Here is a 115,343-nt window from a genome sequence, read left to right on the forward strand (position 1 = left end):
TGTTCGCATTAATAATGTCTTACCTGGTTGGATTGACAGCTTGCCTGAAGTCGATGAGCGCCGTGAGAATGTGCCGATGGGACGTTACGGTAAAGCTGAGGAAGTTGCTGCAACGATTGCCTTTTTATTATCAGAGGCGGCTGGATATATTACGGGCCAGAGCATACGTGTTGATGGCGGTGTGACTCACTCTATTTTATAAAGGTCAATGCTATGTTTAGAGCATACACAGCACTAATATTGCTTGGTGTGATTTGGGGGTCAAACTTCATTTTTATGAAGTGGGCCACCGCTTTAATTACCCCTTCTCAAACTGTCTTTCTCCGAGTGTTGTTTGGGTTTATACCTTTAGCGTTAATCGCATGGCGTCATAAAGTTATTACTCGGGAGCAACTTGCGTATTTGCCGCATTTTATCGTTATGTCTGTACTCGCAACCTCCTTCTACTATTAGGGGTTTATTGCTGGTACTGCGTTGTTGCCCAGTAGTATCGCGGGGTTATTAAGTGGCTCAATCCCTATCTTTACTTTTGTAGGGGCAGCGCTTTTTTTGCCAGAGGAGAAACCCACTAAACAGATGGCGCTAGGGGTTGCATTAGGGTTCGCTGGTATTGCATTAAGCGCACGTCCATGGCAAGGCGGTATAAATATATCTCTTATAGGTGTTTTATGGATGCTCGCTGGTTCTTTGAGTGTTGGCGCATCATTCGTATACGTACGTCGTTTCTTATCGCATCTAAAGCTCCCACCATTGGCATTAGCCACATGGCAGATTGGTATTGCGGTGATGACGCTTGCCGTGCTCATTGATTTCGACGGAATTACTCATATAGCGACAGATGCCCAAGCACTGTGGGGCACTGTACTAGGACTTGGTATATTAGGAACGGGCGCCGCTTTCTTAATTTACTACTTTATTATTGAGACATTAGGCTCTGTGCGTGCCGCTGGTGCTACGTATATTGCGCCTATCGTTGCTATGATCATCGGCGCGATTATAGGAGAGGCTATTACTTATGTAGAAATTGTCGCCTTGCTACTGATACTTAGCGGCGTATTGCTCATTCAGACAGGTAGAGAGAAGGTAAAGTGAATCAATAAAACATAGGTCAACGATTAAAATATCAGGGAGCTTAAGAGTTACTGTTTATTTTTATAACGGGCTTTATGGTAAATGGGTTTAGAGGTAAAAATCCACCGGCTCGGTTGCGCTAAGGTATGGGCATTTTATCGATAAAATGTCTCAAAAACACAGCCTAATTATGAGCTGTGGTATAATTTGTCATTATAATACCAGCACATTGCTGCCATAGCCCATTTCTCTTTTATACATGAAGCCCTTTTTATGTCCAAAACTTCGTTTGATGCTCAAACCATTTCTAATAGCCTACGTGCTGCTAAACACCAACCGCGTAAACGCTTCGGCCAAAATTTCTTACATGACCGTAGTGTTATCCGTGAGATTGTTGAAAGCATTCGCTTAGAGCGCGATGACAATTTAATCGAGATCGGGCCAGGGATGGGCGCGTTGACTGAGCCATTATTGGCGGAGGTGGATGCGATGACGGTCGTAGAGCTAGATCGTGATTTGGCAGACAGCTTACGTATTCGTATCGGTGCCAATAGCCATCCAAATTTTGAGATTGTCAAAAACAATGCCATGCATGTAGATTATCGTGAGTTCTACAGTGAAGAACGCGGTAAGCTGCGCGTGGTGGGTAATCTACCGTATAACATCTCAACGCCTATCTTGTTTCATCTGCTTAGTTATGCGGATGTGATTCAAGACATGCATTTTATGTTGCAAAAAGAAGTGGTCGAGCGCATCACGGCCGATGTCGGTAGCAAAACCTATGGCCGTTTGTCTGTCATCATGCAGTACCACTGTGATACAGATTATCTGCTGACAGTGCCTCGAGGCGCATTTAATCCGCCCCCAAAAGTGACCAGTGCTGTCTTTCGCCTGACACCGCATATCAACAAGCCCATCGTTGCGAACGACGAAGAACATTTTGCCATTGTCGTACGTGAGACCTTCAATCATCGCCGCAAGACATTACGCGCAATCTTTAAAAAATCAACGCTGTTACCAACGCTGAGCGAAGATGATTTCGCAGCGTGCAGTATTGATCCGCAAGCACGTCCTGAGACCTTGAGCGTCACAGATTTTGTCAATCTAAGCAACCATTCAAGGCATTTAGAAGTATAAGTGCTGATTTTTCTGCCATTATCATCTCTAAAAGATTGAGGTATTATGAGTTTTCGCCATCAGTACGTCATTGGTGACCTACAAGGTTGCCATGCAGCTTATCTGCAATTACTAAAAACACTAGATTTTGATCCTGCTCAAGACAAGCTATGGTTTGCCGGTGATTTGGTGGCGCGTGGTGAAGATTCATTGAATACGCTGCGTGATGTAAAGGCATTGTGCGAGCAGGGTGCTGCAGCCACTGTGTTGGGCAATCATGATCTCAACTTGATTGCGGTATGGCGCGGTGCTGCAAAAATTAAGCGTAAAGACAAAACAGCACCTATTTTTGCCGCTGATGACTGTGATGAGCTGCTCGAATGGTTGCGTCGGCAGCCGATACTGGCTTATCCAGATGATCATACGGTACTGGTACATGCTGGCATTCCACCGCACTGGACTATTGACGCGGCAGAAACACACGCTCAGGAGCTAGAATCACAACTACAAGGCAGCTTAAAACAGCTTGATCGATTATTACCGAATTTGTATAGCAAAGAAGCTGATGAATGGCATGCAAGCATCAATGGCTTTACCAAGATGCGCGCGATTGCCAATTACTTCACTCGGATGCGTCTGTGCAAGCAAGATGGATCGCTTGAGTTTAGCTTTTCAGGGGAATTAGATGAGCCGATGCCAGAGGGCTTTTCTCCTTGGTTTGAGTGGCCAGTACCGCGTACGCGTAAGATATTATTTGGCCACTGGGCTGCTCTAAAAGCCGAGATTGATTTGCCAACTGTGCGTGCACTTGATGGTGGCTGTGTTTGGGGCAACCATTTATTGGCTTATCGATTGGGGGATGGTCAAGTCATCACGTCTAGCGCCCATTGCCACGTTGATAATTGAGGCATAAAAGCCGTTTTTACAGTTCATTTTAGTGGTTGATACATCAGCTTAACGGACAATGTACCGAAACCACCAAAGTCACCCATCTAGTTGGGTAGCTTTGGTGGTTTTTTAGGTTTTGGCAAAGGGTTTTTGGCATCACCAGTAGATTTGTCATCATGGTCGGCATCACTATGCTCATCAGCGATAATATCATTGTGCTCGCTATCAATCGTACTGATGGTCTTAGTGGCTTTGTCATACTGGATATCATCAGTATACGGCATGCTGTTCAGTTCATCATCTACCAAGCCATCGTCTAAATCCATGACCTTTTTGGGAGAGGTATGAGGCTGAGTATAATCGCCGTTTGGCTGATTGTCATAGTATATGTCTGTACTTGTTTGAGTGGTTTGCTTAGACTCAGGCAATATTCTGACATCAGACAGTCGGCGCACCACATAATTACTGGGTATGGCTTTACCATTTTTTTGTGCCGAGGTATCATCAAATATCATATGACCTTGGCTATCAATCCGTGCATACTTCATGGGCTTATCGCGCGGCCAAAAGAAGTCAGAGGGGTGGCTGATAATATGACCAAACACGAGCTTTGTGAGGCGACTCCATTCAAAGAAACGCACTTCTTTAGAACGCAGAGCGACAAATAATGCCAGCGAAAAGCTGACGACCAAGTTAACCATACCAATAAGCGCCACGCCAAGTATGGACAGCAGAATGATATTCCAGTTTATGTCATCAATCGAGGAGTTAAACAGTCCGTGTGCTAAGTTGGCCGAGGCAAAGGCAATATGACGAATATCAATTGGTAGGCCAAATAAATAGCCAATCGTCGCGGTACTCCCTAAGAAAACCCCGAACAAGAAATTACCCATGATAGCGCCCAAGTTGGCTTCTATAAAGCCTCCTAAGCGTTGCAGCCATGCTTTTGGCAGTAGGAACTGTAATAGTCTATGGCGCTGTATACGAGCGCCAACATTGTTATACACGGCTAGATTGTCATAATAACCGGCAATCAAACCAGATAAAAACAAGTACACACCAGCAATGGCTGCATGAGGAAGTGCCAACGAATGAAAGGGGTCTAAGTCATGGAGTAGGTGACCTGCTTTTTCAGTGCCAATCATTGGCGCACCTGTGTACTGCAACCAAGCAAAAGAGATGATAAGCGCAACAGGTATAGCCAACATGACGTTACCCATAATGGCAATAAACTGCGTGCGCAAAATATCAACGACCAACTCTGAAAGTTTGGTCAGCTGGTGAGACTTTTTACCAGAGCCTTCAGAGATGGTAGAGGCAATGGCTGCTGCTGTCATGGCGGGCTGCTTGGTTGCTACGGTGCCCCGAATAACATGAATGAAAACAAAGCCCAAGCCATAAATCATACTATTGATAAATGCTCGGCCCATAGGGGCAAGTGCCAAATGATAAGCCAATATCTTTATGGTTGCCATAAAGGCAATCACAAAACCACCAATAGAGGCTTTTTTGAGCATCTTTTGATAGCCAGCTTTATCGGTGCTGATATAGTGCTCACCCACACGGCTCGCATTTTCGGTGACTTTACGTGAGAGCAGTTTGGTGTTGTTATCAATCAGGTAGCCGATACTATAACGGCGATTGGCAGTGGTAATCAGGGCTTGTATCAGCTCAATAACGGCCCGATCTCGCTTTTGGTTGTCATCGGTCACAAGCTCCGTCAAAATCCGTATCCGCTGCAAGCTTTGATCCAAACGCAGCATCATATTGGTCAAACGAATAGAGATACCTGTTTTATAAATACGTTTACGTACCGTGGCCACAATGTCTTCGCATTGCTCTAACATGACCAGTAAAGGTGCTGGATCAACAGCATGCTCAGGAGTAATGTCAGTGAGGGTATCCAATTCATGCGCTTGACGGTATTGATTGACAAACAGTACCGCTTCTTGATTTTGTGCCACAAAAGAGGCTGAATAATTCAGCATTTGCGGATAGGAGTCCATCAAATCAGGATGCAAACCAAGACCACTAATGCGATACGATAGAATAATGATGGCATTCAAAATGCTGTTTTTTGCCGTCGCTACTAAATTTAAGTGCTTGTCTTCTACTTTGATCTGCTTGACCAGATCATCCCATTTGTCTTTTTCGATATTGTTGAGCCAACGTTCGTCAGAGCGTTTGTCGAATAAATAACCAACCAGTTCAACCACTGAATCGTCTTGAGGTAATATCGGCAAAAAACGATGACCGATCAGCCGCCGTAGACTATTAAAGAATCCTTGATCTGACATGATGCCAGTATCGGTATACAGCGCGATTTGACGGTATTGGATAATCAGTTTTAGCACAAAGCTAGACAGACCATCTCCATATTCTGGATGCTGATGTAAAATATCAATGAGATTTTGGATTTTTTCATTGGCTAAAGCAGGTTCTTTATCGCTGACACGTAGCTCATCAATCAAACGTTTGAGCACCGACGGATCGGGCACATCACTGAGTGCTGTAATCTGTTGTAAAATGCGTTTTAATTCTGACACGTCGCACCCTTTATCATAGTTGTTTCGATCGTTTTTATTATCTAATACCGTGCATCATACATGCGATTAGGAAGATGGTTCTTGCTAAGAGTTTATTAGCATCATACTGTTATCAGAGCGACATTCTGTCTTGCGTTATTTTAATCATAACAGTGGCCGGATAGTAAATTATTTTGTTAGCAGTTATTTTGGTGGTTCTTGGTTAGGGTTTCTTGGTCAATGACTGCGACAAAAAAAGGACAGTAATATTACTGTCCTTCTTATCGATACTTTATAAGACTGTTCGAGATTTCTAGCTAGCAGGGACGTCAAAATAATTCAGATCAAAGTTCATCATTGGATCACTACCAGCTTGTACCATCTGTGCATGCGACTCAATACGTGGCAATATACGACCAACGAAATAATCGGCTAGCTTGGCTTTATTGGTATAAAAATCACCTTCTTTGCCATCAGCAGCTTCGACCATCATCGCAAACATGTAAGAATAAGACAAGTAACCAAAGGCATGCATGTAATCTACGGCACAGCCATTGACTTCATTTTTGCGTTCGCCGATGTTACTCAGTACGGTGTTGGTAAGCGCTTCAATGGTATCTGCCGCATCTAGCGTGGCTTGTTTGATACCGTGATCTGCTTGCATATTATTGACAAAGTCACGAATCTCACCCAAGAAATGAGTGACGTATTTGCCGTTATTTTTTGCCACTTTACGACCCAATAAATCAAGCGCCTGAATACCGTTGGTGCCTTCATAAATCTGAGCGATACGCGTATCACGTACGATTTGCTCCATACCCCATTCGCGGATATAGCCATGACCACCAAAGACTTGCTGGCAATCAACGGTCGCTTCTAAGGCTTTGTCAGTTAAGAAAGCTTTAGCAACTGGGGTCAGTAGGGCAACGCGAGCAGAAGCCGCTTTTGCTGATTCAGGATCGGTACTAAATTTCTCTTCATCGAGGTTCTTAGCAACGTACATGGCAAAACAACGTGAGGCTTCGGTGTTGGCTTTGGCATTCAGTAGCATGCGGCGCACGTCAGCATGATGAATGATGGCATCAGCAGGTTTTTCTGGGCTTTGAAGCTGCGTATCGCTACGACCTTGACCACGGTCATTGGCATATAGCGCAGCATTTTGATAAGCCAGCTCAGAACCGCCAAGGCCTTGTAGGCCCATGGTGACACGCTCGTAGTTCATCATAATGAACATTGATGACAGACCTGTGTTTTCTGCACCAACCATCCAACCTTTGGCATTATCAAAGTTCATCACACAAGTGGCAGAGGCTTTGATGCCCATTTTGTGCTCAATAGAACCAACTGCTAATGTATTGCGCTCGCCCAAGCTACCATCTGCATTGACCAAGAATTTTGGTACCACAAACAGCGAGATACCTTTTGAGCCTTCTGGTGCATTAGGTGTTTTTGCCAGTACCAAATGAATGATGTTGTCAGTGAGGTCATGCTCACCGCCCGTGATAAAGATTTTGGTACCAGAGATGTCATAGCTGCCATCATCATTAGGCACTGCTTTAGTTTTGATAATGCCCAAATCCGTACCTGCATGCGGTTCAGTCAAACACATGGTGCCTGCCCATTCACCATTGTACATTTTTTCTAGATAAGTTTGTTTTTGCTCTTCAGAGGCTGCTGCGTTTAGGCATAGCGTCGCACCAACGGTTAGATTTGGATACAGTGCAAACGATTGGTTTGCAGTAAATACCATCTCTTCTGTCAGCATGGTCACCATTTTAGGGAACCCTTGACCGCCGTATTCTGCATTACCACTTAAGCCAACCCAACCTGATTCAGCAAATTGCTTGTACGCTTCTTTAAAACCTGTTGGGGTAGTGACGACGCCATCACCATGAAAGGTTGCGCCTTCTTCATCACCACTGCGATTGATAGGCAATAGAACGTTTTTAGACAGTTTTGCCATTTCTTCTAAAATCATATCGACTGTTTCTATATCGACATGAGCGAGGTTTTCGTTATTTTGCCAAAATTTAGGCGCATTAAATACATCATTTAAGATAAAGCGCATGTCATTAAGAGGGGCATTATAAACAGCCATAAACATTCCTTTGATTCAAATGAATAAAATTAGATTCTTTGAGATTATTAATGGTTCTCTTGATATAGCATTAGAGGTGAATAACCAAAGTTTAACAAATAAGCGTGTGAGCGAGTGTATTTGTTCGTGAATTGTGCGTGCACCAAAAGTTAGTAGCGACTATTGTGATGCTGAAAATACCTCTCAAGTGTTAGAGCCACCATTGACGTATGGTACTAGCAAGATGAACAGCGCTACAAAATAAATCGGCAACATACTATGGTATGTTGCCGATCATGTATCTTAGCTAACTTATAAAGTCTTTAATTAAAAGGCAAACTGCTCAACATCCATGCTCATGTACGGCTCAACACCAGTGCTGATTCGCTCTACGTGTGTGGTAGTACGTGGAAGCAATTTGGCAAAATAGAACTGTGCCGTCTTGATTTTAGCATCATAGAATGCAGGCTCGCTGCTGCCATCAGCAATAGCGGTTTGTGCCACAAGTGCCATACGTGCCCATAAATAAGCCAAAGTCACATAACCACTGAAGTACATGTAATCAACCGCTGCACCGCCTACTGCTTCAGGGCTTTCAGTGGCTTGCATGCCAATGCGTGCTGTTAAGTCGCCCCATTCTTTTAGATGCTTGACTAGTGGACGGATAAATTGACCCATCTCATCATTTTCTTTGTTTTCATCACAGAAGTCTTGGATAACTTTGACAAAGTTTGCAAGCAGCTTACCTTGTGAGCCCAATACTTTACGTCCCAATAGATCAAGTGCTTGGATTTCAGTCGTACCTTCGTATAGACAAGCGATACGGGTATCACGTACGTTTTGCTCCATACCCCATTCACTTACAAAGCCATGACCGCCATAGACTTGAATGCCATGGTTGGCCGCTTCTAGACCCGTCTCGGTCAAAAATGCTTTAGCGATTGGTGTCAATAGTGACAACATTTGGTCAGCAAATTTCAACTCTTCGCCTTCACCTTTTGCGACGGTATCTGCAAAATGTGAGAGATAATAGACCAATGCACGACCACCTTCAGCAAAGGCTTTTTCGGTCAATAGCATGTTGCGGACCGCTGGATGTACAATGATTGGGTCAGCTACTTTTTCTGGTGCTTTGGTACCTGACAAAGAGCGCATGGCCAGACGATCTTTGGCATAAGTCAATGAGCCTTGGAATGCGTACTCTGCAGCAGTCAAGCCCTGAACAGCAGTACCGATACGGGCAACGTTCATGAAAGTGAACATGCACTGTAGGCCACGGTTTTCAGGTCCGATTAAGTAGCCAGTGGCACCATCGAAGTTGATCACACAAGTGGCAGAGGCTTTAATGCCCATTTTATGCTCGATAGAGCCACAAACGACATTGTTGCTTTCGCCAACGCTACCATCTTCTTGAACCGTCATTTTAGGAACGATAAACAAAGAGATGCCTTTTGTGCCAGCAGGTGCGCCTGGTAGGCGCGCCAATACAATGTGAATAATATTGTCGGTTAAATCATGCTCGCCAGCTGAGATAAAAATCTTTTGACCAGTAATGCTATAGCTACCATCTTCTTTAGGCTCAGCTTTGGTACGGATGATACCCAAGTCAGAACCGGCATGTGCTTCAGTCAGACACATCGTACCTGACCATTCACCGCTGATCATTTTTTCTAAATAGATGTTTTTTTGCTCATCAGTACCATGATGCTCGATGGTTTGGATCGCACCATGTGATAGGCCTGGGTACATAGAGAATGACCAGTTAGCCGTACCAACCATCTCATTGATGACCGTTGATAGTGAAAACGGCATGTTTTGACCACCAAACGCTTCTTCAGCAGATAAAGCAGGGAAGCCAAGCTCACAATAAGCTTTATAGGCTTCTTTAAAGCCTTTTGGCGTAGTGACAACACCATTTTCAAACTTACAGCCTTCAGCATCACCGCTCTGGTTGAGTGGCGACAGCTCATTCTCAGCAAAGCTTGCAGCCATTTCAAACAGGCTATCCATCAGCTCGCGGTCCGCTTCTTGAAATGCAGGTAGCGTTTTGTAGTGGCTTTCGCTATCGAGTAGTTCATGCATAACGAATTGAATATCACGTAAGGGCGCTTTGTATTGCATAACTTCCTGTCCTTTTTGGAATGTAACCAATCACAGTCAGTATTAGGCATAAAATTGCACTGGTATGTGGTGCATGGATTCGGCCTGACTTATGCTAAAAATTAAACCAGCAGTAAGTATAAAAACAGATTGACTGTGTTATTGATGACATAAAATAGTATTGAAAAAATCATGATTGTTAGAGTCGATAGACGACTAAATGAGTTCTAACAAATTCACTATAAAAGATAGGCGTTCATAGGAAATTATACAAGTTTGGTGACAGGACTGATAAGTCATGAACCTATCTTGCATCAATTATACAATCAACGTTAGGCGCAAAAAAATCATCGTAATAACCCTATGAAAACTTTCATGATGCTAGGGATTATCATCATTAGTATGCTACATTTTTTAGCCGATTTAGACCGCTGTTAACGGCACTGAACCACACTAAAGCCATGCTCTAAAAAAGCCGCTACAACTATATTTGCAGCGGCGCATCTGTTAACTGTGTCTGATAGGGTGTCCTGCTTACCATCAATAGGACGTATTAACAGCAGTTCTATTTGGCAGTGTGCTGTTCCATTAGCATTTTGGTTGCAGCATCAGCAGTTACTGGTTTGCTAAACCAATAACCTTGACCGTTCTCACAGCCCATGTCCAATAAAACATCACGCTGTTCCACCGTTTCAATGCCTTCGGCGACGACCTGCATGTCTAGCGCAACTGCTAAATCCAAAATGGCTTTGACGATAGCATACTGGGTGCGATCGGTATCAATATTTGAGATAAAGCTTTTATCGATTTTGATAAAGTCAAAAGGATACTCTTGTAAGTAGCTCAAAGACGCATAGCCAGTACCAAAATCGTCTAGAGCAAGACAAATCCCCAACTCTTTTAGCAAATTCAGTTGTTTTCTCACATTATCGTGGCGTTGAATCAAAGAAGATTCAGTCACCTCAATATGCAATTGATGGGCGGCAATATCATGCTCCACCAGCAAGCCACTTACCATCGCAAAAAACTCAGGATGACTAAATTCAGCGGCATCCGCATTGATACAAACATGCTGAGAGAATCCTTGCTGCTGCCAAATCGACAGCTGCTTTGCAATCTGAATGGCCATTTGTGAAAACAGCTCAAACGACAGCTTATGAGTGAGAATAGCATCGATGAAGTGTATGGGCTTTAATAGTCCACGAGTTGGATGCTGCCAACGCACGAGTGCCTCAAATCCTGTAATCTCGCCAGTATCTAATGAGAATTTTGGCTGATAGTGGGGGACAAACTGACCTGCTGTGGTAGCCAGCCTAAGCTCAGCCTCGAGTTGTAAGCTGCCTGCAGTATCCTCTTCAATGGCATCATCATACCAGCGGATGTCATCCCCGCCATGTTGTTTGACATATTGTAAGGCTTTCTCAGCTTTGGTCAGTAGTTCTATGACATCACAATCGTCTTTTGGAAAATAACTGACGCCAATAGATACGTGATAATAAATATTGTTGTCAGCAGCTTGATTTTTTCCTAAAGAAAAAGGACGTTCACACATTTGCATGAGTGTGTCTAGCTGATGGCGTACTAGGTTGGCGTCATTATATTCAAACAGCAAGGCAAAGTCGTCACCACCAAAGTGGGAGAAACATCGTAAATTTTTTAATTTGAGTGCTTCGACACCTGAGACAAAGTTCTTTATTAATTTATTGGTACCTTCAGGTCCTAACAAGCTCGAAAGATTGCGATAGCGATCGATATTCAGACGTACCACCACCACTTCTTGGTAACTGTCTAATAATATATCGCTGGTCTGGTTCAAAAAAACTTTTCGGTTGGGCAGTCCTGTCAATTGATCGTAGTTGAGTAAATGTGCGAGCTGTTTTTGGTCTTTCACCGCCGAAGACAAATCTTGTATCATACAAACATGGTAGGTGCCTTGCTCGATATGGATTCTACGGTAGCTGATATGGCAATCTAATGTCTGTCCATAGCGATTGGCCATGGAAAAATCAAGCTCATAAAACCCATGCTCATCTAAGTTGTGATGGATGTCTCTTAAAATAGACTGTTCTTCAACTGATAAAAACTCAGCAGCATAAATACCTAGCGGTCGACCAACCAAAAAGGCCTCTTTATAGCCTATCATGAGCTCATAGCTGGCATTAACGGATAGATAGCGTAAATTGCTATCTAATATAAATATGGCATCTTCGAGGCGTTCGCACAGTTCGGTCATTAATTGTTGTTTGGTCAATACTGACAAGGGTTCAAAATTGCTCATAATAAGATCTCACAAAAGAGAATGGCTTATAGGAAATAAGAATTGAACTATCAAGGCATGCTTAATCAGTGACAAATAAAAAACAGCAGGCTCTTAGATAGTAGGTGTAAATGATCTAAAATGCTATTGTTATTCAATTATTTATCAGTTTTATCAAACACTTAATGCATGCAAGGTAGACAGTGCGACCACAGGTGCTGTTTCGGTACGTAGTACTCTGGTACCAATTTGCCAAGGACTAAAACCAACGGATGATGCCTGCTGACGCTCATCAGGACTTAAACCGCCTTCAGGGCCAATCAGTAATTTAATATAAGGGGTTTCTTGTTTGAGGATTTGGAGTAAGTTATCAGGCATTGCAGGCTGACCCGCTGCTGGCACACTCATTTGCATACACAGATCTGCAGGTTGTAGTAAGGCTTGATAATAAATATCTTGACTAAGTAGAGCAACAAGAGGGCTGACGGTCAGCTGTCTATTAGAAGTATCAGAATCTAAAGATTTTAGCCAGTCATTAATAGACAAAGGGGAGAGAATCAACGGTGGGCGGTTGAGGCCGCACTGCTCACAGGCAGCGATAGCCACTTGTTGCCAGTGTGCGAGTTTTTTGTCTACTTGAGCGGGTTTTAGAGAGATTTCCCCATGGTGGCTACTCAGCAATTGGATGGCCGTGACGCCAAGCTCAGTGGCTTTTTGGATAGCATAATCCATACGCTCTCCGCGGCTCATGACCAGACCTATTTCACAAAGAATCGGTGCGGTTTTATCATCTGTGACTTGCGATAGCAATGTGGCTGTCGCCGATTTTTTGCTAATGCTCTTAAGCTGAACTTGATATTCACCGCCAAACCCGTCAAACAAGATACCTTGATCACCAACACTTGCTCGCAATACGCGGCACCAGTGATGAACAATATTATCTGGTAGTTCAAGCTCACTACCTATTGAGAGCGCTTTTAGCTTGATTGAGAACGAAGTATCACTGCTGGCACTTCCATGGCTATAAAAAAAACGTCGCACGTTATCTTATTCCTATTATTTGATTAAGCTTAATTATTATCGGGTTGGTAGAATATCACTTGAGACAATTAAAGACATTTATTTTATGAGAATTTTTCTTAATAAAAGTTATTTTTATAAAAACAATATTATTACACAGTGAAGATATTTTTAATAATAAAATAAGACGAAGTGTACAAATATAATTACGAATGGTTCTCAATAAGAGTTTTACCAATAAAAATGGCGCTCCTAGGAGCGCCATTTTTATTGGTAAGTTCAGTAGAGGTGAGGGACTAAGAAGTTAATCCCAAGGCTTCCACCAAGCGTTTATTGGGCTCAACTTTGTTCATGCTATAAAAGTGCATGGCGGGTACACCCTCCGCGATTAAGCGCTCACAGAGACGATATACCACATCAAAACCAAACTCGCGGATGGCTTTACGATCATCACCAAAGTCAGCCAGTTGCTTACGCACAAAACGCGGAATATCAGCGCCGCAGCTGTCAGCAAAGCGTATCAAATTGCTAGAGTTGGTGATTGGCATGATGCCAGCAACCAATGGCTTAGCAACAGTATCAATACCACGCTGCTCTAATGCATCACGCAAATATAAGTAGCTGTCAGCATTATAAAAAAACTGAGTGATGGCCGCATTTGCACCCGCTTGGTATTTATTCACTAAGTTATCAATATCGAACCCAAAGCTGCGTGCTTGTGGGTGCATTTCAGGATAAGCGGCCACTTCGATATGGAAGTGATCACCTGAATGCTCGCGAATAAATTTAACCAAATCCAGTGCAAATGGTAGCTCGCCCATGCCAACTTGCCCTGATGGCAAGTCACCACGTAGGGCGACCAAACGCTTGATACCTAAGCTCTGGTAGTGCGTCAGTAGCTCAGCGATTTGCACTTTGTCATCACCAATACAGGATATGTGCGGTGCAATTTCGGTGTCACCGCGCGCGCACAAGGCTTGTACGATGTCTAAGGTGCGACTACGGGTTGAGCCGCCTGCACCATAAGTCACCGAAAAGTACGCAGGTGCCAGCTCGTTAAGATCATCATAAGTACTCAGCAGTTTTTCGTGCCCTTGCTCAGATTTGGCAGGAAAAAACTCAAAAGAGAAAGCAGGCTTACTCATCGTCGTGCTCCTCAGTACTTTGATTAGTATTTATAAGCGTCAGGCTTAAATGGACCTTCAACAGGGACACCTAAGTACTCGGCTTGCTTGCTAGTTAGCTTGGTCAAAGTGCCGTTAAAGCCTGCAACCATAGCAGCAGCCACTTCTTCGTCTAACTTCTTAGGCAATACTTTGACGTATAAGTTATCAGTACGTTGGTCAGCAGGCAAGTCTGCGAATTTTTCATCAAACAAGTACATTTGCGCCAATACTTGGTTAGCAAATGAGCCGTCCATCACACGTGATGGGTGACCAGTGGCATTGCCTAGGTTCACTAGGCGGCCTTCAGCAAGCAAGATCAAATAATCGTTCTCATCATCTGAGCGGAAGATTTGATGCACTTGTGGCTTGATCTCAACCCAGCGCCAGTTGTCACGCATGAATTGGGTGTCAATTTCGGTATCAAAGTGACCGATGTTACAAACGACTGCACCAGGTTTCAGTGCTGCTAGCATATGACGATCACAAACATGGTAGTTACCAGTGGTGGTAACGATCATGTCAGTGTCTTCAAGCAGACGCGTGTTGATGTTTTCTGCGCCGCCAGTGTTATCACCATTGATGTATGGTGATAATACTTCAAAGCCATCCATACATGCCTGCATCGCACAGATAGGATCGACTTCTGATACACGTACGATCATGCCTTCTTGACGTAAGCTTTGCGTAGAGCCTTTGCCCACATCGCCATAACCGATAACCAAAGCGCGGCGACCAGCAAGGAACATGTCGGTAGCGCGTTTGATCGCATCATTCAAGCTATGACGGCAGCCATATTTGTTGTCGTTTTTAGACTTGGTAACGGCGTCGTTGACGTTGATTGCTGGTACTTTAAGTGTACCTTTGGCAAGCATCTCAACCAGACGATGGACACCAGTAGTCGTCTCTTCTGAGATACCATGGATACTATCAAGCAGTTCAGCATAATCATTATGAATCAAAGCAGTTAAGTCACCGCCGTCATCCAAAATTAGGTTGGCATCCCAAAGTTGGCCAGACGCTTCGCCGCCAACGTGAATTTGTTGACGTAAGCACCATTCGTACTCTTCTTCTGTTTCGCCTTTCCAAGCATAAACAGAGATACCAGCAGCAGCAATCGCAGCAGCAGCATGGTCTTGAGTTGAGAAGATATTACATGAGGTCCAACGTACTTCAGCACCTAGCGCGACGAGTGTCTCGATAAGTACGGCAGTTTGGATGGTCATGTGGATACAGCCAGCGATTTTCGCGCCTTTAAGCGGTTGATCGGCTTCGTAGCGACGACGCAAACCCATAAGGGCAGGCATTTCGGCTTCAGCAAGGGTGATTTCACGGCGGCCGTAATCAGCAAGGCTGATATCAGCGACTTTATAGTCAGTGAAAGAGGGATCGATCGTATGGGCAGATGGGGTGTTAGACACTGCGTCCATAATATGCTCCTATCAGTGGTTAATTTATGATAAAAAGAATAAAAACGCAGGTGCCGTTGTTTGCGCTGTGAGCGACCAAAATAGGACGCTCGACAGTTAACCGAGCCTAACATAATGATTGATTAGCATGGCTTTGAAGCCTAGATGCAATAATCAATTATTATGGCGCAACACCTCTCGGAGGGTGTCATTGTAATAGATGACAGATAAAATGTCACCTACTGGCTAATAGAAATAATAGACAGCAGTGTTATGTTTGATTTCAGATTTTTATGGCAATAAAAAAAGGCCATCGATTGATGACCTTGCTATTGTTTGCAATAAATACTATCTCAATTTTCGATGAGTTTAGTACCAATCATAGGTTAGCGAGCCAAAATAGCTAGTGCCTTCAGTGGCATATTCTGTACCGAATTGATTAGATAGTGTGTAATCTTCATCAGTGATATTGTCAACGCGCAAGTTAGCACGAAGATTGGTCGTCAGATAGATAACGCCACTTAAGTTTAGTAGAGTGTAGTCATCCAACTTAGTAGTATTTGCAGCATCAGAGAATCTTTCATCAGTATATTTAGCTTCTAAACGCACATCAAAAGCAGGTTGCTGATAACCAACATAAATCAAACTGCTATTTTGAGGGCGGTATACAAGGTCGTTATTATAGTTAGTACTATTGGTGGTTTTGTCTTTGGCTTCTAGATAGTCATAACCCAAACCGAATACAAACGAACTAACGCTCCAGTCTGAAGTCAAGCTTAATCCTTTGATTTGTGCCTCACTCGTGTTGGTATTACCACCAATCAAGTCATCAACGTCAGTATGATAGCCAGTCAGACGGGAGATTTGATTTCCTTTATTGTACTCTACAAACACTTCCGTATTTTTACTGGTCTCAGGCTTTAAGTCTGGGTTACTGTAACCAGGGTAGTATAAATCGTTGAAGGTTGGTGCGCGAAATCCTGTCGCATAGCTTGCACCGATACGCAAGCCATCTAATGGACGTATAGCGGCACCTATGTTGTATGTGTCCTCATTGCCATATTGTGAATTGTCATCGACGCGATAATTGGCTTGTAGGTCATAACTATCTTCTGATAATTGATAGCCGACAAAACCACTTTTAACGGTTCTATCTTCAGGATCGTAAGCAGTTTGAGCGGCAGGTGCAGGAAAACCTGAAAAATCTAAAACATCGGATGCTTCTAATTTCTGTGATAACCATTCTGCGCCAATGATAACGGTACCAGGTTGTGCATTGATACTTGTTTCTGAACGTGCCTGCTGTTGAATGGTATCAAATTGACTGCCATCTTGATAATCAATAGAGTTAGCATCATGAGTAGTGGATTTATCAATACTTTGGCCATAGCTAAATTTAGTGACCGCTAATGGTGTTTGATGCTGAATAAAAACGTTGGCGCTGCCATTTTTTTGATCTGAATAAGCATTTGGAAAAGCGTTGCCTGCAGAGTCAATATCCGTTGTAGAGTCAGAATATAATGCACTAAGTCCAGCACTTAAAGAGTCGGAAATCTTATGTTGTAAAGCTAGACTGGCATTGGTAGATTTAAAACCATCATCATCAGCATTGTAATCATAAGAGCTGGGGTTAGCAATTGCGTTAAAACCGTCTGTTTCGTTGCGGCTGACACCTAAGCTCAATGAAGAAGTCTCATTTTTAAGCTGACCTGTTATGCCTACTTGGTAATGGTTGTTGCTACCATAACCAACGGTCGTTGAAACGTTAGATTGTTCTACGTTATTGCCTTTAGTAAATATTTGAATGACACCGCCCATCGCGTCAGAACCATAAATACTAGAACCTGATGCGCCATATAGTATTTCTATACGGTCGATTTGATCGGCAGATAATAGATTTAGTGCTGGCGCGCCTGTAGAAATAGAGCTGTAGCGAATACCATCAATGATTACAAGCACTTGCTTACTATCGTAGCCACGCATATAAAAGTTACTGACTGTGCCTGTACCGCCACTTTGAGCAATATTCATACCGGATTGATTTTTAAGTACATCAATCACGGTTTGACCTTGATAACGTTGCAATTCTTCTTTATCGATTACTCGTGTTTGAGCAATAATATTACTGGTCTTAGTCGGCGTACGGGTGGCTGTTACGACAATTTTATCAAGCTCAACTTGTGGTAGGTCGCTATCGTTGATGGAAGTATTTTCAAAAGTCGCTGCCATTGCGGTATTAACAGCGAGCAGGCCTAGCGCGCTTAAGATACTCAAACGAAGATAAGCACGTGAAGATGAACGTGATAAAGACATAATTGATTCCAAAGTAATCATATAGAAAGGCAGAAATAAAAGGTAACGAGTCTGACGTTAAGCATGTCAAAGGTTACAAAAAGATGTATATAAGCAAAACTATATACATTATCTACAATATGGCAGGCTTTATAAACCACTTTAACCTAATTTTTACTCAGGGTAGGCTGAATGTTATTCATTATAGAGTTGTTAATTATCCATCTGATTATGGTTTGTTCATTGATGAATGTTTTTTTAGCAGACATTATCAGACCGGTATGCTGTGTCAAAAGATAGAAAGCCAACACCGTTGACCAAAAATCATGTAATCAAAAGCACTGCTGTTATAAATAATTGTTACTATAGTGCAAATCTTGAATGTTCTCCATTGTACCGTTTATAAAAATAAGAGGTTTGTTTTGTCTACCAAGCATGATCTGACTCCCAGTGTGGCGCTTTATCCCTTCAGCTCTATCATCAAAAAGCCATTAACTATCATAGTATTGTTGATGGCGATGGTGATGGGGTTTTTTCTTCCAAACAGCGCATTTGCCCTTGAAGCAGGGGCTTTGGGTGTCGGTGGCGATAGCAGCGGAGAGTCTGTTATCTCAAACCTGCCTGACTCGTTTGGGCGCGATTCACCGCGGCATACTGTACAAGGGTTCATCAGTGCGCTGGGCGAAAACGATTACTTGCTCGCCAGCAACTACCTCAATTTATCTAAATCTGACAACCCGACTACAGTGGTGCGCCAGTTCAAGCAGGCACTGGATGCAGGCGGGCGTTTTCAGCCTGATTTACAGATCAGCAATGCCCCTGAAGGCAATCTAACGGATCAATTGCCACCAAGCCAAGAAAATGTCGGCGTGATTAATGTCGGTGAGAGAAGTGTGCCACTGCTGCTAGAAAGAGTGGTGTCTAAAGACGATGAGCAATATTGGCAGTTTTCGAGCGATACGCTCAGCTCAGTGCCAGAAGTGATAGAAAACACGGAACCTACCTTAGTATCTCGCTATACCGTTGACTCTTTAGATGGTAAAAAACTCTTCGGCTATCAATTGGCTGATTTGGTCGCTGCGCTAACCATGATTATCAGTAGCTTTGTACTGACCTATATCGCAGTGTGGCTGTTGTACCATTTACTGAGAATGGCTTATCCTTATGTACGCGGTGCACCATTGCCATTGCCGAACAAAGTGATACTGCCACTCGCTGTCGTTATTATGGCGCTGATATTATCCGAGGTCATGGTATATGCAGGTGTATCAGTGACCCTGCGTGAACCGGTCAATCGATTTACCGATATTGCTTCATGGGTAGCAACCACTTGGCTGCTGCTACGCGTGATTGATGCGATATTTACTCGGGCAGTCAATCTAAGTTATAAGAGAAACCATACCGAGCGTGTGTCTATCTTGGGGCTGCTTCGCAAAGTCGTCAAAGCACTGCTACTGATATTTGCCGTCATCGTTATCTTTGGCAATTTGGGATTTGATTTAACCACTGGTATCGCCGCTCTAGGTGTCGGTGGTTTGGCATTAGCGCTTGGTGCTCAAAAAACCATCGAAAACCTTGTTGGTAGTGTCGTTGTGGTTGCAGACTCACCAGTACGCATCGGTGATTATTGTAAATTTGGGGCTTATGAAGGTACGGTTATCGATATTGGTATTCGCTCATCACGGGTACGTACCTTGACCCGTACCGTTGTGACGGTACCAAACGGTGATTTTTCATCCATGCAAATTGAAAACTTTACCTCAAGGGACATGTTCCGATTTTTTCATCAGCTATATCTTAAACGTACTGCCGATCTTGATGTCATCTTCAAAATGGTCAATGACTTGGATGGGTTTATAAAAGAGCATGATTTGACCAATCAGGAGTGGAATCAGGTCAATATTTTAGAGCTGCGTCAAGACTGCTATGTCATTCAGTTGCAGGCTTATGTCAATGCCGTTGGTATTATTGAATTTTATGACAAACAGAATATTTTATTTGTCGATATATTAACCCAAGTGGCCAAATACAAGGTCGAACATGCCCTGCCAACGCAGCAGCTCATCGTCAAACAAACTGAGCTTGACCACCATATAGAAAACAATACTGCTGAAACCGTGGACGGCGTCTCGGATAACGGTAGCGATATGGATAGTCATGACACCAATGGCAGCTTGGAGGAGACTATTGATTATAATCATGACCGTATAGATCTTGATAAAAAAACGGATAGTGATAAAAATAGTGAAGAGGCCAAACAGAGTGCCGGTATCAACAGCCATCACTTATCTCTGGCAACCGTCAGTAAAAGTGGCGCAATGAAAGCGCTGAAGCACAAAAGCCGCATGCTCAGAAAAAGCAAGTTTAAACATACTAAGAGAAAACCTGGCTTATCTATATGGAATCAGAACTAAGTGGACTGCTAAGCATGCGTTGCTGACTTATCCCTTTTAAAGGGGCAATGATGATGATTGAAAATGCCAGTTGCTATCAGGGTTTTTTGCTATAAAGGTAGGGCAGTTTTATTGCGTAATACCCCGTAATACGACCATAGTAAGAGGCCAGCGCAACTGCGATAAGGCGACCAGTGCTGAGTTAGGTCTTTGAGTTGCTTGGGTGTTGGGCGCTCTGCTAAGCCCAATAACTCCATAGCCGCAACTTTGATGGCCAAATCATCAACCGCGAGTACATCTGCACGTTGCAGTGAAAACAATAAGTACATCTCAGCCGTCCAACGCCCGACGCCTATCACAGCCGTTAGCGTTGCGATAACGGCGTCATCTGACATAGAGGGTAGCGCGGCAAAGTTGATATCATGCTCAACCAATGATCGAACGTAGCGAGTCTTTTGTTTAGACAGTCCTTTTTCTCGCAAAGTCTCGTCCGTTGCCTCAATGATTGCGTTCGGTGTCGTCAAGCTTGCATCAACCAACCGTTGCCAAATACTGGCTGCCGCTGCGACAGACAGCTGTTGACCGACCATGGCTCTCATCAATTGCTCAAAGCCGCCTGAATTGTGTCTGAGACTTGGTATGCCAACCTGTGCATAGATAGGCGCAAATTTGGGCTCAATAGCGATCAGCGCTGTGATATGCTCGCGCAGCTGATCTGCGTTTTCGATAGTTCGTATCGTCATGATGGTATCGCTCTGATGGCAGGAGAGTAGGGTGATGATGCTAATGCTAATGCTAATGTTAATGTTAATGTTAATGTTAAAAAATATATAGATAAGGCCACATCGTAAGCCACTATCATATAAGGCACTATCATAGCAGTATCAAATTGATAGATAAAAAAAGGACTGCATCGTTGCAGTCCTTTTTTATGGCTCATACTGATGCTTACTCGCCATCAGCTTTAGGCTTTTTAAGCAGGACCAATACCGCGCCATTGCCACCATCTTTTGGCGGTGCAGAGCAAAATGCCAATACTTCTGGCAATTGACGTAGCCAACCGTTGACGCACGTTTTTAGAATGGCCTCAGAGCCTTTGCCATGGACGATTTTTACCATGGTTTCGTTCTTTTGCTTGGCTTGACTCAATAGTTGAGTCATGGCGACGCGTGCTTCTTCTATCGTACAGCCATGGATATCGACGGCATCATACCAGCGTAGCTTGCCTTTTTTGAGTTGATCAAAGATTTTATTCTGCAAGGTTGGCTGCTTGTACGATAAAAAGGCTTCAGCAGCGACAGGGTTTAGCAGTGCTTGCATATCTGATAAGCCGGCACCCAAATCACTTGCTTCACTACCTTGGGCGGCTGCACGTTTAGACAATGTGGTCGCATCAGGTTTGCCCGCTTTGCTCGCATTGGCAGGTGAGCGGACGTTTTTGTCTTCTAGTTGGTTGACACCGTGCATCGCTTGCATGAATAGCACTTTATCATCATCAACATGTTCGCTGTTCATTTGCTTGACAGTCTTGTTCACTTGCTTTTGCGTGGGCAATGACACAGGCTCAGTGGGTTTTTGATTGTCACCATCTGCTGATGAGGTATCACGGCCTTTGCTTAGTTGGCCTTTTAGCTCTTTGAGTTGGTCTTGCATTTCTTTTGAAAATAGAGAGTTTGACATAAAAGTTAACGTATCGTTGATTGATGAAAGGTTGGTTGAGCAATTCGTATAGCACACGTATTACTCAATGCGATCTGGTTATATTGAATCACTTTACCCGTCTAGTGCAGCGCCTGCAAGTAAGGATTGTAACGCTTGACCTGGGTGGTCGGTTTTCATAAATTGCTCACCGATCAAAAAGTGCTGAATATCATTATCTAGCATCAGACGAATATCATCACTACTATGAATGCCACTCTCGGTGACGATGAGTGGTTTGAGTGCATCGTCATCACTTTCCGTGGTATCGATAGGGTCGGCAGCTAGTGCGTCGATCAATATATGCTTTAGATCAAGCGTGGCTTGCAGGTCGACATCAAACGTATTTAAATCACGATTGTTAATGCCGTAAATGTTGTGGTTTGAACGTGGTAATTGTAGTGCGCGCTCAAGCTCAGACTTGGTGTGTACTTCTATGAGTACATCCATACCCAATTCAATGCTCAGCGCATGCAGCGTTTGAACTTGAGTATCATCTAAGCAGGCCATGATAAGTAAGATGCAATCAGCACCCATCAAGTAAGACTGATAGATCTGATACACATCGATCATAAAGTCTTTGCGTAATATCGGTAGGCTTGAGGCATTGGCCGCTTGAATTAAATACGTATCATCACCCTGAAAATAATCACGGTCGGTCAATACTGATAGACAGCTGGCACCCGCTTGCTCATATTGTAGCGCGAATAGGGCAGGCGTGAAGTTGTGATTGATAACGCCTTTAGAGGGCGAGGCTTTTTTTATTTCGGCAATGATGCCGACACCGTTCTCTTTTGTGCTAGCCGCGCGTAAAGCTGCCGCAAATCCTCGGCGTGATTTTTTATCCGCTGCGACTTTTGCCTGCAAGTCTTCAAGAGAAAGACGCGCGCGTGCCGCTGTTACTTCTTCGACTTTGGTGGCGACGATGCGCTGTAGTACTGAGGGAATGTCTGAGTGAGTCGTAGTCATGCTGGTATCCAAATAGTGTTAAATGTAAATAGACAACGTTAGAGAGTGTTGCACCGAATTGGTGCTTATCTACTATTGGCTAAACCTGAGCAGCCAGTTGCTGTGTGTATTTGGCCAAAGACTCAAGCTTGAGTAGCGCATCGCCATTTTGAATGACTTGCTGTGCTCGGCTGACGCCATTGGCATAGTTGCTGGCAAGCCCTGCTGTATATATCGCTGCCCCTGCATTCAGTGCAATCATATCACGGGCTTTTAGCACAGCACGGTCATGAGTATCAGCACCTGATAGAGCCGCGCGAATAAGCTCAAGGCTCTGTGCTGGAGAGTCGACATCTAGCCCGATGAGGGTTTGTGATTCGATACCAGCATCTTCTGGCATCATCTCATACACCGATATCTCACCGTCTTTTAATTCAGCAACAGTGGTCGATGTCGCCAGACTGATTTCATCCAGACCGTCTTTGGCACCCACAACCATGACATGGCGTGCGCCTAAGTTTTTCATGACCTTGGCGATGGGTTCACATAGCTGCGCCGTAAACACACCGATGACTAAGTTAGGCGTGCCAGCAGGATTGGTCAAGGGCCCTAATATATTAAAGATGGTACGGGCTTTTAACTCACGGCGGATGGGATTGGCATGACGCATGGCGCTGTGATGATTAGGCGCAAACAAGAATCCAATACCTTGGTTTTCGATGCAGTCTTTTGCTTGCTCTGGGGTAAGCGTCAGGCTGATGCCAGCTTGCTCAAGTAAATCTGAGCTGCCAGATTTGGTTGAGACACCGCGGTTGCCATGCTTAGCCACTTGCGCACCAGCTGCTGCCGCTACTAATGCCGAGGCCGTTGAGACGTTAAACAGGTTGGCGCCATCGCCACCAGTACCCACGATATCGACCAAATGCGCACAGTTTTTTGGTTCAATATTGGCGGCCAATGCACGCATGGCGCTGGCCGATGCGGTGATCTCATCAATGGATTCACCCTTCATGCGTAGACCGGTCAAAATAGCGCCCATCATCGCTTCGCTACATCTGCCTTGCATGATAATCAGCATCACTTGATACATCTCATCAAAGGTCAAATCAATGTGCTGAAAGATTCTACCCAAGGCGGTCGTTAGCAGCTTGTGCGTTTCTGTATCAGAAAGTGCTTCAATGCTCTCTGGCGTGTGCGTGTCTTTTATTTCTTCTGCGCTCATTATGGTCTCGCTTAATATTGTTTTTTATGATGATTTGTGTGAAATATTGAGAAGTTTTTTGAAATACGGGTGACTGGTTTGAAAAAAGCAAATCATACTACATGGGAAAATCAACCCACTTGCGGTAGCGCATCTGATGCTAATATTGCCAAACCATGCGTCTGTAAAAAATTATTGAGCAACTGATAACCCACTTCACTTAAGATAGACTCAGGATGAAACTGCACACCTTCTACGGCAAGTGTTTTATGACGTATGCCCATGATTTCTTCGATACTACCATCAATATTCTGTGTCCATGCGGTCATCTCAAGGCAGTCAGGTAAGCTGGCTTTGTCAATGACGAGCGAATGATAGCGTGTGGCTTGTGAAGGGTTGGGTAATCCAGCAAATATACCTTGATTGTCATGGTAAATTGCCGACAATCGGCCATGCATCACTTCACCAGCTTTGACAACTGAACCACCAAACGCCTGTCCAATGGCTTGATGCCCCAAGCAAATCCCCAGTATCGGTATAATGCCCTTAAAGGCCTCGATGGCCTTAAGCGAAATGCCCGCACGGTCAGGATCGCATGGGCCTGGGCCAATAACGATGATGTCTGGCGCAAGCGTCTGAATCTGCTCAATAGTGACCTCATCATTACGCCAAACGGTGATGTCTTGCTGTAGCTCACCAAAGTACTGCACGATATTGTACGTAAAACTGTCGTAATTATCGATCATCAGAATCATGAGTGTATCAACTTATCGATTTTCTATGTTTTCAAAATGAGGACACGCCCAAGCGATGTCTCAATCGTTATCCGTAGATAGCCATATTGGGGTAAGCAAGTCTTAGCGCTATGCGCTACAGCCTTATCATGCTTTTTGATAGGCGGTTATCTTACCACTATTTTACCCACCATCAAATGTGCAGGCTGACTGCATGATTAAGTCATAAATAGAGCAGATTGCACCAAATTAAAACACACATTGTTTATTTATGTTTTTACGCACTACTTTAGTGCTATTTAACGGCTACGAATGATGCTTTATGACTGATAGATTATCGAGTCATGAGGATGTTAAATTTTTTATAAATAAGCATGTATTATAAGTAATTGTAATTATTAATAATAAATAAGGTGTCGTGTTTTTATAGCGTTTCATCTATAAATATTGGCATAACCTTTGCAGTTGTTTATATAACCGCTGTTGTCATTGTTTAGAGCCACAAAAGCGTGGTATAAAATATTCATCCGTAAATAGCTGTTAACGAATGCCTGCAGCATTCAGCCAGCATTATGAGTTACATATTATTAAAATTGATTTGACTTATGGTGGTACGGAAACGATGATAGGTTGGGTTAAGTGAGCGCTTTAGATGCGCATCTTGACTAATATACTAAATAGTGTTGATAATAAGCATAATATCGAATGCGCTATTTGGTAGTATCAGCACAGCTGATATTCTTGAAAAAAGTTGTACTAATAATTTTAAATCGCAATAACGTGATCAACACAACGGAGATTATTCATGTCGAACAAACTATTAGATCTTATCAAATCCTCTAACGCTAAATGGGTTGACTTTCGCTTCACCGATACACGCGGTAAAGAACAACATATCAGCTTCCCAGCGCATAGCGTCGATGAAGATGTGATGGAAGATGGCAAAATGTTTGACGGCTCATCTATCGCAGGTTGGAAAGGTATTGAAGCGTCAGATATGATCTTGCGTCCTGATCCAGAGACGGCGTTTCTTGATCCGTTCTTCGATGCCGTTACCGTGGTAGTGACTTGTGACATCATCGAGCCATCAACGCTACAGGGCTATGATCGCGATCCACGTTCTATCGCTCGCCGTGCTGAAGAGTACTTAAAATCTACTGGCATTGGTGATACCGCTTATTTCGGTCCTGAGCCTGAGTTCTTTGTATTTGATGATGTAAAATGGTCAGTGGATATGTCAGGGGTGAGCCATAAAATCACGGCTGAAGAAGCAGCATGGTCGACAGGTGAGACTTACGAGTGGGGCAACATGGCCCATCGTCCACGTGTCAAAGGCGGCTACTTCCCAGTACCACCAATCGACAGCTCACACGATATGCGTGCCGTTATGTGTGAACGCATTGAAGAGATCGTTGGTGAAGGCTCAGTTGAAGTGCATCACCATGAAGTGGCGTCTTGCCAGTCTGAAATTGGCGTAGCGTTCAACACGATGGTACGTAAGGCTGATGAAGTTCAGCAATTGAAATACGTTGTACATAACGTGGCTCATCAGTTTGGCAAAACCGCGACATTCATGCCAAAACCAATCGTTGGTGACAATGGTTCAGGTATGCACGTGCATATCTCTATCTCAAAAGACGGCGTAAATACGTTCTCAGGTGATGAGTATGCTGGTCTGTCTGAAACAGCCTTGTACTTTATTGGTGGTATCATCAAGCACGCTCGTGCATTGAACGCGATTACCAACCCATCAACCAACAGCTATAAGCGTCTAGTACCACATTACGAAGCGCCTATTAAACTTGCTTATTCAGCATCTAACCGTTCAGCGTCTATCCGTATTCCACACGTGAGCAGCCCTAAAGCGGTACGTGTTGAAGCACGTTTCCCTGATCCAACGGCTAACCCATACCTAGCGTTTGCTGCATTGTTAATGGCTGGCCTTGACGGTATCCAAAACAAGATGCATCCAGGCGAAGCTGCTGACAAAAACTTGTATGACTTGCCACCAGAAGAAGAAGCACAAATCCCAACGGTTGCAGAGAGCTTAGACGTCGCATTGCAAGCACTGCGTGATGATCATGACTTTTTGTTAAAAGGCGATGTCTTCACTGAAGACATGCTAGAAGCATTTATCGCTTTGAAAGAAGAAGAAGTACAACGTCTAAACGTAACTGTACATCCAGTTGAGTTTGATATGTACTACAGCTGCTAATTAGTCGCTAAAGCACTCAGTTATTTTGAGTCATAAAAACCAGCTAAGGTTAACTTAGCTGGTTTTTTTATGTCTTTTTATAAAGATCAAAATCGTTATGGTGAGATTTTCTTTGATATTACTGCCGATTTCATATCGAGTACTACTGATTTCACTGCAAAAGTATCGCATAATGGTTGTATTCAAACATATTAATAGTAGACACTAATTAGGCTGACTGACTATGGCATTATTATCAAAACCTTCTTTTTTGAAAAGCAGTGTAAAGGTAGGACTTCTGACCATTGCTACCAGTCTCTGTATGCCGCTTACACAGGCTGCACCTATCTATAAAGTTATTGACGAGCAAACCGGTCAAGTGACCTTTACTGACCGTCCGCAGAGTTATGAGCAGCAAACAGGCAAACAAATCAGTCAAATAGCCATCACAACAGGTAATGAGACGAATAGTTCAGGAGTTGCTAATACAGCGAGCAGCAGTGCAACAAGTGGCTCTGATGTCATCAATCAACCAGTTGCGGCGACACAAACACTGAGTGCACCTGCCACTGCTACGACGACTGCGACAGTGAAAGTACCAGTCAGCTATCAATTAACGATTGCTGAACCCAGTAAGGAGAGGGCTTATCGTCGCCCAGTGCAAAGCATCGATGTGGCGGTGCAAATCAAGCCTGCGCTACAAGTAGGTGACAGCGTGCGTATTTATTTGGACGATAAAGAAGTGGCACAGGGACTGAGCACATCGATTTCTACGGTTGATGTGTTGCCAGGTGCTCATACGGTGAAAGCTGTGATACAAAGCGAGACAGGCCAAACACTTGAGCAGGTAGCCATTACTGTCTATGTGATTCAAAACAATACCACATTACAAAACAATAAAAAGATCGCACAGCAGCTTTTGGCCTATCAAAATCTATCGTGGTATCAAAAAATGAAGTTGAAACTGAGTCAAAAAGAAGTGGCTCAGTCTCAATCCCAATAACGACAACGATTAAATATGATGGATATCGTTAATCAAATAAAAAGGCAAGCATCATCAAGGGTGCTTGCCTTTTTAATGTCAATTGATTGTCTTAGCAGTGCGTTGACTTACTTGGTTAGCTCAATGGTACCGTTAGCAGTGACCGAAACCGTACTGTTGCCAGATTCAAAGCTTTGGCTTGGTACTGACTCGTCTGCCATTCCCGATTTCATGCTCATGGCGCTATACATGGGACGTGGATAGTTGCTACCTGTGTTTAGATTGACCGTCACGACACGATAGTTACGAGCATCCCAAGCTCGAGTGAGATTCTTAGCTTGCTGCTGAAAGGCGCGTGATGCTTCAGTCATGAGTTTTTGCTCAAGGGCGTCTTTTTTGGTATCTGAAACCCCAAAGTTTAGATTATCCATGACCAAGGTTTCTTGCAAGTCAGCAATGAGCTGGCTGGTTGCTGCAAAGTCAGTACTTTTCAGATCTATATTTGCCTGTCCTGTCCAGCCGATAATTTTATCGTTTTTGTCATAGCGTGGATAGGTGCGCTGCTGTCCTGTGCTCACGGTCACGCTAGGGTAGCGCTTGGCGATTTTCATCGCGTTATTGATAGAGGTGCTGAGCATCGTGGCCAATGTCTTCGAGTCTGTTGCCTGTGCTTTTTTGTATAAGCTGGCGCGCACTTCATCGTTTTGGATTTCTTCTTTTACTTCTGTTTGAAATGTCAGTTGATCATAGCCTGTTGGCTCTGCATGGGCGCTGCCCATCATGGCGGTCATGAGACAAACTGTACCAGAAGCTAGTGCTGCTTTATTTAATAAAGTGTTTTTCATTATTATCTCCTAAGTGAATTTTCATGTTTAGCAACCATATGAATGGTGTCTACCTTTATTTTTATATAAAAGCCAAGCCTGTTATTTTTTAGATTAAAACAGCTGCTTAGCTTCATTCTATAAAGTAACAAAATATGTATAAGTTACTGTGACAATTTTGTGAGCCAATCTATAGGCTATTTATCGCGCAAAACAAACAGTTTTATCACAGGGGTTGCAAAATAAAAAAATCCTTGTATAATCTGCATCTGGTGGCTCCATTGGTAGCCTCGCAACATTGTTCTATGAATCCCGCCAGGACCGGAAGGTAGCAACGGTAATAGTTATGATGTGTGCCGAGGATGTGCTTTTGGAGTCGCTTTTTTTTGCCTGAAATTTGATATTTACATCAAAAAGTATTAAAGACGCTCTTATGATGTATCAAGTCCTTCATTGTAAAGGGCTTTTTTTTGTCCAAAATTTCGTTCGATACCCATTTAATTCTCTATTCAATTTAAAAGCGTCATTGATTAATATGAGTTAAAATACAATGTAATAACTTTTGTTAACATTCTAGACACTTTGGGGTTTGATTATGAAGATATTTGTTTGGCTATTCATTGCATTTATAGTGCTAGTAGTCGTGTTTGGCGTATCAGTATTTAACAAATTGGTACGCGCACGTAACCAAGCAAAGAATGGCTTTGCTCAAATAGATGTGCAATTGAAGCGTCGTCATGATTTGATTCCAAATTTGGTCGAAACCGCCAAGCGTTATTTAAGCCATGAAGAAGAGACGTTAACCCGAGTCATTAGTGCGCGTAATCATGCTCAAGATCTACAAGACTCTAATAAGCATCAGCCAGACTCACTAGAGCACATGGCACTATTTGCAAAAGCAGAAGGTATGCTTTCTAAAGCATTGAGTCAGTTTTCTGCTGTCGTTGAGGCATACCCTGAGCTAAAAGCCGATAGCATGATCAAGGAGCTTATGGATGAGTTAACCAATACGGAAAATCGCATTGGTTTTGCGCGTCAGCATTACAATGACAGCGTGATGTTCTATAACAACGACCGTGAAGTATTTCCTAATAACCTCGTTAGTACGACTTTTGGCTTTCGTCCGCTCAGTCAGTTAGTATTCGAAGATAGAGAAGCGATTGCTCAGGCACCGATTGTCAATATGGGCTAAGGTTTAGATAATTTTGGCGAACTCTAGGTAGCCTGATCTGATGGATTTTTTTGGTGAACAGCGGATACGTACGCGGCGCAGTCTATTACTTTATGGACTGTTTTTCCTGATTGTACTTGCTCATATGGCTGTAGGACTGGCTGTCATGTCTATACTGCTGACAGTATTTACAGGCGGTATATATCACTGGGTACTGGTTCTGGTCATTGTCTTGACGTTAGGTAGTTTCGTTGGTGGTAGTTTTTTAGAGTATCGACGCCTGCGAGCAGGTGGCCGCGCTATTGCTCAGCGAGTAGGAGCGGTTAGGCTGTTTATCGATAACAGTCAAGAAGCATGGGAGCACAGTCAAGGAGTCGCTCATCAACACGAGACAGAAGAAAAGGTTCGCTATAGTGCGCGTCATATAGCAGTACGTGATGAGCGTGATTTTCCGCCAGTCTATCGCCGCTATCATGAAATTGCTCAGCAGTTAGCGATTGCGTCGGGGTTAAGCACACCCATTCTATATGTGCTGCCCAATGAGCAGGGGATTAATGGCTTCGTCGCTGGTCGTCATAGCTCAGATATGGTATTAGTCGTCACCCAAGGAGCACTAGACAAGCTGTCTGATGAGGCGCTATACGGGCTTATCGGTCATGAGTACGGCCATATACTGCACGGTGATGCTACGTTCAATTTACAGCTGATGGTGGTGTTGGCAGGCTTGCAGATACTATATGACTGGAGTGATCCAATCTCCAATCACCTCTCTAATCGTCTCTCTAATTATAGTCACTTTGATAGCGATAATATCTCCCAAAAGTCTCTATCACAGAGGCAGGTTGATACGCTTGCACGCAATACGGAAGCGCAAACCGCCAATTTTACCACGCATAGTGAATGGGTCGCTTACTGGCAGCAGCAATCACAACAACAGCAGTCCTCAGCCAAGCGTCAGTCTAAGTGGGTACAAACGCCACCTATCGTAGATCGTCAAGCCCCGCGTAGTGTCTGGACATTGTTACTACATGGCTTGAGCTTCTCTAGCATGGCAAGTGCGCAGCTGATTAAGCATAGCTTCAACCGTGAGCGTGAGCTACTCGCTGATGCCACCAGTGTCCAATTGACACGTACGCCTGCCATTATAGAGACCTTAAAAGCCATTCATCAAGACTCGCTCGGCTCGCGTTTGTCCGGTATCGCCGATATCAATGGACTCAGTCACTTTTTCTTTGCCAGTAGTGGGGCAGACTTGGGCGATGTATCATGGTTTGCCACACATCCAAGCTTGACTGAACGTATGAGTGCTATTAATGCTGATGCTTATCATAAGTTCGCGGTACAAATTGCTAAAGAAAAACGAATAAATCAGCAAAAAGTAAAAGAGATATATAGGCAGCGCCGCTTAGGAGATTGGGGAGCGACACAAGGGAATAGCCTAAGTAATAATTCACCAGACAAAAATATGCATCCTTCGTCAATATTTGAAGCTCAAACAGCCGCAACGATTAATATAAGAGGCAATAAACAAATAAGTGACGGAAAAATTCCTGTTGAGTCTGGGAACGACGGTCGTAACAGAGAGAGCGATGAATCAGAGGTTAATGACGGTTTAGAGTTTGCCGTAGAAGCTGATATGGTGGTTGACGGGCGGTTTCAAGTACAGGCTGAAGACACAGATACTTGTGGGATGTTAAAACCGTGGCAGGCCAAACCTGACGCTGACCTACCAAAAAACATACTTATTGAAGCTAGCGATATCCAAAAGGTGTCACTGCCTCAGTATATACTCAATCATAGTCATCATCCTTTAGGCGCATTAGCATTGATCGAAGCGGTTATGCTTTGTCATCAGAGCCGACCATTATCAACGACTGCCACTTATAGTTTGAATGATATTTGGAATGGTGGTTTCTCTGTAGCGACTGACTCGACCTCCCATGAGCAAGTGTTACCGCATAGGATAGATTCTAAGTTACTGACAATAATAGCCAGCCTAGATAGGCGTTTGGACAGTGCTTTGATTGAGCTTGCATTAAATCAATTGCGTCAACATAATTTATCTGAATTACTTATCGAAGACCTAAAGCTCAAAAGCAATGACGATCATCGTCACGACAGTCATCAGTACTATGTAAAACAAGAGAAATGCCGTACGATGTTGCTGCGCTATCAGCAAGGTGTATTTGAGTTGTTTAACCAGCAGCTGACATCCGACTTAACCAAAAGCTTAGCTTATGATTCGTCAGATAAAAATATATCTAGTGATAGCTCTCATTCAATCGCGGTTGCACTGAATAGCTCATCAGCACGAGCACCACAAAAATCGCCAATATTGTCACTATGGCAAGCGCTACATTTACAGCAGTTGCTACCGGTATTGTCCGAGGTTTTACGTGATACAGACGCACAGGCTGTATGGTCACAGATATTAAAAGCTGGCATGGAAGACATATGTACGCAGCTTGACCCTTCAATACAGGTGTTTAATAGTCTTGATACTGCACAAATATCAATGGTCGTCTTATTAGCGTATCGACTGTCAAAAGATGCTAAAGGCCAGATGATCTCAATGCATGATCGATCGTTATTGAGTGAAAATGATGAGAGCGTGGCACATTATATTGTAGACTTGAGGCGTCATGCGCGCTTGATTGATATTGATCTTGTGACAGTAAGTGATGTTAATCTACAGTGGTTACTGTTGACCACCCAGCATCTAAATAGTATTCAGTTATTGGCGATTATTTCTGCGGTTCCGGTGTCCAATCAATATACAAGTACTCACATGGTCGATATTCCGAACACTAATAATTATCGTGATAATAATAAAGACAGGCAACAGGATGGCGGTCAAATAGATTACAATGACCATGACCATGACCATGACCATGACCCTGCCAAGCCTGCACACCATCAGTATCGACAATGGCTCAGTACTTTGCATACCGTTATGCTACACGATACGATAATCAGCCAAGATGAATATGATTGCCTGACTACTATGTCAGAGCGCTGGCTGGGTGTTCGGCAGCTTTTTTGATAAATGATCGATTAGGCAGTGGTTGTTTAACTATTACTTATCTGATAAATAACTATTTAATAAATGTCTGATAGCATGATGCATACTGGATAAAATAGAGGGTCAGTCTTATATAGAATAGATATGTGATGACACGCAACTGGGTTGCATTTTCCCCATGTCATATTTTTTATAGCAAACGGATGACAGTTAATTCGCCAATCTACCAATGATACAAATAAAATAAGTGGGATAGTAAAGTCGTATGAGTGATATCCAAGATCCGCTAACTGTATTGCAGCACCGTGCGCAGCAACGCCAAATTCTAGCGATGATGGGCATCAATCAGTGGATACAGCCTGAATCAAAAACCATCAATATTGCTGATATTGCCATGGACATGAAGAGTCAATCAAACGCTGAATATTTGAGCATTGACCAGCCCAGCACTACGTTACCTAATACAGAATATCTAGGAGATGAGTATCCAAACGTTGGAGCGCCAAGCGCTAAATCAGTCGCTACTGAGATGCCGATCAACGTATCTATTGATACAGTTAGGAATATGGATGAGCAGTTCACAGAGACTCAGACTATCAATGAGCAAAACCCAGTCACTTATAGTTTTGATCGTTTAAGTTCAGATACGCCTGATAATGCAAATGCCACTGTATCGCCAGCCAATCGCACTGCCAGTAGCTTTATCGATGAGGCGGTGCAGTCAGCAACTGCACCTGTTCTCAAGCATCATGTTGATCAAAATACGCATAATGAAAGCCAAAAAAAGGTCGCGCCTTTTACTTTACAAGGTGGACGCTATGGCGACTGGGTCATACTGGTAGATATCCAAGCACTCACTAGCGACAGTCAAAAACTGTGGCAAAATATCACAAGCGCGCTATCAATATCCTGTGAGACGACATCATTTCCAATCTGTGAAGGGATGGATACTGCTGAGCTTGCCAACGCTAGTCTTGCAGGTTATGTGTTTAGAATGGGTCGAAGCGAAGAAATAAAAGTCGCAGCGCTGACCGTATTACCGGATGGTATCGAACATCCTACGCTGACAGTGGTGCCGACATTAGATGATATGCTAGAAGACAGCAGTTTAAAGCGCAAACTGTGGAATCAGATATCTCTCTGAGTTATAGTACAGCCAACCTGTCTTATCAAAAATTTACTGTATCAACACACGTTTTTCTCAACAAACTGAAGTAAAGTATTCCCCTTTATTTCATTATATCTAGGACTGTGATTATGCCTGCCAACCCAACGTCTACTACCCCTACAAACACAATTGCTCCGCACCGCGTGCCCAATTTCTGTGCTGGGCCAGCTACCATGCCAACATCAGTGCTCGAGCATGCCCAGAGCGAATTGCTTGACTGGCAAGGTCGCGGCGTATCGGTCATGGAAGTGAGCCATCGCAGCAAAGAGTATATGGCGATTACTGACAAAGCGGAAGCTAAGCTACGCTCGCTTATGGACATCCCAGATAACTATAAAGTACTGTTTTTGCAAGGTGGTGCTAGCTTACAGTTTTCTGCGATTCCGCTGAATCTATTAAATGGTGGTCGCGGCGATTATTTGACGACAGGGGCATGGTCAGGCAAGGCAATCAAAGAAGCAAAACGCTATGAAGCACTTGGTCTGGGCGAGATTAATTTGGTCGCGACAGGTCAAGACAGTAATTTTGCAGATGTGCCAGCCATAAGTGAGTGGAATATCAGTGAAGGCGCGGCTTATTTTCATTACTGTGCCAATGAAACCATTCATGGCCTACAGATATTCGAGCCGCCACAAGTCGATGCACCCATCATCGCTGATATGTCTTCTTGTATCTTGTCACAGCCGATAGATGTGTCTAAGTTTGGCATGATCTACGCGGGTGCACAAAAGAACATCGGCCCTGCAGGTCTGGTCATTATTATTGTCCGTGAAGATTTGTTGGGTAAGGCCAGTGAATGGTGCCCTATGCTACTGAACTATGAGCATCAAGCTGATAAAGAGTCTATGTCGAACACGCCAGCAACGTACTCTTGGTATTTAGCCGGACTGGTGTTTGATTGGTTAGAAGAGCAGGGCGGCGTGGCTGCTATCGGTAAAATCAACCAGCAAAAAGCAGACTTGCTCTACAAGACCATCGATGATAGCAGTTTCTATAACAACCCAGTTGCCACTGAGTACCGCTCTATCATGAATGTACCGTTTACTTTAGTAGACAGCAGTCTGGATAAAGTATTCTTGGCAGAATCAGAAGAAGCTGGGTTACTCAACCTAAAAGGCCATCGCGATGTGGGCGGTATGCGTGCTAGCATTTATAATGCCGTACCACTTGAGTGGGTACAGCTATTGGTCGACTTTATGATCGCATTCGAAAAAAAGCATGGTTAAGCGAATTGTTAACCCCTCGGCTATAAGCTTTCAATAAAGCTTTAGGATGCAGTCATGTACAAAAAAAGCGCAACTGATAACGGTTGCGCTTTTTTTATGAGATCAATAATGCAGGAAGCATAAGACATAACCTAGCAAACCATTAGGTGAGACAGCCTAACTTTGTTATGATAAAGTTTTGCACTCAGGCTGTTTTTCCGTCAGTATTCTTGTTTTGATCCCCAAATTGGTTGGCATAAAGGTTTGCGATAACACCATGATAAAAAACGCCCTGTCAAAATCTGTGTTGCTAATCCTCACTGTTAGCTGGCTGCCAAGCAGTATCGCTGCACCTATCACCACATCAGCGCTTGGTCACAACAGTCCAACAGCATACATCGATGCGCCTTATCTGCCATACGCCAATCCACAGGCACCATCAGGCGGCACACTGTCATTAGATACTCGCGGTACATTCAATAGTGCTAACAAGTGGATGACCACTGGTGTGGCCATGATTGGCACTGACTATCTCTATGATACTTTGATGACGGGCTCATTGAATGAAGCCTTTACCATGTATCCGCAGCTGGCAAGCAAGGTGACGTATGATCCAGAGGATACCAGCTGGATTGTCTATCATTTGAATCCTGCCGCTCGATTTTGGGATGGAACGCCAGTGACCAGCCGCGATGTCAAAGCGACTTATGAGGTCATATTAAACAAAGGTCCCATGTACATTCGCAGTTATTTGGGCGATATCAAAGACATCCAAATCATTGATGAGCAGCAAGTAAAGTTTGTTTTTAAATCAACTGAGAATAAAGAGATTTTACTGACTGTTGGACAGTTTCCTATTTTTGCCAAATCTTCAATCGACGCTAACTTTGAAAAAATCACCTTAACACCATTGATGGGTAGTGGCCCTTATAAGCTAGGGCGTGTTGATGCTGGTCGTTCGGTAAGCTACATACGTGACCCTAACTATTGGGGCCGTGATTTGATGGTCAACCGTGGTCGTTATAACTTTGATATGATTAAATTTGTGTATTATCAAAGTGATGAGATTGCCTTTGAGGGCTTTAAATCTGGCCAGTATCGTTTTCGGCCTGAAAACAAAGCATCGAACTGGGTAAAAGGTTATAATTTTCCTGCCGTCACGGCAGGGCTGATCAAAAAAGAAGCGATCGCCAGTCAAAACCCCGTGCCGATGCAAGGCTTGGTCATGAATATGCGTCGCCCAATTTTTCAAGATATTAGGGTGCGTCAAGCGCTGACAGCAGCGTACGATTTTGAGTGGATGAATAAAACCTTGTTCCATGGGCAATATGAGCGATTACAAAGCTTCTTTCATGGCTCAGAGCTAGCAGCAACGGGCACACCCTCTGACAAAGAGATGCAGGTGTTAACGCCTCTGCTACCAAAGCTTGAACCAATTCAACGCAGCGCGGTATTGGCAGAATGGCAGTTGTCAGTGAGCGATGGCAGTGGCTTTAATCGTCAAGGGCTATTAAAGGCACGTCAGCTATTGCTAGAGGCTGGGTTTTATTATGAAGATATGAAGCTGTATCAGCCTGACGGAGCGCTGGCTCAGATTGAAGTGCTCATGACAGGTGAGACCATGGGACGTGTATTACTGCCTTATATTCGCAACCTAAAACGCTTGGGGTTTGATGTGTCTTTGCGCCAAGTGGATGGCCCACAATACTATGAGCGTATGCGCCGCTTCGATTATGATATGGTCGTTGATGTATTTGCCCAAAGCCTGTCTCCTGGTGCTGAGCAAGCGGCATTTTGGGGCAGCGCTGCGGCTGATGAACCGGGTAACCACAATAGCGTTGGCATCAAAAACGTTGCCATTGATCAAGTGGTTAAATCACTTGGTAATGCCAAAAATCGCGACGATATCGTGTTGTACACACAGGTGCTTGATCGCCTGCTTCGAGCCGGTCATTATGTCGTACCCTTGTATGGCAAATCTGGCACCAACGTCGCTTATTGGGATCAATACCGTCATACTGAAAACCTACCATCCAATGCCGTCGGCATCGACTATTGGTGGGTGGATAAAGAAGCAGAAGAACGTGTTAATCAGTATCTGAAACAGTGAGTAATACTCAACATACTGACCAGTGCTCAAAACAGTATTCTACGCTTAAGACAGCAAACAGAAGCGTCTGTAAATTATTAATATTCCCTAGTAAAGATATCAGTAATAAAAATAACAACCAGTAAGGATGTAACATGACTATCCGTATTCACCCCATAAAAGCCTTTAATGACAATTATATTTGGACATTAATCAATGATAATAATAAACAAGCCATTGTCATTGATCCTGGTCAAGCCCAGCCAGTAGTGGATTACTTAGAGAGCAACGAGTTAGAGCTGACCTCCATTTGGACCACACATCATCATCATGACCATATCGGCGGCGTCGCAGAATTACAGGAGTCGTATCCGATGACTCATTTGGTCGCACATAGTGAGCATGGTGTTGATGAAGATCAAACTATCAAAGATGGTAGCACAGTGAGTGCTTGGGGCTGCTCAGCACAAGTTTGGGATGTGTCAGGCCATACTGCTAGCCATATGGCCTACATCTTAGATATCGATGGTCAGAAGCACTGCTTTTGCGGAGATACGTTGTTTAGTGCAGGCTGCGGTCGCGTCTTCACTGGTACGATTGAGCAATTGCACGACAGCTTTAAGCGCTTAAATGGGCTGCCTCATGAGACATTACTATATCCTGCGCATGAGTATACAGCGAGTAACCTGCGTTTTGGCCTGTCTATTGAACCTGTCAACGTAACGATGCAGCAAGCCTTAGCACAAGCAGAGGCACAAACTGAACAAGGTCTGCCAACACTGCCAGTGACATTAGAGCATGAGCGCGCGATAAATGTGTTTTTACGTACGCAGGAGCCGAGTGTGATTGCAGGGGTGAAATCCAAAATGCCTATCGACGATGAGAAGTCGTTAACGGTGTTTGCGGCATTACGTGAGCTGAAAAATAACTTTTAAAATTTTTTTTGTATGCCTCTTCAACACAAAGCAATCCGCTGCTAAACGTCATTACTATCTCTCTTTATTCAGGAAGTCGCCATTATGGGTCGTTATATCTTAAAAAGACTGCTACTGATATTGCCGACACTATTTTTGATATTGCTTGCTAACTTTGTGATTGTACAAGCGGCACCTGGCGGGCCTGTTGAGCAGCAGCTTGCACTCATTGAACAAGGGGCAAAAGACAAAGCGCTCGGTGGCAATATTGGCGCGGGCAGTGCAGGGAGTAACGACAGCACTTACCAAGGCACGCGTGGTCTTTCTGATGAAATGGTCGCTGCTATTAACGCCCAATATGGCTTTGATAAGTCTGCTCCAGAGCGATTTTGGCTGATGCTAAAAAACTATGTACGGCTGGATTTTGGTGAGTCGTTTTTTAAAGGTCAATCAGTGACCGAGCTGATTGTAGAGAAACTGCCTGTTTCAATCTCGCTTGGACTATGGAGTACGCTGCTCATTTATATGATTGCCATTCCGCTGGGCGTTTACAAAGCCATGCATCATGGCTCAGGCATTGATAAAGCCACGGCAATGCTGCTTGCGATTGGGCATGCGATACCGGTGTTTGTCTTTGCAGTGATATTGCTGGTGTTTTTCGCGGGTGGCAGCTACTGGAATATTTTCCCACTGCAAGGGCTCACGTCCGAAAACTTCGATCAGCTAAGCACGCTTGGTAAAGTAAAAGATTATTTTTGGCATTTGGCATTGCCACTGCTGGCAAGTACGGTGGGCGGTTTTGCGGGTCTGACGTATTTGACCAAATTCAGCTTTTTAGAGGAGCTTGGCAAGCAGTACGTGCTGACTGCTCGTGCCAAAGGTTTGGGTGAGCGCCAAGTGCTATATGGCCATGTATTTCGTAATGCGATGCTGATTATCATTGCCGGTATTCCAGCGGCTATCGTTGGTATTTTCTTTGCGGGCAACTTTTTGATTGAGATTATCTTTAAGCTTGATGGCTTGGGCTTATTAGGCTTTGAGGCCATTCAGCAACGCGATTATCCCGTGATATTTGGTACGCTATTTATCTTTACCTTGGTCGGGCTATTGCTGCAATTAATCAGTGATTTAAGCTATCACCTCATTGATCCTCGTATCGATTTTGAGGGGCGTTAATCAATGTCAAATAAAATAGCTGATCAATCGCCATCCTCGACTTTATCTTCTGTGTCGACTAATAAAAAACGTCGTTTAAATCCTATTTGGCAAGCGCGTCTGAAGCGATTTCGTCAAAACCGTCTTGGAATGGTGTCGCTGTTTGTCTTTGTAGTGATATTTGTCATTTGTATGGCGGCCAATGTGATTGCCAATGACAAACCTCTACTGGTGCAATATCAAGGCGACTATTATTTTCCGGTCGTAAAAGCTTATCCTGAAACGACTTTTGGCGGTGTGTTCGAGACCGAAACCAACTATAAAGACCCTGCCGTGCAGACGCTGATTGATGAGCAAGGGTTTTATGTGATGCCGCCCATTCCCTTTGCCGATCAAACGCCAAATGTTGAGCTGGGTTTACCCTATCCTGCTGCACCCAATAGCCAAAACTGGCTTGGCACAGATGACCTAGGGCGCGATGTGCTCGCGCGCATACTGTATGGATTACGCGTATCGCTGCTGTTCGGTCTGGCCCTGACGCTCGCTGGTGCCTTGATTGGTATTATTGTCGGCGCGGTACAAGGCTACTATGGTGGTTGGGTCGATCTGGCAGGTCAACGTTTTATGGAAGTGTGGGGCGGTATGCCTCAGCTGTTTATGATTATTATTTTGGTCAGCTTATTTAGTCCCAGTATCACTATGTTATTTGCGTTGATGTTGCTATTTGGCTGGATGGGACTGGTTGGTTTGGTACGAGCAGAATTCTTGCGGGCTCGTAACTTTGACTATGTGCGTGCTGCACGTAATCTGGGCGTTTCGGACAGTCAAATCATGCTCCGGCACATCTTGCCCAATGCCTTAGCCTCAAGCTTGTCACAATTGCCCTTTATCTTGACAGCCAATATCATCGCGCTAACCGCATTGGACTTTTTGGGCTATGGATTGCCGCCTGGTTCGCCCTCACTGGGTGAGCTGATGGTACAAGGCAAAAACAACCTTGATGCGCCTTGGCTTGCTTTATCAGGATTCTTTAGCTTGACCTTTATTTTGTCATTGCTCATCTTCGTCGGTGAAGCACTGCGTGATGCATTTGATCCAAGGCGCTCTTGATATGAACGAAAATACTATTGCCCCTGAGCAAAAAAACGCGCCAAATGACAGTGTCAATCGTCTACAAGATAAGCTCATGCTAACCGTAGATAAGCTCACTATTACGACCGCTACAGGCGTTCAGTTAGTCGATGAGCTGTCTTATCAGCTAAGACAGGGTCAGACTCTGGCCATCGTAGGTGAGTCAGGCTCTGGCAAATCGATTGCCAGTCTGGCGCTACTCGGTCTACTGCCAGAGAGTTTGACCATCACAGGTGACGTTCAGCTAGCAAGCACATCAGGCATGTCCAAGTTACCGATAGCAAATGATAAGTCACGCAATACTGCGCTACGGTCTATTCGTGGTCAGCGTATCGGCATGGTTTTTCAAGAGCCAATGACCGCATTAAATCCACTACATACGGTCGCCAAACAAATTGCTGAATCACTGCGTCTAAGCGGCGTACCCAAAAAGCAATGGCGAGAGACTACCATCGCTTTGCTAGAGGACGTCAATATCTCGGACCCTGTAGATAAGCTTAGTCGCTATCCACATGAACTCTCCGGTGGTCAGCGTCAGCGCGTGATGATCGCAATGGCATTGGCGCAGCAGCCTGATATATTGATTGCTGATGAGCCGACTACAGCGCTTGATGTTACTCTGCAGCATGAGATTTTGGCACTATTGAATGATCTTAAGCGCCAGCACAATATGGCGATGATACTCATCAGCCATGACCTCAATTTAGTCAGACGTTATAGTGATGAGGTCATCGTTATGCGCCAAGGGCAGACGGTTGAACAAGGTCAAACCGCGACTGTGTTCGCACATCCGGCAGCCGATTATACTCGCACGCTTATTGAGCAAGACTTTGGCAAAGCGCTGACTTTGATCAATGCTGACGTAGACCAATCACCCGATGTATTACAGGTAAAAGGGCTTACCGTACGGTTTCCGATTGAAAAAAGTCTGTTTGGCACGACCAAGCGCTGGTTTGATGCCGTCAAAGATGTCGATATGATACTGTCAAAAGGACAGGCATTGGGTATCGTTGGTGAGTCAGGCTCTGGCAAAACCACGATGGCACTTGCGCTTAGTCAGTTGCTCAGTAATCAAGCTGATGTGACAGGACAGATAGTCGTCAATGGACAAGATATCGCAGCGCTTTCCAAAAAAGATCTACGCGCTTTTCGCTCGCAAATTCAGATGGTATTTCAAGATCCATTTGCCAGTATCAACCCTCGTATGATGGTCATGCAGATTGTAGAAGAGGGGCTATTGGTACAAGGCGTGGGTAAGACGGCGCGCCAGCAGGCCGTGATGGAGAGTCTGACAACTGTACATCTGCCTATCGCGTTCGCAGAGCGTTATCCGCATGAGCTATCAGGGGGACAACGTCAGCGTGTGGCATTGGCACGCGCCTTGATTATGCAGCCAAGCTTGCTTATATTGGATGAGCCTACCTCGGCGCTTGACAGTACTACCCAAGTCACAGTGGTCAACTTGCTACGAGAAATTCAAGAAAAAATGAGCATCAGCTATGTGTTTATCAGTCATGATCTCAAAGTAGTGCGTGCACTGTGTCAGCATATTATGGTACTAAAAGAAGGTGTATGTGTGGAATCGGGGCACACCGAGGATATCTTTACTCAGCCGCAGCATCCGTATGCCAAGCAATTATTAGAGGCGAGCAGTGCACAATAATAGCGACATACCAAAAACGTCAGTGGTACAATCAGTCTAAACGCCGATCTATAATCGGTTCTGTTACACACATATTTATCTAGTCTGATATCGGCAAGCATTAATGAGGCATCACCAGCTGATTAAAGCGGTTGTTATCGCGGTTAAAATCATCATTGAAAAGGATTTTGTGCCCATGAAAAAACAAAGTAGCAAACTCAGTCTCCAGTATGCGGGTTATTTGGCAGTTGCCAAGACTCGTGCCAAAGTACTCAAAGCCGTCTCTTATGTGATACCTATCAGAAGACCAATGCTGTTCGTTGGTGAGTCTGCTTGTGACGAGCTATGTGACATGCTCATCAATGAAGGCAATACCAATGTGTTTATCGTCACTGATGCCGTACTAAACAAGCTGGGAATACCTGCCAAAATCACCGATTATCTCGACGCAAAAAACATCAGTTACCATGTCTATGATGGTATCACGCCAGATCCTACTTTTAGCGTCGTTGAAGAAGGACTTCGCCAATCGATAGCCGCCAATTGCGATTCTATTATCGCCATTGGTGGCGGTTCAGTGATTGATGCGGCCAAAATGATCGCCATGTCTCAAGGCAATAAGTGCAAACCTCAGCAACTGATCGGTATTCTCAAAGCAAGAAAGCCTGCGACTCCTTTATACTGCGTACCAACGACGGCTGGTACAGGCTCAGAGGCCACGCTTGGTGCAGTAGTGTCCGATGACAAGACACACCAAAAAGCATTGTCTATCGATCCAAGAATGGTACCGTTAGCGGCAGCAATTGACCCTGTGATCATGAAAGGTATGCCAGCGCACATCACAGCGGATACTGGTATTGACGTACTGACTCATGCATTAGAGGCATGGATGAGCGCCAATGCAAGTGTGGAAACAGACTACTATGCAGCCTCTGCTGTCAAATCTGTCATGCACTATCTGCCACTGGTGTATAAAGACGGCGGCAATCTAAAAGCAAGAGAGGAGATGGGTGTAGCAGCGCATTACGGTGGTATCGCCTTTAACAAAGCAGGTCTAGGTTATGTGCATGCCATCGCTCACCAATTAGGGGCGTATTATAGTATTCCTCATGGCCGCGCTAATGCTATCGTCTTGCCTTACGTGCTTGATGTCAATCGTAAAGGAAGTAAAAAACGACTAGCGGCACTGGCAAAGAGAACCGGTATGGTGCAGGATGGTCAAGCTGGTAATGGCGACAGCGAAATAGCAGATCATCTTGTTGCACAAGTCAGAGGTTTGATTGCAGATTTAAACATTGATCCGACGGTTGGTGGCATGCAAACCAGCGATTTTGATAGTATTGCAAAAGCCGCTGCAAAAGAAGTTAGCGACACCTATGCCGTCCCAACCTATCTCTCCGCATCTGAAATCAAAGAAATATTAACGAAGATTAAGCAGGCAAGTGACGAGCATTCTAATAAGGATACTCAAAAAGCATCATAATCTTCTGTTTGTATGGACAGACTTACGATAAATAAAAGCCCATCACTATTTTGAGGATGGGCTTTTTCATTACACTAAAGGTAATAGAGTTTTTTAAAACGTCTGCTTTGACTTTATATGTTGTCCATAATCTTCACATGCTAGCTATACTAAAATGAATGATAACCGTCATTTCATCGTTTAATTTATCTTGTGATTACACTCAGTTGATAAAAATTATCTTAATAAATTGTAAATATGTAACAATGCAGGAATGTTGCGGTGACACATATGCATTACGATGATTAAATGATATTAAGTATTAAATGAGATTGCCCTTAGGAGAGCATTATGAGTCGTATATTATCCTCTAGAGTAGCAGCTATCGTTGTCATGGCAAGCAGTGTATTTTATGCAGGCTGTGCCTCCACTGAAAGCAATACTACTGTAAAAAATGCAATGGCACCGAACCCTTATGCACCTACAACCCCTGGATTGGCAGTGGCGACAGTGGCTGGCGGGTGTTTTTGGTGTGTTGAAGCAGGTTATGAGAAAATACCGGGTGTAGTAGAAGTGGTTTCTGGCTACACTGGTGGCAACACTGAAAACCCGACCTATAAAGAGGTGTCAGCAGGTGGTACTGGTCATACAGAAGCTGCACAAGTATATTATGATCCCAAGAAAATTACTTATAACGGTATTGTGCAAGCTTTATGGCGCATCGCAGATCCCACTGATGACAAGGGTCAGTATGTAGACCGAGGCACGCAGTATCGTCCCGCTATTTTTTACAACAATGCTCAAGAAAAACAGATAGCAGAAGCTGCCAAGCAATCACTGCAAGATTCGGGGGTGTACAAAAAGCCAGTTGTGATAGAAATCGTTCCTGCCAGTGCCTTCTATCCGGCAGAAGAGTATCATCAAGATTATTACAAAAAGAATCCGCTACGCTATAAGGCATATACGTTCAATTCGGGTCGCTACCAATTTATCGAGAGCGTCTATGGTAAAAATTATGAGCTTGACTTCAGTCAATTCAAACCTACTGCTGATAGTGCACAGCAAACGGTCGCGAGCAAAATGCCTATCGCAAGTGCCAAGGCAGGTTCTGGCTTTAATCCAGATACGTTTGTCAAGCCATCACAAGATGAGCTAAAAAAATCGCTCAGTGATATTCAGTATAAAGTCACTCAAAAAGAAGGCACCGAGCGCGCTTTTGATAATGAATACTGGGACAATAAAGCACCTGGATTATATGTTGACGTTGTATCAGGTGAGCCGCTGTATTCTTCTCGTGATCAATACAAGTCTGGAACAGGCTGGCCGAGCTTTACCCGTCCATTGAATGCTAACTTGGTTGTAGAAAAGCCAGATAGAGGAATATTTGGGACTCGCACTGAAATCCGCAGTGTTTATGCAGATTCACACGTGGGGCATGTATTTGATGACGGTCCAGCACCAACAGGTAAACGTTACTGCATGAATTCTGCGGCAATGCGCTTTATTCCACTGGCGCAAATGGAAGCTGAAGGTTATGGCAATTGGGTAGATGATGTAAAACCAGCTGCTTAATACTAATCTATTAGTACAAAAAAATGCTCACTATTGTCTGAATCGCATAGTGAGCATTTTTTTGCCTAATACAACATCTTTGCTATTTAGTAATAAAACGTGTTCTTTTGAAGTATTTTTTATAATATACTTACTAAAATGTATAATTTTAGTTAACTTTTAAAAGTTAGATTTCTTGGTTTCCAAACCCTAAAAAAACTTTAGAGGACATAAGCGATGTTGAAAAATTCACAGAATTCTGTTGTAACTACAACCGTAGTTACTTCTGCTTGCAAAGAAGATCATAGAGCCGGTAAAAAGGCATCTTATCTAGCAATCAGTATGCTGGCACTTAGTGGTCTATCTGTGACAACAGAGTCTGCATTAGCAGTAGACCCTAATGATGTAGAACAGTGTTTTTATTTCAATAATAGTTCAGCCTGTGATCTACTTGAGGGCCAGTCACCTTTTGGAGGTAAAGGCGACCAAGGTATTCAGGGCATTCAAGGTGCTACTGGTGCTACTGGTGCCAAAGGTGACAAGGGCGATCAAGGCGAAACTGGTCCGACAGGCGCTCAGGGTTTGACTGGTGCTACTGGCGCCAAAGGTGATAAAGGCGACATCGGTCTGACTGGTGCTACTGGTGCCAAAGGTGACAAGGGTGATCAAGGCGAAACTGGTCTGACAGGCGCTCAGGGTTTGACTGGTGCTACTGGCGCTAAGGGTAACCAAGGCGACATCGGTCTGACTGGCGCTAAAGGTGAGCAAGGTATCCAAGGTTTGACGGGTGCTCAGGGCGTGAAAGGCGATACTGGCGCTAAGGGTGATAAAGGCGACATCGGTCTGACTGGCGCTAAAGGAGATACAGGCGCTCAAGGCTTACAGGGTGAGATTGGTGCCAAAGGTGAAATTGGCGCTAAGGGTGATGCTGGATTAAATGGCGCAAAAGGCGACCAAGGTATTCAAGGCGAAACTGGTCTGACTGGTGCTCAGGGCGTGAAAGGTGATACTGGCGCTAAGGGTGACAAAGGCGACATCGGTCTGACTGGCGCTAAAGGTGAGCAAGGTATCCAAGGTGAAACTGGTCTGACTGGTGCTCAGGGCGTGAAAGGCGATACTGGCGCTAAGGGTGATGCTGGATTAAATGGCGCAAAAGGCGAGCAAGGTATTCAAGGTGACACTGGTCTGACGGGTGCTCAAGGCATGAAAGGCGAAACTGGTGACATCGGTCTGACAGGTGTTAAAGGTGAGCAAGGTATCCAAGGTGAAACTGGTCTGACTGGTGCTCAGGGCGTGAAAGGCGATACTGGCGCTAAGGGTGATACAGGCGAAGCAGGTAAGGATGCTAATATCAATGTCGCTATACAGACCTCTAATAGTACAACTACACCAGCCCAAGCGACAGGCAAAGATGCCATTGCGATAGGTAATGGCGCAGTAGCTGAAGGCAGCCAATCTATTAGTATCGGTGTAGGTAATTTGGTAACAGGTAAAAACTCTGGCGCGATTGGTGATCCAAGCACAGTCAGCGGTTCAGGCAGCTATAGCTTTGGGAATAATAATACTGTAACTGGCAATAACACGGTCGTTTTAGGAAATGGCATTAGTACTGCAGTCAACAACGCAGTCGTTGTTGGAAGTGATTCAACATCAACCCGTGATAACACAGTGTCAGTTGGCGCAGCAGGTAGTGAGCGTCAGGTGATCAATGTGGCTGATGGCACACAGAATACAGATGCAGCCAATATTAGACAGTTGAATACCGCAAAAATCAATGCTGTAACCGAATCTAACACCTATACTGATAACAAATATGATGTTTTGAATAGCAGCTTTCAAAGCTATTCTAACGGTGTAAATCGTCGAGTTGATGATGTGGAAAAAACTGCAAATAGTGGTGTAGCGATCTCTTTAGCGACACAGCAGGCTATTCCCAATCTCAGCCCAGGCAATGTGGCTGTGTTTGGCGGCATGGGTCATTATGAAGGACAAAGCGCTGTTGCTATTGGCGCTGCCACTATGTTAGATAATGGTCGAACATCAGTCAGCGGTGCATTTGGTTTTGCTGATTCAAGATTTGGTGGACGAGTAGGTGTATCTTACATATTTGGCCAATAAGATTTTTTGATTAATTTATATAAATTAAATCTTCGCCCATATATAACACCCAAATAAAAAGGACGCTACGGCGTCCTTTTTATTTTGTTGCTATTTACAATAGCCTAAACAGTTAACTACAACTTAAAATGCCGGCTGGCGCTTTGGAACCGCACCCAAAAACTCATTACGCGCTTGATTGTTGTGTGTGTATTCACCTAGCATCGCTGTACTGCGTGTGGTTGAATGTTGTTTATTCACACCGCGCATCATCATACACATATGTGACGCATCCATGACCACAGCGACGCCGCGGCAACCCGTTACATCCATAATCGTTTGGGCGATCTGCTCACTTAGGTTTTCTTGTATTTGCAGACGACGGGCAAACATATCGACAATACGGGCAAACTTCGACAGACCCAGTACTTGTCCATCTGGCAGATAGCCAATATGAGCGACACCATGGAACGGCAACATGTGATGCTCGCATAATGAATAAAACTCAACATTTTGCACCAGTACTAGTTCACGATTGGCTGATGGAAAAACAGCATCATTGACCACTTCTTCTAGACTTTGATGATAGCCTTGGGTCAAATGAGCAAATGCTTTTGCAGCACGAACTGGTGTGTCTAATAAACCAGGGCGTTCTAAGTCTTCGCCAGTAGAAGCAATCAACTGACGATAAGATTCGGTACTTTCTTTATAATCTGTGGTTATTATAGGGGTCTTACTCATAAGTTTGGCAGCCATCCAAAATGTGGGTGTAGCTTAACGTTGAATCCCATTGAATCCGGATTCTTATAAAAATTGTGCAAGCTGGGAAGGGCTGTGATTATACTTGAAATCTGCTCAACTTCATACTGCTGTGGCAAGCCGCTGCGTGTTTAATCAATACATAGGGGTCAAACATGCAATCAGATGAATCATAGTGACTATATTTTGGTATGAGCTTATTAGAATGACAGCAGCCTTATACAGTTTACGACTGTTTACTTAAATTAATTCGTGTATAATAACTCATCTTTTCATCTGTACTATTCATTATTCTAAATCTTCTAATTACTCTAAATAAATTCTTATTCTAAATAATCTTTATCGATTCAAAAGGAAATATTATGCTATTGCAAGGGCAAAGATTCGTCGTAACTGGCATCGCAAGTAAGCTTTCTATCGCATGGGCAATCGCAGAAGCGCTACACCGTGAAGGAGCCTCGTTGATCCTGACTTATCCGAACGATAAAATCAAAAAACGCGTGGACATGGCTGCCGAAAAATTCGAAGCAGATTTGGTGTTAGAATGTGATGTCGCCTCTGATGACTCGATTGCTGCTTGTTTTGAGCAAGTTGCGGCTCATTGGGGTGATGGTATTGATGGCGTGGTACATGCGATTGGTTTTGCACCAATGGATCAGCTAGACGGTGATTTTGTCAATGCCACTACTCGTGAAGGTAGCCACATTGCGCATGATATCTCAAGCTATAGCTTTGTGGCCTTAGCCAAAGCGGCTCGTGAATTATTAGCGATGCGTCATGGCTCTATGCTAACTTTGACTTATGAAGGCAGTATTTCAGTATTGCCAAACTACAATGTCATGGGTATGGCAAAAGCCAGTCTAGAAGCGAGCGTACGTTATCTAGCGACATCTATGGGCGGCGAAGGTATCCGTGTTAATGCCATCTCAGCCGGTCCTATTCGTACGCTTGCTGCTAGCGGTATCAAATCATTCCGTAAAATGCTCGATATCAGCGAAAAGATCGCACCATTGCAGCGCAATATTACTCAAACAGAAGTTGGTAATGCTGCATTATTCCTGCTATCTCCTTGGGCATCTGGTATCACAGGTGAGATTATGTTTGTTGATGCAGGTTTTAATACCGTTGCCATCAGCGAGCAGTTAATGATGCTTGATGAACCTGCAAAATAATAATGGTTATAAATGATTCGTTTGATGATAGAAAAGGCAGCCAATAGGCTGCCTTTTCTGGTTATACTAGGAGTCTTTTTGGCTACGTGCTTTTTTAGCGATGCGCCTTTTTAGCTACGTGCCTTTGGACGAGGGATATGATCACCAAGTTACCAAAGTGGATACTATGGGGCGGAGCGGTACTGGCGTTCAGTGCTGGTTGTGTGAATACGACTGCGTTGATGGGTTTTGCCAATTTATCAGTGTCGCACGTTACTGGCAATGTCAGTTTGTTTGCAGCGGCTATCGCGCACTCAGACGCGCGTAGTATTTTATATATTGGCACCTTGTTGCTGTCTTTTTTAGCAGGCGCTATACTGAGCGGGTTTGTCATTGGGCAAACATCATTGAAGCTTGGCCGCCGTTATGGACGCGCGCTATATCTAGAAGCCGCATTATTGTTGATTAGCTACTGGTTATACCAGCAACATGATTACTTAGGGCAATTAGCAGCAGCGATGGCCTGTGGATTGCAAAATGCGATGGTCGCAACTTATAGTGGGGCGGTCATTCGTACGACTCATTTAACAGGGCTGACGTCGGATATGGGGGCTGCAATCGGTAATTGGCTTGCTGGTCGATCTATTAGTAAACCAACCTTAGGGTTTCAAGCCATTATCTGGTATTGCTTTTGCGGTGGTAGTGCAGTAGGTGCTTACTTATTTGCCAAAGTCAGCTATGAGGCTTTGTTTGTTCCCATCACAATTGTTTTGACAGCAGCCTTTGTATACAACTATGCCTCAGATCATCTCCCAGAAGTTAGAGAACCAAAAAAGGAAAGGCATTTATCATGATGATAAACGCCGATCGTTTTTATTATTAAGCCTTTGAAAGCTTGTTTAGGTATAAAATAGCAGGATACTAAAGCAGCAAGCTATCTTTGAATTTACTCTTTATGATCTTCGTGCTCGTGCATTCCTTGCATCATATCTAGCATGGAATCATCAGTACGCTGTTGGTCTTCTTTGGCCAGACTATCTTGGTTGATGTCTTTTGGTGCCATCTTAGTCGTTGCATCGATTTTATTTGAGTCTGTCATAAGCTACTCCAGTATATTTTTATTCGATTTCCATTATATTCTTCGATTCTACTATAAGTGTCGTAACCAAACCTTTTGAACACTTGTTTTGGTATATGATTTTCACTTAACTTATTTAGTATGGGATATCGCCGATACTTTGTACAGATGCGTTATGGGTTTGTTTAGTGACTATGTGTAAGCATTACTTTAAGCACAGGAATTTATAGTCACATAAAGCCAAAGGTCGTCGATATCATTGTCATTATCGATACAAAAGTATTATATTTGAGCCATTTTTTATTCCGATAGTCATTTTTAGGCATAACGATACAGGGCATACTCATACGCAACCTGTGTCTTTATATTTGAGTTTCCACACTGTCTTTGGATCAATAAGGACATTTTATGTCAGAGCAAAAATTAGATAGCCATCTTCCTAACGATGGCAATGAGTATTTATTTACCGATACCTTTCCAAAAGGCACAGGTAAAGGACTGATCGTTGTCGCAATTGCAGCGATTATCGCGATGATTATTTACAATGTATTGCCATTCGATATCAATGCCAATAAAGGTTTGGCAGTATTGTTCTTTATTGGGGTACTGTGGCTTACAGAAGCATTGCATGTAACGATCACCGCATTGCTTGTGGTCGTAATTGGCGCATTGGTTGGTATACCGGATTTCGATGCCGAGATTGGTCTGCAAAGCTTTGCCAATCCCACTATTTATTTGTTCTTTGGTGGGTTTGCCCTAGCAGCTGCCTTACATGTGCAGCAGCTAGATAAAAAAATAGCATTGAAGATATTATCGATGTCTGGTGGGAATCTAGGCAGAGCGGTATTTTTGATATTTGGTGTGACTGCATTCTTGTCCATGTGGATATCGAACACCGCGACGGCAGCGATGATGTTACCGTTGGCATTGGGTATTTTGACGCAAGTTGACCGTGAAAAAGATCGCGGTACCTTTGTGTTTGTACTACTGGGTATCGCTTATTCCGCCAGTCTTGGCGGTCTAGGTACTATCGTGGGTTCTCCGCCCAATGCCATTGCCGCAAAGGCACTCGATATTGCCTTTGTAGACTGGATGAAGTTTGGTATCCCAATGATGCTGGTGCTATTGCCCTTGCTGTTGGGCGCGATGTACTTGTTCTTAAAACCCAATCTCAATCGTAAAATTGTACTCGTTGAAGATGAACCAATCGCTTGGAACAAACCGCGTGTAGTGACCATCATCGTCTTTGTCATTACTGCGTTAAGCTGGATTTTTTCTAAACAGATAGGTGCCGCTTTTGATATTACAGACACAGATGCGATCGTTGCCTTGTCTGCTGCAGCGGCAGTTGTCAGCTTAGGATTGGTGTCTTGGAAACAAGTCTCAGACAATACTGATTGGGGCGTGCTTATGCTGTTCGGTGGCGGTATTGCACTGTCCACGATTTTGAAAGTTTCCGGCGCATCCTTGGTACTGGGTGAGACTGTGGCCAATGCATTGTCCTCTGCCCCGATCATCGTTGTGATGCTGGCCGTTTCAGCCTTTATTATCTTCTTGACGGAGTTTGCCTCTAATACGGCCTCGGCTGCACTATTAGTACCAGTATTTGCCGCTATTGCCGAGCAGATGGGTCTACCGCATGAAGTGCTGGTCTTAATCATTGGTATTGGTGCGTCGTGTGCCTTTATGCTGCCTGTTGCGACCCCGCCAAATGCGATTGTATTTGGTACAGGACTCATCAAGCAAACGGAGATGATTCGTACAGGTATCATATTAAATATTATCGCAACCATTGTTGTTGGATTATGGGCGTACTTTTTCTTGATATAATCCAGTAGCCAATATAAATATATGTATTCATAGAAAATCAAACCCGATGTTTAAGAATGACTTAAACATCGGGTTTTTTTGTTTCTTATTACGCATAATATCTGTATAAAATAGCTATGGTTTGAGCTTGTACGGTCGTGAGCAGCAATTGTGCTAGCATTGCTTTTACATAGTGATGGCGGTTGGCTGTAGCAGAAAATTATAAGTTAGCACCCACAACTAACGTCATATTATTAAATGGATTTGATCGCATGACACCATATTTATTAAAAATAGCCATTTTTGTTATTTTGGGCATTATCGGCGTACTGGCTGTGCTGATAGCGCGATACTGGGAACCTGATCGTACGGTGTCTGAGCTAAAAAAATGGCAATTACCCAATAGCGAATTTATAGACATACAAGGTATGCAGGCACATGTGGTGCAGTCAGGTAAATGTCATTCGAATCATAGCAATGTGCCAATCGAAAAGGCGATTGATGCTAATATACCATCAGTTGAAACGATTGTTCTGTTACATGGCACGTCGGCAAGCTTGCATACGTGGAAGGGTTGGACAAAGGCACTGTCTGATCAATACTGTGTCGTGAGCATGGATTTGCCAGGATTTGGTTTGACAGGCCCTTATACAGACCAGAGCACAACATATAGTAGCGAAAATTATGCGGCGTTTGTCATTGAAGTGCTCAATCATTTGAACTTAGATCGTGTCACGCTAGCCGGTAATTCACTAGGGGGTAAGATTGCTTGGCGTACGGCAGCGTTGTACCCTGAACGTGTAGGGCGGCTCATATTGGTGGACGCAGTTGGCTATCCTGCAACGCCAAAACATGTCCCTATTGGCTTTAAACTTGCTAGGTATCCGGCATTGGCACCGATTTTGAACCGTATCCTGCCTAGAAGCGTTGTCAAAAAAAGCGTCTTAAGTGTGTATGCAGAGGATAGTAAAGTTGATGAGGCTTTGGTTGATAGATATTATGAATTGACACTGCGCCAAGGTAACCGGCAAGCTTTGAGTCGCCGTTTGAATGAGACTGATGATGAGAGCGATCAAGCGCAAATAAAGCAGTTAGCTCTACCGACTTTGATCTTATGGGGCGCAAAAGATGATCTTATTCTTGTAGAAAACGCAGCATTATTTCATAAAGACATACCTAACAGCCAACTTAAGGTGTTTGATGATTTGGGACATGTGCCACACGAAGAAGATCCTGTGGCAACGGTTAATATTGTGCAGCAGTTTTTGCTGGATAACCCGATGAGTGGTTAAAAAATAGACTTAAAAGTGCTTTGATAAATTAACAATGGTGGTGACTAAAGTCATTTAGAAGGTAATGTTTTATGCTAACACTATATATGGTTCAGCTTGGGGGTCGTCCCAAGGGTCGTTTGATTGAGCAGCACGATATATTCTTTGGTGTTGCCAATCAGGTCAGCGAACTGGTAGATGATATCAATCAACATTGGCCAGAAGTAAAAAATAAATGGCACATTGATTCGTATCGAGCGATTACCAAAGTGGGTGGTTATGCCATCAAATTGATTGAATCAAGTGAGCAAGTAGAGAGTTCTGCTGATTTGAAGTTATTCTTTATCAATTTAGGCGGCTACCAGCAAGGGAGCTTTGAAGAGTTTCATTATAAGCTACTTATCGTTGCACCCAATCAAGCGGATGCCATCAAACAAGCAAAGAAAAGCGACTTTTATAAGCAGTTTACGTTTAAAGATGAAACATCACCTTTTGATGCTGCCTCACATATCGATGATAAGTTTGAAGTAGATATAGATGACATATATAACGTGAATGATCTTCTCTCAAATGTTCAGCTAGTTATTAAGCCTATCAGCGATACAGATGATTTAGTCATAGAAGACAAAGAGTACGTGGGCTATCTAAGCATTAAGAATCTGAAAAAATTGGCTTTATAATAAGTTTGTATAAATCTGATAAGCGTAGATCCATACACCTGAATTTAATATATCAATTAGGTCTATTTAGTTCAGGTGTGTTTTATAGTGTGTGATAGTCAAAACATTACGAGTGTGGAGTCAATCAGCATTCGACCAACTTGAATCACATTCAAATTACCCCCATAATCTAAACACTTCTACATAATAAATAGCCTAAGTAAATATGTCCAATAATTCTGAGAATGAACTAAAAATGCCTAGTGAAAGCAGCGTTGAAGAAATAAATAAGACAACAAATTCAGATGACAGCCATTCGAATAATAAGTCCAGCGATGATAAAACTCCTGTTCAGCCTAGCATTGCCTCTGATTTACCGGTACTTGCCAAAGACAGCTACTATTTAAGCCGTCTTGAGCGAGAGCTGGCACGTACCGCTGTGTCCAAAAACAAAAAATCTGACCATGATGCTAAACAGAAAATTAATCAAGACGATGTGCTTGCTAAGAAACGCGCTCAATACGATAAAATAAAAACACGCTCTCAAGAGGCGGTGCAAGCACGTATCGATAGTATTCCGAGTGACTTACCTACCAAATTAAATCTTGATCTGCCGGTCAGTCAGCGCGCTGATGACTTAATTCAAGCCATTATCGATAACCAAGTCATTATCGTTGCTGGTGAGACAGGTTCTGGTAAAACGACGCAGCTGCCTAAGCTTGCGATGTTGGCAGGACGCGGTATCACTGGGCAGATAGGGCACACACAGCCAAGACGACTAGCCGCTCGCAGCGTGGCAAACCGTATTGCAGAAGAGCTAGGCGAGCCATTAGGTAATACGGTCAGTTTTAAAATTCGCTTTAATGAGCAAGGGACAGCACAATCTGTTGTAAAGCTCATGACGGATGGTATCTTACTCGCTGAGCTTGGTCATGATCGGTTTTTGAGTAAGTACGATACGATTATTATCGATGAGGCGCATGAGCGTAGTTTAAACATCGATTTTATTATGGGTTATCTTAAAAAGATGTTGCCCAAACGTCCTGATCTCAAAGTCATTATTACTTCAGCGACCCTCGATACCAAGCGCTTTAGTGAGTACTTCAGCCGTTATGACAATAAGCTCAAACGGCAAGTTCCTGCGCCTATTTTTAATGTCGAAGGGCGTAGCTTTCCGGTAGAGGTGCGCTATCGTCCGCTAACAGATGAGCCAGTGAATAGCTCAGACGATGACAGCTATGACGATTTTGAAGAGAATCTACCACGTGCAGTGGTTGCTGCGGTCGAGGAGTGTTTTAGCGATGCGCAGAATAAAGGTCATGCCGATCAAGCTGATATCCTAATATTTGCCGCAACTGAGGCGGAGATTCGTGAAACGCAAGAAGTGCTTGAGCGTCATGGCCCTCGCCATACCGAAGTGTTGCCACTGTTTGCACGGCAGACTTATGAAGAGCAGCAGCGTATATTTCAGCCATCGGGTCGGGGTCGACGCATTGTTATCGCGACCAACGTTGCTGAGACCGCATTGACCGTACCCGGTATTCGCTATGTGATTGACTTGGGTTTTGCGCGGATCTCGCGTTACTCGTATCGCTCACGCGTACAGCGCCTGCCTATCGAAGCGATTTCGCAAGCCGCTGCCAATCAGCGTAAAGGTCGCTGTGGCCGTGTTGCTCCAGGTGTTTGTATTCGACTGTATTCTGAGGAGGACTTTAGTGGTCGTCCTGAATTTACTGAGCCTGAGATTTTACGTACCAACTTAGCGTCAGTCATACTACAAATGGCCAATCTACGTTTAGGTAGCGTGGATGACTTTGAATTCATCGAGCCACCTGATAGCCGATTGGTTACTGATGGTCACAAACTGCTTGATGAGCTGGGGGCGATTACTTCTAAAAAAGACGCCACTGCTCAAGATAAAACCAATAAACCAAAAGCAAGAAAAGGGTTAGACCACTTAAGTCTCACCCGTATTGGTCAACAGATGGCACGAATGCCAATCGATCCAAGGCTGGCACGTATGCTAGTGGCTGGTTCTGATTTTGATTGTATTCGTGAGATGCTGATCGTTGTGGCCGCGCTCGCTGTACAAGACCCCCGTGAGCGTCCTGCCAATAAGCGCACGCAAGCAGATCAAAAGCATGCAATCTTCCGTCAAGATGATTCTGACTTTTTGTTCTATTTGAGTCTATGGAAAGCGCTGTTTGAAAAAGATGAAGACGGTAATAAACTGTCTGGTAATCAGCGTAAGCAATTCGCTAAGAAAAACTATTTAAGCTTTCCGCGTGTGCGAGAGTGGCATCAGACGCATCGTCAATTGGTACAGATGGTTACTGAGCTGAAGTTAACTGACGCCAATGAATCAAAAGTATCTGATCAGCGTGCCCCCAACAATGACCCAACTGCGATCGAAGACGAAGAGCTAAAAGCTGTCAAATATGCCAATTTGCATAGAGCGTTATTGACAGGTTTATTGTCCATCATTGCGCATAAGACTGAAAGCCGCGGTGAGTATTTGGCTGCGCGTCAGCAAAAAGCCAAGATATTTCCCGCCAGTACAGTGTTTAAACAGATACCATCTTGGGTCATGGCATTTGAGATGGTGGAGACTTCACAAGTCTTCATGCGTACGGTTGCCAAAATCGAACCAGAATGGATTATCTCAGCGGCAGGCGATTTACTAAAGTATCATTACTTTGAACCGCATTGGTCCAAGAAAACAGGACGAGTCAAAGCTTACGCACAGATTAGTCTATTTGGATTAATCATTATCAGTAAGCAGCTGACCAATTATGAGCAAGTAAACTTAGTTGAATCACGAGAGATATTTATCCGTGATGGATTAGTGACTGGTAACTTTGGTCGCAATGCGCCATTTCTGCAACATAACATGGATAAGGTTGCTCATGTTGAGCGCATCGAAGACAAGCTGCGTCGCCGCGACTTGTTGGTTGATGAAGAAACACTCTATCAGTTTTATGATAAGAAAATTCCTGAGCATGTTGCCAGTCGTAAAGCGTTTGAGGATTGGCGTGCAGAAGTAGAGAAGCATGATACCAAGCATCTATTCTTTACTGATGATGATGTGCTTAATAGCCAAGCACCCACCACAGGCGATTTCCCAGAAGTGTGGAAGCTGGGTGATCTAAAACTGCCGCTTCGTTATATCTTTGATCCAGCCAGCGATGATGATGGCGTGACCATACGCGTGCCGCTTGCGGCATTACCGCAGCTTGACGCGATTGAGCTGTTGTGGGGTGTGCCAGGCTGGCGCTATGAGCTGGTGCTACAGCTGCTCAAGTCATTGCCAAAAGAGATACGTCGTCAAATCGTACCGATACCGGACACCGCTGACAGCTTGTTTGATGAATTACAACCTGCTGGCGGACAAGGATTACTGAAACAGCTGTGCCAAGCGCTCAATCGTCGCGGTATTATGTCAGTGACGGTAGAGAACTTTAGCCCCTCTACAATTGACCGTTATTTGCAGCCACAAATCTGTGTGGTTGATGATAAAAACCGTATTATCGAAAAGGGTCGTGACCTACAAACCCTACAGATTCGTCATGCATCTGAGACTAGCCAAGCAGTTACTGAGCAGCAAGGTGTACATACCGAGTTCCCTGAGCATTTCGCTTTTAGCAAAAATCATCATAGCGCAGGTGTCGTCATGAAGCAGTTTGCGGCGCTCGTTGCTGATGAGGCAGGCACAGCAGTATCGATTCATCAATATACGGACGTCAATGCAGCGCTTCAAGCACATCGCATTGGGGTGTTGAGCTTAATTAAAAGCAAACTTGGCGCGAAGAAAAAGCAGCTTACTGGTCAAGTTGATAGTATATTTAAGCTGGCATTTGCACCACTTGGCGATATGGATAAACTCAAAACAATCGTCATTGATGCTGCATTAGATGCCGCTCTTGAAGAGCACTATGTCTTATTTGATCATACTGAAGATTTGCCTGAGAGCGCCGACGATATCGTAATTGGATTGAGCGAGGAGTTACCGTTTACGCCTGAAGAGTATGCCCAGACGCTCGAAGTCGTACTAAATAACTTCTTATTAACAGGTCAGAGCGTCATAAAAACACTTAAAAATGTTTATACTCGCTGGCAGCGTATTCGCCAAGGGTTGTTGATGCTAGATCGTGAGATATTCGGTGAGTCTATCGATGATGTAGAAGATCAGTTAGAAGACCTACATTTGGCAGATTTCGTCTATCAAATGGATTATAGCCATTGGCAACAGTATCCGCGTTATCTTGAAGCGCTGCAGATTCGACTAGAGCGTCTCGAGCACAACCTTGATGCCGACTTAGATGGTGTCTATGCGTTGGATGTTCACATGGAGCGACTTGGCAATCGTGCTAGTGATAAGACCATTAGTGAATATCGCTGGATGGTTGAGGAGTATCGCATTCAACTGTTTGCCCAACCGATGAAAACTCGTATGGCAGTATCACCCAAGCGTCTTAGCAAAATGTGGGATAAAATGGGTTAGAGTAGGCGGTGTTCCAAATAAAAAGGCCAGATTAGCAATCGCTCATCTGGCCTTTTTATTTGGATAATATTTTATTTAATGACTGATTTTTTCTGTCAACACACCCATACTATAGAGCACAAACGTAATCACAGTGATTGCCACGATAAATGGGGTTAATGCCCAAATCACGATATTTATTAATAATGAAGGCACGAGTCCATCAAACAGCTCAATATCTGGAGTAAAAAATTCAGTCATCACATCGACAGAGCGCTTGGCAATGGGAAATAGTAACGTACTAAGAGCCAATATATAGACATATTTATTAAAACCTGGGTCACTCATGACAACTATAAAGTAAAACCCTAAGAAAAAAGCAACGCCTAGCGCCCAGCATTTTAGAGTGTAACTTAAACGAATCATGTTATCTCCTCCCCAATCTATGCAAATATCATCTACTGAAAACAGCTCAAATACATTCATTTTTTTAAATATATACTATATGTTATATTACGGATGTATAGTGAAAGTCAACTGTTTTTTGCTTGAACAACCAATTTCTTTTGGCTAAAAAATGGGAAAGTATAGAGACATCTTGAGTGGTATTGGCCTTGAAACCTAGTTATCAATGGGTTTTTCGATACTCAGATGAATTCTTGTAGCCAAAAGATAGTAGTGCTAGAAAGCGCTAAAAGAGTAGTAGTTAATCAATAATCTGTGGTGGTAAATAAATGGTGAATTCATTTAATGGCTCTATGAGTACGCTGTAAGGATGGTTTTGCTCTGAAGGAGTCACAATACCTAAGGTTGATAAGAGTTTGAAGTTGGCAGAGATAAGGGAGGCAGGTCTGACATTGAGTCTTTTATGCCAAACTCGATAAGTCCCAAGCTTACCATCACGACGATGATAAAATCCTGCCAATGGATGGGTCAAGTAAACAAGAGCAGACTCAGTATCAGGAAAACCTGTAAATGCAAAAACATCCTTTGCCTTTTGTTCAAGAGATACTTCAGCAGCAGCCCATTCTGAATCAGCAGCGACCGAATATTTTGTATACCTACCAGTCTCATTATCAAAGTGACAATCGAAAGTCATATCAGCACTATGCCATGGCAGATTCCATAAATATCTAGGTATTGCCAATGTCCAAGAATCTAGGGTCGTACCCAGAAACCATACACAGCGTTCGCCTGTCTCTGTATCTATGATGTAGATACGATAATTGGTCTGCCCCATCGTGAAGGTTGGAAAAGGAAGAACGGCAGAGGTGAAATCAACGTCAATAAATGGGACAACAGAAATCAAGCCTTTTTCTATACCATCTATTATTACTGTATCAAGCTTGAACCGATCGGGAAATATACCCTCAAATCTCTCTGCTGGCACCGCGTAAGTGATAATAGAAAAATGCTTGAGACCACATAAAACGTCTAATCCGGTTGGTTTAGGCCTATCATGTAGATAATCTTCAAAACGTCTCAATTCTTGCACGACATTTCCTTATATAGTTATGATGGTGGATACTCAAAAAACTTATGATTTGTATTCGCTGTAGATATAAATAATGAAATGGCTATCACATCAACTCACTACTTGGGCTCACACCAAATAATCGCTTATATTCGCGGCTAAATTGACTAGGACTTTCGTAACCAACCTGCATGGCTATTTGTGATATTTGCGCGCCGTGTATCTTAATCAAACGTCTCGCCTCCATTAATCGCAAGCTTTTTTGATATTGTAATGGGCTTAATTGGGTAATTTCTTTAAAGTGCTGGTGAAACCCTGAGATGCTCATGCCGCATCTACTAGCTAAGCTCTCAACCATAATAGGTTCATCTAAATGCGCCTTTATCCAGTCAGTCGCTTGGGCGATGCGGTGTGTATGGCTACCATCGACAACCAATTGCCTGAGTTTACCTCCTTGCTCCGCTGAGAGCAGGCGATAGTATATTTCTTGCTGAATCAACGAAGCCAAAAAATCAATGTTATTTGGATAATCAAGCAAGCCTATGAGCCGTTCAAATGCTGCCATTATCGTATCGTCTAGTTGCCACTTTATTCCTAAATGACTACTTGCCATGGATTGATTGGAAGGTATCTTTGCCAAGACGTCTCTAATCATGGCTAAGTTTAGTTTCATCGATAAAACGATGACAGGATTTTTGATTGAGGCGTGTTTGATGTGCATGCTCAGCGGAATATTGACGGGGCAAAACATTAGATTGCTATTATCAAATCTTTGACAGTCAGCTCCTAAGTAAATCTCTCGCTCACCCTGAAGTACAATACAAATGCTTGGCTCTTGGATATAACTGACGGCTTTGCTTGGTCTGTCTGCACAGTAAAAAAACAAACCTGCAACAGCAGACTCGATGGTTTTATTTCTAGGCAATACGGTAAGAAGGTGCTCAATGGTTACTGGGTTCATGATGATGACTTGTTTTATAAGACTGTCTGATACTATGAAATTTTGTAGGATTAGGCAAGAGTTATAGAGGTCTGTTCTAACGCATAAATGCAAAGGGTTCTATAATAATTTCATCGCAACAGCGTAAGTACGACCTCTAATAACATGAAACAAGGAATAATTACTCATGAAAATATTTTATAAAACCCGCGCGACAGCCACTGGTGGACGTTCTGGCCATACTGGATTAGATGATGGTTCATTAGGGTTTGATTTGGTATCTTTTCAAGAGCAAGACAAAGAAGGTGTTAATCCAGAACAGCTTTTTGCTATGGGTTACGCGGCTTGTTTTGATAGCGCTTTGAGCATGACTGCACAGCACATGAAATTGCCTGTCACCTCTTCAAAAACCTCTGCACAAGTAGGTATCGGTATGAAAGCTGACGGCAGCTATAACTTAGAGGTGGAATTGTCTGTAGAAGTATCAGGTATTGATGAAGCACAGGCGCAGCAGTTGATCGAAGCCACACATCAGGTGTGCCCGTATTCTAACGCTACTCGCGGCAATGTAGAGACTCGCTTGGAAGTTACCGTTGTTTAAGGTATTGTTCGATTGAGAAGAATATCCTTCTCCAATTTATCTGTCTAAATACCAAACAAAAAAATCCAGTGTTAGATGTTTGAAGCAAACGTCTGACACTGGATCCATGCACCTCTGATATTTATTAGGTGAACTGCTGATTAACTCTCTAGTTGATCAATAATACTTTGATATTTCTCTTTTTTGCCAACCAGTTTGCTATGCTCTTTTTCTGCATTGGCGTCTGATTTTTTAGAATCTTCTGCTTTTTTATCGAAAGTTTCCAGTTCTGCATTGACACCATCAAGCAGTTTATTCAATAACATAGCAACGGCTTTTTCAGATACCCCGTATGTCATGCCAGAAGCTTCAGACTTAAGGTCGTCTTTTAACTTAGCCGCCCATTGATAGACATTGGCTACGGCCGCGCTGTATTTATCTTCTTTATCCGACTTATCGCTACCTGACTTGTCATCCTCTGACTTTTTGTCATCAGATTTATCGCCTTTATCAGATATAAAATCATCTTTTAGCTTAGCTGCCCACTGATATATATTGGCTATCGTCACACTCTTATCGTCTTTGTCCGACTTATCGTCTTTGTCCGACTTATCGTCTTTATCCGACTTATCGTCTTTATCCGACTTATCGTCTTTATCCGACTTATCGTCTTTATCCGACTTATCGTCTTTGTCCGACTTATCGTCTTTATCTGACTTACTGTCTTTATCTGACTTACTGTCTTTGTCAGATTCATCAGACTTGAAATCTTTATCAAATATATCATCTTTATTAGACTTGTCGTCTTTGGCGTCGTGATCATCGTCAGAAATTAAGTCATCACCTTTTAAGACTTCTACAGAGGTCACAGCACTATTCTTAGGAGCTTCTACTGACTCATTTTCTACATTATTATTAGAAGAGTTGTTTGACATGATTTTTATCCTTTTTAGTATTATTTATTGGAGTAGATTGATACTCGATATTAAGCCAGTAAACTCTTCTATTCAGTAGATTAATGTAAATGTATGATGTAAATTCTTGCGCTTTCCCTCTCTATATTTACTGAATTAGCTGCCATAAGTAACAACGGTAATGTATAAAGTTTTTTCTATAACCATGACGGACTGATTAGAAGCTATTGAAGTAAAAAAACATCGAAAAATGCTGTAGCCAAACGTCTGACTTTCACCAATGATGAGTCGCTATATACTATCTTGATCTGTATTCTTATCGACTACTTTTTATTTAAAATAAATATTAAAACTGCTCCCAAAATAACCGTGCTTGCAATGATAAATGGCATAGTCAGCTGCTCAGATAAAAATACCACGCCTAGTATGGCAGCAATTACAGGCACACACAGCTGAACGATAGCCGCTTGCGTATTCTTTAATAAAGGCATCGCTGTATACCAGATACTGTAGCCCAACCCTGAGGCGATCGCTCCTGATGCACAGGCGAGTAGTACCCCTTCAGTCGTAATACTTTGTAAATTGATATTCTTTAAGCCCATATCGTCCAAATACGTCATACCCACCAGTAGTAGTATCGGAACGGCTACCAAACTTCGCACGAAGTTAAACCCTGTCGCTCGAAGCGGTGAGACGCATGATTTACCGCGTATACTGTATACCCCCCATGCCACGCCGCTCGTGGCCATTAACGCTGCCGCCAATGGTGATGGTATGGCAGCCGATGGCAACATCAAATACACGAATCCTGCCACTGCGACGACAAATGCTAGCCATTGTAGTACGCTTAATTGCTCTTTTTTATAGATGCCCCAGCCAATCATGGTGAGCTGGACTGCTGAAAATAAAATCAATGCACCAGTACCCGTATCAAGCTCTACATACGCAATCGAAAAGCATAGCGCGTAAATCACTAAGCTGACACTACTCAGCCAACTGCCTTTATCACTTAATATAGCGTGAGCAGCAGCGCTGTCATGATTGGAGGTTTGGCGCCGCAGTCTGTATGAGTGAATGGCCATGATAAAGATCAAACAGGCAGTCGCACTGAGCAGACGAATGATCGTAAAACTCCAAGCATCGATATAGCCTTCTGCTAATGCCATTCGGCAAAACAGAGAGTTTGCGGCAAAAGCAATTAACGCAATAATGGTATAAATAGTGGCTTTCAAAAGTAATTCCTACAATGAATAAATGGCACAAAACAGGCAAGCATAGGATGTCAATTTTAGGTTTCTAGATACGCTGTTATAGCGATCGCTTATTTTTTAGCGAAAATAATAGATTGATAACTTATCAATCTAATTCATAGCTGTCTCACAAGACAGGATATTTTGTCGTACTTGTGGCAAAAAGTCTCTTTTAAATCAGAATAACGATAGTTGTATTGACGATAAGGTATAAATATATGGATGATGTGCTTTGCATCAAACGAACTATTTGAACACCATTCATTAAAAACAATAAATTAGATAAATAGGAAACGATAGTATGGATTGGGCAAGTATTTTTATTCATGACACAACTTGGTTATTTGCCTTTGAAATCTTAATACGTGTCACTGTCATGTTTGTATTGATTATTACATTTTTACGATTTACTGGTAAGCGCGGTGTCCGTCAGCTCTCTATTTTTGAGTTAACCATCATTTTATCGCTAGGTTCTATTGCAGGTGATCCCATGTTCACCGAAGACCTGCCCATCATTCAAGCGGTATTAATCATGGGTACCGTCATTTCGCTCTATAGGCTTTGTACTTGGGCGATGATGAAATTTCAGCCTTTTGAAGACCTGTTAGAAGGCAAGTCACTTTATATTGTAGAGGATGGCATGCTAGTACTTGATAAAATCAAGAAAGGGGAGATGTCACACGATGAGTTTTTTGCTGAAATGCGTCAGCAGGGCGTTGAGCATTTAGGGCAAGTTCGTGTTGGTTTGCTCGAGACAGATGGTAACTTTAGTATCCTATTACATACGTCTGAAAAGACAGACTACGGTATGCCGCTTTTCCCTAAGCAATATCGACCTGTCGAGCAAGTAGAGCCAGGTATCTATTATGCTTGCATGTATTGCGGTTATGTTGACGAAATCTCTGACCCCAATCAGTGTTGCCCACGCTGCGAGGATAATTGTAATAACTGGGCCAAAGCTTTAAACAATCATATAGTCAAATAATATAAGCACTTGGCTGGCTTAGCTTATCAATTGAGCTACGGCAGCCAAGTGCTTTTTTTAAATTATCAGATAAAAATCTCTCATTTACTGACAGTTTGTCTGACTGGTTTCATAAATAATATGGGTTAAGGGGCTTGCATAATTTACGTGACTTTATTTAGGTGACTTTATACCAGTCAAGTTTGCGAGTCATCACCATCACGCAGGCAAGTATCACAAAGCAGAATATTGCACCCAGTAATAGATTTAAGTCCTCTGTACTTAAAATACCGAAAAATGCAGCATATAGTCCAGCAAGTGTTGCGGTAAAGATTACTGCCCGTTTTAAACCGCCAAATACATAGTAGCTATACCAGCCAATAAGCCCGACACAGGCGCTAGCCGCCACCATATATGCTTGCCAAAATGCGATTTGTTCTGCAAGCGGTAGTAATAAGACATAAAAAACAAATAGCGCGCAGCCGACTAGCAGATACTGAATAGGATGGATACGACTTGATTTGAGCACTTCAAACAAAAAGAAAGTGCCAAACGATATTAAGATTAGCAGCAGAGCATACTTCATGGCTCGTTCAGTTTGTAGGTAGACATCATTTGGGCTCGCAAAACTAACCCCAAAGCTGTTCAGCAGAACACTTTGATTGCTGCCAGCCACTGTCGCGCTGTCTGCCGTCAGACCTCTCGATGACTCAAAATCGGTATTGAGCGTTGATTCACTCATGACAGTACATTGATGGTTAGGTGCGCTGATGCACTGAGAGAGGTATTGGTTATTGGCGACGGTCAAATACTGATTTTGCCAACTGGCATCAAATCCTTCAGCGGTAATGCTCTTGGTATTTGGTAATGCTTTACCGATGAAGTTTGGTGTCTGCCAATCACTGTGCATTGACAGAGTAAAGTTCTGCCCAGTTGGTACAGTCGTTAAATTGCTAATGCCAGCTAACGGCAAGTCGATCACAATATTGAGTGCTTGATTGTCCTTAGGGTTAGGTAACTGGCTACTTACCCCTGGTTTATCTAGATTTTTATCCTTTGAACCTGTGGTCACAAGAGGTTCTTTATTCTGCTGGCTAGTAGGATTGCTTAATTGCTCCAATACATCTTTAGGAATATCTACTTCAACATAGGTTAAGTTTTCTATCATTGGTATCTGCGGATAGTTTGCTTTAATCGATTTTTGATTGATTGTGACGGTAGGTAGGGTAGCGACACCGCGTAAATCAGATGCAGGAATAATAAGTTTTGCTTTATTCCAGTGGGTAATGGTTTTAGCTAGTTGCGTGTTATCTGCATTAGGAGAGGTACCGACTGAATCTGCATCATTGTCAATTGTATTTCCAATCTGATCTAAATTTTCTAAAGTCTCTGCAAACGTATAACTCTGATCGAATGTCAGCTGACCATCATAGCTAGTCGCGCTATAGATACCGCGTTTATAAGTATCAGTATTTACTTTTAGGTCTTGTGCAGCTTGCGTCTGAGTGGCAAATACCGTCTCAGTTTTCGAGTATGAAGGTTCGCATTTGCGCTTTACATTTAGTGTATCTGTTGCATCTGACTGACAGGCAGGTGTGACTGTTGTAGGAATGGCGATAAATGGGGTGATAACTTCTTGTGGATTGACATGCTGCTGGGTGATTTCTTTTATTACTGACGCTGCGTAGTTTTGCCTCTCGTATATGATAGAGCCAATCATACTGAGTCCAATCGAAAAGATAATACAAAGTCCTACAATGATAGATAATTTCGTCAATAATGTCTTTTGCATGTTGTCGCCTCCTAAGTGTCTTTAATCCATAGCTGCCGAGATAGCAGACTATGGCTTTAAAAGACATCATAGAGAGGGCGTGAATAGAAAATGTGCAGGAAATATGAAAAAACTGTGAAAGCATGAGTATTAATATTTTTGGATAAGTATTTTTTGAGTATTAATGCTTTTTTGTATCGCCAACGACTTTATCCATGATAGCGAATAACAAACCAGACAACACAAAGGTCATGTGAATAATAACCTTCCACATGAGCTTGTCAGTATCGAGCTCACTCATTCCACTTGAGATATCCATAAAGGACTTTAACAGGTCAATCGCTGAGATAGCGACGATCGCTCCGATGACTTTGAGCTTTAGGCCAGAAAAGTCAACTTTGCCCATCCAGCTAGGACGATCATCATGGGTGCCAGTATCGATTTTTGAAACAAAAATCTCATAGCCACTGAATATAATGATAAGCAATAAACTGGCAACTAGAGAGATATCAACCAATACCAATATATCTACAATCACACTGGCTTCAGAGGCCGTGAGAATGTCAGCGAACATATACCAAAGCTTTTGGACAAACTTAATAAATAATAAAATAATGCCTAGCACTAATCCTAGATAAAAAGGCGCCAGTATCCAGCGGCTATTAAATATAGTTTTTTCTAAGTAAAGTTCAAACTTCTTTAGCATGGGTATCTCTTAATTTTTAAAGACACAAATAACGTTAATTATTGGCATAATATAGGTTAGCTTCAGTCGTACTATATGTTAGCTACATCAGCGAGCTGCGCTACTACTTGCCGGACGCGCTCTTTTCTATCGCCACTAATGCGCTGAAATGGTTTTTGATGCTTGCTTAATTGACTGGCGAAATAAGCACTTATTTCATCACGTTGGTGTGGACTGTCTCGCAGGTCATCAGCCACCCAAGGTGTATCAACATCAGTCAATAGTATCAAATCATAGTGATGCGCCAACGCTGCTTGCTCAAGGGCACTAGGACAATCGCCATAATACCAATAGGAATAGACCATCAGTTCAAACAGACTGGTATCGCAAAACACATAATGACTGGCATCAGACGTCTGAGCGACCTGTTTGGCTAAGGTGTTCTCTAGTGTAATTTGCCCCTGTGCGATAGGGAGTAGATCCTCCCAGGTACAAGTCAGGCGCTCGTCATCCCATTTTGCTTGTAAATAGGTGCGCATATACTCTGTCACCCAAGGACTATTGAAATGCGCGGCCAAATCACGACATAAGGTCGTCTTACCCGTACTTTCTGCACCTAAGACCGCGACGTTGATGACAGATTTAGGCGTATGTTGCTCGAGGTTGTATACGGTAGCGTCGTTGCCATTCATAATATGCCCAGATTGCGATAAGAGTGAAGACTACATATTGTAGCGCGGTAAAAGTGAAACCTTTATAAAAGTATAGCGGTACCGATATCGCATCAGCGATGATCCAGAGTATCCAATGCTCGATTTTACGCCGTGCCATGAGCCACATTGCCATCAAAAATAAAGCGGTAGTGAGCATGTCAGTATAATCGACCCAAGTAAATAAATGCAGTCCAAGTACCGCACCATCGAGGCTAAAGCCATTATTAATCACTGGACGGAAGTAATAAATCAATCCTACAAAAGCTACCGTTCCTGCTGCCAAAGCAGAGAGGATAGGGATGTCGTTTGCATGTAAATGCTCAATACGGACGTTATTAGCATCTGATTGCCCATGCTCAACAGACTGGTTTTTCTTGTTCTTTGACCAGTTAATCCAGCCATACAAGCTCATCACGGTATAGTAAGCATTGATGAACATATCGCCAAACAGCTGCCATTTCCATAGTAGATACACAAATATAGCAGTGCTGACCAGTCCGATAGGGAAGACTAAGATATTGGTTTTGCTGGCAAGTAAGACACTGGCCACACCGAAGACAACAGCAATCAATTCAAGGACGATGAATATCGTAGAGTAGTCAGCGTACTGACCAAATAACCAGTTGAGAAGTTCTGCCATTAGCATTCCTAAGTATGAGCGTGTATCAATGTTCTGAATAATTAAGATAGTTCGACGAATAATACAGAATAAAATGATGCCAATTATAACGTAGCTACCGAAAAATGCGGCCAGTCTTTGCTCATTTATGGCAACAAACAGGTTATTTGTAACAAAGTATTAGAAAAATTATAATATTCAGGCATAATAAACACACTGATTTTAAGTTTACAGTTATTCACTGAAATTGAATGGCTATTATTTCCACATTTATGCTTATTCCAAGCACCACAGTAGTAGACAAGGAAGCTTATCATGACGACTTGTATCACGGGCACTGGCCTGTATATTCCGCCTTACAGCATCAGTAACGAAGAGTTGGTTGAATCATTTAACCAGTATGTTGAAAACTATAATACTGAACATGCTGAAGAGATAGCCGCAGAGACGGTTACAGCGCTTGAGCCTTCATCGGCTGCGTTTATCGAAAAAGTATCAGGCATCAAATCACGCTATGTGATGGAAAAAGACGGTATCTTGAATACTGAAATTATGGCGCCCGTTATTGCGTACCGTAATTTGGGCGAAGAGCTGTCAGTCATGGCTGAGATGGGCGCAGCAGCGCTTAGAGATGCATTGGCTGATGCAGGACTTGAGGCCAATGATTTAGATGGTATTATTCTGGCTTGCTCAAACTTTCAGCGTACCTATCCTGCCGTTGCCATCGAGATCCAAAACGAGATTGGTATGATCGGCGGCTTTGCTTATGATATGAACGTTGCATGTAGTGCAGCGACTTTTGGTCTGTCACAAGCCCATGGTTCTATCGTCTCAGGTCTGGCTAAGCGTATCGCTGTGGTCAATGTAGAGATCACCTCAGCGCATCTAAACTGGCGTAACCGTGATAGCCACTTTATCTTTGGTGATGTGGCCACTGCATCTATCGTAGAAGATCTAGACACGCCAAAAGGCTATGAGATTCTAAATTCTAAACTGTTTACCCAGTTTTCGACCAACATCAAAAACGAATATGGCTTTATGGATCGCTCAGAGTATCTAGCGGCGCAGACTGAGATGTATCCAGATATCAAAGCACCAGTCACTGATAAGCTTTTTCTCCAAAACGGTCGTAAAGTTTTCCGTGAAGTCTGTCCGAAAGTGTCAGAGATTATCACCGAGCACTTGCAAGAAAATGACATAGCAACGTCTGATGTCAAAATGATGTGGTTACATCAAGCCAATGCCAATATGCTCGATTTGATTTTACGTACCGTCATTGGTAAAGAAGCGGACAAAGCCATTGTCCCAAGTGTCATCGCTGAATTTGCCAATACCAGCTCAGCGAGTCCTATGATTGTATTCCATCGCCACAAAGATGACCTGTCATCAGGTGATTTGGGTGTTATTTGCTCATTTGGCGCAGGGTACTCTATTGGGTCGGTACTGGTTCGCAAAGTCTAATATTTCGAATAAATGCCTCTCATAGACAAAAAAATAGCTAAGAATATTCTTAGCTATTTTTTTGTCTGCCGTTTTTGCTATTGAAATTGAGTCTAGATATCTAGATATAGACAGAGATGTTTGAGAAGATAACAACAAGATTGCTTAGAATATCGACAAGAATGCTTAGAGGTTTTAATTTACCCCCAAAAATTTGCTATAATCACGGGCTTACTCCTCTTATCCAATTAAAAGTCCTTTTATGAAAGAATCCTTACGCCTGCGTTTAGACCAGATGGTAGACCGTTATGAAGAGGTCACCGCTTTATTGTCAGATCCTAGTGTCATCAGTGATAATAACAAGTTCCGTGAATTGTCTGTTGAGCACAGTGACTTGATGGAAATCACGACGTTATGGCAAAATTATGTGGGTGCAGAAACGGATCAGGCCGATGCAGAGACGATGCTAGCTGATGCCACAGATCCTGACATGAAAGAGATGATGATCGATGAGATTGATAGCGCCCGTGATACCATCGCCCAGATGGAAGAAGCGCTCAATCTTATGATGCTACCAAAAGATCCAAATGATAAAGTACCTGCATTTTTGGAGATTCGTGCTGGGACAGGCGGCGATGAAGCGGCGATTTTCTCTGGTGACTTGTTCCGCATGTACCAAAAATACGCGCAGAGCCAAGGCTGGACATTGGACGTGCTGTCTGCAAGCGAAGGCGAGCATGGCGGGTATAAAGAAATCATCACTCGCGTATCAGGCAACAGTGTTTATGGTCGCCTAAAGTTTGAATCTGGCGTGCACCGTGTGCAGCGTGTTCCTGAAACCGAAAGCCAAGGCCGTGTGCATACCTCAGCTTGTACCGTTGCAGTCATGCCTGAAGTTGAGATTGATGATACCGTCGAGCTCAACCCAGCTGACATCCGTTTTGATACGTTCCGCTCAAGCGGGGCTGGTGGTCAGCACGTTAACACCACTGACTCAGCCGTGCGTTTAACGCACATTCCGACAGGCACAGTCGCAGAGTGTCAACAAGAGCGTAGCCAACACAAAAACCGCGCACAAGCGATGAAAATGCTCATCTCACGTATTCAGCAGGTTAAGGTGCAAGCACAAGTCGATGTTGCTGATTCGATGCGCCGCGATTTAATCGGTAGTGGCGATCGCAGTGAGCGTATTCGCACCTATAACTTCCCGCAAGGGCGTATGACCGATCACCGTATCAACCTGACCTTATACAAGCTTGATTCTATTATGGAAGGCGACTTGAATGAGATTCTTGATTCATTGTTGCGTGAGCATCAGGCTGACTTGATGGCCAGTATTGGCGGCGGGGAGCAATAGCCAATTCTATGTAAAGTATAGCGTTATATCTTTTTTTATCATGATGTTTTTTATAAAGGTAGGGCGTGTTGATTGTTAAATACGCTCTACATGTTGATTTAATTTTTCTGTTTTCGTTTATCCATTTAATTACCTAATAATATTGAGAGTGTTATGTCAAAGCACAATAATCAGAACCAAGAACAAACCCCAGTGGTAGAAGATGCTAACGAGCTGATTGCACAGCTACAAGCCAAGCTAGACGACATCACGGCTTCTGGTAAACAGCCGTACCCAAACACGTTCAAACGCACTGATTATGCGCAAGACTTGCAAGCGGCTTTTGATGGTATATCAAAACAAGAAATTGAAGAGAAAGCCGGGAATGGCGAAAAGACACAGGTCAATGTCGCAGGGCGCGTCATGCTCAACCGTGGCTCATTCATTGTCATTCAAGATATGACAGGCCGTATCCAGCTGTATGTGGCGCGTAAAGAGCTCGATGAAGAGACGCGTGCAGGTATCAAATCACTAGATTTGGGTGATATCGTTGGGGTATCTGGTTATATCGGTCGCTCAGGCAAAGGTGATCTGTATGTACATATCGAAGAGATTAGCTTGCTCACCAAGTCACTACGCCCAATGCCAAACAAATTTCATGGTTTGTCAGATGTCGAAGCGCGCTATCGTAACCGTCATCTTGATTTGATGACCAATGAGACGACTCGTGATACCTTTATGGTTCGTAGTCAGATCGTCAGCGGCATTCGTCAATTTATGCTAAATGAGCGTTTTATGGAAGTTGAAACGCCAATGATGCATCCTATTCCAGGTGGTGCAGTAGCCCGTCCGTTTGAGACGCATCACAATGCGTTAGACATGCCATTATATCTACGTATCGCACCTGAGCTTTATCTTAAGCGCTTGGTAGTTGGCGGGTTTGAGCGAGTATTTGAGATCAACCGTAGTTTCCGTAACGAAGGGGTTTCAACCCGTCATAACCCTGAGTTCACTATGATTGAATTCTATCAGGCCTACGCTGATTATCATGATTTGATGGATTTGACTGAGCGTTTGTTTAACCAGCTTGCAACCGACATATTGGGCACCACAGAGCTGACGTATCAAGAAGAAGCCATCAGCCTAAAAGCGCCATTTGCCCGCCTGTCGATGTCTGATGCGATTGCAAAATATGCCGAAAACTTCGATATGGCACGTATTAATGATCGTGAATATCTAGCAGAATATGCATCAACGACACTTAAGCAACAAGTCAAAGATGTATTTGGTGTGGGCAAACTACAAACCATCATCTTTGAAGAAACGGCTGAGCATCAACTGCGTCAACCAACGTTCATTACTGAGTATCCAGCTGAGACATCACCACTAGCGCGCCGTAGTGATGACAATCCTGAGATTACCGATCGTTTTGAGCTGTTCGTGGGTGGTCGCGAGTTGGCCAATGGCTTTAGTGAGCTTAACGATCCAGCGGATCAGGCTGAGCGTTTCCGTGGTCAGGTTGCCGAAAAAGATGCAGGCGATGATGAGGCCATGCATTTTGATGAAGAATATATCGAAGCATTGGCTTATGGTCTACCGCCAACAGCTGGTGAGGGTATTGGTATCGATCGCCTAGTAATGCTATTTACCGACTCTGCCAGTATTCGTGATGTGATCTTGTTCCCGCATATGCGCCGCAAAAACGATAGTTAGAGTGGGTTTGCTTGCCATAAATCCACATTAATAGTGAACTGGATATGAAAGAGCTTTTACTTATTGAAATAGAATGGGTTTAAGCTTTTTTATGAGACCTCATTTATAGGAATGTTATGGATACTCAGCAAGCACCGCTTTCATTGTGGCGACAGATGATTCAACAATTTTCTTTATCTTTGTATGAATTATCTGACGACAAAATAACGGCTGACCCTGAAAAATTTCAGGGTTATGATTTTGTTTTTGAGTGTTCTAGCGCTACTATTTACTTGATCGTCAATGATGTGATGATGCAAGCGAATAAGCAAGAGGTCGATAGTGCCAAAGTTCGTGAGTGGAAAAAAAAGGCGGTTAATACATTAATCAAACGTCACACTCAGCTTTATCTGAAAAACAACCAGTCGATGGTAGAGGGTAAGACATCGATAGGGGATAAAGCGGTTTATTTTGTTGGTTTGACGTCACTGTCTTTTGAACATCAAGACGAGAAACTAGGCTCATCCTCTTATGCGATTGATTGTGAATACGGTAGTCAGTTCTTTGCTGAAGACTGTGTTCTAGACTTGGATGATGAGCAGAGTGTCTTACAGATATTTAGTCATCGAAACTTCGTCACTATACTCAGTCAGTTAGTGACACCAAGTGATCTAACAACATTTTTAGATTTTCACCGTGGTCAGTTAACGAATTTTGTATCTTTTAAAAATGAATCGACACTTCTGACACAGTTTTTACGATCTTCCAATTTTCACCAAAGAGCGATTAGGATACAAGAGCAGTTGGTTGATGCTGAGCTAATCGATCAAATCGAGCCACACTTACTTCGAGCAGTAGAACCCAATCAGACAGAATTTGCCAATGCGTTAATGGCTGAAATTCAAAAAAATACTCGCATGTGGTATCAGCTATTCAATAGCTTGCTCAAGCGTTATCGTAAAGCGGGACAGCCGTTATCCCCTGAGTCTGTCGATATTTTGGCAGATGAGTCAATGTATACCTATGCTTGTCTGGTAGAAAAAGTATTGGCATACAGAAAGGCTGACCAAGAATCGCGCTGGGATGGTTATACTAGTCATGCGCACTCTTATCATATTTTTGGACGTCAATACCTTATGGTATTCTATGCTCAGAATGAGAGCAGCTCGTTGAGTGCAGAGAATGTTCGTCTGTCTCACCAAGATTTATTGTCAGATCTCAATGCGCAAATGCAGACACCAGTGATGGATGAACTGTTTTTGATTGGTGTAGAGTTCAGGCCTTGTGAAGACAGTGTAAATACTGAGGTGTACTTAGATATTTTCCATCAAAAAGGCGCATTTATTGATGTAAATACCAAGCGCTTACACGAACGACTGGCTCAGCTCAAAGCTCAGCTATAGTCAATCCGATGTGATACCTATCAAAGAGAGTATTAGGTTCGCTTGATATCAATTGATGTCATCGCTTTGCTAAACCCGTTACGGTTTATTAGACCTTTACTCGCCTTTTTATATTCAAAGTATATTGAACTGACTAGGGCGTGTCCTCATTTTAAAAATGGTGATAAAAATGAGATAAATTGCAGTCAAACAAGGAAAATAGCGCAGATAATATCGAGATATTAGTCAGCTATTTGACGCCGTTTGGCAAGATTTAACCATTTTTAACCTATTTAGATGACTATCGATTAAATTGAGGACATGCCCTAGATAATCTATACTTAATATAGAGCATGGCCTAATACCCTGTCTCTATTTGTACTATTTACATTACCTGTATTACTTACATTGGCATTTACTATGACGCAGCAATATCAAGTTTTAGCTCGCAAATATCGACCCAAAAACTTTCATGAGTTGATTGGGCAGACGCATGTCTCGCAAGCGTTGATTAATGCGATTGATTATAACCGCTTGCATCATGCGTATTTGTTTACTGGAACTCGCGGTGTGGGTAAGACGACGATTGCGCGTATTTTATCTAAATGCTTGAACTGTGATACAGGTATTACCAGTACGCCTTGCGGTGTGTGCGATAATTGTGTGGCCATTGATCAAGGGCGGTTTATTGATCTTATTGAGATTGATGCTGCCTCGCGTACCAAGGTTGAAGACACTCGCGAGTTGTTAGACAATGTCCCATATGCACCAAGTCAGGGTCGCTATAAGGTTTATCTTATTGATGAAGTGCATATGCTGTCGACCCACAGTTTTAACGCACTCCTCAAGACGTTAGAAGAGCCACCTGAGCACGTAAAATTTTTGCTCGCGACCACTGATCCACAAAAATTGCCTATCACTATTATCTCTCGTTGTTTGCAGTTTGTGTTACGTCCACTACCGCAGACATTGCTGAGTGAGCATTTGGCAAATATCTTGACCCAAGAGCAAGTTGGCTACACGCAGCCTGCGCTTTGGCAATTGGCGAGTGCGGCCAAAGGTTCAGTACGTGATGCTTTATCTTTGACCGATCAGGCCATTGCTTTTGGCCAAGGAGCATTGGACGATGCCACTGTCAATGCGATGCTCGGTCTGATCGATGCGGCTGATTTGGTCAGTTTGATTACTGATATCTACAACCATGATAAGTCTGCTGTCGCGGCTCATATTGAGCAAATGCGCGCTCAAATGGTAGATGCGACCAGTATGTTCGATGGACTCGCTGAATTACTTCATCAATTGGCACTGACTCAATTATTACCTGAAGTTGCTTTGAATGTGAATGAAGCGCAAGCACAAAATATCAATATACTTGCGCAGCATATCAGTCCTGATGTATTACAGCTGTATTATGAGATCGTTGTGCAAGCACGCGAAGGCGTCAAGCTTGCTAGTACACCGATGCAAGCACTTGAGATGTGTATATTACGTCTACTGGCCTTCCGTCCACTGCCTGTCGATCAAATGTTGAATTATACAAATGATAGCAAGGTTTCTGCTACAGAAACGCCAGTCATAGAGTCGACTGTTTCGATACCACCTGCAAATGCGATTACAAATGAAACGTCAGCGCTGATACAGCCTTATGATGCTGATTACCAGATACCTAGTCATGATGAGCTGCAGAGTAACATTTATGATAATAATGACTTTGACGCAAATAGTAATAGTAGCAGTGACCAAGTTTATGACTTAGCACCGTCAGTGACTCATGTAAGCTCTAAATCTATTGTTGAGCCTGAGCCTGTTGTTGAGCCTGAGCCTGTTGTTGAGCCTGAGCCTGTTGTTGAGCCTGAACCTGTTGTTGAGCCTGAGCCTGTTGTTGAGCCTGAACCTGTTGTTGAGCCTGAGCCTGTTGTTGAGCCTGAGCCTGTTGTTGAGCCTGAGCCTGTTGTTGAGCCTGAGCCTGTTGTTGAGCCTGAGCCTGTTGTTGAGCCTGAGCCTGTTGTTGAGCCTGAGCCTGTTGTTGAGCCTGAGCCTGTTGTTGAGCCTAGCGCAAATGATTCTCAGTTATCTGTACAATCTGATGAGGATCCGCGCACGTTACTACGCTGTCCCCCACAAGAGTTAATAGGCGAGTGGAACCCAGAAAAATGGGATTACTGGTTACAGACAGCTCGTGAAAACGAGGTTCTGGCACAGGATGAATTGGCGCTGGCGCGTCAAGGTACGATGACCGGTCAATGCAATGGTAAGGCAGTATTTTTGACCAGTGTAGACAGCAAGCATTTGCAGGTTACCTTTCAGCAATTGGCTGCCAAGCTGCAACAACAGTTTACACAAGCTGATATTGATTTAAAAATAGATAGCAGTATCATGCAAACTGAGGACAAAACTCCTGAGCGTCGTCAGCAGACACGTTTAGCACAAGCCAAATCTGTTGCCGAGGCCAAGCTCCTTGATACCGCTGTTATGCAATATCTGACTGACCGTGGTGAAGGAAAAATGGGCAAAGTACAATTGTATTAAGCGTTATTAATAATACTAAGCTTAGTACAAACTAATGCTCAAGTTTATTTAAAAATAAACATATAGACTCAGTATGGTTTTATATAAAATATCAAGGCGATAGAGTGATATCGTCTTGATATTTTTTGTTTTTATTATGAGTCAAAGGGTTTTCTCGATTAAGAGAGAAATATTTAGTAACGATAAGAGCAATCGGAAGTCGTTATAATGGTTAAGTTATATTAAAAACTGAAATGACGTTTAGGTGAGAATATGTTAGATAATTTACGCGGTATGGCTGTGTTTGCCAGTGTGGTCGGACATGGCTCGTTTAGTGGCTCAGCTCGTGAGCTTGGTATTACCACCAGTGCAGTCAGTCAGCAGATTCGTTCTCTAGAAAACGAGCTGGGCGTCGTGTTACTACATCGCTCAACTCGTAAGTTGAGCTTAACAGAAGCGGGCGAGAGCTTTTATGAAGCCGCTAAAGATGTGGTTAGTGCAGCGGAACAAGGTCGTATTAAAGTCAATCAGTTACGCGATGAGCTAGCAGGTAGCTTACGAGTGTCTACCACGCCTGAGCTGGGTGTTAATCATATACTACCAGCGCTCTCTACTTGGATGGCGGCGCATGATGACCTAAGCGTTACTTATCTAGCAGACAATCATTATGTTGACATGATTGAAGAGCGTATTGATATCGCCATTCGTATGAGCCCAACGGCGAATAATTCTAGCTTGAGTAGCCATCCGCTAACAGATGTGCGTCAGTTGCTCGTTGCGTCCCCGCAATACCTACGTCAACATGAAAAACTAAACACGCCTAAAGACTTGGCTAATCATCAATTGATCTCTATTGAAATCATGAAAGAAGCCAATCAAGTGGATATGATTCAGACAGGAACAGGCAAAAAAACCCGTATAAAAATGAACTCACGTATCTACACTAATAATGTTTTCATGGCGACGACATTGGCCAAAGAAGGCCATGGTCTAGTCAGAATGCTAGAGATGGATATCAAAAAAGAGCTAGAAAGAGGCGAGTTGATAGAGGTATTGCCTGGTTATCAGTTACCAAGCTTTGTACTATATGCGGTCACTTTAAATCGTGACCAACAGCCTGCTAAGATCACTCGCTGTTTAGAAGTGCTGAAAAAATACTTTCATGCAAGTTAGGGCAATGTAGTGATGGTGTATAGTCATAGAACGACTAAACTGCTACAGTGTTAGTCTCCCTAAATGTACTACTTGTACAATCTGCAGTTGACTGCATTGAATTAATTTTAGATTTCTTTGACTATAGATATATTTGAATTAGCTATAAGATTAGTCATGATAAGCGTCATAACTACAAGTTATATGCTTATGATTATTTCTATAATGATCAAATATTTAATACAATCAATATTTTCTAAATTGCACTTAGCAAAAAGCCTATCGATCACTAATGATTGATAGGCTTTTTTTGATATTTATTCTACGATGATTACTAGGTTATGGTCTAAAATGAGGGCTTTAACAAAGCTGTCAAACGCTCGACAACCTGTGTGCTCTCATCTCGGCTCATATTAAGAGGCGGTAGTAAACGTATCACATGGCTACCAGTAACGTTGATGATTATATTTTGTTCATCACGTGCACGATCTACTAGTTGGCTACAGTCCATATCTTCAGGCAAAACGATACCAATCATCATCCCTGCACCGCGACTACTGACGCCATGTTGTCCAAATGTATCGACCATGCTTTCTCGGATAAATGATCCTTCACTGACCGCGTTATCCATAATGTCGCTATTAGTCAGTACATCATACACACTATGCACCACACGGCTAGCAAGTGGCGTACCACCATAAGTGGAGCCATGACTGCCAGCACCAAACAATCCATTGGCACGGCCACGTACCATACAGGCTCCTACCGGAAAGCCATTACCCAGGCCTTTCGCAGTCGTCAATACATCAGGGCGAGCCTTGTTGTGCTGGTAAGCGAAGTATTTACCAGTACGGCCATTACCAGTTTGTACTTCATCAAGCATAAATAGCCAGTTATGAGCATCGCACTCTGCTTGTAGCTCCTCTAAGTAGGTAAAGCCATTGGCCGCAGTATTGAGACCACCTTCACCTTGAATAGGTTCGACAAAAATAGCGCAAATATCGTCATGATCTAAAGCGGCTTGTTTAACAGCATTAATGTCACCAAAAGCTACTCGAATGAAATCATCATCTAAAGTATAAAAGCCTTCACGCGCCTTTGGATTGGCAGTGGCTGATAACGACAGCAATGTACGGCCATGAAATGACTGTTCCATGACGATGACTTTTGGACGTTTAAAGCCTTGCTTATATGCGTACAGTCTCGCAAGCTTCAATGCAGCCTCGTTTGCTTCTGCACCACTATTGGCAAAAAACACGCTGTCCATCTGGGCTGCTGTACATAGTGCTTCGCCTGCACGCTCTTGCCAGTCAATACCAAACAGATTGCTGGTATGCACGAGCGTGGTAGCTTGCTGTTGAATGGCCTCAGTCACTTGTGGGTGGCAATGACCGAGTCCACACACTGCAATACCAGTGAGTGCATCTAAGTAGGGGGTATCATCTTTGGTATAGAGCCAGCTGCCTGAACCACGTGTAAAGCTGATTGGTTGACGGTTATAAGTAGGCATCAGGTAAGTAGCAGACATGTAAGGCATCCTTGGTATGAGAAAATGGTATAAAAGGTATGAGTTATAGCTCGTCGGAGAAAGGCGTGGTCTCTGCAGGTAATGTGTAGTCTTCATTTGCCCAAGCACCTAAATCGATAAGCTTGCAGCGACTACTACAAAAGGGTTTATATTTATTGTCCTGCCAAGTGGTTTGAGTGCTGCAGCGCGGGCAAGGATAGGTTTTGGGGGATTTTTGTGGGCTAGAGTCAGTCATAATAAAGTAGGATACGTCCTTAGTGTTATTATTTGGTCAATGTTATAAAAATAAGTCAGCTTTACTCAGGCTACTGATTAATTCATTTGCTATTTATAGTGCTGTTATTCAATTTTTCTATGGTTCTTTTATATAGGGTTAACGATAGTATCATTCGCATATCACAGACGATAAATTCTATAGATTATCCCCTAAATGACGATGGAGTGACACGTAGTTGCTATCGCTATATTACTATTCAATCAGATAGGCTATATAATAGCATGGGGTCGAATAATGACAAAAGACAAATGCTTTAAGGATAACGAATGACTGAAAACATTGAGCTTACGCATCAGCAAGAGCGTGCCTTTCAACCACAAAAGCTCAGCGCACCGCGAGATTTTATCATACCAAAAACAATCGCCGATACTGAAGATGACACACCATTAATATTAGAGATTGGAGCAGGGAAGGGTAAGCATGCACTCAGCTTTGCTTTACAGAATCCTGATAAGCATTTGATAGCCATAGAGCGCACACGTAACAAGTTTGAGGCCTTTTCAAAATTGGCTACCTCACAACAACTACGCAACTTAGATGCGATCCATGCTGACGCGATTGCTTGGATTGTACACGCTATCAAACCCAACAGTGTGGCCAAAATATTTATTCTTTATCCCAATCCTGAACAGCATAATCCCAATCAGCAATGGTTAAACATGCCTTTTTTTGAGTTTTTATTGTCACGCTTACAAGTAGATGGAGAGGTGATACTGGTCACCAATATAGAAGAGTATATGAATGATGCAGAGCGTCAAGCAACCAAGGTATGGTGCTTACCAAGTGTTCGTTACCGAGTTCCGAAAGACAGCCAACGCACCCACTTTGAAGTAAAGTACTTAGCAAGGCAAGAGGTATGTTGGGAGCTCAGTATCCGAAAACCAAAATGGTATAAAACCAGATTTGATCATTGGCAGCCTAGCACTCCGGATATCAAAAAATAGCCTAAGCAGTAATATGAAGGATCATCTATGTGACCCATAAGAAAATACAGTCTAAATAGAATGAGCTCACTGTGCGACTATTGGTAAATTTCTTTCATAGCTTCTGCATGCCTGCTTGTAATATGCAAGAAAAATGGATATCAGTAGCACCTGCTATATCGATGCTAGTTCTCAGTAGTTATAAGCTATAGTTATAAAATAGCCTAAGCAAATAAAAATCAATTAAATAAAAAGCCGTCACAAAAAGACGGCCAAAAATGTGCATTAGTTAAGCTTACAAATACGGCTTAACTAGATTATTGGAGTTGGTATAAGAATCTAACACCGTCAAAAGGGTATAAGCGCCGATAAACTTACGGCTAATGAACATAAACTCTTTTGGTGGTAGATTAAACTCGAAAGATTGCATTGCGCGAGTGGCTTTAGTAGATAGGCGTGAGTGCAGTTTGCTGTTTGCCCAGATATAGCGATTTTGATCATCGAGACAGTCTGTGGGAATATCATCGTTTTGTGCAGGATCACTAAAGGGCTCAGTCGCTAATAAGAATAATGAGGCGATATCAGAGCGTACTTTATCACTCATGCTGTCAAAAAAGTCATACCCCGTCATCGCAAGTGTCATCGCTTTATGATCGTGACGATATCCTGCTCTTAATAAACCGCGAGCAATCGTAAGTAGATTGCCATCAAACTGGCGAACAGCACCAAAATCTAGCAAAACCAGCTTGTCGGTATCGTCTTCATTTTCGCTAACTCGAACAAGGTAGTTACCAAAATTGGGATCGGTCTGCATCTCACCCCATACAAATACTTCTTGCATCATAATTTCGATAGCAGCTTGACCAATCGCGTTACGACGCTCATGTGGCAAAAGTTGTAATGCCTCAGAGACCACAGTGATACCTGGCTCATAGGACATGCACAGCAGACGTTTTTTTGAATAAGTACGATTGACTTTGGGAACAATATAACGCGAATCGCCACTCAAACGTTCATAAAAGCGTTCAGTCGTAGAGGCTTCTGCTTCGTAATCAACTTCGTGATGGAGTAGGTCACGTATTTCTTCAAACCATGCATCGAGCGCACGCGTTTGGGGAACGATGTTACTGACTTTCAATAACTGCTTGAATAAAGCAAGGTCAGAGTTAATGGCATCTGCCACACCTGGATACTGAATCTTTAGGACAACTTGTTCACCAGTTGCGAGTACGGTGGCACGATGAACTTGAGCAAGAGAGGCTGTGCCGATAGGAACGGGGTCGATGTCGAGCTCGTTCATCTTGTTACCCAACAGTTGACGCAATGTTTTTTCAATGGTCGGCCATGTCAGTGTTGCCGTGTCATCATTGAGTGTTTGCAGCGCCCGTGTAATCTCTGGCGGTAAGATATGCTCACCATATATGGCCAGCATTTGGCCGATCTTGACCACTGAGCCTTTTAACTTACCCAATTCTGCTGCAAGATAGTTGGCCTGCGCTTCCATGAATGCTTGATTACGCGCTGTTCGAGCTTCTTTATTCAAAAACATGCCAGACACACTATTACCCGCCCAACGACGACCAATATTTAGGGAAGTTTTGGCAATCGACATTCGACGATCAAACCCTGAGGTTTTTAGGTTGTCGATTGATTGCTTGTTGCTGAATTTTTTAGACGTATCATTTGCCATAAATATAATCATTCATCCAGTTGGTATTGATTTGCGGGTTTGAAACCTACAATACAAGGGAGATGTGATGCACGGGTACAAAATTGTATCATATAAAAGGTACTGGGTTTACGAGCATAGGCCAGTCGTTGATAGTGACTTTGTAAGCTATAACACAGGCTGCCGCTTAAGAAAAAATATAAGTGAGAACTCGCCTAAAAATCTTATGACTTTCACAATTATTGCATGCATAAATGTGCCAACAACTGCTGACAATATATAGATCACTGCTGAAGCTGCGACAGCTTGTATTTATATTTCAATATAAAAAATTAGACCTAGCATTATGCTAGGTCTAATAATCAGCTAAATAAGGTATAAAAAGTTAGACAGGTTTAAAAGATATGGGCTTAAAAGATTCTGGTCTCATCAAATACAGAGTTTATGGTCAGATGAGTAATCTTTGACTAAACATTTTCGCGAGCAATCGCGTGATGACCAATATCACGTCGATACTGTGCACCATCAAAACTAATGGCACCAGTGACTGCGAGCGCTGCTTGCTGAGCTTCAGAGATACTGTCTCCCATTGCTGTCACACATAATACACGGCCACCGTTCGTTACTACTTCTTTTTCATTGTCCGCAGCTTCATTATCAGAGAATGCTGTACCAGCATGAAAAACTTTGACAGCATTATCGTTGCTAGCGTCTAGCTTTGGTAAGCCTGTAATTACATCGCCTTTCGATGAAGTTTCAGGATAGCCTTTTGACGCAACGACGATACCTAGCGCAGGGCGTTCATCCCATTTGGCTTCGCTAGGCAATTGACCAGCCAGCCCTTGAGCCACCAAATCTGCCATTGATGACTGCAAGCGCATCAAGATAGGCTGAGTTTCTGGATCACCAAAACGGCAGTTAAATTCGATCACGTAAGGATCGCCTGCTTTGTCAATCATTAAGCCTGCGTATAAGAATCCTGTATAAGGGTGACCTGCATTATTCATGGCATCCACCACAGGCTGAATCACTTGGGCCATAACCTTATTATGGACATCTTGTGTGACCACAGGGGCAGGAGAGTAGGCGCCCATGCCGCCAGTGTTTGGCCCTGTATCTCCTTCAAAAGCACGTTTGTGATCTTGGCTGGTTGCCATTGGCAGAATATTGTCACCATCAACCATACAAATAAAGCTGGCTTCCTCGCCCTGCAAAAACTGCTCGATAACCACACGACTGCCTGCATCGCCGAATTTATTGTCGGCTAACATGTCATCGATTGCTTCATGCGCTTGTTCAATGGTTTCGGCGACGATAACGCCTTTACCAGCTGCCAGTCCGTCCGCTTTGATGACGATGGGTGCGCCTTGCTCATCGACATAAGCTTTGGCAGCATTTGCTTCTGTGAACCCTTGATAAGCAGCTGTTGGAATATTGTTCTGTTCCATGAATTCTTTAGCAAAGGTTTTAGAGCCTTCTAACTGGGCACAGTATGCTGTAGGGCCCCATGCTTTAATACCAGCATCACGGCAAGCATCGACGATACCAGTGACCAAAGGTGCTTCTGGCCCAACGATGACCATCTCGATGTCGTTGTTTTGGCAAAACGCGATGACAGCGCTGTGTTCACTCGCATCTGTCTCAGCAGATGTTAGGATAACGTTTTGGCATTTTGGCTCAAGGGCAGAGCCTGCGTTACCAGGAGCGATATAGACATTTTTTACATTATCGTCTTTTGCACACTGCCATGCCAATGCGTGTTCGCGACCACCTGAGCCAATCACCAAAATATTCATCATGCTTTTTGCCCTTAGCATTAAAGTTAATAATGAGCGAATCGTACGCTCTTAAATATATCGCCATATTCTAACAAAAAAACACCCTTGATTACTATGAGTATCCGCCTGCCAGCCACGAATCATCCACATTACTGCTTTAACCCTCATTGTCTCATGAGCAAAGGTTATTGAATTGTTGCTGATTCATGAAATGATGTTGTACGCTTTAGCTCACGCCGCAGTTGCGTTACACTTCACTATATTGATGGTATTGAATCCTAATGGCTATTTATTCACAAAAATAAGAAAAAAGGAGAAATCTTTAGACGTAATCAGAGAAATAAGTCGCATAAATGGATATACTGCCACCGCCACATAAATCAAAGATAAATATGCGGTATCAGTAGCCAATACAAATTGATGAAAACCCATAAATAATTGATAAACCAAACCTATAAAAAGGACGCAGGACATGCCAAACTCCCTCAGTATCGCAAAAGAGCGCATTAGCCAGATAAGCGATATTGCTACCGGCTATGTACAAAAAGACAAATCCTTATTTGATCACTTCATTCATAGCTATTATCAGCCTCTGCACCAAGAAACGGCTGAGTCTATTAGTAATGCCGACTTAGCAGGTATGGCGCTACATCACTTCACGCTGCTAAAAAAATACGATTGCAGCAAACCGCAGCTGACGGTATTGAACCCTCTCGCAGAAGAGCAGCATTTTCATAGCTCGCACACAGTCATTCAAATCGTGGCCTATGACAGACCATTTTTGGTCGATACGATTTTGATGAGCCTTGAAGCTGAAGGTATCGACGTTCATCGCACTTATAACATTATCATCAGTGTTAAGCGTGACGATGATGGTCAGATTACGTATGTCGAAGGCGCACACGAAAGCGCGACCTCGCATTTATCATTGATTCATTGCGAAATCGCCTATCAAGATAACGCAGATTTGAATGCGCTACAAAACATGCTGCTGTCTAAAATCGACACGCTTGATACCGTTGTGGGCGACTGGAAACAGATGCGTGCACAGTTAAATGACATCAAAACTGAGCTGTCTACCAAGCCATTGCCAGAAGTGTTTTATTCACAGCAAGAAATCCAAGCGTTTTTAGATTGGATCTTAGATGATCATTTCATATTTTTAGGCTATCGTGAGTACCGCTTAGAAGGTGGTCAAGCAATTGCAGTCAGTAATGAACCAAGTGATTTGGATCTATTTGCCATTGGCAATAGTGGTCTTGGTCTATTACGCGGCTCTGAAGAAGACAAACTCTCAGAGAGTTTCAGTCAGTTGCCTAAAGAGTTAAAGCAGCTATTGACTGAGCCAAGAGTACTGATGCTGTCTAAATCAAGCCGTGTATCACCGATACATCGCTCGGTCTATATGGACTTTTTGGGTATCCATAAGTTCGATGATCAAGGTAACTTGATTGGTGAGTATCGCTTTATTGGTTTATTGACTTCACAAGCGTATCAACTGACAGTACAGCAAATACCGTTATTGCGCGAAAAAGCCAATAAAATCATGGCAATGGCAGACTTGCCACGTGATGGTCATGCCCATCATAAAATGATGCATGTGATCAATACGTTGCCACGTGATGACTTGTTTCAAGCCAGCGTTGAAGAGTTATACCCGATTGTTTCAGGCATCACTCAGCTACAAGATAAAAAGAGCTTACGCTTATTCAGCCGTATCGATCATTATCAGCGTTTTGTGTCGTGCTTGGTCTACATCCCGCGTGACAAGTTCAACACTGAGCTGCGTATCAAGGTACAAAACGTCCTAAAAGACGCCTATAATGGTGCCTCATCAGGATTCACCACAGAGTTCAACGAATCTGCTCATGCTCGCGTCCATGTCCATGTCCGTACTGTGCCAGGTCAAGTGAATGACGTTAATATCGCAACACTTGAAGCCAAATTGTCAGCACTCATGCAGTCATGGGATGATAATTATCAAAAAATGCTACTCGACAATGTGGGCGAGCAAGAAGCCAATGCCTTAAATCGTCGATTCTTAGATTACATTCCTGCCGCTTATCAAGAGCGTTTCGATGCGCGTACCGCTGTCGAAGATACCAAGCGTCTAGCTGGATTAACAGCAGAGCAGCCAATGCTTTGGCACTTGTATCAATCAACAGGTGATGCCAGTAATCAGCTACATCTAAAGCTATATGGTCGCGAGCAGCCTGTTATCTTGTCAAAAGTACTGCCAATACTTGAAAACTTTGGTGTCTCGGTTATCTCAGCACAGACTTATGAGTTTGATCTGCCAGAGCAGCCTATCTGGATGCAAGAGTATGAGCTGACACTAGAGCATGTCGATACTGTCAACATGCAAGTGGTACGTGGTCAGTTTGAAGACAGCCTCAAGCAAATTTGGGCGGGACGCGTTGAGAGTGATTCATTCAATGAGCTCGTACTGACCACTAAGCTAGACACGTATGATGTGGTGGTACTACGTGCACTGTCTCGCTATATGCTACAAGCACGCGCGCCATTCTCTGGTGCCTATATCCAGCAAACTGTGGTCAAAAACAGTGATATCAGTGTGGCACTAGGCAGTCTATTTGATGCACGCATGAATCCTAAATATAGTGAAGACGATCGCCAAGCAAAGACCACTCAAATCCAAGAGCAAATCACGGCAGCACTCGCTGATGTGGATAGCTTAGATGAAGATCGTATCTTGCGCTGGTACTTAGATTTGATCAATGCGATGGTGCGTACCAACTTCTATCAAAAAGATGAAAGTGGTCAGCGTAAAGATCGCTTGTCGTTTAAGTTCTTGGCAGCAGACATTCCAAACTTGCCAAAACCAAAACCAATGTTTGAGATATTTGTCTATTCTCCGCGCGTTGAAGCCGTGCATTTACGTGGCGGAAAAGTCGCTCGTGGTGGTCTGCGTTGGTCAGATCGTATGGAAGATTTCCGTACCGAAGTACTGGGCCTCGTCAAAGCACAGATGGTCAAAAACGCGGTAATCGTGCCTGTTGGTTCTAAAGGTGGCTTCATCGTCAAAACCAAAAGCATGGCTGATGGTCGCGAAGCGTTCCAAGCGGAAGGCATTGCCTGCTATCAGACATTCTTGCGTGGTATGCTTGATGTCACAGACAATATCGTCGATGGTACTATTGTCCCGCCAGCCAACACCGTCAGACATGACGAAGATGATCCTTACTTGGTGGTTGCGGCAGATAAAGGCACGGCTACGTTCTCGGATATTGCCAATGCACTAGCAGCAGAGTATAACTTTTGGCTCGATGATGCCTTTGCCTCAGGTGGTTCAGTAGGCTATGACCATAAAGCCATGGGTATCACGGCACGCGGTGGCTGGGAATCTGTCAAACGTCACTTCCGTATGCAAGGCATGGACATCCAAAGCCGTGATGACTTTACGGTTGTCGGTATTGGTGACATGAGCGGGGACGTATTTGGTAATGGTATGCTGCTCTCGACTCGTACTAAGCTGGTCGCAGCCTTTAACCATTTGCATATCTTCATTGATCCTAATCCAGACACGGCAGCCTCTTATGCTGAGCGCGCGCGCTTGTTTGAATTGCCACGCTCATCGTGGGCAGATTATGAAGCATCACTCATCAGCCAAGGCGGCGGTATATTCTCTCGTCAAGACAAGACCATCGGCATCAGCCCAGAGATGAAATCGCTGTTTGATATCCAAGCTGACAGCCTAGCACCTAATGATTTGATCAGTGCCTTACTACGAGCGCCGGTTGATTTGGTCTGGAATGGTGGTATCGGTACGTATGTTAAGAGCGCCAACGAGACGCATGCTGATGTTGGTGACCGCGCGAACGATGCACTACGTATCAATGGTAATGAGCTGCGTGCTGCTGTCGTGGGTGAAGGTGGTAACCTAGGTCTAACGCAACAAGGCCGTATCGAATACGCTCAAACGGGTGGCCGCATTTATACCGATGCGATTGATAACTCAGGCGGCGTCAACTGCTCGGATCATGAAGTTAATATCAAAATCCTACTTGGTAAAGTAGTTGAGCAAGGCGATATGACCCTTAAGCAGCGTAATGAGTTGCTTGAGAGCATGACGGATACCGTAGCTGAATTGGTACTGCGTCAAAACTATCTGCAACCACAAGCGATCGAGCTGAGCCATATCCGCGCAGCGGCTAACCTAAGTGATCATCAGCGCTTTATCCAAATGCTGGAGAGTGAAGGTCGTCTGGATCGTGCGATTGAGTATCTGCCATCAGATGAAGAGATTGCAAAACGTCAAAAAGCAGATACAGGTCTGACCAATCCTGAATTGGCTGTGGTCTTAGCTTATGGCAAAATGTGGGTCTATGACAATCTATTGTTATCTGATTTGCCAGATGAGCCGTATTTCATCAATGAGTTACGCAAGTACTTCCCAGATGAGCTCGCGTCACGCTTCTTTGATGAGATGACCAAGCATCGCTTGCATCGCGAAATCATTAGTACGTATTTGACCAACAGTGTAGTCAACCGCTTAGGTATCGAAGCGCTGTTCCGTCTATTTGAAGAAACGGATCAGTCGTTGGCGACCATCGTACGTGGTTACGCCATCAGCCGTGATGTGTTCAATGTATCACGCGCGTGGAAAGCGCTTGAAGCGTTAGACAATCAGGTTGATGCTGAGCTACTACTCAACCTTGAATTACGTCTACGTGATTCGCTGGAGCGCGGTGTGGTCTGGTTTATCAACGCCTTTGGTCAAAACCTACAAGTCGCTGACATGATTGGCCGCTTTAGCGAGAGTGTTGAAAAACTGACTAAGCCAAGTGGCTTCATTGAGCAGCAGTTCGCACAGTATCTACAAGAAGACACCACTCGTTTGATGCAAAAAGATCTGTCTGATAATGACGCTACCTTATTTGCGATGCTGCCATACCATGTCGATGCACTAGATGCGGCGTTATTGGCTGAGCAATACGAGCGTCCTGTTGATGAGATTGCCACATTATACTTTGAAGCATATCAAGTGTTGCAGCTAGATTGGATGATGGATAATATTGCCAATTTACCACAGCAAGACTACTGGGATCGCCGTGCACGTCACGCCCTAGTGAACGAGCTGTCACGCAGCTTGCGTCTATTGATGGATGCAGTACTCTCAAAACCAGATGCCAAGCAGGCCTTTAGTGAGTGGCGAGCCAGACATGTTGATCAGCTTGCAGCAGTGACAACAGAAATGCAAAAGCTAGATGATCTGCACAGTAGTGATGAAGATGGTCAAATCGGTCTCTCAACGCTGTCAGTATTGATGAGTGAGCTTAGTGGTTTAGTTACTAAGTAATATCAATCCCTAACTGTCTCACAAAAAAAACCACCGTCCTTAATGTTCGGTGGTTTTTCATGTTTTACGCTATGTCTTTAGTTGATTTACTAAGTGTCATAGGCGTAACGTAATAAGTATAAGAAGTCACTAGCAATTTGACTCCTTATACTTATTCGTCGTCAGCGACCACCTTACGACAGCCTTGGCCACTGATTTGGCTAAAGCCGCCAGAGATTTTTTCGACCTTAATCTGAGTTAATATACGCTCTTTTAGCGCTTGAACATGAGAGATTATACCGATAATTTTTCCCTCTTGTTGTAGGCTGGTTAAGGTATCGAGCGCGATATCTAATGATTCTTCATCGAGCGTACCAAAGCCTTCATCCAAAAATAGCGAATCTACTCGAATGTTTTGACTGGCCATTTGCGACAGTCCTAAGGCTAAGGCTAAACTGATAATAAATCCTTCGCCGCCTGAGAGATTTTTGGTGCTACGGACATCACCGCCCTGATAATTATCAATCACATTCAGCTCTAATGCATTGTCTGCATCATGAATCAGCAAGTAGCGGTCACTCATTTTTCCTAACTGCTTGTTGGCGTGGTCAATCATCACCTGAAAGGTTAAGCCTTGAGCAAAGGTACGGTATTTTTTGCCATCTGCCGAGCCAATCAATTCATAAAGCTGTTGCCAAACCTGCAGGATTTCTTTCTGCGCTGCAATGGCCACACTCTGCGTGCTCTGTGCGATTTTTTGCTGTTCGTTGGCTTTGAGTTGTTGCTCGATTGCCCCTAATACGCCAAAGCGTGTGTCTATCTCTGTTTGCAGTGTTTGTTGCTTGCCAGCGAGTATCTCTCTTGGCTCAGCCGTTAATGGATTAGCAAGCTGTTCATTCAATGATTGCTGTGTGGCCTGCAGTTGTACTTTGGCATAATTAAGGGCTTGCTCAATACTAAATTGGCGATTTTTTAACGCATCACGTGCCTCTTTTGGCAATCGTGACTGCTCAAAATCTGCCTCGCTCACAAACTGTGATTGCGATAATAATGCCGTAAATGCTGTCTGTTGTTCGTTGAGTACGATAGTAGCAGTATTGAGGTCATTTGCTAATTGATTGGCTCGCACTTTTGATTGTTCGAGCATTTGCCTAGTATTGTCTGCCTGCCGCTGCAAAATAGCTGTTTTATTTTTGGCCTCATCTAGCGCTGTGTGCAGGCTATTGCTCTGGCTATCAGGATTTTTATCTGCAAACAGATGATATCTTTCCGTTTTTGATTGTTGATGCGCGGCCGTTTTATCTAAAAGACTATTCTCTAATTGTTCAAGCGAGGTGTCATCAGCTGCTAGCTGCTGATGCTTAGCCCCAATCTGCGCCGTCAAACGACTCAGATCGTTAGTGAGATGCTGTTGCTTGCTGGTTTGAGTATTAAAGGTTTGCTTTAACAGGTTAAGCGCAACGCGCTGTTGTCGTAATGGGTTGATATGATCGTTGTAATCAGCTTGAGATAACACTGTTTTTGTCTCAATACTACGGCGCAGCTGCATTAGTGCTGCTCGAACCTCTGTAGCGTCAAGTGCTGTATTCAAATAATCTTCATATTTGTCAGTAGGGTATTTAGCTACTTGCGATGATACAGCTGCCATGATGGGAGACATGTCAGAGAAATTGGCATTGATTTTATCCGTGATGCCTTCATTTCTTTGTGACATAAGCTTGATGTCAGTGGTCAGCTTATTGATGCTGTCAATTAACGTCTGTTGCTGTCTTTCATCAGTATCAATAGCACTACTAAGCGTGGCTATATGTTCGGCTCGGGCATCGTACTCAGTCAGAACTTTATAAATAGACTGTTTTTGCTGATTGAGCTGTTGCTTAGCGCTATCTAATAAAGTAATAAAATGGTTAACACTCGCTGTGTCGTAGATACTAGCCGCTATTGCATCCATAAGCTCAGCAAGCGGCTGAATCATATCTGTCAGTGCTTTGGAGTACGCATTTTGAGGATTGAGTAATAACGACAGAGCAGAGTGAATATCACTCGCGACTGTATTTGATTGCGCCTGCAGATTCTCTATTTGCTGCTGCTCACTACTTAAGGCGGCTTTCTTGGTAGCATAATCGACACGGTAAGCAGCTAAGGTTTGCTCCAAAGTTTCAATGAGCGTCAGAATCTCAGTGATTTTATGCTGAGTCTGCTGGGCTTGAGACGGTTGATTGCTATCAGAAGTCTCACTGTGCGTATGACGATCTAACAATGGATGGTTTGTACCATAAGGATGCTCATGCGCGCCGCAAAGCGGGCAGGGCGTGCCGTCTTCTAACTCGATTATATAATCTTCCAGCTTGGCCACTTTTTGTAGTAGCTGCAAATGTGCCTGTTTTTCTTGCTGTTGAGATTTAGCCTCTTGGATGTCTGATTGATGGCGCGTCATCAAATCCTCTAAGGCAGTTAATTGATTGCTTAGGGTTGGCATCAACTGCTTGCTTTTATATATTTGGTCAGACAGTTCAGCCAAACGCTCGAGCTTAAAGCCTCCTTGTTCAACTTGGTTACTTATTTGACCAATGCGATCTTGCTCGCCACGCATAGTAGCAATGGATTGATGTTTAATGAGTGCTGATTGTTGCTGCTGTAAGTTAGTAAGCTGCGCCTGCTGCTGCGTTATTGTTGACTTATCCGACTCTAATCGCTGAGCGAGTGCATCAGCTTTATCTTGTAGTTGGCGGGTGTTTTGTTCCTCTGTTATTTTAACGACTGCTAAGCTGGCATTATCTTCTAATAGTGTCCTCAGCCTGCCACAATTGTTGTCAAAAGTGGCCATGTCAGTGTCAAGGTCAGCCAGCTCTGGGTAATCAGTAAAAAATTGATCTATAGCGCTCAGCTGGTTTTTTGCCTCACTTTCGGTTTGTTGATGCGCTCTTATATCGCGGCGTAAGGTCTCTACGGTAACGGCCAGTTTGTTTTTATGGGCAGTATCATCATTGATTGAACGGGCTTGCTGGTTGATTTCGCTATCGAGGGCACGCACTTTTGCAATAACAGGCAAGGTGTCATTTAACGCTGTCGTCGCTTGCGTCTCTACGGTGGTCGCAGTGCCTAACTCGCTGTCGGCTTGCTCAAGATGCTGTTGTTGCGTTGGTAATTGCTGAGCGATAGTATTCTTTTCTGTCTGTAGGTCTTGCACCTTTTTGCGGCTATAAAGCAGTTCTCTAAACGGGCTGTCAATCTCCAATGCTTTATTGGCAGCATCTAAACGAGCAGCCTCTGGCAAAAAAGCTTGCTGGGTTTGCACAGCATCGATATCTAGTGCCTCATAATGAGTTAGATTAGTCTGTAAATCCGTCACTTTATCTAGCCACTGTAGTTGGTCACTCACTGTCTTAAGTGTTTCCCGCTGCGCAGTTTGCTCGTCTTGATACGTGGTTAATTGTGCTTGCAGCTTTGCCTCATCGTCCGCGCTTAATAACGGTAAGCTATCAATGCCTGCTTGCAGTTTGGCTAGTTGATTTTCTTCGTGTCGTTTTTTTTCAAAAACGTTTTTGGATATCTCTGCATAGATCGCCGTGCCAGTTATTTTTTCCAAAATCGCGGCTCTGTCGGCAACATCGGACTTTAAAAATGCAGCAAAGCTCCCTTGAGCTAGCATGATGGAGCGGGTGAACTGGTTAAAATCCATGCCGATTAAATCTTGGATATATACGGCTGTTTTGGATTTTTTTTCTTCTAATACCTTACTGCTATGTGCATCACTGATTTCATGCTTGATGGGCAGTAAGTTACCTTTGGCTTTTTTGCGTGCCCGATGCTGATACCATGAGCAGCGATAGTGTTTATCGCCAATCTCTATCACCACCTCAGCTGAGCACTCGCCTGTGCCTTGGGTCATCATCTCGTTGGTTGAACCAGTGATATCACCCAATCTAGGCGTTCGGCTATATAACGCCAAACAAATCGCGTCCAAAATAGTGGTCTTGCCAGCGCCCGTTTGCCCTGTGATGGCAAATATACCTTCGTTAATAAAGGCTGCATCTGTAAAGTCGATGTGCCATTCGCCCTTCAGAGAATTTAGGTTTTTAAGTCGCAGTTCAATCAGTCGCATGGCAAGGTCTTATTATTATGTAATGGTTATTAAGTAGGTATTCAAAGATACGGTTTTTGTTTTACTTAAGCATCAGTCTCAAAGCGTTTTATTCAGCTTGAGTATCTTTATGATGAATGTTATGAATAATCTGTGCGTAAGCATCACGTAGCATGAGCTTTTGCGCATCGGTCACCGCATTGGCACTCAAACAGCGCTCAAACACCTGCATCTCATTCAAGTCTTGCAAGGTTTCGGACGCCGCTTCTTGATTCAGTACCTTGTTATAAGTGCGCGGATTTTTGGTTTTTAATACCTCACAAGGTAAGCCCGTGACCATGGACTGAATCTGCTCATGCAAATCACTAACGATATCGTCGCCAGTATAAATAATCTCTAGCCAAATTGATTCGGTCGGTGCTAACGCTTGGATAGTGTTATCGATTATCTGTTGAATAGCCAGTAAATCACCAGATATTTGGGCCAGTTTTTGGAATTTTGGGATGGGTAACGAGAGCACCTGCATTTGACGTGCTTCATCATGATGCAGCAGCGTAATATCTAAATTGAGGGTCGTATTGACGATATTTGAATCGATAAGAGAAGGAAAATCGGGTACAGTCATCTCTACTTCGGTTTTTCGCTGTGCTCGCGCTTCTATGTCTTGTTCTAGTTTTGGCTCTGGTGCTGTTTCTACTTCTGCTTCAAAAGCGAACAAGTCATCCATAAATCCTGTGTTCTGGCTGGCTATTTTTTTGTTCGCAGATTTCTCTACTGATGTATCTGTCTTCACAGTTGCATTGATAAGTTGAGAGATATCAGAGGCTATGTGATCATTGTTGTTTTTAGTATTAACACCCTCTAACGCGTCACCAAACTGTACTAGTAAGACCTGTTTTTGCTGCTTGGCTTCACCAAATCCCATCGCAATGGGTGAGCCTGAGTAGCGGATATGCTCGCGGCCTCCCACGCGCTGCGGCACATGTAAATGGCCGAGTGCCACATAGTCAAAACACTCATCAAACATCTCGGCAGATATTTTCCCCAAATTACCGACATATAAGTCACGCACGCCATCATCGGCAGTGGTACTACCGCCTGATGCAAACAAATGACCAGTGGCAATGATAGGAATATGCCGATTGTGGGATTTGGCAATGGCATGCTGATGCTCTTTTGCAATAGCCGCCACCGCATCATAATGCGCGCAAATACCACTGATGACGCTGGCATCTTTACTGTCCATAGACTCGCCAGCACCGCTACTGCGAACATCACGGTCTCGCAGATAAGGTACAGCCGCAATAATACAACTGGGTATGCCTTGAGCATCATTCAACAACAACACTTCATCGTTTACATCATCACAAGCCGTACCGATGACATGCACGTTTAAAAACTTTAACACTTGGCTGGGTGCGTCTAAAAAAGTCGGGGAGTCATGATTGCCTGCCACGATAATGATATGTTGGCAGCAGGATTTTGATACCTTACCCAAAAACTCATAATACAGCGCTTGGGCTTTATTGCTGGGCGTCATGGTATCGAATATATCACCAGCCACGATGAGTATATCTACCTTTTGGGCAGTTATGGTCTCTTCAAGCCAGCCTAAAAACGATTCAAATTCGTTATAGCGCATGTGCCCATAAAGCCTGCGCCCCAAATGCCAATCGGAGGTATGCAAAATGGTAAGTGGGGCGGACATGGGTAGAGAGGACATGCTAGCGTTAGATATGGACATAAGTGGGCTATAGTTGTGAGCAGTAGAAAGTCTTCATTCTAGCAAGAATTGTTGAGATTTGCGCTGTTGCCAAAAGAGAACCCTACCAATAATATACTGGTAGGGTTCTCTTATTATTTAAGACTCAGCGTTTTGCAGGTTAGGATTAAGCGTTAATCAACAATCAATTGCTCCAGACCATCTCCTCGCTGCGTGGCAAGATTTGCGACCATCGATAGGGCATGCGCTTGTTGATCTATCGGTTGTTTTACTGCTTCACCTCTCGATCCTTCACGCAACCAATTTTTAGCTATATCGTCGCTGTTCTGACTGTACTGCTGGTTTTGTAAATTATACCAAGCCAAATCATGATGTAAACTGACCACGTCGCCCATGATGAGTAGAGCAGGCGTTGGCAATTGTGCTTGCTCTTGTTTGGCAACAATCGTTGCAAGCGTACCGGTCAATACTTGTTGGTTGGGCATACTGGCATTCGAGACAATGGCAATGGGTGTCTCGCTACTACGACCAGCGTCAACCAAACCTTCAGTCAAACGTACCAGCGAGTGCAGACCCATATAAAATACGACCGTCTCATCAGTATTTAAAAAGTTCTCAAAATTACTGTTGGGTGCGCCAGCCTTCAAAAATCCCGTCACAAAACGCACTGATTGTGAGTGATCACGGTGGGTAAGTGGAATACCTGCATAGCTAGCCGCTGCATTGGCAGCAGTAATACCTGGCACGACTTGATAAGGCACATTGTTTGCTCGTAGGCTCTCTATCTCTTCGCCGCCACGTCCAAAGATAAACGGATCGCCACCTTTTAAGCGCACGACACGGCGACCTTGTTTGGCATGATTGACGAGCAGCTCATTGATACCCAGTTGCGCGACCGTATGGTTACTGCGTTTTTTACCGACAAATACCTTGTCAGCGTCACGGCGGCATAAGTCTAAGACTTGTGGTGATACCAACGCATCATAAAATACCACATCCGCTTGTTGCATTAGACGCAGCGCTTTGAAGGTCAACAGCTCTGGATCACCAGGTCCTGCGCCCACAATATAGACTTCACCAACGGCTGGTAACTCTTTATCTGATTCATCAGATAGAGTAGGAGCAATCGTGTCTGACTCTTTTACCGCATTTGCATCGTCACTTTTCTTACTGATAGCCGCTGCGGTACTATTCAAATCAGCTTGCAGTTGAGCAGTGGCTTCCGTTTCATTACCGGCAAACATCAGCTGACTGACCTGACCTTCAAACGCACGCTCCCAAAACTGACGACGTCCAGTGAGGGTCGGTATCTTGGCTTTTACCTCACTACGAAATTCACCAGCCAGCTTGGCCAATTTACCATAGCCTTGCGGGATTAATGTCTCAAGGCGTGCCCGTAATAGACGTGCCAAGACCGGCGCTTTACCATTTGATGAAATACCAATTACGATAGGATTGCGATCTATAATGGCTGGAAAGATAAAATCACATAAGTGCGGTGTGTCGACCACATTGACTGGAATGTTTAGCTCAGTCGCATCTGCATGAATCTGGTGGTTAAGTGTTTCATCGTCAGTCGCGGCAATGATTACCCGTGCGTCTACCATATAGGTTTTATTATAATTCTCATAGATAAACTGGTGCTTATCGTCAGTTAGCAAGGCTTGTAGCTCGTGGCTGATATCGGGTGCAAGTATAGTGATACAGGCACCTGCACGGCTGAGCAAATCCGCTTTACGCAGTGCCACTTCGCCGCCACCCACGATAAGCACTTTACGGTCTTCTAATTTAAAAAATAGCGGGAAGGTGTTCATAATGTCACCATATATTTAATTGTTTATTATAAGAGGTAGAAAAGATATAAGGAATGCCGCCATTATGAGGTATCACAGGCACAGTCTCACCTAGTGAATTGGCATTAGCATATTCGTTTTTGAGATATTAATACCTGTTTTATCTAATAATAGGAATAGCGGTCAGTATCGAATACAGGTAGAACACGGCACAAAAAAATCCCGCTTAATGACTCTATTAAGAGCCAAGCGGGATTTTTTATTTATATCGCTATAGCCATTGTTCAACAAACAATAGCTACAGTCAGCGATTTGCTATAGCTGAGTATGCAGACCACACTCACGGCTTTCTTCTACTTTCGTTGGATCAAAGTAATCATGCTCGTTCGGTAAGTTATGCTCTTCAAGATAACCATCTAAATCAGCATCATTCTTTTCAAACAATGGCGCTACTTTTAGTACGCCGTCTTTTGATAGGCTAAGTACATCAAGACCTTGGCGGAATTCAGTTTGGTCTTTACGAATGGCATTGAACCACACATCAGGCTTTAGCTCATCTAGTGCACGGCGGAACGGCTCTAGTTTTACTTGGTCAGTAAACTCGTCATGCTGTGGGTTGTCGATACCTGGGATGCCATTCATCGTAGCATCACGGTGCGCCGCAGTTTGCTTAGGGATGTAAGTCACGACGTTTAGGTTCAAATCTTTGATCAGCTTATTGGCAAACTGATAAGTAGCATCAGTGTTGTAGCCTGAATCGACCCACAATACAGTGATATCAGGACGCTGCTTGGCAACCAAATGCAAAATCGCTGATTCATACGGACGGAAGTTGGTGGTGATGATTGGGTTTTTTGCTTGAGTCAGTGCCCACTCAACGATTTGCTCAGGTGACTTGCCTTGCAAGTCTTGGTTGGCTTGGTCGAGGTCTAGGCTTGGATGTAATTGGCTCATAATACGTTCCTTATAATGGGATTGGTTTAATAGTGTATTTGGTAAAAATTAAATAAATAATGGGTCGTGAATTAAGAATTAAGTGTTCGCAAACATCGGTAGTGCAGCAGCGTTTCGGCCATCGTAGCTACTGGCAAGCGCGTTAAATGCTTGACCAATATCAGAAATAGACTGCAAGTCATGTTCACTGAGTACAAAACTATCTGCACCAGAACGGAGTAGGTAGGCGATCTGGTCACGGCCAAACTTGCCAGCCATGCGAATCTCGCCTTCGTAACCCATTTGACGCAGCGTTTGAGCAAAGCTAAAGCCACGACCGTCGACAAACAATGGCACATGAATAACAATCAAGTCTTGCTGTAATAAAAACTCTGACAAGCCAACCAATACATCTGTATCGGTATCTGATGTCACCCAAACGCCAGTACGGCTGACATGTTCGGTCAGTAACTCACGTACTTGTTGCAACAGCCCGCCTGCGATGTTGCCTTTAGCATCTAACAAATCAGCCAGTGGCAACAGCACATCTATTTTTTCTTCTTTATGCAATAGCTCAACCAATGATACGTGGGTCAGGGCAATACCGTCTGGTAGTTCATTGGTGCTAAGCGCTAGCCACGTATCGCTTTGACTGATATCGACAGCATCGTTATTTAATACGTGATGATTACCCATAGACCTTCTCCTTAAAAGGTGCGATGCCAACGCGATTGACCAAGTCAGCAAAGCCTTCTACGTCGTTCTCATTGCTTACGCGTTGATCTAAATAGACATCCAGTATTTTTTGTAGGGTAACGGCGACATCTTCCGCTGGTACCGCTTTGCCCAATATCTTACCGACTTTGGCGTCGTTGCTAGAGTTGCCGCCCAGACTGATTTGATACCAGTGCTCACCCTTTTTGTCGACACCTAGAATACCGATGTCCCCTGTATGGTGATGGGCACAGGCGTTCATGCAGCCAGACATATTGAGTCGAATCTCACCCAAGTCATAAAGGTAGTCTAAATCATCAAATTGTTTTTCTATTTGCTCAGCGATGTTGTGAGTCGTGGCATTGGCAAGCGAGCAATAGTCCCAACCTGGGCAGACAATCATGTCTGTTAGGGTATTGATGTTGGCGCGTGCTAAATTCAGATCAGACAGCTGTTGCCATAGCTCATAGAGATGGTTGGCTTGCACATCAGCGAATACTAGATTTTGCTGATAGGTACCACGCAACTCACCAAAGCTGTATTTATCAGACAGATCAGCCAGTGCATCCATCTGTGACTCACTGATATCACCGGATGGTACGTATTTGCCATCGACCAAGCCCGCTTTGAGTGAAATCACCACCGCACGATAACCAGCGATTTTGTGTGCGACCGTATTTTGGTTATACCAGTTGGCAAAGTCTTTATCAGCACTGAGCTGCTCTTGTAGCTCAGCTTGCGTTTGCAAAGCATCAAACACAGTGTAGTCAGGTTCGCTAAAGAAACTACTGGCAGTAGCGAAATTGTCATCGCTCAAGGTCAGTGGACCGTCTTTGGTATGGGCTTCCCACTCTGCATCGACCAACTTAGCAAAGGCAGGGCCGCCCATGCTCTCGACCAATATTTTGATACGGGCTTTGTATTTGTTATCACGGCGACCATGCAGGTTATAAACGCGCAAGATAGCATCTAGATAGCTAAGAAGATGCTGGCGTGGCAAGAATTTATTAATCACTTTACCAATTACAGGCGTACGACCCAGTCCGCCACCAACCAATACTTCAAAACCAATCTCGCCTGCATCATTGGTTTTTACGTGTAGCCCAACATCATGCACTTGCGTCGCCGCGCGGTCATTGGCAGTACCGACAACAGCAATCTTAAATTTACGCGGCAGAAATGCAAATTCAGGATGAAAGGTAGACCACTGACGAATAATCTCGCAATAAGGACGCGGATCGGCAATCTCTTCTTTGTGAATACCCGCATACGGATCAGTTGTGGTGTTACGAATACAGTTGCCTGAGGTTTGAATAGCATGCATTTGTACCGATGCCAGCTCTGCTAAGATATCTGGCACGTCTTCTAGCTTTGGCCAGTTCAGTTGAATATTGGTACGGGTAGTCATGTGCCCATAGCCTTTATCATACTTACGGGTAATCTCAGCCAATTTGCGCAATTGGTAGCTGGCAAGCAGACCATAAGGAATAGCGATACGCAACATCGGCGCATAACGCTGGATATACAGGCCATTTTGCAATCGAAGTGGCAAAAACTGCTCTTCTGGCAGCTCACCTGCCAAAAATCGCTCAGTTTGGTCACGAAACTGGGCAACTCGTTCCTCTACCAAATTCTGGTCAGCGTAATTATATTGATACATGACGTAATCTCAGTTTTGTTTTTAATCTTAAAATCAGCGACGAAAATGATTTGCGTGTGTAATAGGTTTTATTGCCGTTCGCAATGTAAATAATTCAGCTATACATGATATAAGCTCGCACTCAAAATCATAAATTCCTTTAAGACATATCCATATCCAAACACAGCATAAATTTTCATAACGAAAGTTAGGTAGCCTATGTGTATCGAATTCAATGCCTAATTGCTATTACGCTTCTAACGACTAGTGCTTTATTTAGCTTTTGCTAGCGGCCGCCTATATAAGCGACACTTTACAGCAACTTATTTTCTCCGACCATTCTTTTATTTAAGAGGTTTTAAAAATTATATGACTCAAACTCAAGCTCCGACCCAGTCAAGACTCGTTCCGCCGCATGGTAGTGACGTGCTTAAACCTTTACTATTAAATGATGATGCACGTGCTCAAGCATTAGAGCTTGCCAGCACACTGCCATCTATTACCCTCAGCTCACGTGAGCGCGGTGATTTAATCATGTTCGGTATCGGCGGGTTTACTCCGTTAAATGGCTTTATGAATCAAGCGGACTGGCAGGGCGTGGTAGACAACATGCGCTTGCAAAGCGGTGACAACGCGGGTTTATTTTGGCCAATCCCTATCACTTTGTCTGCACCAAAAGAGACGGCAGACAGTTTGAATCAAGGCGACAAAGTAGCTCTGGTTGCTCAAGATGGCGAAATCATGGGTATCTTGACGGTAGAAGAGACTTATACCATCGATAAAGAGCATGAGTGTCAGCAAGTATTTACAACCACAGATTCAGAGCATCCAGGCGTACAACAAGTACTAAGCCAAGAAGCCGTCAATATTGCCGGTAGCGTTGAGGTACTTAGCGAAGGTGAGTTCCCAGCACTATATCCAGAGATCTACAAAACGCCAGCAGAAACGCGTGAAATCTTAGATGCTAAAGGCTGGAAAACAGTTGCGGCATTCCAAACGCGTAACCCAATGCATCGCTCACATGAGTATTTGGCTAAAATTGCAATTGAGATCTGTGATGGTGTGTTGATTCACTCTTTATTAGGCGCGTTAAAGCCAGGTGACATTCCAGCAGACGTCCGTCAAGAAGCTATTAAAACTTTGATCGATAACTACTTTAGACAAGATACCGTTATTCAAGCGGGTTATCCGTTGGATATGCGCTATGCCGGTCCACGTGAGGCGCTACTACATGCGCTATTCCGTCAAAACTATGGCTGTAGCCATCTGATTGTCGGTCGTGACCATGCTGGTGTCGGCGATTACTACGGTGCGTTTGATGCGCAAACGATTTTTGAACACGTTGGCAAAGACGACCTTATCACCCAACCGCTCAAAATTGGCTGGACGTTCTGGTGTAATGCTTGTAATGCGATGGCCTCTGACAAAACTTGCCCGCATGACGCCTCTGAGCACGTTAAAGTATCAGGTACCAAGCTGCGTAAAGCACTATCAGAAGACGAAGTGGTACCAGAAAACTTTAGCCGTCCAGAAGTGCTACAGATTTTGCGTGATTATTACGCTGGTATCGCTATTGATGAGCGTGCTGAAGTTAAATTAACGGGTGCATCTGCTGTATAAAGACTGGTCATCAGTATAAAAAACTCGTACTGAGCTAGTCATAAAAAAGGTGTCAGACTTATGGTCTGGCACCTTTTTATTTTTAGCCCTATCTTAAAAATAAAACACGCCCTAACACATGTTAGCGCTGTCTCTTAAATCTCCAAATCTTCTGCTAGCTTTTTATATTCTACAGCAAGCGAGCCACCACCTGAGCAAAAATAGTTCAGTGCATACTTATCTGTGCTGTCGATGATGAGCTTGTCGTCTTTAAATTGAAAAAAGGCCGTACTGTCATTTACCTTTGCCTGAAAAATCGTACCGTGAGCGGTATCTTGCCCCATGAGTGTCGCCTTACCATCGAAATGACAAGTAGGTTTTTTGATATCGCTGCGTGAGCGAACTTTAATGTCAATCTGTCGATCACTCTCTACTCGTACTATCACGCCAACCCAATCATAGCCTTGCGCACGTTTGTCATAGTCTGCAGAAGCGTAATCCGCTGAAACCGTATCTGCTGAGACATTGTCACCCAAGATATTACTTTGAATAGCTGGCAAAGCAGATGTTGTACTAGTGACAGATTTAACCGTACTGTGGCTATCGCTATTCACAGTAGGCGACACACTATTACAGCCTGTTAAAGCCGCTAGGGTAGAGGTCGTTATTATCAGCCTTACAATAGAACGAAATTGACAGTACGAACGAGTCATATAAGGGCCTTTGGTCAAGTAAGAAGGTAAGGTTTGCATAGTGTTGGGATGATGAAAGTATCATTGATACAGTAAACTTTATCGCATACAAATAATGGTACAGCCTACCCAGATCATAGTCTACTTAATAAACCTGCAAGCAGTTATTTACCTCCTTTTATGCTGGATGCTGCAAAACGATTGCTAGCCCCACTTATGCCAACTTCACTAGTCGATAAGCTAATTCGTCACTAAGCGTTTGCTATTTATGCTGCTAGCATAGCTTTCATCATCCCGATAACCGAACTCAAAAGATTGTAGGCCCTGTGATGATGGTCAAGATTTTGACAAAACGCTTCTACTACTTTTATCGAGAGCATCATGCAAAAAAAATTCAAACAAATCAGCATTGCTAGCATCCAGTCAATAAACTATAAACAGACGACAGCGCGTGTACTTGCCACCAGCGGTATGCTTGCAGCAGCAATAATGATGACAGGCTGCAGTCCAACAGAAGCGACGCAAGATGACGCGGCAAATAATGGCAGTGGCGAAACGCAAGATATCGAACTACTCAACGTTTCCTATGATGTGTCTCGCGATTTTTATAAAGACTACAACACCTTATTCAGCACCGACTATCAGAAGACTCACCCAAACAGCAAAATAAATATCAATCAGTCGCATGGCGGCTCTAGTAAGCAGGCTCTCTCTGTTGCCAATGGTTTGCAAGCGGATGTGGTCACCTTTAACCAAGAGAGTGATATGAATCTGTTGGTTGAAAAAGGTTTGGTGGCTACTGACTGGCAGCAAGCATTACCAAATAATGCCGTGCCGTACACCAGCACCATGGTGCTACTGGTCCGTTCTGGCAATCCAAAAAATATCAAAGACTGGTCAGATTTGGCACGTAATGATATCGATGTGGTTATCCCGAACCCAAAAACCAGTGGTACCGCGCGTTATGCCTTTTTGGGTGCTTATGGCTATGGCTTGCACCAATTCAAAGAAAACAGTAATGAAAACCCTGTAAAAACCAATGACTTTATCAAAAAACTGCTGGCCAACGTCGTCACTTATGACAATGGTGCACGCGCTGCAACGACCAGCTTTACTCAGCGTGGTTTGGGTGACGTGCTTATTACCACTGAAAACGAAGCACATTTGGCTGCACAGCAATTTGCAAAGGGTAAAGTCGACATCGTATACCCGAGCTATTCGATTGTGATTGCCAACCCAGTGGCAGTCGTAACGGCAGTGACTGGAAAATCTGGTAAGACGGAAGCAGCTAGTGCTTACCTGAAAGGCTTATGGGACAAGCCTGCTCAAGAGCTCATGGCAAAAATGTACATGCGTCCGAGTGATGAGCAAATCTTAGCTGCTCACAAAGATACTTTGCCTGATATTGAAACGTTTGAGCCTGTGGCTGTCTTTGGCTCATGGGCAGAGATTATGGATGCCTTTTTTGTAGATGGCGGGCGTTTCGATCAACTGGCAATTGCTAAGTAGCCATTGGTTTTTGATTCATAGAACTATCTATCTTAGCTGTTATCAGTGAGTGATGTATAAGATAGGTAGGATTCATGCCAGCATTAAGGTCACCAACGAGTAAACCGTCAGTTATAGATATAGCTTATTTTAATAACTTATTGATATATCTGGTTTTGTTTTCTGGTTATTCCCTTTTGGCAATAACATACGCATATTCATCATTAAACATAATAAGATGGCGCTGTTAGCATACTTGCATTACACAACAGACATCTTTGAGGTATTTATGACAGACGTAGCTCGTTATCATCAGAAAAGCAAAACCTTTAGTGCTTTGAGTATCGCTGGCGTTGCTTTGACACTTGGTCTTGCTGGCTGTAGCAACAGTGAAACGACCGATGCCGCAGCTGACGGTTCAGCGACGACAGAAGGTCAAAGCATTGAGCTGCTTAATGTCTCTTATGATGTGGCACGTGACTTTTATAAAGACTATAACCCTCTGTTTGTGGAGCACTATAAAGCCGAAAACCCAGGCAGCAATATCTTAATCAAACAGTCGCATGGCGGCTCTAGTAAACAAGCACTGTCTGTGGCCAATGGTCTACAAGCCGATGTTGCCACCATGAACCAAGGCTCTGATATCGAGCTGCTTGAGAAGAAAGGCTTGGTTGAGTCAGATTGGGAAAGCAAATTCCCAGACAATGCCGTGCCGTTTACCAGCACGATCGTATTTTTGGTACGTAAAGACAATCCAAAAAACATCAAAGACTGGGAAGATTTGACCAAAGACGGTGTTGAGATTGTTATGGCCAATCCAAAAGTGACGGGCAACGGTCGTTATGCCTTCTTAGGTGCATACGGTTATGGTCTGCATGCTTTTAATAAAGAAGAAGGCGCTGCTAAGAACTATGTAAAAGACATGCTAAAAAATGTCAAAGTCTATGAAAACGGTGGACGTGCCGCGACAACGACTTTCGTACAGCGCGGTATCGGTGATGTCTTGGTCACGTTTGAAAACGAAGCCAACCTGGCAGCGACTGATTTTGGCGCTGGTCAAGTAGACATCGTTTATCCAAAATACTCGATCAAATCAGAAAGCCCTGTGGCTATTGTGAAGACCGTAACAGATAAAAAAGGCACCACTGACGCTGCCAAAGCGTATCTTGATTACTTATGGAGTGAGCCTGCTCAGCAACTAGCCGCTGATCTATATCTGCGTCCTAGCGTTAAGAGCGTTCTTGATAAAAACGGTGACAAATTACCGCCAATTGAGACGTTCCGTCCGAACGATGCCTTTGGCACATGGGATGAGATCATGAGTACTTACTTCAGTGATGGCGGTGTGTTTGACCAATTAGCGATTAATGCGCCTCAGTAATTACTAGCCAATTACTTAGAGCAGCTACTGCGCTAACCATTGAAACTGGTTAATGCTTAACGCAGTCAGTCATGAAGCACCCCATAAAGGACATGGTCGTACGCACTATGTCCTTTATATTATAAGCCGACCAATAATAATTTTAATAATAAAATCAATAACGAATTTAACCATAGTCTTACGGTGAGGGTCCTACAGTGAGTATCCTCGTTAAGTACTTACGTAAAGCACCTACGTACCATCAGTTAGGCAATAGGAATCACTATGAGCGCAACACCTTCTTCTGCCAATAAACCTGCCCATAAAAAAGGCTGGTTGACACGGTTGCGTCAACGCAATGTGTTACCAGGTTTTGGTCTGAGCATGGGTATTACCGTCTTTAGCTTATCATTATTGGTGGTATTGCCATTTGCGATGATGGCCTACACCACAACCCAAATGGGTTGGACAGGCTTTTGGGAGACGATTACCCAGCCACAAGTCACTGCTGCCATCAAGCTGAGTTTATGGATGTCGTTTTTGGCGATGCTGACCAATATGGTATTTGGTACATTGGTGGCTTGGGTGCTTGTGCGCTATGAGTTTTGGGGTAAGTCCCTGATCAATGCCTTGGTTGACTTGCCATTTGCGTTGCCAACTGCTGTCACGGGCATTTCACTTGCAACGCTCTACGCACCCAATGGATTAATAGGGCAGTGGTTTGCCAAGTTCGATATTCAGGTCGCCTTTACGCCGATAGGTATTTGGCTGGCACTGGTTGTGGTCAGTTTCCCCTTTATTGTTCGTGCCGTGCAGCCAGTACTCGCTGAGCTGTCGGTTGAGTTTGAGGAAGCTGCTGCAGTATTGGGTGCCAATCGATTAACGACCTTTCGTAAGGTGATTCTGCCAGAGCTATTGCCAGCACTGTTGATGGGTGCAGGTATGATGTTTGCTCGTGCCACTGGCGAGTATGGTTCCGTTATCTTTATCGCGGGTAACATTCCGATGCAGTCTGAGATTTTGCCACTGATTATCATCAGTAAGCTTGAGCAGTTTGATATTCAGGGTGCTTCTGCTGTTGCATTATTTATGCTGCTCATCTCATTTGTGATTTTGTTGACCATTAATATTATGCAGTGGAAACTGTCACGCCGCGTAGGAGCTCGCTAATATGCAAATATCTAATAGCTACGACTACCAAAGCAACGCAGCGACCAAGGACACGCCATGGATACGCCGCACCTTTATCGGCATCGCTGTACTGTTTATGATCGTCATGTTGGTTGTACCCTTATTGGCGGTGTTCTACGAGGCGTTTAAAAATGGTTGGCAGCTGTATCTCGCTTCACTGGTCGACCCTGAGGCGCTGCAAGCCATTAAACTGACATTAATTACAGCAGCGGTCGTCCTACCTATTAACATGGTGATGGGTATTGCCATTGCTTGGTTGGTCACGCGCTACCAGTTTAAAGGTAAGCAGTTGGTCACCACTTTGCTTGATCTACCATTCTCAGTATCACCTGTTGTCGCAGGTCTGATGTTTGTACTGTTATTCGGGCTGAACTCTACCATGGGTGGCTGGCTTGAGAGCATGGGTTTCCAAGTGATTTATGCAGTTCCTGGGATCATTTTGGCGACCTTATTTGTGACGTTCCCATTTGTCGCGCGTGAGCTGATACCCTTGATGCAGACGCAGGGCGACTCTGAGGAGCAAGCAGCACTGACTTTGGGCGCGACTGGCTGGCAAACCTTTTGGCATGTGACACTGCCTAATATCAAATGGGCGCTGCTATACGGTTTGATTTTGACCAATGCCCGAGCCATGGGTGAGTTTGGCGCGGTCAGTGTGGTGTCCGGTCATATTCGCGGTGAGACCAACACGATGCCGCTACTGGTTGAGATTGCCTATAACGATTACAACTTTACCGCTGCATTTGCTTTATCGAGTATATTGGCTGCACTTGCTCTAGTAACGCTACTGATTCAGCAAGTCATGACCAAGATGCAAGAGCGTAAGTTTGCCAAGTCAGAACGACTAGCGGCGGCGCCTGAGCTACCTGTGAGTGCCAATACTAAGAATGCTACAGTTGCTACAGTTGCTACGACTAAAAATAGCAGTGATAAATAAGCCACGATACGACAAAAGATATAATAAGAGATACTATTATGAGCATTGAAATTCGCAACGTTAATAAGAAATTTGGTCAATTTACTGCGTTAGATAATATCAATATTACCGTACCGACTGGCAAATTGACTACACTGCTGGGCCCATCAGGCTGTGGCAAGACCACGCTGCTACGTATTATTGCAGGTTTGGAATATGCCGATTCTGGACAGGTATTATTTGATGAGCTGGACGTGACCAACACGCCTGTGCAAAAGCGCCATATCGGCTTTATGTTTCAGCACTATGCGCTGTTCCGTCACAAGAATATCGCAGACAACGTTGCTTTTGGACTGACCTTACTGCCAAAAAAAGACCGACCGAGCAAGGCTGATATCAATAAGCGCGTGGCAGAGCTGTTAGAGCTCGTCCAGCTGCCACAAGTGGCTAATGCTTATCCGCATCAACTCTCTGGTGGTCAGCGTCAGCGGATTGCGCTGGCAAGAGCACTTGCAGTCAAACCCAAGCTACTGCTCCTAGATGAACCATTCGGTGCGCTAGACGCTAAAGTACGTAAAGAGCTGCGTACATGGCTAAAGAACATTCATCATGAGCTAGGTATCACTAGCATCATGGTAACGCATGACCAAGAAGAGGCGCGCGCTGTCTCTGATGAGATCGTTGTAATGAATCAAGGGCGAGTAGAGCAGGTAGGCACCTCAGAGGAGCTAATACATCAGCCAGCCAGCGCTTTCATCAGCGACTTCCTAGATTTGGCATAATTGATACAAACGTTATAGAGAATATGATAAACAATAAAAAAGACCTACTTGCTATAGTAGGTCTTTTTTGGTTTGAGGGGTTGTCTTAGAGGCCATCAAGAAATTTGAGTAGATGGTGGGACAGACAGCTTTATCTAAGCAATGTCTGACATCTCTAGACCTGTCGCTCTTGGAGAGATTTGCTCATAGGTGATTTCTAGAATGTCTTGACACCAATCTGGTAAGTCGTCAGCCACTTCATACCACATCCAAGTACCATCACGAACACAGCTCAAAATACCCAATTTTTTTAAGTGATTCAAGTGACGAGAGATGGTTGGTTGTGGTTGATCAAGCATATCTACCAGATCGCCCACACAGCGTGCTTCTTTTTTAAAAAGAATTTGAAATATTTTCAGGCGTGTCGGATCAGATAAGACTTTAAACAAATCAATAGGTCGTATCGTAAAATTATTATCAGACATAGGGTGGTTCCAATAGGGCTTTGTTAGTAGGGGTTCAATATAACAGCAGTTATCTTCAAAATCGATTAAAAAATAAGCAAAATTACAGTTCATCGTTAATTTACTACCTTTCAGCATATCCTGTTACATGCATACTTATATCCGCTTACATAGATGAACTACTTGCTACACAAGATAAAAAATTTTCATGACCAATAAATATATCAAATGTTATTGAAAATGATAATAATTATCGTTATTATACTGCAAGTAGTGAGCATGACATGAGCGTTAAAGAATAATTTTCTATCCTTCAGTCATGCATGATGCAAATATATAAGCCATATACGCAGTTATCGAGTAGTGATAGTCACGGGAGCCAATTCATGTACGTATGTATCTGTAATAACGTAAAAGAAAAGCAAATCAAGGCGGCCATTGCCTCAGGTGTCGATACGCTTGATGGGCTAAAAGATACCTTAGATGTGGCAACCTGCTGTGGCTGCTGTGAACCGATGGTCAATGATTATCTGGACGAGCATCACGCCAAACTTGATGTATTGGCTTATGCTGTCTAATGACATGTACACCTGATACGCTCACCGTTCATCAGAAATATATTCAATATTCTGCATTTAATCTTTATTTATTATACATAATGGGCAGGTAGTAGGCGTCCATATAACTGTACTCATGCCCCAGCCTTATCTGTCATTGAGCATCATTGCTGTTAACCTCAGGGATTAACGGTATCTAATTACGATTCTCAACTAGCATCTTATTCTTAGTTAATAACGTTACATCCCATAAAGCCTGCATATGCTACTATATCTGTCTAAGAATATAGGGCTTTTTATTGACTCTAATCCTAACTGATCAGTTTAATGATTGAGCTGGCGTTATATTTTTAATTGTGGATATATAATGGTTTGTGATAATAAATAGAGGAGCATACATAATGATAGGCAGCCAAAAAGTTATCGATTATTTGAATTTTTTGTTAGGTGGTGAGCTGGCCGCTCGCGATCAGTACTTTATTCACTCAGAGATGTATGCTGAATGGCACTATGGCAAACTCTATGATCGCATTCACCATGAAATGGCAGATGAAACCCTACATGCACAGGATATTATCCGTCGTATTTTGATGCTGAGCGGTACGCCGAAAATGACGGTCGATGCCATCAATATCGGTGCAACTGTACCTGAGATGTTGCAATATGATCTTGATCTAGAGTATCAAGTGCAAAAGCATCTAAAAGATGGTATTGCCCTTTGTGAAGCAGAGCATGACTATGTCACACGTGAGATGCTAGTCGCACAGCTAAAAGACACGGAAGAAGATCATGCGCATTGGCTTGAGCAACAGCTGCGCTTGATTGATATGATTGGCCTGCCCAATTATCTACAAAGCCAAATGGCTGAAGTCACTCCTAATCTCATCTAACATCATGCCAGATAGATGAATAATGTTTCGCTTACATAATAAATGAATAGGGAGAGAGATAATGACAGGGGATAAAGAGGTCATTCGCGCGTTAAATAAAGTACTTGGTCAATCATTGATTGCGATTAATCAGTACTTTTTGCATGCCCGCATTGCACGTCATTGGGGACTAGAAGCCCTCAATGAAAGTTTTTATAAGCAATCCATTGCTGAAATGAAATGGTCTGATGATCTGATTGCACGCATTTTATTGCTAGGCGGTTTACCGAATTTGCAAGATTATGGCAAGATGTTCATCGCTGAAGATGTGCCTGAAATGATGGACTGTAACTTACGTCTAGAGAAGCAAAAATTCTCGATCATCACGGATGCCATCACGCTATGTGAGACAAAATCTGACTATGTATCTCGACAGCTATTGGTTATCTTAAAAGATGGCAATGAAGAGTATCAGGATTGGTTAGAGACACAAGAAGACTTGATCGAAAGCATTGGTGTAGAACGCTACATCCAATCGCAAATGAGCGACGATGACGCATAATAGTATTCACCATTAATGTGGGTCGTCATAAGAAAAGCCAGTATAAGATTGCATTCTCAATCGCATACTGGCTTTTTTGTGTCTATAGCTAGGGTGTTTGTAATGTTTTGGCTATACGGGCTAGTGGTGAGTCGTACAAAAAATCTCACTTAATAGAAAACTTGTCTCGATTTAAGATATGCGCTAGGGCATGCATGGCCTAGTATAAACCGCGCCCATCTTCAGGTTTTAAGCGCAAGAAGTATAGCCCGGAAAGAATCGTCAATATCCCCAATATCCAGTAAGTAGTTTGAAACGCCGCTAGGGTATCCATTTGCAAGCGTTCACGCAGTATATTCAATACAGCTGCGCCAAAAGCAATACCAAAGCTAATGGCCAACTGCTGATTGACGGCCATTAAGCTATTACCACTACTGGTTTGTGCGCCTTGCAGATCACCGATGGTAATGGTGTTCATCGCGCTGAACTGCATTGAGTTGCAAGCGCCCATGATGGTCAAGATAGGGATAAACCAGAGCCACTGTGAGGCATCGTTGAACTGCGCTAGCACAATAATGAGCGAACCCATAAACAACGTGTTATAGACCAATACTTTACGGTAGCTAAATCGCTGAATGATTTTACTGACCCAAGGTTTGATACCGATAGCACCCACCGCAATAGGGGCAAGCAACCAGCCTGCCTGCGACGGTGAGTATTCGAACACCACTTGTAGCAGCAAAGGCAATAGAAACGGTACAGCACTGATGCCAAGGCGGGTGAATAGGTTGCCTGTGATACCCACTTTAAAGGTGCGAATATCAAATAAACTCAGTGGAAACAAGGGGGCTGCGTGTCGCTTGGCATGCCAGACATACGCACCAATAAATAGACTGGCAGCCAACCCAAATAGTAGACCGTAAAGACCACGGCCTGCGTGTGAGCCAAATTCGACAGCGAGCGTAAACCCGCACGCCGCAGCGGCAAACAACATAAATCCTGTCCAATCAAGACGCTTAGTATCCTCAAATAAAGCAGGCACCAGCTTTTTGCCCATGATAAATCCGGCCACACCCATCGGTATGTTGATCAAAAATATCCAGTGCCAACTGGCGTACTGCACGATATAGCCACCCAGTACTGGTCCTACTAAGGGCGCAACCAATGCCGGTATGACAGCAAAGTTCATCACAGTCAGGAGCTTGTTGCGCGGGTAGGATTTGACCAGTATCAGCCGTGCCACAGGCGTCATCATTGCACCGCCAATGCCCTGTACCACACGTGAACCAACCAAAAAGTCTAGGGTGGGTGACGCCGCACACAATAGTGAGCCAATACAAAATATGATAATTGCTGATAAGAACACTCGGCGGGTGCCATACTTATCGGCCAAAAACCCACTGATCGGAATGAAGATAGCCAAGGTCAGGGCGTAACTGATAACGGCCCACTGCATCTTTAGCGGTGATTCGCCTAGTGCCTGTGCCATTTGCGGTAACGAGGTGTTTAAAATAGTGGCGTCTAAGATTTGCATAAACAGCGCCACCGCCAGTACATAAGGTAGGTATTTATCTTGAGTCGGGGTGAGCGTTACCATGTCAGTCCCATTGAACGTCTGTTTATGAGGTAGGAAAATAGCGGATTTGCGAGCAGATCGCTATGCAAGCTGAGTAGTATAAGAAAGCCTGAATCATAATAAAAGTGACTCAAGGTAACGAAGTAGAAAGTGGCCAAGTAGGTAGTGACTAAGTAGACAGTAGCTAAGCAGAAAATGACTAACTGGCAAGCAAGCAACCTAAAACTAAAACTAAAAAGGTAAGTTTCTCAGCAGTAATGCTTTATTTATCCATTTTGCTTTAGCCCTTGAGTTCTTAAGTCTTTGAGCAGTAGAAATGCAACATTGATTACAAGAGAGGGCTTTAATGTCGTTGTGCGTTCTCGGTATAGTAAAGCCTTGTCAGTAATTGATAGATAGTTGATTCAGTATCAGTACTTGAAGCAACTTCCTTTAAATAAACAATATCTAAAATAAACCTAAAAACCAGACATCAAGGACAATTTATGAGTAATGAATCAACCAACAGTACACAAAATGATAAATACGTACCGCCAAAAGTTTGGGTACAAGACAAAGAGAGCGGCGGTAAGTTTGCCAGTATCAATAGCCCTACATCAGGTGCGCGCTATGACAAAGCGTTACCGGTTGGAGATGCACCGCTACAATTGTATTCGCTTAATACCCCAAATGGCGTCAAGGTAAACATATTACTAGAAGAATTGGCAGAACTCGGTATCAGCGATGCGGCATACGATGCCTACAAAATCGACATCTCTCAAGGTGAGCAGTTTGGTTCAGGCTTTGTAGCAATCAATCCCAATTCAAAAATTCCAGCCTTGGTCGATCATTCTGCTGGCGAGCCGATCGCGCTTTTTGAGTCGGGAGCAATCCTGATGTACTTGGCAGAGAAGTTTGATAAGTTTCTGCCACTGGCCACAGGTAAAGCGCGAGCAGACTGTCTGTCTTGGATCATGTGGCAAATGGGTAGCGCGCCTTTCTTAGGTGGTGGTTTTGGACATTTCTATGCCTATGCACCTGAGCCACTAGAGTACCCTATCAACCGCTATACGATGGAAACCAAACGTCAGCTTGACGTATTAGACACGCATCTAAAAGACCATACCTATCTGTGTGGTAATGACGAGAGTGACTACAACATCGCAGATATGATTGTTTGGTCGTGGTACGGGCAGCTGGCACTGGGCAAACTCTATGATGCGGCAGAATTTTTACAGGTAGAAGATTATAAACATTTGCAGCGCTGGGCTAAGAGTATCGCTGAACGTCCGGCTGTGAAACGTGCAGTAGAGCTAGAGCTAAAACCAATCGGTTAAGGTGAGTGCTCGCTAGCTCTAGACATAACAGCAAAGTTTAAACATAGAGGCTGATAAGTAAATAACTTATCAGCCTCTTCATATATTCAAATATACGAATATATTACTCTCAAGCTTTCTTTTGTATTTACACAATGATACATTAGTACAACAGATAGAAACACTGGTGCGTTAAGATAGGGACGACCGCCATTGTAGACAGGTTTTTATACTTCTTCTATTGATGAGTAATAATTATGAAGCACAATAGCTATATGGAACATACCTCACAATGTATAGACGCAGAATGCACAGGCACAGATAGCCTGAGCGTCGACGAGATAGGTATTGAGCACCATATCAACAATATCAGATCTGATAATGATCTTAACCGAGTAGGTAGCGACAAACATTTGAAGACTCAGCTTAAAAAAACAAAAATAGCGGCTTTTTTAAAGAAAAAAAATAAAAAGTTATTACCTATATTCGCTGCTGTCAGTGCTAGCCTACTTAGTACAGTAATTATGGCACACGCATCAACTGAGCTGACCAATCAAGATTGGCAAGTGGCTTGTGATAATACCCGTACTTGCCGATTGGCAGGGTATCAAGCAGAAAACAACAGTGAGTTTCCGGTCTCAGTCTTACTGGTGCGCCGCGCTGGTGCAAATGCGGTTGTAGAGGGTAAGATAAAGCTTGGCGGTGCCAAAGACAGCTCCTCTAAAGCCCTGTTGCAATTGGGCAGTCGCCACCGAATATCGCTCATGATCAATGACAAAGACTATGGTGAGACCAAACCGTTTTCAGCAGCTGCAGGCCATGCGGATTTGACCCAAACGCAGGTAGCGGCGCTGCTAGAGGCATTGACTAAGTCCAGCAAAATAACGCTATCATTACGCAATTCGCGCTGGCAACTATCCGACAAAGGCGCGAGTGCCGTCATGCTAAAAGCTGATGAGTTTCAAGGACGCATAGGGACATCAAGCGCATTTATTAATAGTGACAATATCATTAAGTCTAATGACAGCGTATTACCATCAAAATCTGCCCCTGTACTGCGTTATGTGATTCCTAACGGCAAAGCTGACAATGGCGGCGATAAGAAGTTTGCCATGAAGTCTTCTCAGTTGGCATCATTAATGAGAGGCACGATGAAAGATGTGGATGCTGACTGTCCAAACTTGTCAGACAAATCACCTTGGCGCATTAATCGTTTAAATGGCTCACAGGTATTAGTACAGCATGAGTGCTGGACAGGCGCCTATAATGCAGGCACCGGCGTTTGGGTACTCAATGACACTAAGCCTTATAAGCCCAAGTTGGTGACGACCAGTGCCACAGACTATGACAAAGGGAAGATCGCTTCTGTACAAAAAGGTCGCGGTATCGGCGACTGTGTGTCCAAGGTCGATTGGCTATGGACTGGCCGTGCGTTTGAAAAGAGTCATGAAAGTAGCACTGGGCTGTGCCGTCTGATTGAAATTGGCGGCGCATGGCAGCTGCCAACCTATGTCACCGAGGTCAAGACAGGGCGTTAGTAACAAAGTC

General features: G+C 43.6%; 84 protein-coding genes, 1 other RNA gene and 1 pseudogene (1 of these 86 running past the window's edge). 48 read left to right on the top strand and 38 right to left on the bottom strand.

Translation table 11 applies throughout. The features are described from left to right. The 5 genes from IP485_RS07045 to IP485_RS07060 form a co-directional block, all read left to right on the top strand. Positions 1 to 202, top strand: the end of a protein-coding gene (locus IP485_RS07045) for an SDR family oxidoreductase (protein WP_198326630.1). It extends 506 nt beyond the left edge of the window; the window shows 202 of its 708 coding nt (coding positions 507–708); its start codon lies beyond the left edge, outside the window; it ends in the stop codon at positions 200 to 202. A gap of 11 nt (positions 203 to 213) precedes the next feature. Continuing rightward, positions 214 to 453, top strand: coding sequence for a DMT family transporter (locus IP485_RS13875; RefSeq protein ID WP_265090934.1), 240 nt, complete (start codon positions 214 to 216; stop codon positions 451 to 453). A 21-nt stretch (positions 454 to 474) separates the two neighbouring features. Further along, the gene (locus IP485_RS07050) at positions 475 to 1,092 is read left to right on the top strand and encodes a DMT family transporter (protein WP_265090935.1); all 618 of its coding nucleotides are present in this window, start codon (positions 475 to 477) and stop codon (positions 1,090 to 1,092) included. 252 nt (positions 1,093 to 1,344) lie between these two features. Then, positions 1,345 to 2,208 (top strand): 16S rRNA (adenine(1518)-N(6)/adenine(1519)-N(6))-dimethyltransferase RsmA, encoded by an 864-nt coding sequence (gene rsmA / locus IP485_RS07055; protein ID WP_194364290.1) that lies wholly within the window; start codon positions 1,345 to 1,347, stop codon positions 2,206 to 2,208. A gap of 45 nt (positions 2,209 to 2,253) precedes the next feature. After that, positions 2,254 to 3,093, top strand: coding sequence for a symmetrical bis(5'-nucleosyl)-tetraphosphatase (locus IP485_RS07060; RefSeq protein ID WP_198326631.1), 840 nt, complete (start codon positions 2,254 to 2,256; stop codon positions 3,091 to 3,093). A gap of 86 nt (positions 3,094 to 3,179) precedes the next feature. On the opposite strand, the gene IP485_RS07065 is transcribed toward IP485_RS07060, so the two are convergent. The 8 genes from IP485_RS07065 to IP485_RS07100 all read right to left on the bottom strand — a co-directional run bounded on the left by IP485_RS07065 (position 3,180) and on the right by IP485_RS07100 (position 17,939). Continuing rightward, positions 3,180 to 5,621 carry a site-specific recombinase gene (locus tag IP485_RS07065; protein ID WP_198326632.1) on the bottom strand — a complete coding sequence of 814 codons (2,442 nt, stop codon included), beginning with the start codon at positions 5,619 to 5,621 and terminating at the stop codon, positions 3,180 to 3,182. Between the two features lie 292 nt (positions 5,622 to 5,913). Continuing rightward, positions 5,914 to 7,698 carry an acyl-CoA dehydrogenase C-terminal domain-containing protein gene (locus tag IP485_RS07070; RefSeq protein WP_198326633.1) on the bottom strand — a complete coding sequence of 595 codons (1,785 nt, stop codon included), beginning with the start codon at positions 7,696 to 7,698 and terminating at the stop codon, positions 5,914 to 5,916. Positions 7,699 to 8,004: 306 nt separating this feature from the next. Beyond that, complete coding sequence (locus IP485_RS07075) at positions 8,005 to 9,798, bottom strand: acyl-CoA dehydrogenase C-terminal domain-containing protein (protein ID WP_197176647.1); 1,794 nt, start codon at positions 9,796 to 9,798, stop codon at positions 8,005 to 8,007. 544 nt (positions 9,799 to 10,342) lie between these two features. Further along, positions 10,343 to 12,055, bottom strand: coding sequence for a putative bifunctional diguanylate cyclase/phosphodiesterase (locus tag IP485_RS07080; RefSeq protein ID WP_198326634.1), 1,713 nt, complete (start codon positions 12,053 to 12,055; stop codon positions 10,343 to 10,345). A 153-nt stretch (positions 12,056 to 12,208) separates the two neighbouring features. After that, positions 12,209 to 13,075 (bottom strand): 16S rRNA (uracil(1498)-N(3))-methyltransferase, encoded by an 867-nt coding sequence (locus IP485_RS07085; RefSeq protein ID WP_198326635.1) that lies wholly within the window; start codon positions 13,073 to 13,075, stop codon positions 12,209 to 12,211. Between the two features lie 275 nt (positions 13,076 to 13,350). Continuing rightward, a complete protein-coding gene (locus tag IP485_RS07090; RefSeq protein ID WP_198326636.1) occupies positions 13,351 to 14,199 on the bottom strand; it encodes a methylenetetrahydrofolate reductase in 849 nt (282 codons plus the stop codon). 23 nt (positions 14,200 to 14,222) lie between these two features. After that, positions 14,223 to 15,647 carry an adenosylhomocysteinase gene (gene ahcY / locus IP485_RS07095; protein WP_198326637.1) on the bottom strand — a complete coding sequence of 475 codons (1,425 nt, stop codon included), beginning with the start codon at positions 15,645 to 15,647 and terminating at the stop codon, positions 14,223 to 14,225. 348 nt (positions 15,648 to 15,995) lie between these two features. Continuing rightward, on the bottom strand, positions 15,996 to 17,939 hold the full coding sequence (locus IP485_RS07100) for a TonB-dependent receptor (RefSeq protein ID WP_198326638.1): 1,944 nt from the start codon (positions 17,937 to 17,939) through the stop codon (positions 15,996 to 15,998). 401 nt (positions 17,940 to 18,340) lie between these two features. Between IP485_RS07100 and IP485_RS07105 the strand changes: the two genes are divergently transcribed. After that, a complete protein-coding gene (locus tag IP485_RS07105; RefSeq protein ID WP_198326639.1) occupies positions 18,341 to 20,332 on the top strand; it encodes a mechanosensitive ion channel family protein in 1,992 nt (663 codons plus the stop codon). Between the two features lie 89 nt (positions 20,333 to 20,421). Here IP485_RS07105 and IP485_RS07110 read toward each other — a convergent pair whose 3' ends face one another. The 5 genes from IP485_RS07110 to IP485_RS07130 all read right to left on the bottom strand — a co-directional run bounded on the left by IP485_RS07110 (position 20,422) and on the right by IP485_RS07130 (position 24,913). Then, the gene (locus IP485_RS07110) at positions 20,422 to 21,054 is read right to left on the bottom strand and encodes a DNA-3-methyladenine glycosylase family protein (protein WP_198326640.1); all 633 of its coding nucleotides are present in this window, start codon (positions 21,052 to 21,054) and stop codon (positions 20,422 to 20,424) included. A 205-nt stretch (positions 21,055 to 21,259) separates the two neighbouring features. Next, complete coding sequence (locus IP485_RS07115) at positions 21,260 to 21,991, bottom strand: Smr/MutS family protein (protein ID WP_198326641.1); 732 nt, start codon at positions 21,989 to 21,991, stop codon at positions 21,260 to 21,262. 93 nt (positions 21,992 to 22,084) lie between these two features. Next, positions 22,085 to 22,978, bottom strand: coding sequence for an indole-3-glycerol phosphate synthase TrpC (gene trpC, locus IP485_RS07120; RefSeq protein ID WP_198326642.1), 894 nt, complete (start codon positions 22,976 to 22,978; stop codon positions 22,085 to 22,087). Positions 22,979 to 23,057: 79 nt separating this feature from the next. After that, entirely contained in the window at positions 23,058 to 24,179 is a 1,122-nt protein-coding gene (gene trpD / locus IP485_RS07125; RefSeq protein WP_198326643.1) for an anthranilate phosphoribosyltransferase, read from the bottom strand. A 110-nt stretch (positions 24,180 to 24,289) separates the two neighbouring features. Further along, the gene (locus IP485_RS07130) at positions 24,290 to 24,913 is read right to left on the bottom strand and encodes an anthranilate synthase component II (protein ID WP_194364305.1); all 624 of its coding nucleotides are present in this window, start codon (positions 24,911 to 24,913) and stop codon (positions 24,290 to 24,292) included. A gap of 784 nt (positions 24,914 to 25,697) precedes the next feature. On the opposite strand from IP485_RS07130, the gene glnA reads away from it, so the two are divergent. Beyond that, positions 25,698 to 27,107 (top strand): type I glutamate--ammonia ligase, encoded by a 1,410-nt coding sequence (gene glnA / locus IP485_RS07135; RefSeq protein WP_194364306.1) that lies wholly within the window; start codon positions 25,698 to 25,700, stop codon positions 27,105 to 27,107. A 223-nt stretch (positions 27,108 to 27,330) separates the two neighbouring features. Then, positions 27,331 to 28,089, top strand: coding sequence for a DUF4124 domain-containing protein (locus tag IP485_RS07140; protein ID WP_198326644.1), 759 nt, complete (start codon positions 27,331 to 27,333; stop codon positions 28,087 to 28,089). 107 nt (positions 28,090 to 28,196) lie between these two features. Here IP485_RS07140 and IP485_RS07145 read toward each other — a convergent pair whose 3' ends face one another. Beyond that, positions 28,197 to 28,913 carry an SIMPL domain-containing protein gene (locus IP485_RS07145; RefSeq protein ID WP_197176670.1) on the bottom strand — a complete coding sequence of 239 codons (717 nt, stop codon included), beginning with the start codon at positions 28,911 to 28,913 and terminating at the stop codon, positions 28,197 to 28,199. 258 nt (positions 28,914 to 29,171) lie between these two features. Between IP485_RS07145 and ffs the strand changes: the two genes are divergently transcribed. From ffs to IP485_RS07210, 13 genes are all read left to right on the top strand, one after another. Continuing rightward, positions 29,172 to 29,268: signal recognition particle sRNA small type (gene ffs, locus IP485_RS07150), an RNA gene on the top strand. Between the two features lie 219 nt (positions 29,269 to 29,487). After that, positions 29,488 to 30,084, top strand: a complete 597-nt coding sequence (locus tag IP485_RS07155; protein WP_194364309.1) for a LemA family protein — start codon at positions 29,488 to 29,490, stop codon at positions 30,082 to 30,084. A 40-nt stretch (positions 30,085 to 30,124) separates the two neighbouring features. Then, positions 30,125 to 33,106, top strand: a complete 2,982-nt coding sequence (locus IP485_RS07160) for a M48 family metalloprotease (RefSeq protein WP_198326645.1) — start codon at positions 30,125 to 30,127, stop codon at positions 33,104 to 33,106. A gap of 244 nt (positions 33,107 to 33,350) precedes the next feature. Next, positions 33,351 to 34,229 carry a hypothetical protein gene (locus tag IP485_RS07165; protein WP_198326646.1) on the top strand — a complete coding sequence of 293 codons (879 nt, stop codon included), beginning with the start codon at positions 33,351 to 33,353 and terminating at the stop codon, positions 34,227 to 34,229. Positions 34,230 to 34,342: 113 nt separating this feature from the next. After that, positions 34,343 to 35,479, top strand: a complete 1,137-nt coding sequence (gene serC / locus IP485_RS07170; protein WP_198326647.1) for a 3-phosphoserine/phosphohydroxythreonine transaminase — start codon at positions 34,343 to 34,345, stop codon at positions 35,477 to 35,479. 256 nt (positions 35,480 to 35,735) lie between these two features. Next, a complete protein-coding gene (locus tag IP485_RS07175) occupies positions 35,736 to 37,568 on the top strand; it encodes an extracellular solute-binding protein (RefSeq protein WP_198326648.1) in 1,833 nt (610 codons plus the stop codon). A gap of 134 nt (positions 37,569 to 37,702) precedes the next feature. After that, positions 37,703 to 38,482 (top strand): hydroxyacylglutathione hydrolase, encoded by a 780-nt coding sequence (gene gloB / locus IP485_RS07180; protein ID WP_198326649.1) that lies wholly within the window; start codon positions 37,703 to 37,705, stop codon positions 38,480 to 38,482. Positions 38,483 to 38,566: 84 nt separating this feature from the next. Beyond that, on the top strand, positions 38,567 to 39,637 hold the full coding sequence (gene yejB, locus IP485_RS07185; protein WP_198326650.1) for a microcin C ABC transporter permease YejB: 1,071 nt from the start codon (positions 38,567 to 38,569) through the stop codon (positions 39,635 to 39,637). Positions 39,638 to 39,640: 3 nt separating this feature from the next. Then, positions 39,641 to 40,726: an ABC transporter permease gene (locus tag IP485_RS07190; RefSeq protein ID WP_227686461.1), complete on the top strand. Its 1,086-nt coding sequence runs from the start codon at positions 39,641 to 39,643 to the stop codon at positions 40,724 to 40,726. A gap of 1 nt (position 40,727) precedes the next feature. Further along, a complete protein-coding gene (locus IP485_RS07195; RefSeq protein ID WP_198326651.1) occupies positions 40,728 to 42,410 on the top strand; it encodes a dipeptide ABC transporter ATP-binding protein in 1,683 nt (560 codons plus the stop codon). A gap of 175 nt (positions 42,411 to 42,585) precedes the next feature. Beyond that, complete coding sequence (locus tag IP485_RS07200) at positions 42,586 to 43,872, top strand: iron-containing alcohol dehydrogenase (protein ID WP_198326652.1); 1,287 nt, start codon at positions 42,586 to 42,588, stop codon at positions 43,870 to 43,872. A gap of 330 nt (positions 43,873 to 44,202) precedes the next feature. Beyond that, on the top strand, positions 44,203 to 45,423 hold the full coding sequence (msrA, locus tag IP485_RS07205; protein ID WP_198326653.1) for a peptide-methionine (S)-S-oxide reductase MsrA: 1,221 nt from the start codon (positions 44,203 to 44,205) through the stop codon (positions 45,421 to 45,423). Positions 45,424 to 45,639: 216 nt separating this feature from the next. Beyond that, positions 45,640 to 47,520, top strand: a complete 1,881-nt coding sequence (locus IP485_RS07210; protein WP_198326654.1) for a YadA-like family protein — start codon at positions 45,640 to 45,642, stop codon at positions 47,518 to 47,520. Between the two features lie 123 nt (positions 47,521 to 47,643). Here IP485_RS07210 and folE read toward each other — a convergent pair whose 3' ends face one another. Further along, positions 47,644 to 48,240 carry a GTP cyclohydrolase I FolE gene (gene folE / locus IP485_RS07215; protein ID WP_227686462.1) on the bottom strand — a complete coding sequence of 199 codons (597 nt, stop codon included), beginning with the start codon at positions 48,238 to 48,240 and terminating at the stop codon, positions 47,644 to 47,646. A 380-nt stretch (positions 48,241 to 48,620) separates the two neighbouring features. On the opposite strand from folE, the gene IP485_RS07220 reads away from it, so the two are divergent. Together IP485_RS07220 and IP485_RS07225 are read left to right on the top strand one after the other, a co-directional pair. After that, complete coding sequence (locus IP485_RS07220) at positions 48,621 to 49,430, top strand: enoyl-ACP reductase (protein ID WP_194364320.1); 810 nt, start codon at positions 48,621 to 48,623, stop codon at positions 49,428 to 49,430. Between the two features lie 137 nt (positions 49,431 to 49,567). Beyond that, positions 49,568 to 50,263 carry a YoaK family protein gene (locus IP485_RS07225; RefSeq protein ID WP_198326656.1) on the top strand — a complete coding sequence of 232 codons (696 nt, stop codon included), beginning with the start codon at positions 49,568 to 49,570 and terminating at the stop codon, positions 50,261 to 50,263. Between the two features lie 92 nt (positions 50,264 to 50,355). Here IP485_RS07225 and IP485_RS07230 read toward each other — a convergent pair whose 3' ends face one another. Further along, entirely contained in the window at positions 50,356 to 50,508 is a 153-nt protein-coding gene (locus IP485_RS07230; protein ID WP_194364322.1) for a hypothetical protein, read from the bottom strand. 387 nt (positions 50,509 to 50,895) lie between these two features. On the opposite strand from IP485_RS07230, the gene IP485_RS07235 reads away from it, so the two are divergent. From IP485_RS07235 to hrpA, 4 genes are all read left to right on the top strand, one after another. Further along, complete coding sequence (locus IP485_RS07235) at positions 50,896 to 52,317, top strand: SLC13 family permease (RefSeq protein ID WP_194364323.1); 1,422 nt, start codon at positions 50,896 to 50,898, stop codon at positions 52,315 to 52,317. Between the two features lie 251 nt (positions 52,318 to 52,568). Further along, the gene (locus IP485_RS07240; protein WP_198326657.1) at positions 52,569 to 53,588 is read left to right on the top strand and encodes an alpha/beta fold hydrolase; all 1,020 of its coding nucleotides are present in this window, start codon (positions 52,569 to 52,571) and stop codon (positions 53,586 to 53,588) included. 71 nt (positions 53,589 to 53,659) lie between these two features. After that, positions 53,660 to 54,247, top strand: a complete 588-nt coding sequence (locus IP485_RS07245) for a DUF1543 domain-containing protein (protein ID WP_198326658.1) — start codon at positions 53,660 to 53,662, stop codon at positions 54,245 to 54,247. A gap of 235 nt (positions 54,248 to 54,482) precedes the next feature. After that, positions 54,483 to 58,727 carry an ATP-dependent RNA helicase HrpA gene (hrpA, locus tag IP485_RS07250; RefSeq protein WP_227686463.1) on the top strand — a complete coding sequence of 1,415 codons (4,245 nt, stop codon included), beginning with the start codon at positions 54,483 to 54,485 and terminating at the stop codon, positions 58,725 to 58,727. A gap of 75 nt (positions 58,728 to 58,802) precedes the next feature. Here hrpA and IP485_RS07255 read toward each other — a convergent pair whose 3' ends face one another. The 3 genes from IP485_RS07255 to IP485_RS07265 all read right to left on the bottom strand — a co-directional run bounded on the left by IP485_RS07255 (position 58,803) and on the right by IP485_RS07265 (position 61,141). Beyond that, positions 58,803 to 59,132 carry a hypothetical protein gene (locus IP485_RS07255; protein WP_194364326.1) on the bottom strand — a complete coding sequence of 110 codons (330 nt, stop codon included), beginning with the start codon at positions 59,130 to 59,132 and terminating at the stop codon, positions 58,803 to 58,805. A 280-nt stretch (positions 59,133 to 59,412) separates the two neighbouring features. Further along, positions 59,413 to 60,201 carry a DUF2071 domain-containing protein gene (locus IP485_RS07260; RefSeq protein ID WP_198326659.1) on the bottom strand — a complete coding sequence of 263 codons (789 nt, stop codon included), beginning with the start codon at positions 60,199 to 60,201 and terminating at the stop codon, positions 59,413 to 59,415. An 85-nt stretch (positions 60,202 to 60,286) separates the two neighbouring features. Then, entirely contained in the window at positions 60,287 to 61,141 is an 855-nt protein-coding gene (locus IP485_RS07265; RefSeq protein WP_194364328.1) for an AraC family transcriptional regulator, read from the bottom strand. Between the two features lie 166 nt (positions 61,142 to 61,307). Between IP485_RS07265 and IP485_RS07270 the strand changes: the two genes are divergently transcribed. After that, positions 61,308 to 61,721, top strand: a complete 414-nt coding sequence (locus tag IP485_RS07270) for an organic hydroperoxide resistance protein (protein ID WP_194364329.1) — start codon at positions 61,308 to 61,310, stop codon at positions 61,719 to 61,721. 140 nt (positions 61,722 to 61,861) lie between these two features. On the opposite strand, the gene IP485_RS07275 is transcribed toward IP485_RS07270, so the two are convergent. After that, positions 61,862 to 62,635 (bottom strand): hypothetical protein, encoded by a 774-nt coding sequence (locus tag IP485_RS07275; protein ID WP_227686464.1) that lies wholly within the window; start codon positions 62,633 to 62,635, stop codon positions 61,862 to 61,864. A gap of 302 nt (positions 62,636 to 62,937) precedes the next feature. After that, positions 62,938 to 63,846 carry a DMT family transporter gene (locus tag IP485_RS07280; RefSeq protein ID WP_198326660.1) on the bottom strand — a complete coding sequence of 303 codons (909 nt, stop codon included), beginning with the start codon at positions 63,844 to 63,846 and terminating at the stop codon, positions 62,938 to 62,940. Between the two features lie 319 nt (positions 63,847 to 64,165). Here IP485_RS07280 and IP485_RS07285 point away from each other — a divergent pair, with 319 nt between their 5' ends. Continuing rightward, positions 64,166 to 64,849 carry a DUF421 domain-containing protein gene (locus tag IP485_RS07285; protein ID WP_198326661.1) on the top strand — a complete coding sequence of 228 codons (684 nt, stop codon included), beginning with the start codon at positions 64,166 to 64,168 and terminating at the stop codon, positions 64,847 to 64,849. A gap of 157 nt (positions 64,850 to 65,006) precedes the next feature. Here the strand turns inward: IP485_RS07285 and creD are convergent, their stop codons facing one another. The 4 genes from creD to pnuC all read right to left on the bottom strand — a co-directional run bounded on the left by creD (position 65,007) and on the right by pnuC (position 68,637). Further along, entirely contained in the window at positions 65,007 to 66,620 is a 1,614-nt protein-coding gene (gene creD / locus IP485_RS07290; protein ID WP_198326662.1) for a cell envelope integrity protein CreD, read from the bottom strand. A gap of 160 nt (positions 66,621 to 66,780) precedes the next feature. After that, the gene (locus IP485_RS07295; protein WP_198326663.1) at positions 66,781 to 67,305 is read right to left on the bottom strand and encodes a TIGR00645 family protein; all 525 of its coding nucleotides are present in this window, start codon (positions 67,303 to 67,305) and stop codon (positions 66,781 to 66,783) included. 71 nt (positions 67,306 to 67,376) lie between these two features. Continuing rightward, positions 67,377 to 67,976, bottom strand: coding sequence for an AAA family ATPase (locus IP485_RS07300; RefSeq protein ID WP_198326664.1), 600 nt, complete (start codon positions 67,974 to 67,976; stop codon positions 67,377 to 67,379). Beyond that, positions 67,927 to 68,637, bottom strand: coding sequence for a nicotinamide riboside transporter PnuC (gene pnuC / locus IP485_RS07305; protein WP_198326665.1), 711 nt, complete (start codon positions 68,635 to 68,637; stop codon positions 67,927 to 67,929). The genes IP485_RS07300 and pnuC overlap by 50 nt, the downstream gene beginning before the upstream one ends. 294 nt (positions 68,638 to 68,931) lie before the next feature. Here pnuC and IP485_RS07310 point away from each other — a divergent pair, with 294 nt between their 5' ends. The 6 genes from IP485_RS07310 to IP485_RS07335 all read left to right on the top strand — a co-directional run bounded on the left by IP485_RS07310 (position 68,932) and on the right by IP485_RS07335 (position 78,147). Next, positions 68,932 to 70,077 (top strand): beta-ketoacyl-ACP synthase III, encoded by a 1,146-nt coding sequence (locus tag IP485_RS07310; RefSeq protein ID WP_194364337.1) that lies wholly within the window; start codon positions 68,932 to 68,934, stop codon positions 70,075 to 70,077. Positions 70,078 to 70,318: 241 nt separating this feature from the next. Continuing rightward, positions 70,319 to 71,413, top strand: coding sequence for a peptide chain release factor 1 (prfA, locus tag IP485_RS07315; RefSeq protein WP_194364338.1), 1,095 nt, complete (start codon positions 70,319 to 70,321; stop codon positions 71,411 to 71,413). Positions 71,414 to 71,566: 153 nt separating this feature from the next. Continuing rightward, entirely contained in the window at positions 71,567 to 73,105 is a 1,539-nt protein-coding gene (gene lysS / locus IP485_RS07320) for a lysine--tRNA ligase (protein WP_198326666.1), read from the top strand. Between the two features lie 116 nt (positions 73,106 to 73,221). After that, positions 73,222 to 74,487, top strand: a complete 1,266-nt coding sequence (locus tag IP485_RS07325; RefSeq protein ID WP_198326667.1) for a hypothetical protein — start codon at positions 73,222 to 73,224, stop codon at positions 74,485 to 74,487. Between the two features lie 399 nt (positions 74,488 to 74,886). Further along, the gene (gene dnaX / locus IP485_RS07330) at positions 74,887 to 76,995 is read left to right on the top strand and encodes a DNA polymerase III subunit gamma/tau (RefSeq protein ID WP_198326668.1); all 2,109 of its coding nucleotides are present in this window, start codon (positions 74,887 to 74,889) and stop codon (positions 76,993 to 76,995) included. Between the two features lie 252 nt (positions 76,996 to 77,247). Further along, positions 77,248 to 78,147: a LysR family transcriptional regulator gene (locus IP485_RS07335; RefSeq protein ID WP_194364342.1), complete on the top strand. Its 900-nt coding sequence runs from the start codon at positions 77,248 to 77,250 to the stop codon at positions 78,145 to 78,147. 325 nt (positions 78,148 to 78,472) lie between these two features. Here IP485_RS07335 and IP485_RS07340 read toward each other — a convergent pair whose 3' ends face one another. Further along, on the bottom strand, positions 78,473 to 79,654 hold the full coding sequence (locus IP485_RS07340; protein WP_198326669.1) for an aspartate aminotransferase family protein: 1,182 nt from the start codon (positions 79,652 to 79,654) through the stop codon (positions 78,473 to 78,475). Positions 79,655 to 79,697: 43 nt separating this feature from the next. Next, positions 79,698 to 79,889, bottom strand: a complete 192-nt coding sequence (locus IP485_RS07345) for a DNA gyrase inhibitor YacG (RefSeq protein WP_194364344.1) — start codon at positions 79,887 to 79,889, stop codon at positions 79,698 to 79,700. Positions 79,890 to 80,197: 308 nt separating this feature from the next. On the opposite strand from IP485_RS07345, the gene IP485_RS07350 reads away from it, so the two are divergent. Continuing rightward, positions 80,198 to 80,875, top strand: a complete 678-nt coding sequence (locus IP485_RS07350; protein ID WP_198326670.1) for a DUF938 domain-containing protein — start codon at positions 80,198 to 80,200, stop codon at positions 80,873 to 80,875. A gap of 274 nt (positions 80,876 to 81,149) precedes the next feature. On the opposite strand, the gene IP485_RS07355 is transcribed toward IP485_RS07350, so the two are convergent. After that, complete coding sequence (locus IP485_RS07355; RefSeq protein WP_198326671.1) at positions 81,150 to 82,544, bottom strand: ABC1 kinase family protein; 1,395 nt, start codon at positions 82,542 to 82,544, stop codon at positions 81,150 to 81,152. A gap of 446 nt (positions 82,545 to 82,990) precedes the next feature. Continuing rightward, positions 82,991 to 84,319: a phosphoribosylamine--glycine ligase gene (purD, locus tag IP485_RS07360; RefSeq protein WP_198326743.1), complete on the bottom strand. Its 1,329-nt coding sequence runs from the start codon at positions 84,317 to 84,319 to the stop codon at positions 82,991 to 82,993. A gap of 454 nt (positions 84,320 to 84,773) precedes the next feature. On the opposite strand from purD, the gene IP485_RS07365 reads away from it, so the two are divergent. Next, on the top strand, positions 84,774 to 89,621 hold the full coding sequence (locus IP485_RS07365) for an NAD-glutamate dehydrogenase (RefSeq protein WP_198326672.1): 4,848 nt from the start codon (positions 84,774 to 84,776) through the stop codon (positions 89,619 to 89,621). A 151-nt stretch (positions 89,622 to 89,772) separates the two neighbouring features. Here the strand turns inward: IP485_RS07365 and IP485_RS07370 are convergent, their stop codons facing one another. From IP485_RS07370 to IP485_RS07395, 6 genes are all read right to left on the bottom strand, one after another. Beyond that, a complete protein-coding gene (locus IP485_RS07370; RefSeq protein WP_198326673.1) occupies positions 89,773 to 93,705 on the bottom strand; it encodes an AAA family ATPase in 3,933 nt (1,310 codons plus the stop codon). A gap of 88 nt (positions 93,706 to 93,793) precedes the next feature. Further along, complete coding sequence (locus tag IP485_RS07375; RefSeq protein ID WP_413787021.1) at positions 93,794 to 95,326, bottom strand: exonuclease SbcCD subunit D C-terminal domain-containing protein; 1,533 nt, start codon at positions 95,324 to 95,326, stop codon at positions 93,794 to 93,796. 254 nt (positions 95,327 to 95,580) lie between these two features. Continuing rightward, positions 95,581 to 97,221 carry a siroheme synthase CysG gene (gene cysG, locus IP485_RS07380; RefSeq protein ID WP_198326674.1) on the bottom strand — a complete coding sequence of 547 codons (1,641 nt, stop codon included), beginning with the start codon at positions 97,219 to 97,221 and terminating at the stop codon, positions 95,581 to 95,583. 294 nt (positions 97,222 to 97,515) lie between these two features. After that, the gene (locus tag IP485_RS07385; protein WP_198326675.1) at positions 97,516 to 98,154 is read right to left on the bottom strand and encodes a phosphoadenosine phosphosulfate reductase family protein; all 639 of its coding nucleotides are present in this window, start codon (positions 98,152 to 98,154) and stop codon (positions 97,516 to 97,518) included. A 78-nt stretch (positions 98,155 to 98,232) separates the two neighbouring features. After that, positions 98,233 to 98,829: a DUF934 domain-containing protein gene (locus IP485_RS07390; protein WP_198326676.1), complete on the bottom strand. Its 597-nt coding sequence runs from the start codon at positions 98,827 to 98,829 to the stop codon at positions 98,233 to 98,235. Continuing rightward, complete coding sequence (locus tag IP485_RS07395; RefSeq protein WP_198326677.1) at positions 98,822 to 100,507, bottom strand: nitrite/sulfite reductase; 1,686 nt, start codon at positions 100,505 to 100,507, stop codon at positions 98,822 to 98,824. The genes IP485_RS07390 and IP485_RS07395 overlap by 8 nt, the downstream gene beginning before the upstream one ends. A 348-nt stretch (positions 100,508 to 100,855) precedes the next feature. Between IP485_RS07395 and sat the strand changes: the two genes are divergently transcribed. Next, positions 100,856 to 102,106, top strand: coding sequence for a sulfate adenylyltransferase (gene sat / locus IP485_RS07400; RefSeq protein ID WP_198326678.1), 1,251 nt, complete (start codon positions 100,856 to 100,858; stop codon positions 102,104 to 102,106). 134 nt (positions 102,107 to 102,240) lie between these two features. On the opposite strand, the gene IP485_RS07405 is transcribed toward sat, so the two are convergent. Continuing rightward, positions 102,241 to 102,798, bottom strand: a complete 558-nt coding sequence (locus IP485_RS07405) for a hypothetical protein (RefSeq protein ID WP_198326679.1) — start codon at positions 102,796 to 102,798, stop codon at positions 102,241 to 102,243. A 450-nt stretch (positions 102,799 to 103,248) separates the two neighbouring features. On the opposite strand from IP485_RS07405, the gene IP485_RS07410 reads away from it, so the two are divergent. The 5 genes and pseudogenes from IP485_RS07410 to IP485_RS07430 form a co-directional block, all read left to right on the top strand. Next, a complete protein-coding gene (locus IP485_RS07410; protein ID WP_227686471.1) occupies positions 103,249 to 104,286 on the top strand; it encodes a sulfate ABC transporter substrate-binding protein in 1,038 nt (345 codons plus the stop codon). Positions 104,287 to 104,554: 268 nt separating this feature from the next. Next, positions 104,555 to 105,646 (top strand): sulfate ABC transporter substrate-binding protein, encoded by a 1,092-nt coding sequence (locus tag IP485_RS07415; RefSeq protein ID WP_198326681.1) that lies wholly within the window; start codon positions 104,555 to 104,557, stop codon positions 105,644 to 105,646. 264 nt (positions 105,647 to 105,910) lie between these two features. Continuing rightward, positions 105,911 to 106,795 carry a sulfate ABC transporter permease subunit CysT gene (cysT, locus tag IP485_RS07420; RefSeq protein ID WP_197176743.1) on the top strand — a complete coding sequence of 295 codons (885 nt, stop codon included), beginning with the start codon at positions 105,911 to 105,913 and terminating at the stop codon, positions 106,793 to 106,795. A gap of 1 nt (position 106,796) precedes the next feature. Beyond that, entirely contained in the window at positions 106,797 to 107,753 is a 957-nt protein-coding gene (gene cysW / locus IP485_RS07425) for a sulfate ABC transporter permease subunit CysW (RefSeq protein WP_198326682.1), read from the top strand. A 38-nt stretch (positions 107,754 to 107,791) separates the two neighbouring features. Continuing rightward, positions 107,792 to 108,511 (top strand): annotated as a pseudogene (locus IP485_RS07430) (sulfate/molybdate ABC transporter ATP-binding protein); the annotation flags it as partial. Positions 108,512 to 108,648: 137 nt separating this feature from the next. On the opposite strand, the gene IP485_RS07435 reads toward IP485_RS07430, so the two are convergent. Then, the gene (locus IP485_RS07435) at positions 108,649 to 108,978 is read right to left on the bottom strand and encodes an ArsR/SmtB family transcription factor (protein ID WP_194364360.1); all 330 of its coding nucleotides are present in this window, start codon (positions 108,976 to 108,978) and stop codon (positions 108,649 to 108,651) included. 365 nt (positions 108,979 to 109,343) lie between these two features. Between IP485_RS07435 and IP485_RS07440 the strand changes: the two genes are divergently transcribed. From IP485_RS07440 to bfr (IP485_RS07450), 3 genes are all read left to right on the top strand, one after another. Next, positions 109,344 to 109,535 carry a bacterioferritin-associated ferredoxin gene (locus IP485_RS07440; RefSeq protein ID WP_194364361.1) on the top strand — a complete coding sequence of 64 codons (192 nt, stop codon included), beginning with the start codon at positions 109,344 to 109,346 and terminating at the stop codon, positions 109,533 to 109,535. A 380-nt stretch (positions 109,536 to 109,915) separates the two neighbouring features. Then, positions 109,916 to 110,404 carry a bacterioferritin gene (gene bfr, locus IP485_RS07445; protein ID WP_197176754.1) on the top strand — a complete coding sequence of 163 codons (489 nt, stop codon included), beginning with the start codon at positions 109,916 to 109,918 and terminating at the stop codon, positions 110,402 to 110,404. 61 nt (positions 110,405 to 110,465) lie between these two features. Then, entirely contained in the window at positions 110,466 to 110,945 is a 480-nt protein-coding gene (gene bfr / locus IP485_RS07450) for a bacterioferritin (RefSeq protein ID WP_194364363.1), read from the top strand. A 199-nt stretch (positions 110,946 to 111,144) separates the two neighbouring features. Here bfr (IP485_RS07450) and IP485_RS07455 read toward each other — a convergent pair whose 3' ends face one another. Then, complete coding sequence (locus tag IP485_RS07455) at positions 111,145 to 112,521, bottom strand: DHA2 family efflux MFS transporter permease subunit (protein ID WP_198326684.1); 1,377 nt, start codon at positions 112,519 to 112,521, stop codon at positions 111,145 to 111,147. A gap of 464 nt (positions 112,522 to 112,985) precedes the next feature. Between IP485_RS07455 and yghU the strand changes: the two genes are divergently transcribed. After that, the gene (gene yghU, locus IP485_RS07460) at positions 112,986 to 113,816 is read left to right on the top strand and encodes a glutathione-dependent disulfide-bond oxidoreductase (protein ID WP_198326685.1); all 831 of its coding nucleotides are present in this window, start codon (positions 112,986 to 112,988) and stop codon (positions 113,814 to 113,816) included. A gap of 503 nt (positions 113,817 to 114,319) precedes the next feature. Further along, the gene (locus IP485_RS07465; protein ID WP_227686465.1) at positions 114,320 to 115,333 is read left to right on the top strand and encodes a DUF1176 domain-containing protein; all 1,014 of its coding nucleotides are present in this window, start codon (positions 114,320 to 114,322) and stop codon (positions 115,331 to 115,333) included. Positions 115,334 to 115,343: the final 10 nt, after the last annotated feature.

This window comes from Psychrobacter sp. NG27 (genome assembly GCF_016106655.1).
GTDB lineage: Bacteria > Pseudomonadota > Gammaproteobacteria > Pseudomonadales > Moraxellaceae > Psychrobacter.

Bases quoted from the DNA above. Each gene is read 5' to 3' on its own strand.
- IP485_RS13875 (WP_265090934.1), top strand. From the start codon at position 214: ATGTTTAGAGCATACACAGCACTAATATTGCTTGGTGTGATTTGGGGG.
- rsmA (WP_194364290.1), top strand. From the start codon at position 1,345: ATGTCCAAAACTTCGTTTGATGCTCAAACCATTTCTAATAGCCTACGT.
- IP485_RS07060 (WP_198326631.1), top strand. From the start codon at position 2,254: ATGAGTTTTCGCCATCAGTACGTCATTGGTGACCTACAAGGTTGCCAT.
- IP485_RS07070 (WP_198326633.1), bottom strand. From the start codon at position 7,698: ATGGCTGTTTATAATGCCCCTCTTAATGACATGCGCTTTATCTTAAAT.
- IP485_RS07075 (WP_197176647.1), bottom strand. From the start codon at position 9,798: ATGCAATACAAAGCGCCCTTACGTGATATTCAATTCGTTATGCATGAA.
- IP485_RS07080 (WP_198326634.1), bottom strand. From the start codon at position 12,055: ATGAGCAATTTTGAACCCTTGTCAGTATTGACCAAACAACAATTAATG.
- IP485_RS07090 (WP_198326636.1), bottom strand. From the start codon at position 14,199: ATGAGTAAGCCTGCTTTCTCTTTTGAGTTTTTTCCTGCCAAATCTGAG.
- ahcY (WP_198326637.1), bottom strand. From the start codon at position 15,647: ATGGACGCAGTGTCTAACACCCCATCTGCCCATACGATCGATCCCTCT.
- IP485_RS07100 (WP_198326638.1), bottom strand. From the start codon at position 17,939: ATGTCTTTATCACGTTCATCTTCACGTGCTTATCTTCGTTTGAGTATC.
- IP485_RS07110 (WP_198326640.1), bottom strand. From the start codon at position 21,054: ATGACGATACGAACTATCGAAAACGCAGATCAGCTGCGCGAGCATATC.
- IP485_RS07115 (WP_198326641.1), bottom strand. From the start codon at position 21,991: ATGTCAAACTCTCTATTTTCAAAAGAAATGCAAGACCAACTCAAAGAG.
- trpC (WP_198326642.1), bottom strand. From the start codon at position 22,978: ATGACTACGACTCACTCAGACATTCCCTCAGTACTACAGCGCATCGTC.
- trpD (WP_198326643.1), bottom strand. From the start codon at position 24,179: ATGAGCGCAGAAGAAATAAAAGACACGCACACGCCAGAGAGCATTGAA.
- IP485_RS07130 (WP_194364305.1), bottom strand. From the start codon at position 24,913: ATGATTCTGATGATCGATAATTACGACAGTTTTACGTACAATATCGTG.
- glnA (WP_194364306.1), top strand. From the start codon at position 25,698: ATGTCGAACAAACTATTAGATCTTATCAAATCCTCTAACGCTAAATGG.
- IP485_RS07140 (WP_198326644.1), top strand. From the start codon at position 27,331: ATGGCATTATTATCAAAACCTTCTTTTTTGAAAAGCAGTGTAAAGGTA.
- IP485_RS07145 (WP_197176670.1), bottom strand. From the start codon at position 28,913: ATGAAAAACACTTTATTAAATAAAGCAGCACTAGCTTCTGGTACAGTT.
- IP485_RS07155 (WP_194364309.1), top strand. From the start codon at position 29,488: ATGAAGATATTTGTTTGGCTATTCATTGCATTTATAGTGCTAGTAGTC.
- IP485_RS07160 (WP_198326645.1), top strand. From the start codon at position 30,125: ATGGATTTTTTTGGTGAACAGCGGATACGTACGCGGCGCAGTCTATTA.
- IP485_RS07165 (WP_198326646.1), top strand. From the start codon at position 33,351: ATGAGTGATATCCAAGATCCGCTAACTGTATTGCAGCACCGTGCGCAG.
- serC (WP_198326647.1), top strand. From the start codon at position 34,343: ATGCCTGCCAACCCAACGTCTACTACCCCTACAAACACAATTGCTCCG.
- IP485_RS07175 (WP_198326648.1), top strand. From the start codon at position 35,736: ATGATAAAAAACGCCCTGTCAAAATCTGTGTTGCTAATCCTCACTGTT.
- gloB (WP_198326649.1), top strand. From the start codon at position 37,703: ATGACTATCCGTATTCACCCCATAAAAGCCTTTAATGACAATTATATT.
- yejB (WP_198326650.1), top strand. From the start codon at position 38,567: ATGGGTCGTTATATCTTAAAAAGACTGCTACTGATATTGCCGACACTA.
- IP485_RS07190 (WP_227686461.1), top strand. From the start codon at position 39,641: ATGTCAAATAAAATAGCTGATCAATCGCCATCCTCGACTTTATCTTCT.
- IP485_RS07195 (WP_198326651.1), top strand. From the start codon at position 40,728: ATGAACGAAAATACTATTGCCCCTGAGCAAAAAAACGCGCCAAATGAC.
- IP485_RS07200 (WP_198326652.1), top strand. From the start codon at position 42,586: ATGAAAAAACAAAGTAGCAAACTCAGTCTCCAGTATGCGGGTTATTTG.
- msrA (WP_198326653.1), top strand. From the start codon at position 44,203: ATGAGTCGTATATTATCCTCTAGAGTAGCAGCTATCGTTGTCATGGCA.
- IP485_RS07210 (WP_198326654.1), top strand. From the start codon at position 45,640: ATGTTGAAAAATTCACAGAATTCTGTTGTAACTACAACCGTAGTTACT.
- folE (WP_227686462.1), bottom strand. From the start codon at position 48,240: ATGAGTAAGACCCCTATAATAACCACAGATTATAAAGAAAGTACCGAA.
- IP485_RS07220 (WP_194364320.1), top strand. From the start codon at position 48,621: ATGCTATTGCAAGGGCAAAGATTCGTCGTAACTGGCATCGCAAGTAAG.
- IP485_RS07225 (WP_198326656.1), top strand. From the start codon at position 49,568: ATGATCACCAAGTTACCAAAGTGGATACTATGGGGCGGAGCGGTACTG.
- IP485_RS07230 (WP_194364322.1), bottom strand. From the start codon at position 50,508: ATGACAGACTCAAATAAAATCGATGCAACGACTAAGATGGCACCAAAA.
- IP485_RS07235 (WP_194364323.1), top strand. From the start codon at position 50,896: ATGTCAGAGCAAAAATTAGATAGCCATCTTCCTAACGATGGCAATGAG.
- IP485_RS07240 (WP_198326657.1), top strand. From the start codon at position 52,569: ATGACACCATATTTATTAAAAATAGCCATTTTTGTTATTTTGGGCATT.
- IP485_RS07245 (WP_198326658.1), top strand. From the start codon at position 53,660: ATGCTAACACTATATATGGTTCAGCTTGGGGGTCGTCCCAAGGGTCGT.
- hrpA (WP_227686463.1), top strand. From the start codon at position 54,483: ATGCCTAGTGAAAGCAGCGTTGAAGAAATAAATAAGACAACAAATTCA.
- IP485_RS07255 (WP_194364326.1), bottom strand. From the start codon at position 59,132: ATGATTCGTTTAAGTTACACTCTAAAATGCTGGGCGCTAGGCGTTGCT.
- IP485_RS07265 (WP_194364328.1), bottom strand. From the start codon at position 61,141: ATGAACCCAGTAACCATTGAGCACCTTCTTACCGTATTGCCTAGAAAT.
- IP485_RS07270 (WP_194364329.1), top strand. From the start codon at position 61,308: ATGAAAATATTTTATAAAACCCGCGCGACAGCCACTGGTGGACGTTCT.
- IP485_RS07275 (WP_227686464.1), bottom strand. From the start codon at position 62,635: ATGTCAAACAACTCTTCTAATAATAATGTAGAAAATGAGTCAGTAGAA.
- IP485_RS07285 (WP_198326661.1), top strand. From the start codon at position 64,166: ATGGATTGGGCAAGTATTTTTATTCATGACACAACTTGGTTATTTGCC.
- creD (WP_198326662.1), bottom strand. From the start codon at position 66,620: ATGCAAAAGACATTATTGACGAAATTATCTATCATTGTAGGACTTTGT.
- IP485_RS07295 (WP_198326663.1), bottom strand. From the start codon at position 67,305: ATGCTAAAGAAGTTTGAACTTTACTTAGAAAAAACTATATTTAATAGC.
- IP485_RS07300 (WP_198326664.1), bottom strand. From the start codon at position 67,976: ATGAATGGCAACGACGCTACCGTATACAACCTCGAGCAACATACGCCT.
- pnuC (WP_198326665.1), bottom strand. From the start codon at position 68,637: ATGGCAGAACTTCTCAACTGGTTATTTGGTCAGTACGCTGACTACTCT.
- IP485_RS07310 (WP_194364337.1), top strand. From the start codon at position 68,932: ATGACGACTTGTATCACGGGCACTGGCCTGTATATTCCGCCTTACAGC.
- prfA (WP_194364338.1), top strand. From the start codon at position 70,319: ATGAAAGAATCCTTACGCCTGCGTTTAGACCAGATGGTAGACCGTTAT.
- lysS (WP_198326666.1), top strand. From the start codon at position 71,567: ATGTCAAAGCACAATAATCAGAACCAAGAACAAACCCCAGTGGTAGAA.
- IP485_RS07325 (WP_198326667.1), top strand. From the start codon at position 73,222: ATGGATACTCAGCAAGCACCGCTTTCATTGTGGCGACAGATGATTCAA.
- dnaX (WP_198326668.1), top strand. From the start codon at position 74,887: ATGACGCAGCAATATCAAGTTTTAGCTCGCAAATATCGACCCAAAAAC.
- IP485_RS07335 (WP_194364342.1), top strand. From the start codon at position 77,248: ATGTTAGATAATTTACGCGGTATGGCTGTGTTTGCCAGTGTGGTCGGA.
- IP485_RS07340 (WP_198326669.1), bottom strand. From the start codon at position 79,654: ATGTCTGCTACTTACCTGATGCCTACTTATAACCGTCAACCAATCAGC.
- IP485_RS07345 (WP_194364344.1), bottom strand. From the start codon at position 79,889: ATGACTGACTCTAGCCCACAAAAATCCCCCAAAACCTATCCTTGCCCG.
- IP485_RS07350 (WP_198326670.1), top strand. From the start codon at position 80,198: ATGACTGAAAACATTGAGCTTACGCATCAGCAAGAGCGTGCCTTTCAA.
- IP485_RS07355 (WP_198326671.1), bottom strand. From the start codon at position 82,544: ATGGCAAATGATACGTCTAAAAAATTCAGCAACAAGCAATCAATCGAC.
- purD (WP_198326743.1), bottom strand. From the start codon at position 84,319: ATGAATATTTTGGTGATTGGCTCAGGTGGTCGCGAACACGCATTGGCA.
- IP485_RS07365 (WP_198326672.1), top strand. From the start codon at position 84,774: ATGCCAAACTCCCTCAGTATCGCAAAAGAGCGCATTAGCCAGATAAGC.
- IP485_RS07370 (WP_198326673.1), bottom strand. From the start codon at position 93,705: ATGCGACTGATTGAACTGCGACTTAAAAACCTAAATTCTCTGAAGGGC.
- IP485_RS07375 (WP_413787021.1), bottom strand. From the start codon at position 95,326: ATGCGCTATAACGAATTTGAATCGTTTTTAGGCTGGCTTGAAGAGACC.
- cysG (WP_198326674.1), bottom strand. From the start codon at position 97,221: ATGAACACCTTCCCGCTATTTTTTAAATTAGAAGACCGTAAAGTGCTT.
- IP485_RS07385 (WP_198326675.1), bottom strand. From the start codon at position 98,154: ATGAGCCAATTACATCCAAGCCTAGACCTCGACCAAGCCAACCAAGAC.
- IP485_RS07390 (WP_198326676.1), bottom strand. From the start codon at position 98,829: ATGGGTAATCATCACGTATTAAATAACGATGCTGTCGATATCAGTCAA.
- IP485_RS07395 (WP_198326677.1), bottom strand. From the start codon at position 100,507: ATGTATCAATATAATTACGCTGACCAGAATTTGGTAGAGGAACGAGTT.
- sat (WP_198326678.1), top strand. From the start codon at position 100,856: ATGACTCAAACTCAAGCTCCGACCCAGTCAAGACTCGTTCCGCCGCAT.
- IP485_RS07405 (WP_198326679.1), bottom strand. From the start codon at position 102,798: ATGACTCGTTCGTACTGTCAATTTCGTTCTATTGTAAGGCTGATAATA.
- IP485_RS07410 (WP_227686471.1), top strand. From the start codon at position 103,249: ATGCTTGCAGCAGCAATAATGATGACAGGCTGCAGTCCAACAGAAGCG.
- IP485_RS07415 (WP_198326681.1), top strand. From the start codon at position 104,555: ATGACAGACGTAGCTCGTTATCATCAGAAAAGCAAAACCTTTAGTGCT.
- cysT (WP_197176743.1), top strand. From the start codon at position 105,911: ATGAGCGCAACACCTTCTTCTGCCAATAAACCTGCCCATAAAAAAGGC.
- cysW (WP_198326682.1), top strand. From the start codon at position 106,797: ATGCAAATATCTAATAGCTACGACTACCAAAGCAACGCAGCGACCAAG.
- IP485_RS07435 (WP_194364360.1), bottom strand. From the start codon at position 108,978: ATGTCTGATAATAATTTTACGATACGACCTATTGATTTGTTTAAAGTC.
- IP485_RS07440 (WP_194364361.1), top strand. From the start codon at position 109,344: ATGTACGTATGTATCTGTAATAACGTAAAAGAAAAGCAAATCAAGGCG.
- bfr (WP_197176754.1), top strand. From the start codon at position 109,916: ATGATAGGCAGCCAAAAAGTTATCGATTATTTGAATTTTTTGTTAGGT.
- bfr (WP_194364363.1), top strand. From the start codon at position 110,466: ATGACAGGGGATAAAGAGGTCATTCGCGCGTTAAATAAAGTACTTGGT.
- IP485_RS07455 (WP_198326684.1), bottom strand. From the start codon at position 112,521: ATGGTAACGCTCACCCCGACTCAAGATAAATACCTACCTTATGTACTG.
- yghU (WP_198326685.1), top strand. From the start codon at position 112,986: ATGAGTAATGAATCAACCAACAGTACACAAAATGATAAATACGTACCG.
- IP485_RS07465 (WP_227686465.1), top strand. From the start codon at position 114,320: ATGGCACACGCATCAACTGAGCTGACCAATCAAGATTGGCAAGTGGCT.